Genomic DNA, 113,765 nt, shown 5'->3' with positions numbered 1-113,765 from the left:
GTACAGCACCGTGGCCAGCAGCAGGCCAAGCATCAGGATCGGCTTGCGCCCAACCCGGTCCGACAGCCAGCCGAAGAACACGAAGAACGGCGCGCCGATCACCACGCTGATGATCAGCAGGGTGTTGGCCTGGGCCGGGTCCATCTTGAGCATCTGGGTAAGGAAGAACAGCACATAGAACTGTGCGGTGTAGAAGGTCACCGCCTGGCCGGCGTTGATACTGAACAGTGCCGTGAGCACCACCTTGAGGTTGGGCCAGGAGCCGAACGACTCGCGGATTGGCGCTTTACTGGCCTTGCCCTGGGCCTTCATTTTTACGAAGGCTGGCGACTCATGCATGCTCATGCGGATCCAGGTGGAAATCCCCAGCAGCACGATCGACAGCAGGAACGGCAGGCGCCAGCCCCAGACTTCGAACTGGTCACCACTGATGTAGCGGCTACCGAGTACCACCAGCAACGACAACAGCAAGCCGAGGGTTGCGGTGGACTGGATAAAACCGGTGTGGAAACCGCGTTTGCCGGGCGGTGCATGCTCGGCAACATAAGTGGCCGCGCCACCGTACTCACCGCCCAGAGCCAGGCCCTGCAGCATGCGCAACCCCACCAGGATGATCGGTGCGGCAATGCCGATGCTGGCGTAGGTCGGCAACAGGCCAACGGCAAAGGTCGACAGGCCCATCAGCACGATGGTCACCAGGAAGGTGTACTTGCGCCCGATCATGTCGCCCAGGCGGCCGAACACCAGCGCGCCGAAGGGCCGCACCAGAAAACCGGCGGCGAAGGCCATCAAGGCGAAGATAAAGGCAGTGGTGTCGTTCACCCCGGCAAAAAACTGCTTGCTGATGACCGCCGCCAGCGCCCCATAAAGAAAAAAGTCATACCACTCGAAAACCGTCCCGAGGGATGACGCGAAAATGATCTTGCGTTCTTCCCGGCGGCTGTTGCTCACCGTTGCAGCGCCCTGCTCTTGAATGTAATCCGACATCGTTGCTGTCCTCGGCCTGCAGGCCCCAGTGATTATTCTTGTTGTTCCACTGTCGACGCCGGCAGACTGCGTCCGGCGTCGTTGTTGCTACGCACCCTGGTCAGGGCGTCGGTACTGCGGTGTTTTCGATGCTGGTTGTGGATAACGTCCCCTGGCGAATCAGTTGCGCGGCCTTTTCGGCAATCATCAGGGTAGGGGAGCAGGTATTGCCGGAGACGATTTGCGGCATGATCGAGGCATCGGCGATGCGCAGCCCCGGCACACCGTGCACGCGCAGCTGATTGTCGACCACATCCAGTGGCCCGTTGCCCATGCGGCAGGTGCCCACAGGGTGGAAGATCGTAGTGCCGATCTGCCCGGCGGCTTCATGCAATTGCTCTTCGCTTTGCAGGTCCGGGCCCGGCAGGTATTCGCGCGGGCTGAAGGCAGCCAGGGCAGGGGCCTGAACGATCTTGCGGGTCAGGCGAATGGCCTGGGCGGCAACCCGCAGGTCTTCAGGATCGCTCAGGTAGTTGGGATCGATCAGCGGCGCATCGTCCGGGTTGGCCGAACGGATATCGATACGCCCGCGGCTGGCCGGGCGCAGGTTGCACACCGAAGCGGTAAAAGCCGGGAAGCGGTGCAGTGGCTCGCCGAAGCGTTCCAGCGACAAGGGCTGCACGTGGTATTGCAGGTTGGCTGAAGCCTGTTCCAGCCCGGAACGAACAAAAGCGCCCAATTGGCTCGGCGCCATCGCCAGCGGTCCACTGCGGTCGTACAGGTAACGCAGGCCCATGCCAAGCTTGCCCCAGGGGCTGTTGGCGACCTGGTTGAGGGTTCGCGCCTGGGTAACCTGATAGATCAAACGCAATTGCAGATGGTCCTGCAGGTTGCCACCAACGCCGGGCAGCTCGTGACGAACAGTTATCCCCAGGCTCTCGAGCAAGCCGCGCGGGCCGATGCCGGAGCGCTGCAGGATCCCGGGCGAACCCACGGAGCCTGCACACAGGATAATCTCCCGGCGTGCGCTGAAGTGCTGCCAATTGCCCTGCCAGCGGGCACGTACCGCGCACGCGCGGCCATCTTCCAGCAACACCTGATCAACCAGCACATCGGTCAGCACGGTCAGGTTGGGACGATTGCGGATCGGGCGCAGAAAGGCTTTGGCCGAGTTCCAGCGAATGCCGGCGCGCTGGTTGACCTGAAAGTATCCACAGCCCTGGTTATCCCCGGTGTTGAAGTCAGCAACGCTGGCAATGCCGCTCTGCGCCGCCGCTTCGCGGAACGCATCGAGGATCGGCCAGGCGTAGCGCTGTTGCTCGACCCGCCACTCGCCTTGATTGCCATGCGCTTCGCTGGCGCCGCCGAAGTGGTGCTCGCTGGCCTTGAACAGTGGCAGCACGTCCTTCCAGGCCCAACCGGCATTGCCCTGCTCGGCCCAGCGATCGTAATCGCCAGCCTGGCCGCGCATGTAGATCATGCCGTTGATGGAGGAACAGCCCCCGAGCACCTTGCCTCGCGGATAACCCAGGGTGCGGCCATTGAGGCCGGGTTGCACTTCGGTCTTGAAGCACCAGTCGGTACGCGGATTGCCGATGCAGTAGAGGTAGCCCACCGGAATGTGAATCCAGGGGTAGTTGTCGCGCCCACCGGCTTCGAGCAGCAGCACCCGGCAGCCTGGGTCGGCAGATAAGCGGTTGGCCAATAGGCATCCGGCAGGGCCGGCACCCACCACCACATAGTCGTAGACAGGATCGGCTGATGGCATGGGCAACCTCGCGCCTGATTATTATTCTTGTCCCAGCCCATGTTATTGATTAATTTCGGGATGAAAACGTTAGATTTCACTCAAGTGCTGTGCGTTTTAACACAACGTCCGTGAACACCTGATTCACAAGGAAAAGCATGTTCGACTGGAATGATCTGCGGTTTTTTCTCGAGTTGCAGCGTAGCGGCCGCCTGCTGACCGCGGCCAAACGCCTCAACACCACCCACAGCACCGTGGCCCGGCACATCGACAATATCGAGCAGAGCCTGGGCACCGCGCTGTTCGTTCAACATGCCCAGGGCTACGAATTGACGCCGTCCGGGCAGGCCCTGCTCAAGCACGCCGAAGCGATGGAAAACGTCGCCCTGCTGGCCCAGGAAGAGATCACCCAGGCCATCACCCCGCTGGGCAAGATTCGCCTGGGGGTGACCGAAGGCATCGGCATCATGTTCTTCACCCCGCGCATGGGCAGCCTGTTCGAACGCTATCCGGGCCTTGAGGTAGAGCTGGTGGCGGTGCCGCGCTTTGTCAGCATTCTCAACCGCGAAGCGGAGATCAGCATCCACCTGGAGCGGCCGAACGCCGACCTGTTGATAACTCGCAAACTCACCGACTACCGCCTGGCGCTGTACGCCAGCCCCGAATACCTGGCCCAGGCGCCGGCCCTCAATTACCGTGAAGACCTGGCCAAGCACAGCTGGATCGGCTACGTCGACGACCTGCTGTTCAGCCAGGAATTACTGTTTTTGAACAGCTTCTGCCGCGCACCCAATGTGGTGTTTCGCAGCACCAGCGTGATCGCCCAGCAACAGGCCGCTCGCGCCGGCCTGGGCATCGCCGTGCTACCCAACTACATGGCCCGCCACGATCCGGCGTTGGTGCGGGTATTGCCCAGCGAAACCATCCAGCGCAGCTACTGGATCTGTACCCGCCGCGAGCTGCACAAATCAGTACGCCTGCGCGTGGTCTGGGATTTTCTCCTGGCCCTGTGCGCGCAAGAGCAGGATGCCTTGCTGGCGGAGTAGGGCGTCAGCTGCCCAAGGTTTTGACCGCCAGCAGCAAGGCTGCGCAGATCCCCACACCTGCAAACATTTGCTGCAAGCGCGGCCCGGCCAGCTTGCTGGCGAGCTGACGCGCCAGCAGCAGCCCGAGCACCGCGCCGCCTGCAAACGGCGCGCCCACCGCCCAATGCATGACGCCGCCGACTGTCGCGCTGACCACACTGCCAGTCGACACCAGGGCGATCACCGCCAGCGAAGTGGCAACGATGCTCTTCATGTCAAGGTTGGTGTAGCGGCTCAGCGCCGGGATGATCACGAAGCCACCACCGACACCGAGCAATCCCGAAAGCAAACCCGACAGTACACCGGTAAAGGCCAGGGCGCGGGCACAGGGCAGGGTCCAGCGCAGTCGCCCCTGCAAGGGGTTGAGCACGCAGGGCATGACGTGGCGCGGGCCCAGTGGCGGCTCGCCGCGAAGCTCCCGGCGAGCCTTGAGCAGCATGCGCGCACAGGCATAGACCAGCACCAGGGCAAAGCTCAGGGCCAATGGCCCGTTCGGCAGACGATGGGCAAGCATCAGCCCGAAGGGTGCGATAGCGATGCCAATCAACGCCACGAACAGCGCCGCGCGATAACGCACCAGGCCCTGGCGCAATCCCAGCAGGGCACCTACCGCCGCCGCCATGCCGACGGCCAGCAAGCCGACTGGCGCCGCCTCGACCATCGACAACCCCAAGCCAAACACCAGCAAGGGCACGGCCAGAATGCCGCCGCCAGCGCCGGTCAGCGCCAGCACCGCACCAATAATCGCCCCTAAACCTGCCGCCAGAAATTGATGCTCGATCACCGCAGGCCCTCGGCGGCAACCCGGGGTTTGGCCAGCCATTCGCGGCCCTTGAGCATGCAGCGCCAGTACAACGGCGGCAGGATCTGCGCCTTCAGCAGCCAGGCCAGGCGCGTCGGCCGGCGGCCGTCGAGCAGCCAGCGCGGGAAGCTCGGCGCCAGCTTGCCGCCGTAGGTGAACTCGGCGAGGACGATCTTGCCGCGCTCGACGGTCAGCGGGCAGGAGCCGTAGCCATCATAGTGGGCGAGGTTGGGCAGGCGCCCCAGCGCCACCAGCACGTTGTTGGCCACCACCGGCGCCTGTTTGCGCGCCGCCGCCGCAGTCTTGGCGTTGCTGGTATTGATGCCATCACCCAGGGCGTGGATGTTGCTGTAGCGTTTGTGGCGCAAGGTAGCCGGGTCGACATCGAGCCAACCGGCCTGGTCAGCCAGCGGGCTGTTGCGGATGAAATCAGGCGCAACCTGCGGCGGCACCACATGCAGCATATCGAAGGGTTGAACCCGGGTCTCGCTGCTGCCGTCGGGCAGGGTGCGCACAAAGGTGGCCCGCTTGCCCGGGCCATCGACAGCCACCAGGCGATGGGCGTACTGCAGGTCTACCGCGTACTTATCGATGTACTCCATCAATGCCGGAACGTAGTCGGGCACCCCGAACAGCACGCCCCCGGCATTGAAGAACTGCGCCTGAATGCTGCCCAGACGACCATTGCGCAACCAGTGATCGCAAGACAGGTACAAGGCCTTTTGCGGCGCGCCGGCACACTTGATCGGCATCGGCGGCTGAGTGAACAGCGCCTGGCCCTCACGCAGGTTCTGCACCAGTTGCCAGGTATAGGGGGCCAGGTCGTAGCGGTAGTTGGAGGTCACGCCATTGCGCCCGAGGGTTTCCCTCAGGCCTTCGATGGCATCCCAGTCGAGCTTCAGCCCTGGGCAGACCACCAACTGCTCGTAACTGAGCAGCCGGCCGTCATCAAGAGTGACCGTTTGTGCCTGCGGGTCAAAGGTCTCGACCCGTGCCTTGATCCACTGCACGCCACCGGGAATGGTCGAGGCCATGGTGCGTGCCGTCGAAGGCGCCTGGAAGATCCCGGCGCCCACCATGGTCCAGCCGGGTTGGTAGTAGTGCACATCGGCAGGGTCGATGATCGCGACATCCAGCGAAGGGTCGCGACAGATCAGGCTGGAGGCGGCGGCGATACCAGCGGCACCGGCACCGACGATCAGCACTTTATGGTGGTCGCCTTTCGGCACCTCGGCAGGGGAGGGTTGAGCATGCATGGCAGGGTCCTTCTAATAATAATTCTGGGGTGAAGCTCAGAGCACGTTGAGCGGGATCTTCAGGTAGCGCACTCCGTTCTCTTCAGGCTCGGGCAACTGGCCACTGCGCATGTTGATTTGCACCGAGGGCAGGATCAGTACCGGCATCTCCAGGGTGGCGTCGCGGGCTTCGCGCATGGCGACGAAGCTGTCTTCGCTGATGCCTTCATGGATGTGGATATTGCTGGCGCGCTGTTCGGCGACCGTGGTCATGTAACGTAGTTCGCGGCCACCCGGCAGGTAGTCGTGGCACATGAACAGGCGCGTCTCGGCGGGCAGGGCAAGGATGCGCTGGATCGAGCGGTACAGGGTACGTGCGCTGGCACCGGGAAAGTCGCAACGGGCGGTGCCGTAATCGGGCATGAACAAGGTATCACCAACAAAGGCGATGCTCTGCCCGCCGACCTCCACCACATAAGTCATGCACGCCGGAGTATGCCCGGGCGTGTGCAAGGCACGCGCCTGAAGGTTACCGATGCCAAAGGGCTGCTCATCGTCGAACAGCACATCGAACTGACTGCCATCGCGAGCGAAGCGGCCATCGGCGTTGAACAACGCACCGAAGACCTTTTGCACCTGGGTGATCTGGCTACCGATGGCAATCTGGCCGCCCAGGATCTGCTTGAGGTAGGTCGCCGCAGACAGGTGATCAGCATGCACGTGGGTTTCCAGAATCCACTGAACCTTGCCGCCCAGTTCAGTCACCCGGCCAATCAGCTTGTCGGCCGAAGCACTGCTGGTGCGCCCTGATTTCGGATCGTAATCGAGCACACTGTCGATCAAGGCACAGTCGCCGCTGCTACGGTCCATCACCAGATAGCTGATGGTCGAAGTCACACTGTCGAACAGTGCCTCCACATACAAATTGCCGCCGATGATCATTTACCACGCTCCGAATTCTTCGCAAGTGCCAACCACGCTTCAAGGCTGGCTGGCAGTGGAGAAGCTGTCATCAAGATATGTGCCACCGTATGGGTAGGCTGTTTCCCAATGGTTACGGCGATTTTCCGGGCGGCCTAAAACTCTGCGCTGCCAGACTGTCAGCATAGTTGGCAGTGACATGGCAGCACCTGACAGTTTTTGGCAGTCCTCGGCACCTTCAGTTAAGCTCTGCCCGAGCTTGCCCAGGTGTCGTCATGTCCTTCTCTCCCGCTGTTGCTGCCGATCCTGCCGTGCAGGCATTGGTGTCCTACCTCGAACACGATGCCCAGCCGACCATCGTGCTGGACACCGACTACAACATCCTCGCCGCCAACGGCGCCTACCGACGCCAGTTCGGCATTGACGGTCAGCCACCCATTGGCGCCAAGTGCCATCGGGTCTCCCATCACTACGCTGTCCCTTGCGACCAGGCCGGTGAACACTGCCCGATGCGCAAGGCCTGGGACAGCCGGGTGCCTGAGCGTGTGTTGCATGTGCACCACACCCCTCGCGGGCCGGAACATGTGGATGTCGAGTTGCGTCCGATCCTCGACGAACAGGGTGAGGTGGTGGCTTTTGTCGAGCGGCTGACCAGCATCACCGTCGCCTCGGCTCAGCCCCAACAACACGGCTTGGTCGGGCGCTCGCCGGCGTTCCAGAACGCACTGGCCAGCCTGCAGCGTGCGGCACCTGCGCAAATCCCGGTATTGCTCCAGGGCGAATCCGGCACCGGCAAGGAGCTGTTTGCCCGCGCCCTGCACCTGGGCAGTCCGAGAGCCAGCGGCCCGCTAGTGGTGGTTGATTGCACCGGCCTGACCGAGTCGTTGTTCGAGAGCGAGCTGTTCGGCTACGAGAAGGGCGCCTTTACCGGCGCCTACCAACGCAAGATCGGCCTGGCGGAAGCCGCCCATGGCGGCACCTTGTTCCTTGATGAAATCGGCGAAGTGCCGTTGGCGATGCAGGTCAAACTGCTGCGCCTGATCGAGTCCGGCAGCTTTCGTCCGGTTGGCAGCCTGCGCACGGTTCACTCAGATTTCCGGCTGGTCTCGGCTACCCACAAACCCCTCAAGGAAATGGCAGCGGCGGGCACCTTCCGTGAAGACCTGTACTACCGTATCAGCGGCTTTCCGATTCGCTTGCCGGCATTACGCGAGCGGGTCGATGATCTGCCGTTGTTGATCGAGAGTTTGTTGCAACGGATGGCGGGTGCGTCGGCCCCGCAGCTCGACCCACAGGCGATGAAACGGCTGAGCTTGTACGCCTATCCCGGCAACATTCGCGAGCTGCGTAATTTCCTCGAGCGGGCACGGCTGTTCGCCGACGACGGACTGATTCGTGCCGAACATCTGCCTGCGGAGCTCGGTTCGGGACTTGAGCCGATGCCAAGCATGAGCCGTCGATCCAAAGACAACCTCGGGCAGTTGGCCCAGGCCCTGGACAGCTTCAATGGATCGCGCAGTGAGCTGGCGCGTCATCTGGGGATGAGTGAACGCACCTTGTACCGACGCCTGCGCGCATTGGGCCTTTGAGCCCGGCGCAGAAACAACAAACCCCGGCTTTTTCTTCTACGCTGAAACTGCTCACCCGCTGCGGAGAGCGTTCCATGCATCGATTGCCGAGTCGGTAACGAGGTGCCAGGGCGCCTGACGTTCCGCTCTGTCTTTTCTGCCACAGGAGCATCGTCATGTCTGCCTGCCTTCACAGGGCGATTCTGCTCACCATCGCCATGCTCGCGCTTTTTGGCTGTTCCGAAGAGGATGCGCAACCTAAGGCAAGCGCCACGGCGCCGGCAACGGCTGTACCGGCTGTATCGGCCGCTCCGACGGCGCCAAGCGAGGCGGTATTCAGCACCGAACAGCTTGATCAAATGCTTGCACCGTTGGCGTTGTATCCGGACGCTTTACTGGCTCAGGTGCTGATGGCCACCACCTATCCAGGCAATGTCGCCGACGCGGTTGTCTGGTCCAAGGCGCATCCGAACGTCAGCGGTGATGCCGCCGTCAAGCAGGTCGCCGACCAACCTTGGGACCCCAGCGTGCAATCGTTGGTGGCGTTTCCGCAGGTGCTGGCCACACTTGCCCAGGACCCGGTCTGGGTGCAACGCGTCGGTGATGCCTTTCTCGCCCAGCCCGACGCGGTGATGAACTCGGTGCAGCGCCTGCGCGCCAAGGCCAAGGCTGCTGGCCACCTGGAGTCCAACGATCAGCAGACCGTTATCGTGCAACCGGCAAGCGCCCCTGCTGGCGGCACGACCACGGTGGTGCAAGGTGCCGCGCCGGCACAGACTATCGTTATCCAGCCGACCAACCCGCAGGTTGTATACGTCCCAAGCTACAACCCCTCTGTGGTGTACGGCAGTTGGTCCTCACCATCCTATCCACCAGCGTATTATCCGCCACCACCGGGGTATGCCATCGGCACGGCGTTAGCGACCGGCCTGGCTTTCGGTGCTGGCGTAGCGATCGTCAATTCGTTGTGGGGGGATTGCGATTGGGACGATCATGACGTCGATATCAACGTCAATCGCTACAACAATATCAACAACGTCAACCGCAGGCTCGATGCCAACCAGAACAACTGGCGCCATAATCCTGCGTATCGCGACGGCGTCCCGTACCGCGACCAAGCCAGTCGAGCCCAGTTCGACCGACGCTTACCCGGCAGTGCAGAGCGCACAGCCTACCGCGGTGACACGCCGGCCCGGGTCGAAGATCGCGCGCGGGCACGTGAAACCCTGGCACAGCGCGGCATCGAAGCACCGGCAACCAGTAACCTTGAAGCCCGCCAACGGGTGCAGAGTGCCGACCGCGAGCGCGCCCAACAGAGCCTGGAAAAGCAGGGCATCAAGCCGTCCGGCAATGCACGCGAGCGCGCCCAGGTTGCCGATCGCCAACTGAAGAGTGACGGTCAGGCCCGTCAGCGTGCGCAGGCGCCCCAGGAGAACCGCCAGCCTCAGCAGACGGGGCGCAACCAACAAGCACGTCAGCAAGTCCGCCAGCAACATGTTAGCGCCCAGGCGCCCCGCAACAATGCGTTGGCCGGTGTGCGCAACCCTTCGCAGTCACGCATCGCGAGCAATCGTGGCCAGGTCAGCCAACGGAGCGCCAGCCGACCGTCCGCAGCGTCTGCGGGCCACCAGGTACAACGACCCGCGCGGATGCAACCCAGCGGTGGCGGCCGTCGCCGTTGAGAGGAGAGTCAGTCATGAATGCTGCTAGTCGAATTGCGCTGGTTCTGCTGCTGTTCTGGACGTCCAGCAGTTTCGCTCAGAAACACTTCCCAAACCCGCAGGCCGCCGGCGAAGCACTGGTGCAGGCGCTTGGTAGCGAGAAGGCCGATAGCCAACAGTTGGCGAACTTGCTTGGCAACGACTGGAAGAGCTATATCCCGACCAAGAACATCGATCGTAAAGATGTTGATGCCTTTCTCGCCCTCTACAAGGAAAAACATCAGGTTCAGTCCGACAGCCCGAAGCGCGTACATCTGGTTGTCGGCGACACGCCCTGGATATTCCCAATTCCCATCAGACACAGTACTGGCGGCTGGGCATTCGACACCAAAGCCGGCGCCGAGGAAATCCGTCAGCGCCGCATCGGACGCAACGAATTGGCGACAATGCAAGCGGCGCGTGCCTATCACGACGCGCAGATGGATTACGCCGAGATTGATCGCAATGGTGATGGGGTCCTCGAATACGCACAGAAGCTCATCAGTAGCGACGGGCAGTTCGACGGCCTGTACTGGCCGGAAGAGGAAGGCGTCGAAGAAAGTCCGCTCGGACCGCTTTTCGGTGATACCGCGACTGGTGATGACTGGCACGGCTATCACTATCGTATCCTCACTGCCCAAGGCCCTTCGGCGCCGGGCGGCGCCTATGACTACAAGATCGGCGATCGCATGACGCGCGGTTTTTCCGTTATTGCCTGGCCGGCGGACTACGGGGACACTGGGGTGATGAGCTTCATGATCAGCCACGACGGCGAACTGTTCGAGAAAGACCTCGGCCGTGACAGCGCCAAGCAAGCTGCTGCGATTACGCGTTTCGACCCCGACAGCAGTTGGAGCGAAGTAAAGGAAGAGGAAGAAGTGCGCTGAACCAGCAGCTCAACACATGGAAATCGACACAAAAAAAAGCCCGCGTGAGCGGGCTTGATGATGCTGCTTTTCTTTGAACCTACACCTGATCAGAAGTCCAGGTTAGACACTGCCAGCGCGTTGCTCTCGATGAACTCACGACGTGGCTCAACGGCGTCGCCCATCAGGGTGTTGAAGATCTGATCGGCAGCGATCGCGTCTTCGATGGTCACCTTGAGCATGCGGCGCACCGTTGGGTCCATGGTGGTTTCCCACAGCTGATCCGGGTTCATCTCACCCAGACCTTTGTATCGCTGGATGGTGTGGCGCTTGGTGCTTTCGGTCATCAGCCAGTCCAGTGCTTCCTTGAACTCGGTGATGGCTTTTTTGCGCTCGCCGCGTTGCACGTAGGCGCCTTCACCCAGCAGGGTGCTCAGCTGTGCACCGAGGGCGGTGACGGTGCGGTAGTCGTTGCTGCCGAAGAAGTCACGGTTGAAGGTGACATAGCTGGCCAGGCCGTGGGAGGTGATTTCCACTTCCGGCAACCAGACGTTGCGCTCTTTGTCTTCGCGCAGGCTGGCCTTGTACAGCAGACCGGACTTCTCGCTGGTACGCAGGCGCTCTTCGAACTTGCCCAGCCATTCCTGCATGGCAGCGTGGTCGCCCAACTGCTCCAGCGATACCGCCGGCAGGTAGACGAAGTGCTCGGTCAGCTCCTGCGGGTACAGGCGCGACAGACGCTTGAGGGTCTTCATCACGGTACGGAATTCGTTGACCAGACGCTCCAGCTCGACGCCGGAAACAGGTGGTGCGGATTCGTCCAGGTGCAGGCTGGCATCTTCCAGAGCCGACTGAGTCATGTACTCTTCCATGGCGTCGTCGTCTTTGATGTACTGCTCTTGCTTGCCTTTCTTGACCTTGTACAGCGGCGGCTGAGCGATGTAGATGTAACCACGCTCGACCAGCTCCGGCAGTTGACGGAAGAAGAAGGTCAGCAACAGGGTGCGGATGTGCGAACCGTCGACGTCAGCATCGGTCATGATGATGATGTTGTGATAGCGCAGCTTGTCGATGTTGTACTCTTCGCGGCCGATACCACAGCCCAGCGCAGTGATCAGCGTGCCCACTTCCTGGGACGAGATCATCTTGTCGAAGCGTGCTTTCTCGACGTTGAGGATCTTGCCCTTGAGCGGCAGGATCGCCTGGGTCTTGCGGTTACGGCCTTGCTTGGCCGAGCCACCCGCGGAGTCACCCTCCACCAGGTACAGTTCGGAAAGAGCAGGGTCCTTCTCCTGGCAGTCCGCCAGCTTGCCAGGCAGGCCGGCGATATCCAGCGCACCTTTGCGGCGAGTCATTTCCCGCGCTTTACGTGCAGCTTCACGGGCACGAGCGGCGTCGATCATCTTGCCGACAACCGCCTTGGCTTCGTTCGGGTTCTCCAGCAGGAAGTCGGAGAAGTATTTGCCCATCTCCTGTTCCACGGCAGTTTTCACTTCCGAGGACACCAGCTTGTCTTTGGTCTGCGAGCTGAACTTCGGATCCGGCACCTTCACCGAGATGATCGCGGTCAGACCTTCACGGGCGTCGTCGCCAGTGGTCGAAACCTTGTTCTTCTTGGCCAGGCCTTCTTGCTCGATGTAGTTGTTCAGGTTACGGGTCAACGCCGAGCGGAAACCGACCAGGTGGGTACCACCGTCGCGCTGCGGAATGTTGTTGGTGAAGCACAACAGGTTCTCGTTGAAGCTGTCGTTCCACTGCAGGGCAATTTCCACGCCCACGCCGTCTTCACGCTGAACATTGAAATGGAACACCTGGTTGACCGGCGTCTTGTTGGTGTTCAGGTACTCAACGAAGGCACGCAGACCGCCTTCGTACTTGAAGTACTCTTCCTTGCCCGAACGCTCGTCTTTCAGCAGGATGCCAACGCCGGAGTTGAGGAAGGACAGTTCACGAATCCGCTTGGCCAGGATGTCCCAGCTGAAGTGGATGTTCTTGAAGGTTTCAGCCGACGGCTTGAAGTGGATGTGGGTACCGGTGGTTTCACTTTCGCCAACGATCTTCATCGGCGCTTGTGGAACACCGTGGACGTAGGTCTGTTCCCAGATCTTGCCACTGCGGCGAACGGTGAGGATCAACTGCTCGGAAAGGGCGTTAACCACCGACACACCTACACCGTGCAGACCGCCGGATACCTTGTAGGAGTTGTCATCGAATTTACCTCCGGCGTGGAGGACGGTCATGATGACCTCAGCGGCGGAAACGCCTTCCTCTTTATGCACGTCAACCGGAATGCCGCGACCGTTGTCGCGAACACTGATGGATTCGTCCGGGTGAATAATTACGGTGATGTCATCGCAGTGGCCGGCGAGTGCCTCGTCGATCGAGTTATCGACCACCTCGAACACCATGTGGTGCAGGCCGCTACCATCATCGGTGTCGCCAATGTACATACCGGGACGCTTGCGCACGGCATCTAGCCCTTTCAGCACCTTGATGCTGGAGGAGTCGTACGTTTGATTTTCGCTCATGCCTTCACTCCCGATGGTCGTGGGTCTGGGTGATACGGCCCTGTTCCACGTGGAACAAAGCAACTGGCGTTTCCGTCTGCCAGCCTTCCCTCAATAATTCTTGATCTACACAGGTGATAAACACCTGGCAGCGTAAGTCTTCCAACAAGCGACAAAGTGCGCGGCGGTGCTGGTCGTCGAGCTCCGACGGCAAGTCATCCACCAGATAAATACATTGGCCGCGACGCGCCTGGCTAACCAAATGGCCTTGGGCGATACGCAATGCACAGACCACCAGCTTCTGCTGGCCGCGAGACAAAATGTCAGCCGCGTTATGGGCGCCGAGTCTCAGGCGCAGGTCCGCGCGTTGTGGGCCGGCCTGGGTATGGCCCATGTGCTGATCACGTTGCAGGGAGGAGGCGAGCACTTCACTGAGTTCGCGATCCTTGTCCCAGCCACGGTAATAGCTCAGGGTCAGCCCTTCGAGCTCGACCAAATCGCTCAGGGTTTGCTCAAAGACGGGCTTCAAGGCCTTGATGTAATTGCGACGGTATTCATCTATTTCCGCGCTGGCCAGGCACAGCTCCCGGTCCCAGGCCGCTTGCGAAACAGCGTCAAGTGTACCATGCCGCAACCATGAGTTCCGCTGCCGCAAAGCCTTCTGCAGGCGTTGCCATGTGGCCATGAAGCGGGGTTCCACGTGGAACACCCCCCAATCGAGGAACTGCCGGCGTATTTTCGGCGCACCTTCAAGCAGGCGAAAACTGTCCGGGTTGATCAGCTGCAGGGGCAGAATCTCTGCCAATTGCGCAGCGCTACGGGCGTTCTGCCCGTCAATGCGGATAGTGAATTCGCCTTGCCGATCCCGCGAAATCCCCAGGTTGCTCGACCCGCCTTCGCTTAACTCGACCTGGCCGAACACGGTACAAGCCAGCTGCTCGTACTGAATGACCGGGGTAAGCCGAGTGCTGCGGAAGGAACGGGCGAGGCCCAACAGATGAACGGCTTCCAGCACGCTGGTTTTACCGCTGCCGTTGGCGCCGTACAGAATGTTTATGCGGGGGGAGGGGGAGAAGGTCACCGGGTGCAGGTTACGCACCGCGGTGACAGAAACGCGACTGAGGGACATCTAGAGTCTGCTGGACAAATTACAGACGCATCGGCATGACAACGTAAGCGGAGTCGTCGTTGTCAGCTTCCTGCAGCAGGGCACTGCTGTTGGAGTCCGACAGGATCAGACGAACCTGCTCAGTGGTCATGACACCCAGTACGTCCAGCAAGTAGCTGACGTTAAAGCCGATTTCCAGCGAGCTACCGTTGTACTCGACGCTGATTTCTTCTTCCGCTTCTTCCTGCTCAGGGTTGTTGGCCTGGATCTTCAGCTGGGCATTGGCCAGTTGTAGACGGATGCCGCGGTACTTCTCGTTGGACAGGATCGCGGTGCGGCTGAAGGCTTCGCGCAGCGCCTGACGATCGCCGACCACCAGCTTGTCACCCCCCTTGGGCAGTACACGCTCGTAGTCCGGGAACTTGCCATCGACCAGCTTGGAGGTGAAGGTGAATTCACCGGTGGTGGCACGAATGTGGTGCTGACCCAGGACGATGCTGACCATGCCGTCCGGCTCGGTGAGCAGACGCGCCAGCTCAAGGATGCCTTTGCGCGGTACGATGACCTGGTGGCGATCAGCCTGGCCGATATCGGCACGCATCGAGCACATGGCCAGACGGTGGCCATCGGTGGCGACGGCGCGCAGGGTGTCAGTGGACACTTCCAGCAGCATGCCGTTGAGGTAGTAGCGCACGTCTTGCTGGGCCATGGCGAAGCTGGTGCGCTCGATCAGGCGACGCAGACGGCTTTGCTCCAGGTTGCAGGTCAGCGAGCCCGGGCCTTCTTCCACTGTCGGGAAGTCGTTGGCCGGCAGGGTCGACAGGGTGAAGCGGCTGCGGCCTGCCTTTACCACCAACTTTTGCTCATCGAGCTTGATGTCGATCAGCGCATCGTTCGGCAGGCTTTTGCAGATATCCATCAGCTTGCGTGCAGGAACAGTGATCTCGCCAGGCTCGGCCGGCTCTTCCAGTTGCACGCGGCCAACCAGTTCCACTTCCAGGTCAGTACCGGTCAGCGACAATTGCTGACCCTGTACCACCAGCAGTACGTTGGACAGTACCGGCAAGGTCTGGCGGCGCTCGACGACGCCTGCGACCAGTTGCAGGGGTTTCAACAGGGCTTCGCGTTGAATGGTGAAATGCATGGTCTAGTCCCTTGCCTTTAATAAGCTGCGCTGACGTTCATCAAGTCGTCAGAGTCCGCAGCAGGTTCTTGTAGTCCTCGCGGATATCCGCGTCGGATTCCTTGAGTTCGTTGATCTTGCGGCACGCATGCAACACGGTGGTGTGATCGCGGCCGCCGAATACGTCGCCGATTTCCGGCAGGCTGTGGTTGGTCAGCTCTTTGGACAAGGCCATGGCGACCTGCCGCGGACGGGCTACCGAACGGGAACGACGTTTGGACAACAGATCGGAGATCTTGATCTTGTAGTACTCGGCAACGGTGCGCTGGATGTTATCCACACTCACCAGTTTGTCCTGCAGTGCCAGAAGATCCTTGAGCGACTCGCGAATCAGCTCGATGGTGATGTCGCGGCCCATGAAGTGCGAGTGAGCGATCACCCGTTTCAGGGCGCCTTCGAGTTCGCGCACGTTGGAGCGAATCCGTTGGGCAATGAAGAAAGCAGCATCATGCGGCAGGTCGACCTTGGCCTGATCGGCCTTCTTCATCAGGATCGCCACCCGGGTTTCGAGCTCCGGTGGCTCTACCGCAACGGTCAGGCCCCAGCCGAAACGCGACTTCAGGCGCTCCTCCAACCCTTCGATTTCCTTCGGATAACGGTCGCTGGTCAGAATGACCTGCTGACCGCCTTCGAGCAGGGCGTTGAAGGTGTGGAAAAACTCTTCCTGGGAACGCTCTTTGCGGGCGAAGAACTGAATGTCATCGATCAGCAGCGCATCGACCGAACGGTAGAAGCGCTTGAACTCATTGATTGCATTAAGTTGCAGCGCCTTGACCATGTCGGCGACAAAACGCTCGGAGTGCAGGTACACCACCTTGGCATTCGGATTCTTCTTGAGCAGGTGGTTACCCACAGCGTGCATCAAGTGAGTTTTACCCAGGCCCACGCCGCCGTACAGGAACAACGGGTTGTAGCCATGCTTGGGGTTGTCGGCAACCTGCCAGGCCGCAGCGCGGGCCAGCTGGTTGGACTTACCTTCGACGAAGTTCTCGAAGGTAAAGGTGCGGTTCAGGTAGCTGGTGTGCTTGAGCGCACCCTCAACCTGCACAGTGCGTTGTTCGGTGCGACCGCTTGGCGCCGGGGCGGCATTGGCCTCGCCCATGGAATCGAAGCTGTCTCGCGAAGGCGCGTCCTCGACTTCAACCGTCGCGGCAGGGGCAGCAACAGGAGCGGCGACTGGTTCGTTGACCACCGCCGTTTGCGCCGCCTGGGCCTGGGATGCAGCCACGGCAGCGGCGAGCGGTGCATTGGGCGCGGCGCGCGGTGCCGAACTGCGTCTGCTGCCTATTAATAAGGAAAGCGCAGGTGCAATACCGTTGCCGTGTTCACCCAGCAGCTCGAGCAGACGGCTCAGGTACTTTTCATTGACCCAGTCGAGAACGAAACGGTTGGGCGCATAGACGCGCAACTCGTCGCCTTCGGCTTCGACCTGTAGCGGACGGATCCAGGTGTTGAATTGCTGGGCAGGCAGTTCATCGCGCAGAAGCTCCACGCACTGCTGCCAAAGTTCCACTGACACGGATATCCCCTGAGTTGAAAGCCGGTGAGGCAAAAACAAGCGCCCATTGTACCCAGCGCCAGCGCAGTTATCCACATGCAGGTGCGTCGAGGATGGCGATAAATCAGCACTTTAGTGACCAAAATGCCGTTTCGGACATGTGAATAAGCCCTGTGGATAACAGCGCCTGAGGTCTTTGCACAACTGGGGGTCGAAATCGGTGGATAACCTGCCTGTGGATAACTACCCATTTGATCCACAGCTTTTCCGAGGCTACAACACAGTCAGAACACCTCTTCTCGACAAGGTTTCTTTCCTCTGTACATAAGGTATTTAAAGGCCTGTAGCTTGTTATCCACAGAAATCTTCCACATAAGCTTTATAAGATTCACTAAAAAGCTTTAAATAAGTCCTCTCTTTTTTTCTATGTTTAAGTGATCCGTTGCTCGGGGTCTGTCAGGGCAAACCAGGTGAGCCACCGAATGAGGCCGATTTTCCGTCTATAAGGAAAAGCTGGTTGGAAATTGACCTACGGCCCTGCTTTCTCTAGAATCGCCGGTCTCTTAAAACGGGGGCCATTCCGGCCCGTTGTCGACGAACCAGGTAACACGCCATGAAACGTACTTTCCAACCAAGCACCATCAAGCGCGCTCGCACTCACGGTTTCCGTGCCCGTATGGCCACCAAGAACGGTCGTGCCGTTCTGTCGCGTCGCCGTGCCAAAGGCCGTAAGCGCCTGGCAGTTTGATTTTTCGGCACTGGTGGTGAGTCAGGACTTCAGTCGGGAAAAGCGTCTGCTTATTCCCCGACACTTCAAAGCGGTCTTCGACTCCCCAACCGGCAAGGTTCCAGGGAAATGCCTGCTGATCCTTGCTCGCGAGAACGGTCTTGATCATCCCCGCCTGGGGCTAGTGATCGGGAAAAAGAGCGTCAAGCTCTCCGTTCAACGCAATCGCCTGAAACGCCTGATGCGCGATTCGTTTCGCCTGAACCAGCATTCACTTGCCGGTTGGGATATCGTGATCGTCGCGCGCAAAGGGTTGGGCGAGATTGAAAACCCAGAATTGCACCAACATTTTGGCAAGCTCTGGAAGCGCCTTGCACGCAGTCGGCCCGCTCCAGTGGTTAACACCGACTCTGTGGGGGTAGACAGTCAAGATGCGTAAACTGGCGCTCGTTCCGATCCAGTTTTACCGTTATGCCATTAGTCCTCTGATGGCCAGTCACTGTCGTTTCTACCCCAGTTGCTCCTGCTACGCGATCGAAGCCATCGAAACACATGGCCTATTGCGCGGTGGGTGGCTTACCGTTCGTCGCCTGGGGCGTTGTCATCCGTGGAATGCCGGTGGTTTTGACCCGGTTCCACCTGCCTCCTCTTCCCGTACTTCTTCGATAGCCGAGTAATCATGGATATTAAACGCACGATCCTGATCGTCGCCCTGGCAATCGTGTCCTACGTCATGGTCCTTAACTGGAACCAGGACTATGGCCAGGCTGCCCTGCCGACTCAGAATACTGCTGCCAGCAACGTTGCCCCGGCCCTGCCGGACACCGCGCAGGCCGGTAACACTGGCGCCAGCGCCGATGTACCGAGCGCCAACGCTGAATCCAGCCCCGCAGAACTTGCCCCGGTAGTGGTTAGCAAGGATCTGATTCGGGTCAAGACTGATGTCCTCGATCTGGCTATCGATCCAAACGGTGGTGACGTCGCCCAGCTGATGCTGCCGAAGTACCCACGCCGTCAGGACCATCCGGACATTCCGTTCCAGTTGTTCGACAACGGTGGTGAGCGTACTTACCTGGCACAGAGCGGTCTGACTGGCGTCAACGGTCCGGATGCCCGTTCGTCTGGTCGTCCGCTGTATGCCGCTGATCAGAAAAGTTATCAACTGGCCGATGGTCAGGACCAACTGGTCGTCGACCTGAAGTTCAGCGATGCCGGCGTCAACTACATCAAGCGCTTCAGCTTCAAGCGCGGTGAGTACGACCTGACCGTCACTTACCTGATCGACAACCAGAGCGCACAGCCCTGGACCGGTAACCTGTTCGCGCAGCTCAAGCGCGATGCCAGCTCGGATCCTTCCTCGAGCACCGCAACCGGTACCGCGACCTACCTCGGTGCAGCCCTGTGGACAAGTTCGGAACCCTACAAAAAGGTGTCGATGAAAGACATCGACAAGGGAAATCTGAAAGAAAATGTTTCCGGCGGCTGGGTAGCCTGGCTGCAGCACTACTTTGTAACTGCCTGGATTCCAAACAAGTCTGAAAACAACATCGTTCAGACCCGTAAGGACAGCCAAGGCAACTACATCATCGGTTTCACCGGTCCGGCGCTGAACGTTGCCGCTGGCGGTAAAGGCGAAACCAGCACCACGCTGTACGCAGGTCCGAAGATCCAGGAGAAGCTCAAAGAGTTGTCCCCAGGTCTGGAACTGACCGTCGACTACGGCATCCTGTGGTTCATTGCCCAGCCAATCTTCTGGCTGCTGCAACATATCCACAGCCTGCTCGGCAACTGGGGCTGGTCGATCATCGTCCTGACCATGCTGATCAAGGCGCTGTTCTTCCCGCTGTCGGCTGCCAGCTACCGTTCCATGGCGCGCATGCGTGCCGTTGCACCGAAACTGGCTGCACTGAAAGAACAACATGGCGACGACCGGCAGAAAATGTCGCAAGCCATGATGGAGCTGTACAAGAAAGAGAAGATCAACCCACTGGGCGGCTGCCTGCCGATCCTGGTGCAGATGCCGGTCTTCCTCTCGCTGTACTGGGTTCTGCTGGAAAGCGTCGAGATGCGTCAGGCGCCATGGATGTTCTGGATCACTGACTTGTCGATCAAGGATCCGTTCTTCATCCTGCCGATCATCATGGGCGCGACCATGTTCATCCAGCAGCAGCTGAACCCGACTCCGCCGGATCCGATGCAGGCCAAGGTGATGAAGCTGATGCCAATCATCTTCACCTTCTTCTTCCTGTGGTTCCCGGCAGGTCTGGTGCTGTACTGGGTTGTGAACAACTGCCTGTCGATCGCACAGCAGTGGTACATCACTCGCAGCATCGAAAAGGCTACCAAGAAAGCCGCTGCTTGACGGGTTAGCCAGCTAACCTGTGGATAAACGCCCCCTCGTGGGGCGTTTTGCTATCTGTCGTTTTTGTCGTGAGGCCCTCGAGCATGAACACTGTGCGTGAAACCATTGCCGCCATCGCTACCGCCCAGGGACGTGGGGGCGTGGGGATCGTGCGGCTATCCGGCCCCCTGGCCCAACAAGCCGGGCTGGCCATCTGTGGAAAAGCACTGACACCGCGGCACGCCCATTACGGAGCGTTCCGCGCTGAAGATGGCCTGGTGCTGGATGAAGGCATTGCGCTGTTTTTCCCTGGGCCCAACTCCTTTACCGGCGAAGACGTGCTTGAGCTGCAGGGCCACGGCGGCCCGGTAGTCCTCGATATGTTGCTGCAGCGCTGTGTACAACTGGGTTGCCGCCTGGCGCGCCCGGGTGAATTCAGTGAGCGGGCATTCCTCAACGACAAGCTCGACCTGGCCCAGGCCGAGGCGATCGCCGACCTGATCGAAGCCAGTTCTGCACAAGCTGCGCGCAATGCCTTGCGCTCGCTGCAGGGCGAATTTTCCCGCCGTGTGGATAACCTCACCGAGAAGTTGATCAGCCTGCGCATCTACGTGGAAGCTGCAATCGATTTCCCCGAAGAAGAAATCGACTTTCTTGCTGACGGTCACGTGCTGAGCATGCTCGATGAGGTGCGCAACAATTTATCCACAGTGCAGCGCGAAGCTGGGCAGGGCGCCTTGCTGCGCGACGGCATGACGGTGGTGATCGCTGGTCGGCCGAATGCCGGCAAGTCGAGCCTGCTTAACGTTCTGGCCGGCCGCGAGGCGGCGATTGTCACCGATATCGCCGGCACCACCCGGGACATCCTGCGCGAACATATCCACATCGACGGCATGCCGCTGCACGTTGTCGACACGGCTGGATTGCGCGATACCGATGACCATGTGGAAAAGATCGGCGTGGAACGCGCACTCAAGGCCATCAACGAAGCCGATCGGGTGCTGTTGGTGGTCGACTCGACTGCACCGGAAGCCAGTGATCCGTTTGCCCTGTGGCCGGAATTTCTCGACCTGCGTCCGGATCCGGCCAAGGTTACGCTGATTCGCAACAAGGCAGATTTGAGTGGCGAAGCCATTGCCATGGAACAGAGTGAAGATGGCCACGTCACCATTACCCTCAGTGCCAAGGACACCGACATGGGGCTTGAGCTGCTGCGCGAGCACCTGAAGGCCTGCATGGGTTATGAACAGACTGCTGAAAGCAGCTTCAGCGCCCGCAGGCGCCACCTGGAGGCATTGCGTCAGGCCGGTGCGCACCTGGAGCATGGACATGCGCAACTGACCCTCGCCGGTGCCGGTGAGCTGCTGGCAGAAGATTTGCGCCAGGCGCAACACGCCCTGGGCGAGATTACCGGTGCATTCAGTTCCGACGATCTGCTCGGACGCATCTTCTCCAGCTTCTGCATCGGCAAGTAAGCGTCCTTATCCACAGTCGGGTCTGCAACGGACCCGACTGCAGCAGCCTTTTTCTCCAATCCCTTCTCCCGGTCAGGACAGCCACAGTGCTCGTGCTGCGCTGACTCCTGCGCGTCTATCCACATTCTGGTGAAATAAGCCCTGTGGAAAACCCACCTTCAGCTCCGTTGATAACTGGCCCTCAAGGCTGAAGATAACTCCCCTTGTGGGTAACTGGCCATTTCATCCACAGGCTTAAAGCGCTTATCCAGAACGCTCATCCCCGGTAGGCCACAGGGTTTTGAATCTCTGTACATAAGGTAAATAAAGGCCTGTAGAACCTTATCCACAGAAAGGTGCCTGACTAAGAATAAACATAAAAACAAAGCTTTAATAAATTTCTCTCTTTTAATTTCTATTACCTGCCATTCATCCACAGCCTGGTTAAATTTTGTGCAAAAGGTTCCTTTAGAGGGGGGTAAGTCCCTATACTTGTGCGTTATCCCTATCTATTCCCGAAACAGGCACGAGGTGCGTGGTGGATTTCCCTTCCCGTTTTGAAGTGATCGTCATCGGCGGCGGCCATGCCGGTACCGAGGCTGCGCTTGCGTCTGCACGCATGGGGGTGAAAACCCTGCTGCTGACCCACAACGTGGAAACCCTCGGTCATATGAGTTGCAACCCGGCCATCGGTGGTATCGGCAAGAGCCACCTGGTCAAGGAAATCGATGCGCTCGGCGGTGCAATGGCACTGGCCACTGACAAGAGCGGTATCCAGTTCCGTGTATTGAACAACCGCAAAGGCCCGGCGGTGCGTGCTACTCGCGCTCAGGCCGACCGCGCCATCTACAAATCGGTGGTGCGCGAGATTCTCGAGAACCAGCCCAACCTGTGGATATTCCAGCAGTCGTGCGACGACCTGATCGTCGAGCAGGACCAGGTACGCGGCGTGGTAACGCAAATGGGTCTGCGTTTTCTCGCCGACTCCGTGGTACTGACCACCGGGACCTTCCTCGGCGGACTTATCCACATCGGTTTGCAGAATTACTCCGGTGGCCGTGCCGGCGATCCGCCGTCGATTGCCCTGGCGCGCCGCCTGCGTGAACTGCCGCTGCGCGTTGGCCGCTTGAAAACCGGTACACCGCCACGCATCGACGGGCGCTCGGTGGATTTCTCGGTGATGACCGAGCAACCGGGCGACACGCCGATCCCGGTGATGTCGTTCATGGGGTCCAAGGAACAACACCCGCGTCAGGTCAGTTGCTGGATTACCCACACCAACGCCCGTACCCACGAGATCATTGCCTCGAACCTCGATCGTTCGCCGATGTACTCCGGGGTGATCGAAGGCATCGGCCCGCGCTACTGCCCGTCGATCGAAGACAAGATCCACCGCTTTGCCGACAAGGAAAGCCACCAGGTATTCATCGAGCCAGAAGGCCTGAACACCCACGAGCTGTACCCGAACGGCATTTCCACGTCGTTACCGTTCGATGTGCAGTTGCAGATCGTGCGATCGATCCGCGGCATGGAAAACGCCCACATCGTGCGCCCGGGCTACGCCATCGAGTACGACTACTTCGATCCGCGCGACCTCAAGTACAGCCTGGAAACCAAGGTGATTGGCGGCCTGTTCTTTGCCGGCCAGATCAACGGCACCACGGGCTACGAAGAAGCCGGTGCTCAGGGCCTGCTCGCCGGTACCAACGCCGCACTGCGCGCGCAGGGCCGTGAAAGCTGGTGCCCGCGTCGCGACGAAGCGTACATCGGCGTGCTGGTCGACGACCTGATTACCCTGGGGACCCAGGAGCCGTACCGCATGTTCACCTCGCGGGCCGAGTACCGCCTGATCCTGCGCGAAGACAACGCCGACCTGCGCCTGACCGAAAAAGGTCGCGAACTGGGCCTGGTCGATGACCAGCGTTGGGCCGCGTTCAGCGCCAAGCGCGAAGGCATCGCCCTGGAAGAACAGCGTCTGAAATCCACCTGGGTACGCCCGGATACCGCGCAAGGTCAGGCCATTGCTGAAAAATTCGGTACGCCGTTGAGCCATGAATACAACCTGCTCAACCTGCTGACCCGCCCGGAAATCGATTACGCCGGGCTGATGGCAGTGACCGGCGGCGCCGAGATCGACCCGCAAGTGGCTGAGCAGGTCGAGATCAAAACCAAATACGCCGGTTACATCGACCGGCAACAGGAAGAAATCGCCCGGCTGCGCGCCAGCGAAGACACCCGCCTGCCCGACGATATTGATTACAGCGGTATTTCCGGGCTGTCCAAGGAAATCCAGAGCAAACTCGGCCAGACCCGGCCCGAGACCCTGGGCCAGGCTTCGCGTATCCCCGGTGTGACCCCGGCGGCGATTTCCCTGTTGCTGATTCATCTGAAAAAACGCGGCGCAGGCCGCGAGTTGGAGCAAAGCGCTTGAGTTCTCAGGTCACCCCTCAACATGCCGAAGAGTTGTCCACAGGCGCCCGCCAGCTCGGTGTCGAGCTGAGCGAGGCCCAGCATGCACAACTGCTGGCCTACCTGGCCTTGCTGATCAAGTGGAACAAGGCCTACAACCTGACCGCCGTGCGCAATCCGGACGAGATGGTGTCCCGCCACTTGCTCGACAGCCTCAGCGTCATGCCGTTTATCCACAGCGAGCGCTGGCTGGATGTCGGCAGCGGCGGTGGCATGCCGGGTATTCCTTTGGCTATCCTGCATCCGGACAAGCACGTCACGGTGCTCGACAGCAACGGCAAGAAAACTCGCTTCCTGACCCAGGTAAAGCTTGAGCTCAAACTGGATAACCTCACAGTTATCCACAAGCGGGTCGAGGAGTTCCAGCCGGAGCTGCCTTTCACCGGAATTGTTTCCCGTGCTTTCAGCAGCATGGAGAACTTCACCAACTGGACGCGCCACCTCGGTGACGCCCAGACGCAGTGGCTGGCAATGAAAGGGCTGCATCCTGCCGATGAGCTGGTAGCATTGCCGGCAGATTTCAGAGTGGATAGCGAGCAGGCCTTGACCGTTCCGGGTTGCCAAGGCCAACGCCATCTGCTGATACTGCGCCGCACGGCATGACTGGGAACACAAGCAAGAATGGCTAAGGTATTCGCAATCGCGAACCAGAAAGGTGGTGTGGGCAAAACCACCACCTGTATCAATCTCGCAGCATCGCTGGTGGCAACCAAGCGCCGCGTGCTGCTGATCGATCTCGATCCACAGGGCAACGCCACCATGGGTAGCGGTGTGGATAAACACGTCCTGGAACATTCGGTCTATGACCTGTTGATCGGCGAATGCGACCTGGCCCAGGCCATGCACTTCTCCGAGCATGGCGGCTATCAGCTGCTGCCGGCCAACCGCGACCTGACCGCCGCCGAAGTGGTCCTGCTGGAAATGCAGATGAAGGAGAGCCGCCTGCGCACCGCGCTGGCGCCGATCCGCGAGAATTACGACTACATCCTGATCGACTGCCCGCCGTCGCTGTCGATGCTGACCCTCAACGCCCTGGTCGCCGCCGATGGCGTGATCATTCCGATGCAATGTGAATACTTTGCCCTGGAAGGGTTGAGCGACCTTGTGGATAACATCAAGCGGATCGGCGAGCGGTTGAACCCGCAGCTCAAGGTCGAAGGCCTGCTGCGGACCATGTACGACCCGCGCCTGAGCCTGATCAACGATGTTTCCGCACAGCTCAAGGAACACTTCGGCGACCAGCTGTACGACACCGTGATTCCACGCAACATCCGCCTGGCCGAGGCCCCGAGCTTCGGCATGCCGGCCCTGGCCTACGACAAGCAATCGCGTGGCGCCCTGGCGTACCTGGCCCTGGCCGGGGAACTGGTTCGTCGCCAACGTCGTCAAACCCGCACTGCACAGACAACTTAAGGAATCCGCATGGCCGTTAAGAAACGGGGTCTCGGACGTGGGTTGGATGCACTGCTCAGTGGTCCGACCGTCAGCGCACTCGAAGAGCAGGCTGTCCAGGTCGACCAAAAGGAACTGCAACACCTGCCGCTCGACCTGATCCAGCGCGGCAAGTACCAGCCGCGCCGGGACATGGACCCGCAGGCACTGGAAGAACTCGCCCACTCGATCAAGAGCCAGGGCGTGATGCAGCCGATCGTGGTGCGCCCGATCGCGGACAACAAATTCGAGATCATCGCCGGTGAGCGCCGCTGGCGCGCCAGCCAGCAGGCCGGCATGGACACCATCCCGGCCATGGTCCGCGATGTGCCCGATGAAGCGGCCATCGCCATGGCCCTGATCGAGAACATCCAGCGCGAAGACCTCAACCCGGTGGAAGAGGCCATTGCCCTGCAGCGTCTGCAGCAGGAGTTCCAGCTGACCCAGCAACAGGTCGCCGACGCTGTGGGCAAGTCGCGGGTTACCGTGGCCAACCTGCTGCGCCTGATCTCGTTGCCGGAAGTGATCAAGACCATGTTGTCCCACGGCGACCTGGAAATGGGTCACGCCCGGGCATTGCTCGGATTGCCGGATGAACAGCAGGTCGACGGGGCGCGTCACGTTGTCGCACGTGGCCTGACCGTGCGCCAGACCGAGGCACTGGTACGCCAGTGGCTCAACGGCAAACCCGAGCCTGCGGAACCTGCCAAGCCGGACCCGGACATCACCCGCCTTGAACAGCGTTTGGCAGAGCGTCTGGGCTCTGCCGTACAGATCCGCCACGGCAACAAGGGCAAAGGCCAGTTAGTTATCCGTTACAACTCACTAGATGAGTTGCAAGGTGTCCTTGCTCACATCCGCTGAAACAATTCCTTTTGTAGCGCGTAGTCGGAAATCACTACCCGGCAGTTGAATAGGGGTTAAACCGCCCCTATACTCTGCGCGCATTTTGTCGGCACAAATTATGCCAAGTCATAGCTGACTGGTTGGTCGACTTTCGAGGAGCAGTTGTGATGGAAACCCGCACGCCAAACCGCTTGCCTTTCCATCGCTGGGCGGTTTTTCCGGTACTGTTGGCTCAATGTGTCGTGTTTCTGCTGGCAACTTTGGCGTTGTGGCAGTGGCATGGGGCGGTCAGTGGATATTCGGCACTCTGCGGGGGGCTGATTGCCTGGCTGCCGAATGTGTATTTCGCCTGGAAGGCTTTTCGTTACACGGGAGCCAGGGCAGCGCAGGCCATCGTCAAGTCGTTTTACGCGGGCGAGGCAGGCAAATTGATTTTGACGGCAGTGCTTTTTGCACTGACGTTCGCAGGAGTGAAGCCATTGGCGCCGTTAGCAGTCTTCGGTGTCTTTCTGCTGACCCAGTTGGTCAGCTGGTTCGCGCCCCTGCTGATGAATATAAGACTTTCGAGACCTTAGGGCGTTTGAGGCAACCATGGCAGCAGAAACCGCTTCGGGCTATATCCAGCACCACTTGCAGAACCTGACCTTCGGTCAACTACCAGACGGCGGTTGGGGTTTTGCCCATTCCGCAGCAGAAGCCAAGGCAATGGGCTTCTGGGCTTTCCACCTGGACACCCTGGGTTGGTCGGTCGCACTGGGTCTGCTTTTCGTATTCCTGTTCCGCATGGCAGCCAAGAAGGCGACTTCCGGTCAGCCTGGCGGCCTGCAGAACTTCGTAGAAGTGCTGGTTGAGTTCGTCGACGGCAGCGTCAAGGACAGCTTCCACGGCCGCAGCCCGGTGATCGCCCCACTGGCGCTGACCATTTTCGTCTGGGTCTTCCTGATGAACGCCATCGACCTGATCCCGGTCGACTGGATTCCTCAGCTGGCCATCCTGATCTCCGGTGATCCGCACATTCCGTTCCGTGCCGTTTCGACCACCGACCCGAACGCGACCCTGGCCATGGCCTTCAGCGTGTTCGCCCTGATCATTTTCTACAGCATCAAGGTCAAGGGTATCGGCGGTTTCCTCGGCGAACTGACCCTGCACCCGTTCGGCAGCAAGAACATCTTCGTTCAGATCCTGCTGATTCCGGTCAACTTCCTGCTCGAATTCGTCACCCTGATTGCCAAGCCAATCTCGCTGGCCCTGCGTCTGTTCGGCAACATGTACGCCGGCGAGCTGGTGTTCATCCTGATTGCCGTGATGTTCGGCAGCGGCCTGCTCTGGCTCAGCGGCCTGGGCGTGGTGCTGCAATGGGCGTGGGCTGTGTTCCACATCCTGATCATCACCCTGCAAGCGTTCATCTTCATGATGCTTACCATCGTCTACCTGTCGATGGCTCACGAAGATAACCATTAAGACCGCCTGGCGTGTCTGATGACCCTTTTGCCGGTACGGGGAAGGGTCGAAAAAGTCCGCAAGGGCAGCTGTACCAAACGATTTTGTTTTACCGCTTCAAACTAAAAAACCTAACCAATACGACGTAAAAGTCGGGAGGAAAGATGGAAACTGTAGTTGGTCTTACCGCTATCGCTGTTGCTCTGCTGATCGGCCTGGGTGCTCTGGGTACCGCCATTGGTTTCGGCCTGCTGGGCGGCAAGTTCCTGGAAGGCGCTGCTCGTCAGCCAGAGATGGTTCCAATGCTGCAAGTTAAAATGTTCATCGTTGCCGGTCTGCTCGACGCCGTAACCATGATCGGTGTTGGTATCGCTCTGTTCTTCACCTTCGCTAATCCCTTCGTTGGTCAAATCGCCGGCTAATCACTCGAATTCTCGAGTGGTTTGGTGTGATGGACAAAGAACGAGCGAGGTGTTGGCGTGAACATTAATGCAACCCTGATTGGTCAGTCCGTTGCGTTCTTCATTTTTGTGCTGTTCTGCATGAAGTTCGTGTGGCCTCCGGTCATCGCGGCATTGCAAGAACGTCAGAAGAAGATCGCGGATGGACTGGACGCTGCCAACCGAGCAGCTCGCGACCTGGAGTTGGCCCAAGACAAAGCGGGTCAGCAACTGCGCGAAGCAAAAGCTCAGGCAGCCGAAATCATTGAGCAAGCCAAGAAGCGCGGTGCTCAGATCGTCGAGGAAGCCCGTGATCAGGCCCGCGTCGAAGCTGACCGTGTGAAGGCTCAGGCTCAGGCCGAGATCGAACAGGAAATTAACGGTGTCAAAGACGCCCTGCGTGCCCAAGTGGGTCTGCTGGCTGTCGGCGGTGCTGAAAAGATCCTTGGCGCCACAATCGATCAAAACGCGCATGCGGAGCTGGTTAATAAACTGGCCGCTGAAATTTAAGCGAGGGCGATCATGGCAGAACTGACCACGTTGGCCCGACCTTACGCTAAGGCGGCCTTTGAGCACGCCCAGGCCCATCAGCAACTGGCCAATTGGTCAGCCATGCTCGGCCTGGCTGCTGCAGTGTCGGAAGACGACACGATGCAGCGCCTGCTCAAGGCCCCGCGACTGACGAGCGCAGAAAAGGCCGCCGCGTTTATTGACGTGTGCGGTGACAAGTTCGATGCACAGGCACAGAATTTCATTCATGTTGCCGCGGAAAACGACCGTCTCCAGCTGTTGCCGGAGATTTCGGTTTTGTTCGACCAGTACAAGGCTGAACAAGAGAAATCCGTGGACGTGGAAGTCACCAGTGCTTTTGCGTTGAACCAAGAACAGCAAGACAAACTCGCCAAGGTTCTCAGTGCACGGCTCAGCCGGGAAGTGCGCCTGCATGCGACGGAGGACGCCTCCCTTATCGGTGGTGTCGTGATCCGCGCCGGCGACCTGGTAATCGATGGCTCGGTTCGCGGCAAAATCGCGAAACTGGCCGAAGCATTGAAATCTTGAGTTTGAAGGGGCAGCAGAGCAATGCAGCAACTCAATCCTTCCGAAATTAGTGAAATCATCAAGGGTCGCATCGAGAAACTCGACGTGACCTCCCAAGCCCGCAACGAGGGTACCGTCGTCAGCGTTTCTGACGGTATCGTGCGGATTCACGGTCTGGCCGACGTCATGTACGGCGAAATGATCGAGTTTCCAGGTGGCGTGTTCGGTATGGCCCTCAACCTGGAGCAAGACTCCGTTGGTGCGGTAATCCTGGGCGCCTACGACACCCTCGCTGAAGGCATGAGCGCCAAGTGCACCGGCCGCATCCTCGAAGTTCCAGTTGGTAAGGAACTGCTGGGTCGCGTAGTCGACGCACTGGGTAACCCAATCGACGGCAAAGGCCCACTGGGCAACACCGAGACCGACGCGGTCGAGAAAGTTGCTCCGGGCGTGATCTGGCGTAAGTCGGTAGACCAGCCTGTACAGACTGGCTACAAATCTGTCGACGCCATGATCCCGGTCGGCCGTGGCCAGCGTGAGCTGATCATCGGTGACCGTCAGATCGGTAAGACCGCCATGGCGATCGACGCCATCATCAACCAGAAAGACTCCGGTATTTTCTGTGTTTATGTTGCTGTCGGCCAGAAGCGTTCCACCGTAGCCAACATCGTTCGCAAGCTGGAAGAAAACGGCGCCCTGGCCAACACCATCGTGGTTGTTGCCAGCGCTTCGGAATCCGCCGCACTGCAATTCCTGGCGCCATACGCCGGTTGCACCATGGGCGAGTTCTTCCGTGACCGCGGTGAAGACGCGCTGATCGTATACGATGACCTGTCCAAGCAGGCCGTTGCCTACCGTCAGATCTCCCTGCTGCTGCGCCGTCCACCAGGACGTGAAGCGTACCCAGGTGACGTGTTCTATCTCCACTCCCGTCTGCTGGAGCGTGCATCGCGCGTTTCCGAAGAGTACGTCGAGAAGTTCACCAACGGTGCTGTAACTGGCAAGACCGGTTCCCTGACCGCACTGCCGATCATCGAAACCCAGGCTGGCGACGTTTCCGCGTTCGTTCCGACCAACGTGATTTCCATCACCGACGGTCAGATCTTCCTGGAATCGGCCATGTTCAACTCGGGCATCCGCCCTGCAGTGAACGCCGGTGTTTCGGTATCCCGTGTGGGTGGTGCCGCTCAGACCAAGATCATCAAGAAGCTCTCCGGTGGTATCCGTACCGCTCTGGCTCAGTACCGTGAACTGGCGGCATTCGCCCAGTTCGCTTCTGACCTGGACGAAGCCACCCGTAAGCAACTCGAGCACGGTCAACGTGTTACCGAGCTGATGAAGCAGAAGCAATACGCTCCAATGTCCATCGCGGACATGGCGCTGTCGCTGTATGCCGCTGAGCGTGGGTTCCTGACCGACGTTGAAATCGCCAAGATCGGTAGCTTCGAACAAGCGCTGATCGCTTACTTCAACCGTGATCACGCCGAACTGATGGCGAAGATCAACGTGAAGGGTGACTTCAACGACGAAATCGACGCTGGCATCAAAGCCGGTATCGAGAAGTTCAAGGCCACCCAAACCTGGTAAGCCGCAGCGGGGGCTTTGCGGCCCCCGCTTGCTAACCTGATAGGTGTTACATGGCAGGCGCAAAAGAGATTCGCAGTAAGATTGCGAGCATCAAAAGCACGCAAAAAATTACCAGCGCCATGGAAAAAGTGGCGGTCAGTAAAATGCGCAAGGCACAAATGCGCATGGCTGCTAGCCGTCCTTACGCGGAGCGTATCCGCCAGGTTATCGGTCATCTGGCCAACGCCAACCCGGAATACCGCCACCCCTTCATGATCGAACGCGAAGTAAAGCGCGTCGGTTATGTCGTCGTGAGCAGTGACCGTGGTCTGTGCGGTGGCTTGAACACCAACCTGTTCAAGGCCCTGGTCAAGGACATGGCGGTCAACCGCGAGCAAGGTATCGAGATCGATCTTTGCGTGGTTGGCAGCAAGGGTGCGGCGTTTTTCCGCAGCTTCGGCGGTAACGTCGTCGCCGCGATCAGCCACCTGGGCGAAGAGCCGTCGATCAACGATCTGATCGGCAGCGTCAAGGTCATGCTGGACGCTTACCTGGATGGTCGTATCGATCGTCTGTCCGTGGTATCGAACAAGTTCATCAATACCATGACGCAAACGCCAACGGTCGAGCAGTTGATTCCGTTGGTTGCAACCCCGGATCAAGAACTCAAGCACCACTGGGACTACCTCTACGAACCTGACGCCAAAGAGCTGCTGGACGGCCTGATGGTGCGTTACGTGGAGTCGCAGGTCTACCAGGCGGTGGTCGAGAACAACGCAGCTGAACAAGCTGCCCGGATGATCGCGATGAAGAACGCCACCGACAACGCCGGTGACCTGATCAGCGAATTGCAGCTGATCTACAACAAGGCGCGTCAGGCTGCGATCACCCAAGAGATCTCGGAAATCGTCGGCGGCGCTGCCGCGGTTTAACGGTTCAAATATTCAGAGGATCCAGCTATGAGTAGCGGACGTATCGTTCAAATCATCGGCGCCGTCATCGACGTGGAATTCCCACGTGACGCCGTGCCGAGTGTTTACAACGCGCTGAAAGTACAAGGCGCGGAAACCACCCTGGAAGTTCAGCAGCAGCTGGGCGACGGCGTGGTTCGTACCATTGCGATGGGCTCGACCGAAGGCTTGAAGCGCGGTCTGGACGTTGCAGACACCGGCGCAGCCATCTCCGTACCAGTCGGTAAAGCGACCCTGGGCCGGATCATGGACGTACTGGGTAACCCGATCGACGAAGCTGGCCCGATCGGTGAAGAAGAGCGCTGGGGTATCCACCGTGACGCTCCTTCGTTCGCTGACCAGGCAGGCGGCAACGACCTGCTGGAAACCGGCATCAAGGTTATCGACCTGGTTTGCCCGTTTGCCAAGGGTGGTAAAGTTGGTCTATTCGGTGGTGCCGGTGTAGGCAAAACCGTAAACATGATGGAACTGATCCGTAACATCGCCATCGAGCACAGCGGTTATTCCGTGTTCGCCGGTGTGGGTGAGCGTACTCGTGAGGGTAACGACTTCTACCACGAGATGAAGGATTCCAACGTACTGGACAAGGTTGCTCTGGTATACGGCCAAATGAACGAGCCACCAGGAAACCGTCTGCGCGTAGCGCTGACCGGCCTGACCATGGCTGAGAAGTTCCGTGACGAAGGTAACGACGTTCTGCTGTTCGTCGACAACATCTATCGTTACACCCTGGCCGGTACCGAAGTATCCGCACTGCTGGGCCGTATGCCTTCGGCAGTAGGTTACCAGCCGACCCTGGCTGAAGAGATGGGCGTTCTGCAAGAGCGTATCACTTCGACCAAGGAAGGTTCGATCACCTCGATCCAGGCCGTATACGTACCTGCGGACGACCTGACCGACCCGTCGCCAGCAACCACCTTCGCCCACTTGGACGCCACCGTCGTACTGTCCCGTGACATCGCCTCCCTGGGTATCTACCCAGCGGTCGATCCACTGGACTCGACTTCGCGCCAGCTGGACCCGAACGTGATCGGCACCGAGCACTACGAGACCGCTCGTGGCGTTCAGTACGTACTGCAGCGTTACAAAGAGCTGAAGGACATCATTGCGATCCTGGGTATGGACGAACTGTCCGAAACCGACAAGCAACTGGTTGCCCGTGCTCGTAAGATCCAGCGCTTCCTGTCCCAGCCGTTCTTCGTGGCAGAAGTCTTCACTGGTTCTCCAGGCAAATACGTTTCCCTGAAAGACACCATTGCTGGCTTCAGCGGTATCCTCAAAGGTGACTACGACCACCTGCCAGAACAAGCGTTCTACATGGTCGGCAGCATCGACGAAGCGATCGAGAAAGCCAAGAAACTGTAATCCCGGCGCCCCGCAAGGGGCGCTAATCAGGTTGAGGCAAGCAGATGGCTATGACAGTCCATTGCGATATCGTCAGCGCGGAAGGGGAAATTTTCTCCGGTCTGGTCGAGATGGTGGTTGCGCACGGTAACCTGGGTGATCTTGGTATCGCTCCAGGCCACGCGCCGCTGATCACTAATCTGAAGCCAGGTCCGATCACGCTGACCAAGCAGGGTGGCGCCCAAGAGGTGTTCTACATCTCTGGTGGTTTCCTCGAGGTCCAGCCGAACATGGTCAAGGTGCTTGCCGATACCGTGCAACGTGCCAGCGACCTGGACGAAGCTCAGGCTCAGGAAGCCCTCAAGGCTGCCGAAAACGCCCTGAACGAAAAAGGCGCGGAGTTCGATTACGGCGCCGCTGCCGCACGTCTGGCCGAGGCCGCAGCCCAGCTGCGTACCGTCCAGCAAATCCGCAGAATGAAGTAATACGGCACTCGCCGGTCACTTCTGTTGCGATTGAGTTAAAGGGTAGCCTCGGCTACCCTTTTTCTTTTTCCGAATTTCTTCTACTGGTCACAGCGCTGACCTTCCAGGATTGGTAGCCAGTCAATGTCTCTCGATATCGTTATTCTTGCCGCCGGCCAAGGCACCCGCATGCGCTCGGCGCTGCCCAAGGTGCTGCATCCGGTCGCCGGCGACTCCATGCTCGGCCATGTTATCCACAGCGCCCGCCAGCTTCAGCCGCAGGGCATTCATGTGGTGATCGGGCACGGTGCGGAGCTTGTACGTGAACGACTGGCCGCCGATGACCTGAACTTCGTCCTGCAGGACAAGCAGCTGGGTACCGGTCATGCCGTGGCCCAAGCTCTGCCGGCGCTGAGTGCCGATACCGCATTGATCCTCTACGGCGATGTCCCGCTGATCGAAGTCGACACCCTCAAGCGTCTGCTGGCCAAGGTCACCCCGCAACAGCTCGGCCTGCTGACCGTGACCCTCGACGATCCAACCGGTTACGGCCGCATCGTTCGCGACGCCCAGGGCCAGGTGGCGGCGATCGTCGAGCACAAGGATGCCAGCGACGCGCAGAAAGCCATCCAGGAAGGCAACACTGGCATCCTCGCGGTCCCGGGTGCGCGCCTGGCTGACTGGCTGGGCCGTTTGTCCAACAACAATGCCCAGGGCGAGTACTACCTCACTGACGTGATCGCCATGGCCGTGGCCGATGGCCTGGTGGTCGCCACCGAGCAGCCACAGGACCCGATGGAAGTGCAGGGCGCCAATGACCGTCGCCAGCTGGCCGAGCTTGAGCGTCACTACCAGCTGCGCGAAGGCCGCCGCCTGATGGCCCAGGGTGTGACCCTGCGTGATCCGGCGCGCTTCGATGTGCGTGGCGAGGTGACCGTTGGTCGCGACGTACTCATCGATATCAACGTGATCCTCGAAGGCCGCGTGGTCATTGAAGACGAGGTGGTCATCGGCCCGAACTGCGTGATCAAGAACAGCACCTTGCGCAAAGGTGTGGTGGTCAAGGCTAACAGCCATCTGGAAGGCGCCATTATGGGCGAAGGCAGCGATGCCGGCCCGTTTGCCCGCCTGCGCCCTGGCAGTGTGCTCGAGGCTCGCGCCCATGTGGGTAACTTTGTCGAGCTGAAGAACGCCCACCTCGGTGAAGGTGCCAAAGCTGGCCACCTGACCTACCTGGGCGATGCCGAAGTCGGTGCGCGTACCAACATCGGTGCCGGCACCATCACCTGCAACTACGATGGCGCCAATAAGTTCAAGACGGTACTCGGCGAGGACGTGTTCATCGGCTCGAACAACTCCCTGGTCGCGCCTGTGGATATCCTCGACGGCGCCACCACCGCAGCCGGTTCGACCATCACCCAGAACGTCGAAGCGGCGCAGTTGGCCGTTGGTCGGGCGCGCCAACGCAACATCGATGGTTGGAAGCGGCCGGAGAAGATCAACAAGAGCTGAGTTACCCACAGCTGAGCAAAAGGCCGACTGGATTGTGCATAAGTCGGCCTTTTTGCATTCTGTGGATAAATACCCTATGTGGTTCGAGTTATTCACAGCACGTTTTTTACGCCACTGTCCTTGACGTACAAGCCACTATAGGTTTTGATTGGCACCACTAACTTTCGAAACGAAACTTAAAGACGCCATGTCGAAACGTAACACCCCCCAACGACGCCATAACATCCTGGCTTTGCTCAATGAGCAGGGCGAGGTGAGCGTCGACGCCCTGGCCAAGCGTTTCGAAACCTCGGAAGTGACCATTCGCAAGGACCTGGCGGCGCTCGAAGCCAACGGCCTGTTGTTGCGCCGCTATGGTGGTGCCGTCACCCTGCCGCAGGAACTGTTCACCGATCAGGGCCAGCCAGTCTCCCTCTATAAGCAGGCCATCGCCAAGGCTGCTGTGGGACGTATCCGCGAACACGCACGAATCATCATCGACAGCGGCAGCACCACCGCCGCGATGATCCCGGAGCTGGGTCATCAACCCGGCCTGGTGGTCATGACCAACTCGTTGAATGTGGCACGTGCCCTCAGCGAGCTGGAACACGAGCCGGTACTGTTGATGACCGGAGGCACCTGGGACCCGCATTCGGAATCGTTCCAGGGCCAGGTAGCCGAGCAGGTACTACGCTCGTACGACTTCGACCAACTGTTCATTGGCGCCGACGGCATCGACCTGGCGCGCGGCACCACCACGTTCAACGAACTGCTGGGCCTGAGCCGGGTGATGGCTGACGTCGCCCGGGAAGTGATCGTCATGGTCGAGTCCGACAAGGTCGGGCGCAAGATCCCCAACCTTGAGCTGCCTTGGGGCAGCGTCAACACCCTTATTACTGATGATCGCCTGCCCACCGAGGCACGCGAACAGATTGAAGCCCGCGGCATCAACGTGATTTGCGCCGCTATCACCCAGGAGCATGACTAATGTGTGGAATCGTTGGTGCCGTCGCCGAACGTAACATCACAACCATTCTGATCGAAGGCCTCAAGCGCCTCGAGTACCGCGGCTATGACAGCGCCGGTCTGGCGGTCTTCACCCAGCAGGGCAACCTCGAGCGCCGCCGCCGTATCGGCAAGGTCAGCGAGCTGGAAGCTGCCGTCGCCGCTGAACCACTGGCCGGCAACCTGGGCATCGCCCACACCCGTTGGGCCACCCACGGTGCGCCAACCGAGCACAATGCCCACCCGCATTTTTCCGGTCATGAACTGGCAGTGGTGCACAACGGCATCATCGAGAACCACGAAGAACTGCGAGAGAAGCTCAAGGGCCTGGGTTATAGCTTCAGTTCCGAGACCGACACCGAAGTGATCGTCCATTTGCTGGATCACACCCTGAAAACCTTGCCGGACCTGGCCGATGCTCTCAAGGCTGCGGTCAAGCAACTGCACGGCGCCTATGGCCTGGCCGTGATCAGCGCCAAACAGCCTGATCGTCTGCTGGCCGCTCGCAGCGGTAGCCCGCTGGTTATCGGCCTGGGCCATGGCGAGAACTTCCTGGCCTCGGACCAATTGGCCCTGCGTCAGGTCACTGACCGCTTCATGTACCTGGAAGAGGGCGACATCGCCGAAATCCGCCGCGACCAGGTCACTATCTGGGACGTAGCCGGTACTCAGGTCCAGCGCGAAACCGTGCAGTACCATGAAGGTGCCGAAGCCGCTGACAAGGGCGCCTATCGCCACTTCATGCTCAAGGAAATCCACGAGCAGCCTACCGTGGTGCAACGCACCCTGGAAGGCCGCCTGGGCAAGGACCACGTCATGGTTCAGGCCTTCGGCCCGCAAGCTGCCGAGTTGTTCGCCAAGGTGCGCAATGTGCAGATCGTTGCCTGCGGCACCAGCTATCACGCCGGTATGGTTGCCCGTTACTGGCTGGAGAGCCTGGCCGGTATTCCTTGCCACGTCGAAGTCGCCAGCGAGTTCCGCTACCGCAAGGTGGTGGTGCAGTCCGATACCCTGTTCGTCTCGATCTCGCAGTCGGGTGAAACCGCCGACACCCTGGCAGCCCTGCGTAATGCCAAGGAACTGGGCTTCCTCGGCAGCCTGGCGATCTGTAACGTCGGCATCAGCTCGCTGGTACGCGAGTCGGACCTGACCCTGCTGACCCAGGCCGGCCCGGAAATCGGCGTGGCCTCGACCAAGGCCTTCACCACCCAGCTGGTATCGCTGATGCTGCTGACCTTGTCCCTGGGCCAGGTGCGCGGCACCTTGGCCGCCGGTGTCGAGGCTGAGCTGGTCGAAGAGCTGCGTCGCCTGCCGACTCGCCTGGGCGAAGCCCTGGCCATGGACGCGATCGTCGAGAAGACCGCTGAGCTGTTCGCCGACAAGCACCACACCCTGTTCCTCGGTCGTGGCGCGCAGTTCCCGGTAGCGATGGAAGGGGCGCTGAAACTCAAGGAGATCTCCTACATCCACGCCGAAGCCTACCCGGCGGGCGAGCTCAAGCATGGCCCGCTGGCGTTGGTTGACAGCGACATGCCAGTGGTCACCGTGGCGCCGAACAACGAGCTGCTGGAAAAGCTCAAGTCCAACCTGCAGGAAGTTCGCGCCCGTGGCGGCGAACTGATCGTCTTCGCCGACGAAGCTGCCGGCATGAGCAACGGCGAAGGCACTCACGTGATCGCCGTGCCGCACATCATCGATGCCCTGGCGCCGATCCTCTACACCATCCCGCTGCAACTGCTGTCGTACTACGTCGCGGTGCTCAAGGGCACCGACGTCGACCAGCCGCGCAACCTGGCGAAATCGGTGACTGTCGAGTAACGATCGCGGTTGTTAAGCCCAGAACCCCCGATTTTCGGGGGTTTTGTGTTTTTGTCGGTTTGTCCGGCAAGCAGGCCCATTAGCTGGCCTGGATCAATAGTCCAGGCGCGCGCTTGGCATAGTGTGATCAGTCCATGTTTCTTTTTCACGGACGAAAAGCTATGCAGACTCTGGAGCGAAAGCTAGATATCCAGCCCCTGTCGCGGGCGGACATGACCATCGAACTCAACGGCCAGGCAGTCGCTGTCGCCGCCGGTGAAACCGTGCTCAGCGTGCTCAACGCCGTAGGCCTGCGCCAGGTGGCGCGCAACGACCATGACCAGCTGACCGGGGCCTTCTGCGGCATGGGCGTCTGCCATTGCTGCCTGGTGTCGATCAACGGCCGGCCCAAGCGCCGCGCCTGCCAGACTCTGGTGCAGCCGGGTATGCAGGTCGAAACCGGGACCAACCGCTTTGCCGGGCAGGAGGCACCATGAGCCTGCGTCCAGTGATTGTCGGGGGTGGTTCGGCGGGTATGGCGGCGGCGATCGAGCTGGCCAAGCACGGTGTTTCCAGCCTGTTGTTCGATGAAGCCTCGCGCCCGGGTGGCGTGGTGTTTCGCGGACCGCTGCGCAGTGGCGTCGACCTGGGTTACCTGGGCGCCCGCTACAGCAAGGCGCTGAAGAAACTGCACAAGGATTTTGCCGCGTGCACCGATCGCATCGACCTGCGCCTGAACAGCCGTGTGGTCGGTGGTGACGAGCAGCGTCTGATGGTGCTCGACGCCGAAGAAACCCTGCACGAAATCGATTATTCCCACCTGTTGCTGTCGGCCGGTTGCCACGAGCGCAACGTACCCTTCGCTGGCTGGACCTTGCCTGGCGTCATGCTGCTCGGCGGGCTGCAGCTGCAGATCAAGAGCGGCGTGGTCAAACCCCTGGGCAGTACGCTGATCGCCGGTACCGGGCCGTTGTTGCCGCTGGTGGCCTGCCAGCTGCACGCGGCCGGGGCGAAAGTCGCCGGCGTCTATGAAGCCTGCCCGTTCAGCAAGATCGCCCGCGAAAGCCTGGCACTGATGAACAAGCCGCAGCTGTTCCTCGATGGCCTGAGCATGCTCGGCTACATGAAGCTCAATGGCATCCCCATGTACTACGGCTGGGGCGTGGTTGAAGCCAAGGGCGAGGGCGAGCTGGCTGAAGTGACCGTGGCACCCTACGGCGACGACTGGCAACCGGACCTCTCCCGCGCCCAGCGCGAACCGGCGCAAACCCTGGCGGTGGGCTACGGGTTTATCCCGCGCACGCAGCTTAGCCAGCAACTGGGCCTGGACCACGGCTTCAACGAAGACGGCTACCTGCGCCCGGAAAGCAACGTCTGGCAGCAAAGCAGCCAGCCGCACATCCACCTGGCCGGCGACATGGGCGGTATCCGTGGCGGCGAAGCGGCGATGCTCACCGGGCGTATTGCCGCCGTTTCGATTCTGCTCCAGCAGGAAGTACTCAATGCTGAAGAGGCCATCGAGCTGCGCGAGAAATACCTTGGCCAGTTGGCGGCGATCAAGCGCTTTCGCGCTGGCGTAGAGCGCTACACCCACCGCGGTACCAAGCAGATCGACCTGCCGCAGCCGGACACGGTGATCTGCCGTTGCGAGCATGTGACCCGCAGCGACATCGACCGGGCCCTGGAGCAGGGCGTCGAAGACATGGCCGGGCTGAAGATGCGCACCCGGGTGAGCATGGGCGACTGCCAGGGGCGCATGTGCGTCGGCTACTGCAGCGATCGCCTGCGCGAAGCCACCGGACGCGCCGACGTCGGCTGGCTGCGGCCGCGTTTCCCGATCGATCCGATTCCCTTCTCTGCATTCCAGCAACTCGGCACGGAAGCCTGAAGCATGAACAGAACCTATGATGTGGTCATCGCCGGTGGCGGTGTGATCGGTGCGTCCTGCGCCTACCAGCTGTCCAAACGCAAGAACCTGAAAATCGCCCTGATCGATGCCAAGCGCCCGGGCAACGCCACCCGTGCCTCGGCGGGCGGCCTGTGGGCCATCGGTGAGTCGGTGGGCCTGGGCTGCGGGGTGATCTTCTTTCGCATGATGTCGGCCAAGCACAAGCGCGAGGCCCATGGTGCGGCGGTGGCAGTGGATTCGAGCACGCCGCATATCCTGCCGCAGTCGTTCTTCGACTTTGCCTTGCAGTCCAACGCACTTTATCCACAGCTGCACCGCGAGCTGATCGACCGTCACGGCATGGACTTCAAGTTCGAGCGCACCGGCCTCAAGTATGTGATCTACGACGATGAAGACCGTCTGTACGCGGAACACATCGTCGCGCAGATTCCGCATCTGGCCGACCAGGTGCGCTGGCTCGACCGCGAGGCCCTGCGCCAGGCGGAACCTGCGGTCAGCCATCAGGCCCATGGCGCCCTGGAGTTTCTCTGCGATCATCAGGTCAGCCCGTTCCGCCTGGCCGATGCCTATATGGAAGCGGCGCGCCAGAACGGTGTCGACCTGTTCCACAACACCAACATCACCGGTGTGCTGCATCAGGGCTCGCGGGTCAGCGGTGTGCAAACCGCAGAAGAGGGCACCTTTCACTGCGACACCCTGATCAACGCCGCTGGTGCCTGGGCCGCAGACTTGAGCGAATGGGCCACCGGCCTGCGGATTCCGGTCAAGCCGGTCAAAGGTCAGATCATCCTCACCGAGCGCATGCCCAAGCTGCTGCAAGGCTGCCTGACCACCAGCGACTGCTACATGGCGCAGAAGGACAACGGCGAGATTCTGATCGGCAGCACCACCGAGGACAAAGGCTTCGACGTCAGCAACACTTTCCCGGAGATCAACGGCCTGGTTCAGGGCGCGGTTCGCTGTGTGCCGGAGCTGGCGCAGATCAACCTCAAGCGCACCTGGGCCGGCTTACGCCCAGGCTCGCCGGACGAGTTGCCGATTCTGGGGCCGGTCACGGAAGTCAGCGGTTACCTGAATGCCTGTGGACACTTTCGCACCGGCATCCTCACCTCGGCCATCACCGGGGTGCTGATCGACAAGGTCCTGCATCAGGAAACCCTGCCACTGGACATCACCCCGTTCCTGGCCGAGCGTTTTGACTTGCTGGCTGTGGAAAACCAGCAGGCTGCCCTTGCCTGATTGTGGATAAACCGGCCTTCAGCCCTGGGGGCCGGTTTTCATCAGTTCCAGCAAACTCAGGCACTGCCTGACCTGCGGCGAGTTATCCCCAGCCCGGTAGCTGAGAATGATCGGCGACACTGCGGTCTTTTCAGGCAGCGGTGCATAAACAATGTCGGCGCGATGCTGGCTTTGCACGGACGCCGGTACCAATGTTATCCCCAGGCCAGCAGCAACCAGGCCCAGCGCAGTCTGCAGTTCGTTGGTCCATTGGATAACCTTGATATTCACTCCCTGGGCAGTGAACAGCGCCATGATGTGGTCGGCGTAGCTTGGTCGCGGGTTGGCCGGGTAAAGCACGAAGGGCTCATCCGCCAGGCGTTTGAGGTCCAGGGCCTGATCGAGCAAAGGGTGCCCGCAGGGCAGGGCAACCACCAACGCTTCCTCGCGTAGCAGCACCTGTTCGATGGTCGGATCCTTGATGTGGATGCGCCCGAAGCCGACATCGATGCGCCCGGCCTTGAGCGCCTCGACTTGCTGCAGGGTGATCATTTCCTGCAGGCCCAACTCCAGTTTCTCATTGCGCCGCAGTTGGCGGATCAACTCGGGCAGCAAGTCATAGAGCGTCGACGGCGCAAAGCCGATGCGCAGCCACTGGCGTTCACTGTTGGCGATGCGCCGGGTGCCTTCGGCAATCTGTTCGAGCTGGTCGAGCAGGGCGGCGCTTTGTTCGTGGAAAAACCGCCCGGCCTCGGTCAGGCGCAGCGGCCTGCCGCGCTCCAGCAGCTCTACTCCGAGGGTGTCTTCCAGCTGGCGGATCTGCCGGCTCAGGGGCGGCTGGGCGATGTGCAGCTGCTCGGCGGCACGGGTGAAGTTGAGGGTTTGCGCGAGTACCCGGAAGTAGCGCAGATGACGCAGTTCCATGATACCTCCAGGGTATGGTTGCCTACCCAACGGATATTGGACTGCCTGCTGGCGCTGGCGCAAGCTGCTGCCTTGTGGATAACCAGACCCTGTGGATATCGTCGAACCAGAATAACAATGAGGCCAGCCCATGAGCAGCCAACTGTTGAGCGAGCGCAGCCGTGTGTTCCAGCATGCCGACCCTTATGCGGTGTCCGACTACGTCAACCAGCACGTTGGCGGTCACAGCCTGCGCTTGCCGCGCACGGGTGACCTGCAGGCGAGCATCAACCATCGCAAGTTTGCCAGCATCGACCTGTGCCGCCTGAGCTATGGGGGCAGGGCGCGGATTACTTCACCGGCGCTGGGCAGCCTGTATCACCTGCAGATCTTGCTCAAAGGGCATTGCCGTTCAAGTTGTCGCGGCGACGAGCATCACTACGTGCCGGGCGAGTTGCTGTTGATCAATCCGGATGATCCGGTTGACCTCACCTACTCGGCCGACTGCGAGAAGTTCATCCTCAAGCTGCCGGCCAGCCTGCTCGAACAGGCTTGCCTGGAACAGCGCTGGCAATTGCCCGAAGGCGGTATCCGCTTCACCAGCGCGCGGCATGCCACGGGCGCGCTGGAGGGGTTTATCGGCCTGCTCGGGCTGGTGTGTGACGAAGCCGAGTCCACCCAGTCGCTGGCGCAAGTGCAGGAGCATTACGGGCGCATTGTCGCCAGCAAGCTGCTGAGCCTGTTGGGCAACAACATCGATCGTTGCGAACCCGGGTTGCAGACTCACTCGTTCGAACAGTTGGCGGCCTATATCGATGCCAACCTGCACCAGGACATCGGTGTCAGTCAGCTGATGACGGTGGCGCGGGTCAGTGAGCGCTCGTTGTACACGCTGTTTGAGCGTCATGCCGGTCTGTCACCCAAGGGTTATGTGCGCCAGCGCAAGCTCGAGCGTATTCACGCGGCCCTGCAGGACCCTTCCAGCCCGGTGCGCAATGTCACCGAAATCGCCTTGGACTATGGCTTCCTGCACCTGGGGCGCTTCGCCGAAAGCTATCGCCAGCGCTTCGGCGAGCTGCCTTCGGTCACCTTCAAACGCCACCGCTGAACGCTCGTCAGCCCCTGCGCAATCTGGATAGCGATTCGCAGGAAACGGCTATTGGCGCCTCGCTGCTGCTCCTAACCTGACCCTGCGAACACTGCCCGGCCCTGTGCCTTGCAGCTATCGCCATTCGGGTTTCGATAACAACAACAAAAGAGACACGCCTCATGCGAGCGATCGATATCAATAGCCTGATCGATCAGGCGAAGTTCAATTCCTTTCACTGGCGTGTGCTGTTCTGGTGTGCGCTGATCATCATCTTCGACGGTTACGACCTGGTCATCTACGGCGTGGTGCTGCCGGCCTTGATGCAGGAGTGGGGCATGACCCCGTTGCAGGCCGGTGCCCTGGGCAGCTACGCGCTGTTCGGCATGATGTTCGGCGCCCTGGTGTTCGGCCCGCTGTCGGACCGAATCGGGCGCAAGAAAGCCATTACCCTCTGTGTGATCCTGTTCAGCGGCTTTACCGTGCTCAACGGCTTTGCCCGCAACCCCGCCGAGTTCGGTCTCTGTCGCTTTCTGGCTGGCCTTGGGATCGGCGGGGTGATGCCCAACGTGGTGGCGCTGATGAATGAATACGCGCCCAAGCGCATGCGCAGCACCCTGGTGGCGATCATGTTCAGTGGCTACTCGGTGGGCGGCATGCTCTCGGCCGGGTTGGGCATCGTCCTGTTGCCAGCCTTCGGTTGGCAGTCGGTGTTCTATGTGGCGATCATCCCCTTGCTGGTGCTGCCGCTGATCCTGCGCTACCTGCCCGAGTCCCTGGGTTTCCTGGTGCGCCAGGGCCGCACCGAGCAGGCCAGCCAGTTGCTGCAGCGGGTTGAGCCGAGCTATCAGGCGCAAGCGGGCGATCGCCTGGAAGTGTTGACCGGCACTAACGCCGGTGGCTCGGTACCGCAGCTGTTTCGCGAAGGTCGGGCGCTGAGTACGTTGATGCTCTGGGTCGCGTTTTTCTGCTGCCTGTTGATGGTCTACGCACTCAATTCCTGGTTGCCCAAGCTGATGAACAACGCCGGCTACGGCCTGGGCTCGAGCCTGGCGTTTTTGCTGGTGCTGAACTTCGGCGCGATCTTTGGTGCGGTGGGCGGCGGCTGGATTGGTGACCGTTTCAAGCTCGACCGGGTGCTGGTGGTGTTCTTCGCCGTGGCGGCGTTGTCGATCAGCCTGCTCGGCTTCAAGAGCCCTGCACCCGTCTTGTACCTGCTGATTGCCATAGCGGGTGCGACCACCATCGGCACGCAGATTCTCGCCTATGCCTGTGTGGCTCAGTACTACCCCATGGGGATTCGTTCGACGGGTCTGGGTTGGGCCTCGGGTATTGGTCGCAGCGGGGCGATTGTCGGGCCGATCCTGGGTGGGATGCTGCTGGGGATCCAACTGCCGCTGGCGTTGAATTTCATGGCCTTTGCCCTGCCGGGTGCGGTCGCGGCGGTGGCGATGATGGTGTTTGCTGGGCGTGGTGCTGGCAGGGGCAGGGCACCGTTGCCGTCAGCGGCATAGCCAAATAACCGCGTTGGCCCTATCGCTGGCAAAGCCAGCTCCCACAGTGGTCGGAGTGCATAGCGTTCTTGTGGGAGCTGGCCTTGCCAGCGATGCAGGCGCCGCAAATTTACAAGCCAAAACAACAATAACAAGAGCACCGCTACCATGAACAACTTCCCACACTGCGGGTTGCTGTCCTGCTGCGCCCTGAGTTTCTGTGCCAATGCCGCCGAGCCGGGTTTTATCAAGGACGCCAGCGCTACCCTGCAAGCGCGCAACTACTACTTCAGCCGCGACTTTTCCGGCATTGTCGGTGCCAACCAGCAATCAAAGGCTGAGGAATGGGGCCAGGGGTTCATCTTCACCTTCAAGTCCGGTTATACCCCGGGCCCCCTGGGCTTGGGCGTCGATGCCATTGGCCTGCTCGGCCTCAAGCTCGACAGCAGCCCGGATCGCACCGGCACCGGTTTGCTGCCGGTGCAGGACGATGGCCGCGCTGCCGATGAGTACAGCCGGGTCGGCGCCACGCTGAAAATGCGCTATTCGAAGACCGAGCTGAAAGTCGGCGAGCTGCAGACCAACCTGCCGATCCTGCAATACAACGACTCGCGCCTCCTGCCGCCAACCTACCAGGGCGTCAGCCTGAGCTCTGCCGAGATAGCCGGCTTGACCCTGCAGGCCGGTCACCTGAGTTCAACCAGCCTGCGCAACGAAGCCGGTGATGAAAAGATGATCGCCATGCTCGGCCACCTGCCCCAGCGCCAGGCCGACAGCGATGCCTTCAACTATGCCGGTGGCGACTACAGCTTCAACGCCAATCGCACCACTGCCAGCCTCTGGTATGGGCGCCTGGAAGATATCTACCAGCAAGGTTTTATCGGTTTGAAGCACAGCCAACCGATGGGCGAGTGGACCCTCGGCGCCAACCTCGGTTACTTCGCTGCCAGGGAGCAGGGGGATGCGCGCATTGGTGAGGTCGACAACCAGGCGTTTTATTCGCTGCTGTCGGCCAAGCGTGGCGGGCACACGTTCAGCGTCGGCTATCAGGCAATCTATGGTGACGATGCTTTCCCGCGGGTGTTCCCGAATATCTCGCCGCTGGGCAACGAAGTGCCAACCTATGAGTTCGCCTACACCGACGAGCGTTCCTGGCAGGTGCGTTATGACTATGACTTCGTCGCCATGGGCGTACCGGGTTTGACTGCCACCGTGCGTTACCTGAAGGGCAATAACGTCGATACTGGGCTGGGCTTCGAGGGCAAGGAACATGAGCGCGATCTTGACCTTGGCTATGCGGTGCAGAGCGGGTTGCTCAAAGGGCTGGGGATACGACTGCGCAATGCCATGGCGCGGTCCAATTACCGTTCGGACATTGATGAGAACCGGGTGATCCTGAGTTACACCTGGACGTTGTTGTAAGCCATCAGGGCCTCATCGCTGGCAAGCCAGCTCCCACAGGGGCTGCGGTGATCTCTGTGGGAGCTGGCTTGCCAGCGATGCTTTTGGAAACACACCGTCCATCCCCAGGTTGCTCGCCGGCCAGTGCTATCGCTTAGACTGGCCGCATAACTACAACGAGTGACCTGGTATGGCTGGTATGGCCGATATGGGTATGGAGAGTCCCCTGCTCAGCGAACGCAGCCGGGTGTTCGAGCGTGCAGACCCTCATGCGGTGTCGACCTACGTCAACCAGCATGTCGGCCCCCATTGCATTCGCCTGCCGCGCTACGGGCATCCCGAGGCGTACCTCAACCATCGCAAGTTCGCCAGCCTCGACCTGTGCCGAATCAGCTATGGCGGCGATGTGCGGGTGATGTCGCCAGCGCTGGAGAACGTTTTCCACCTGCAAATCCTGCTGCGCGGCCACTGCCTCTGGCGCCGTGGCCGTGAAGAGCGCCTGCTGACCCCCGGCGGGTTGCTGCTGATCAACCCTGACGAGCCGGTCGACCTGGCCTATTCCGCCGACTGCGAGAAATTCATCCTCAAACTGCCCACCCGCCTGCTCGAGTCGGTGTGTGACGAACAGCGCTGGCAGCGCCCCAGCGAAGGCGTGCGCTTTCTCGATCATCACTACCAGTTGCTGGCGCTGGAAGGCTTTGCCGGGCTGCTGGCGATGGTCTGCCAGGAGGCCGAAAGCAGCGAGCCGATGCTGCGGGTGCAGGAGCACTACAGCCAGATCGTCGCCAGCAAGCTGCTGACCCTGATGCACACCAACGTCAGCCGTGAAGCGCTGAGCAGCCAGGCGGCATCTTTCGAGCGGATCGCCGAGTACATCAACGCCAACCTCAAGCAGGACATCTGCAGCGAACAGCTGGCGCAGCAGGCGAGCATGAGCCTGCGCTCGCTGTATGCCTTGTTCGAGCGCAACGCTCGCACCACGCCCAAACTGTACATCCGCCAGCAGAAACTCGAGCGCATCCGCGCCAGCCTCGGCGACCCCGACTGCAAGGTGCGCAATATCACCGAACTGGCCATGGACTATGGCTTCGTCCACCTCGGGCGTTTCTCTGAGCACTACAAGTCGCTGTTCGGCGAACTGCCCTCAGACACCCTCAAGCGTCGCCTCTGACACTTTGCAGAAAACGGATAAAGGTCTGCACAAAGCGGATATTTGCCGTGCCCCTCGCTCCCTAACCTGACATGGCCTGAACACAATAACAACGGAGGCCCCGGCCATGTCCCTGGGATTCGATTACCTTAATTCCCTGCTTGAAGAAGATCAGGAGAAGGGCGTCTTTCGCTGCAAGCGCGAGATGTTCACCGACCCCCGTCTGTTCGATCTGGAAATGAAACACATCTTCGAGGGCAACTGGCTGTACCTTGCCCACGAAAGCCAGATTCCCGAAAAGAACGACTTCCTCACCACCACCATGGGGCGCCAGCCGATCTTCATCGCGCGCAACAAGGATGGGGTACTCAATGCCTTCCTCAATGCCTGCAGCCACCGCGGTGCGATGCTGTGTCGGCACAAGAGCGGTAACCGCTCGTCCTACACCTGCCCCTTCCACGGCTGGACCTTCAACAACTCCGGCAAGCTGCTCAAGGTCAAGGATCCGGTCGACGCCGGCTACCCGGCGAGCTTCAACTGCGAAGGCTCCCACGACCTGACCAAGGTCGCCCGTTTCGAGTCCTACCGTGGCTTCCTGTTCGGCAGCCTCAACCCGGACGTGGTGCCGTTGGTGGAGCACCTGGGTGAGTCGGCGAAGATCATCGACATGATCGTCGATCAGTCGCCCGACGGCCTGGAAGTGCTGCGCGGCTCCTCGTCCTACATCTATGAAGGTAACTGGAAGCTGACCGCCGAGAACGGCGCCGATGGTTATCACGTCAGCGCCGTGCACTGGAACTACGCCGCCACCCAGAACCAGCGCAAGCAGCGCGAGGCCGGTGCTGAGGTGAAAACCATGAGCGCTGGCGGCTGGGCCAAGAGCGGCGGCGGCTTCTACTCCTTCGACAAGGGCCATCTGCTGCTCTGGACCCGCTGGACCAACCCCGAGGACCGGCCGCTGTTCGAGCGCCGTGACGAACTGGCTGCCGACTTCGGCCAGGCCCGCGCCAACTGGATGATCGAGAACTCGCGCAACCTGTGCCTGTACCCGAACGTGTACCTGATGGACCAGTTCAGCTCGCAGATCCGCATCGCCCGGCCGATCGCCGTCGACAAGACCGAGATCACCATCTATTGCATCGCCCCCAAGGGAGAGAGCGACGAGGCGCGGGCCCAGCGCATTCGCCAGTACGAAGACTTCTTCAACGTCAGCGGCATGGCAACCCCGGATGACCTGGAAGAATTCCGTTCCTGCCAGATGGGCTATCAGGGCGGGCGCGGCTGGAACGACATGTCCCGTGGCGCCACCCACTGGGTCGAAGGCGCCGATGCCGCCGCCCAGGAAATCGACCTGCATCCGCAACTGAGCGGCGTGCGTACCGAAGACGAAGGCCTGTTCGTGCTGCAACACAAGTACTGGCAGGAAACCATGCTCAAGGCGCTTGCCGCCGACCAGCAACTGATCCCCGTGGAGGCCGTGCAATGAGCATTTCCTTCGAGCAAGTGCGCGACTTTCTCTTTGCCGAAGCACGCTACCTGGACGACAGCCAGTGGGACAACTGGCTGGAGTGCTACGCCGCCGACGCTACCTTCTGGATGCCGGCCTGGGACGATAACGACCAGCTCACCGAAGACCCGCAACGGGAAATCTCGCTGATCTGGTACGGCAACCGTGGCGGCCTGGAAGACCGGGTATTCCGGATCAAGACCGAACGCTCCAGCGCGACCATGCCCGACACCCGGACCTCGCACAACATCAGCAACATCGAGCTGCTGGAGCAGGGCGAAGGCCTGTGCAAGGTGCGCTTCAACTGGCACACCCTGAGTTTTCGCTACAAGACCGTCGACAGCCACTTCGGCACCAGCTTCTACACCCTCGATGTTCGCGGTGAACGGCCGCTGATCAAGGCCAAGAAGGTAGTGCTCAAGAACGACTACGTGCGTCAGGTCATCGACGTTTATCACATCTGAATCCTGCTTTGCTGCGAGGTGCGCCATGCACAAGATCGCCTTGAATTTCGAGGACGGGGTCACCCGTTTCATCGACGCTACCGCTGAAGAAACCGTGGCCGATGCCGCCTACCGCCAGGGCATCAACATTCCGCTGGACTGCCGCGATGGCGCCTGCGGTACCTGTAAGTGTTTTGCCGAAGCTGGCCGTTACGACCTTGGCCAGGAATACATCGAAGACGCCTTGAGCGAGGAAGAGGCCGCCCAGGGTTATGTGCTGACCTGCCAGATGCGCGCCGAGAGCGACTGCGTGGTGCGTGTGCCGGCTTCCTCGCAACTGTGCAAGACCGAGCAGGCCAGCTATCAGGCCAGCATCAGCGCCGTGCGCCAGCTGTCGGACAGCACCATTGCCCTGTCGATCAAGGGCGAGGCCCTGAGCCGCCTGGCCTTTTTGCCGGGGCAGTACGTCAACCTCGGCGTGCCCGGCAGCGAGCAGACCCGCGCCTATTCCTTCAGTTCGTTGCAGAAGGACGGCGAGGTCAGTTTCCTGATCCGCAACGTGCCGGGCGGCTTGATGAGCAGCTTCCTGACCGGCCTGGCCAAGGCCGGCGACAGTATGACCCTGGCTGGCCCCCTGGGCAGCTTCTACCTGCGCGAGATTCGTCGACCATTGCTGCTGCTGGCCGGTGGCACCGGGCTGGCGCCGTTCACCGCGATGCTCGAGAAGATCGCCGAAGAGGGCAGCGAGCATCCGCTGCACCTGATCTACGGCGTCACCAACGACTTCGACCTGGTCGAGTTGGACCGCCTGCAGGCCTTTGCCGCGCGCATTGCCAACTTCAGCTTCAGCGCCTGCGTGGCCAACCCCGAGAGCCAGCATCCGCTCAAGGGCTACGTCACCCAGCACATCGAGCCGCGCCACCTCAACGAAGGCGATGTCGACGTGTACCTGTGCGGCCCGCCGCCGATGGTCGAGGCGGTCAGCCAGTACATCCGCGAACAGGGCATTACTCCGGCGAACTTCTACTACGAGAAATTCGCTGCCGCCGCTGCCTGAAGCCGTTTTATGGGGCCGGGCGCATCGTGCGGGTACGGTCGGTCCCTTTTTTATTCGAGGTTGTCATGAACAGATTCACCAACAAGGTTGCGCTGGTTACCGGCGCGGCGCAGGGGATCGGCCGCCGTCTGTGCGAGCGTCTGCTCGAAGAAGGCGCGACGCTGGTGGCCGTGGATCGCTCGGAACTGGTGCATGAACTGCAAGGCGAGGGCGTGCTGAGCCTGACCGCCGATCTTGAACAGCACAGCGAATGCAGCCGGGTAATGGCTGCGGCGGTGGAGCATTTCGGCCGCCTTGATGTGCTGGTCAACAACGTGGGCGGCACTCTCTGGGCCAAGCCGTTCGAGCACTACGAAGCGGCGCAGATCGAAGCGGAAGTGCGCCGCTCGCTGTTCCCCACCCTGTGGTGTTGCCATGCCGCGCTGCCATACATGCTCGAACAGGGCAGCGGGTCGATCGTCAACGTCTCCTCGATCGCGACTCGCAGCATCAATCGCGTGCCCTATGGCGCGGCCAAGGGGGGCGTCAATGCCCTGACCGCCTGCCTGGCCTTCGAAACCGCCGGGCGCGGTGTGCGGGTCAATGCCACGGCGCCGGGTGGCACCGAAGCGCCGCCACGGCGGGTGCCGCGCAACAGCGCGGAGCAGAGTGGCGAAGAGAAAATCTGGTACCAGCAGATCGTCGACCAGACCCTCGACAGCAGCCTGATGAAACGCTACGGCAACCTCGATGAACAGGTTGGCGCGATCCTCTTTCTCGCTAGCGACGAAGCCTCTTACATCACCGGCACGGTGCTGCCGGTCGGCGGCGGCGACCTCGGTTGAGCGCCCCTGGAGAACCTTGATGAGTCATCCCCTGATTGAACGCATCTCGACCCTGATCGTCGACCTGCCAACCATTCGCCCGCACAAGCTGGCGATGCACACCATGCAGCAGCAAACCCTGGTGATCATCCGCCTGCAGTGCAGCGACGGCATCGAAGGCCTCGGCGAAGCCACCACCATCGGCGGCCTGGCCTATGGCAACGAAAGCCCGGAAAGCATCAAGCAGAACATCGACAGCTACTTTGCGCCGCTGTTGGTCGGGCTGGATGCCAGCAACATCAACGCCGCCATGCAGCGCCTGGACAAGGTGATCAAGGGCAACACCTTCGCCCGCTCGGGGATCGAAAGCGCCTTGCTCGATGCCCAGGGCAAACGCCAAGGCCTGGCGGTCAGCGAGTTGCTCGGCGGGCGCGTGCGCGACAGCCTGGAAGTGGCCTGGACCCTGGCCAGCGGCGACACCGGGCGCGACATTGCCGAGGCCCAGCAGATGCTCGACCTGCGCCGCCACCGGATCTTCAAGCTGAAGATCGGTGCCAGTGAAGTGGCCCATGACCTGCGCCATGTCATCGCGATCAAGCGGGCCCTGGGTGAGCGCGCCAGTGTGCGCGTCGACGTCAACCAGTATTGGGACGAGTCCCAGGCGATCCGCGCCTGCCAGGTGCTGGGCGACAACGGCGTCGACCTGATCGAGCAACCGATCTCGCGCATCAACCGTGCCGGCCAGGTGCGCCTGAACCAACGCAGCCCGGCGCCGATCATGGCCGATGAGTCGATTGAAAGCGTCGAGGATGCCTTCAGTCTCGCGGCCGACGGCGCGGCCAGCATCTTCGCCCTGAAGATCGCCAAGAACGGTGGCCCGCGGGCCGTGCTGCGAACCGCGCAAATCGCCGAAGCCGCCGGTATCGCCCTGTACGGCGGGACCATGCTCGAAGGCTCGATCGGCACCCTGGCTGCCGCGCACGCCTTCGTCACCCTCAACCAGCTGACCTGGCACACCGAGCTGTTCGGCCCGCTGCTGCTGACGGAAGAGATCGTGGTCGAAGCGCCGCTGTACCGCGACTTCGCCCTGCACGTGCCACGCACCCCCGGCCTTGGCCTGACCCTGGACGAAGAGCGCCTGGCGTTCTTCAGCCGCAAGTAAGCAAGGAGAGACGCCATGTTGTTCCACGTGAAAATGACCGTGAAATTGCCCCTGGACATGGACCCGGCCAACGCCGCGCAGCTCAAGGCCGACGAGAAGGAACTGGCCCAGCGCCTGCAGCGCGAAGGCAGCTGGCGCCACCTGTGGCGCATCGCCGGGCACTACGCCAACTACAGCGTGTTCGACCTGCCCAGCGTCGAAGCGCTGCACGACACCCTGATGCAACTGCCGTTGTTCCCCTACATGGACATTGAGGTCGACGGCCTGTGCCGCCACCCGTCATCGATCCACAGCGACGACCGCTGAACACCGAGCGCCGATAACAACAATTCGAGGTAACCCGTCATGACCGTGAAGATTGCTCACACTGCCGATATCCAGACATTCTTCGAAGAAGTCAGTGGCCTGCACAACGACCAGGGCAACCCACGCCTGAAGCTGCTGACCCAGCGCATCGTCAACGATGTAGCGCGCCTCATCGAAGACCTGCAAGTGACCCCTGACGAGTTCTGGAAGGCGGTCGACTACCTCAACCGCCTCGGTTCGCGCCAGGAAGCGGGCCTGCTGGTGGCCGGGCTGGGCGTCGAGCACTATCTGGACCTGCAACTGGATGCTCAGGATGCCGAAGCCGGCATCAGTGGCGGCACCCCGCGGACCATCGAAGGCCCGTTGTATGTGGCGGGCGCACCACTGGCCGAAGGCGAAGTGCGTATGGACGATGGCCGTGACCCGGGCACGGTGATGTTCCTCCAGGGCCGCGTGCTGGATGAACAAGGTCAGCCGGTGGCGGGCGCCGTGGTCGACCTGTGGCATGCCAACACTCAGGGCACCTACTCGTATTTCGACAGCACGCAGTCCGAGTTCAACCTGCGCCGGCGCATCGTTACCGACGCCGAAGGCCGCTACCGCGCCCGCAGTATCGTGCCGTCGGGCTACGGTTGCCCTGCGGACGGGCCGACCCAGGAGTTGCTCACTCAGCTCGGTCGTCACGGCAATCGCCCAGCGCATATCCACTTCTTCATCTCGGCGCCTGGCTACCGGCACCTGACCACCCAGATCAACCTGGCGGGCGATGAGTACCTGTGGGATGACTTCGCTTATGCCACCCGTGACGGGTTGATTGGCGAGTTGCGCTTTGTCGAGGATGCGGCGGCGGCCGATGCCCGTGGGGTAGAAGGGCGCTTTGCCGAGATGGACTTTGACTTCCGGCTGTTGAGTGCGCCCAAGCCTGCCAGTGAACAGCGCAGCAAGCGGCCGCGGGCGTTGCAGGACGTTTGAGGCCGGGTTGAATCCATCGCTGGCCCCTTGGTGATCATCTTCCAGGCCGCCCACAGCGCCCAGCTGTCGGCGGCCGAACTGTCTTCGTGGGTCTGGGCGATTTCCATCGGCAGTGGTCTGCTTGGGGTGATTCCTCAGCCTGTGGCGACGGGCGCCACAGGTTGGCAGGGCAGGGGCGGCCGACTGATCAGATCTGCATGGCTTTGCCATCGACGTTCATCGCCGCCTGGCGCAGGGCCTCGGAGCGGGTCGGGTGCGGGTGGCAGGTGAGGGCGATGTCTTCGGCCGAGGCGCTGAACTCCATGGCCACGCAGTATTCGCCGATCATCTCGCTGACGCTCGGGCCGACCAGGTGCACACCCAGCACTTCATCGGTACGGGCGTCGGCCAGGACCTTGGCAAAGCCTTCGGTCTCGTGGTTGATCTTGGCCCGGCTGTTGGCGCTGAAAGGGAACTTGCCGACCTTGTATTCACGGCCCTCGGCCTTGAGCTGCTCTTCGGTCTTGCCGACGCTGGCCAGCTCCGGGCGGGTGTAGATGACCGCCGGGATCAGGTTGTAATTGACCTCGTGAGCCTTGCCGGCAATTTGCTCAATGCAGGAGATCGCTTCGTCCTCGGCCTTGTGCGCGAGCATCGCCCCGGAAGTGGCATCGCCGATCACCCAGACCCCTGGCACGCCGGTGCGATGGTGCTGGTTGGCGAGCATGCCGCGCTTGTCGGTCTCAAGGCCGACGCTTTCCAGGCCCAAGCCCTGGGTGTAGGGGCGACGGCCAATGGCGACCAGCACGTAATCGGCTTCGAGGGTTTCGGCGCTGCCGCCAGCGGCAGGCTCCAGGCTCAGGTTCACCCCTTGCGCCGAAACCGTGGCCTGGGTGACTTTGCTGCCGAGCTTGAACTTCATGCCTTGCTTGGCCAGGGAGCGTTGCAGGGTTTTTGCCGCTTCTTCATCGGTGCCGGGGCAGATGCGATCAAGGTACTCGACCACGGTTACCTGGCTGCCCAACCGGCGCCACACCGAACCCAGCTCCAGGCCGATGACCCCGGCGCCGATGACCACCAGGTGCTTGGGCACTTCACCCAGGGCCAGGGCGCCAGTGGAGTCGATAATGCGCTGGTTGTCGATGGTCACGCCTGGCAGCGGCGTCGGCTCCGAGCCGGTAGCGATGACAATGTCCTTGGCCTGCAGCTCAGTGATGACACCCTGCTCATCGCTGACCGTGACCCGGCCGACGCCATCGAGCTTGCCCCAGCCCTTGATCCAGTCGACCTTGTTCTTGCGAAACAGGAACTCGATGCCTTTGGTCAGGCCGCTGACGCTTTCGTCCTTCTGTTTCATCATCTGCGCGAGGTTGAGGGTTGGTTTGACCTCGATGCCAAGGCTGGCGAACTCGCCGCCTACTGCCGCTTCATACAACTCAGAGGCATGCAGTAGCGCTTTGGACGGCATGCAGCCGACGTTCAGGCACGTGCCCCCCAGGGTTGAACGACCTTCGACGCACGCCACGCTCAAGCCAAGCTGGCCAGCACGAATAGCCGCGTTGTAGCCGCCAGGCCCGCCGCCAATGATCACTACATCATAGGTTTTCATTGTTGTACTCCAGGATGAAGAATCGACAATGGCGCCAAGACTAATCTGCACAACGGCTGATTGTATACAATTGATCGTGGGTACCCGCCGCGCCCGCAAGGTCTGGAACGGGCCCGGCAGGCTCAGACTATGGTCTGTATTAGCTGAAACTTGCTGTGAATGAACTACCCTTTTGGACAGACGTCCGATGAAAAAAGGAGGCTAATTTCATGCTTGCGCAACTTCCACCTGTTCTGCAAAGCCTGCGACTACCACTGCGACTGAAGCTCTGGGATGGTCATGCGTTCGATCTGGGGCCCAAGCCGCAAGTCACCATCCTGGTCAAGGATCCGCAGCTGATTACCCAACTGGCCCATCCGAGCCTGGATGAACTGGGCGCTGCATTTGTCGAAGGCAAGCTGGACCTGGAGGGCTCCATCGGTGAGGTGATTCGTGTCTGCGATGAACTGAGCGTAGCCTTGCTCAAGGATGAAGAAGACCCACAGCCGGTGCGCGCCGAGCATGACAAGGCTACCGATGCGGCGGCGATTTCCTACCACTATGACCTGTCCAACGCCTTCTACCAGTTGTGGCTGGATAGCGACATGGCGTACTCCTGCGCCTATTTCAAATCACCCACCAACACCCTGGAGCAAGCCCAGCAGAACAAGTTCGAGCACCTGTGCCGCAAGCTGCGCCTGCACAAGGGCGATTACCTGCTCGATGTCGGCTGTGGTTGGGGCGGGTTGGCACGTTATGCGGCCAGGGAGTTCGGTGCCAAGGTGTTCGGCATCACCCTGAGCAAGGAACAGCTCAAGCTGGGCCGTGAACGGGTCAAGGCCGATGGCCTGGAGGGGCAGGTGGAGCTGCAGATTCTCGATTACCGCGACCTGCCCCAGGACGGGCGCTTTGACAAGGTGGTCAGCGTTGGCATGTTCGAACACGTCGGCCATGCCAACCTGGCGTTGTACTGCCAGCGCCTGTTTGGCGCGGTGCGCGAAGGGGGCCTGGTGATGAACCACGGCATTACCGCCAAGCACACTGACGGGCGACCGGTCGGGCGGGGCGCGGGCAACTTCATTGAGCGCTACGTGTTCCCCCATGGCGAGCTACCGCACTTGTCGATGATCAGCGCACGGATCAGCGAGGCAGGCCTGGAAATCGTCGACGTCGAAAGCCTGCGCCTGCATTACGCGCGGACTTTGGAGCACTGGAGCAACCGCCTCGAAGCACAACTGGACAAGGCTAGCGCGCTGGTACCGGAGCGGGCCTTGCGCATCTGGCGCCTGTACCTGGCCGGCTGCTCCTATGCCTTTGCCAAGGGCTGGATCAACCTGCACCAGATACTGGCAGTGAAGCCTTTCGCCGATGGCAGCCACGATTTGCCGCTGACCCGCGAAGATTTCTACCGCTAAGACAGCTTACAGAATCGGCGAAATCAGCCGTGCGATACGCATCCCCAGTTGTTGCAGGCGGTGCGTGTCGCGAGTGTCTTCGGCGGTGATCTCCCGGGCGCGATCAAAGTCATCGGTGAGCATGGTTTCGACCTGATCGGCAAATTCGCGGTCGACGGTCAGCAGCATGATCTCAAAGTTGAGCCGAAACGAACGGTTGTCGAGATTGGCGCTGCCGATGGCACTGATCTCGTTATCGATCAGCACCACCTTCTGATGCAGGAACCCTGGTTCAAAACGAAACATCCGCACCCCGGCGCGCACCGCCTCGAAGGCGAACAGGCTGGAGGCGGCGTAGACGATGCGGTGGTCCGGGCGTGAAGGAATCAGGATGCGCACGTCGACGCCGCGCAGCACCGCCAGGCGCAGGGCGGCGAACACCGCTTCGTCGGGGATGAAGTAGGGGCTGGTGATCCACAGCCGCTCACGCGCCGAATGGATCGCCTCGACGAAGAACAGCGAACAGGTTTCCTGTGGGTCGGCCGGGCCGCTGGCGAGCACTTGGCAGAGCACGCCGTCTTCCGGGTAGGTCTCCGGCAGGATCAGCGGCGGTAATGTCCGTGACGCCCAGAACCAGTCTTCAGCGAACGACTCCTGCAGGCAGGCCAACACCGGCCCACTGACCTGCACGTGGGTATCGCGCCAGGGCGACAGCTTGGGGTTAGCGCCCAGGTACTCATCGCCAACGTTATGTCCGCCAACAAACCCCAGCAGGCCATCGACCACGACGATCTTGCGGTGGTTACGGAAGTTGACCTGGAAGCGGTTGAACCAGCCGCGACGGGTCGCGAAGGCGCGGATGTTCACGCCACCCTCGCGCAGTGTGTGGTTGTAGGCCGAGGGTAGGGCGTGGCTGCCGACGCTGTCGTAGAGCACGTAGACCTTCACGCCTTCGGCGGCTTTTTTCAGTAGCAGGGCTTGCAACTGCCGCCCCAGATCATCGTCGTGAATGATGAAAAACTGCACCAGCACTGTGTCGCGAGCACCGGCGATGGCGCGAAAGATCGCATCGAAAGTGGCCTTGCCGTCGACCAGCAAGCGCACCTGATTATTGGCCAGGCAGGGCATGCGCCCGAGCCTGGGCATCGCCCGCAGCGCGCCATAGGACTCCGAGTTGCGTGCGGCCAGCGCTTCCTCGACCCACGGTCGCCAGTTCAGGTCCGCCATGGCCACGTGCATTTCCCGGTTGGCCTGGCGCCGGGCCTCGATGTAGGCATCGAAGGTACGGCTGCCGAACACCAGGTAGGGGATGAGGGTGAAGTAGGGAATGAACAGCAGCGACATTGCCCAGGCAATCGCCCCCTGAGCGGTGCGCACTGTGAACACCGCATGCAACGCGGCGATACCGCCGAGCAGGTGAATCACACCAATGAGATAACCGAAGAAGTAGGGGCTGTGGTAATCCATACGCATCCTGCTGTCCGAAGGCTCTGCCCCTAACAGAGCATGTTCCAGGCCGCCGTTGCAACCGAAAGCACAAAATGACGTCTAAGCTGTGTTCCAGCTTGGGGCTGGAGTTTTGAGGAGTCATTACATGAAGAGTCGTCTGCCAATGCTGGCACTGGTGCTGGGCCTGGCGAGCCCGTTGGTGCATGCGCAGATGTTGCAACCTGGCCTGTGGGAGCTGACCACCAGCAACATGCAGGTCGATGGCAAGCCACTGCCGGACATGGGCTTCATGCTCGGCCAGCTGAAGAATCTGCCGCCAGAGCAACGGGCGATGATCGAGGGCGGCCTGGCCAAGCAAGGGATCAGTGTGGCGGGTCAGGGGGTGCGCTCCTGCCTGACCCCCGAGCAAGTGAAAAGCAACGACATCCCGCTGCAAGATCCCAAGTCTGGTTGCACTCAAAAAATCACCGAGCGCAACGGCAATGTCTGGAAATTCACCTTCAGTTGCCCGAAAGCTCAGGGCAATGGCGAAGCCACATTTCTCAACAATCGCGAGTTCCTGACCAAGGTCAACGGTACCTTCAACGCTTCCGGTGTGCAGCAGCAAGGCAGCATGAATACTCGTGCGGTGTGGCTGGGCAATGATTGCGGTACGGTCAAGCCGCGAACCTGAAGCGCCTCACCAGTGCCATTGGCTGTGGGCAACTGCGTCGTGGGCATGCAGGCTTTCGGCATGTTCCACGCGCAGGTTGAAGCCGCCGAGCCAGGGTAGCGTCTTCAAAGCCACATGAAGCCGTCGGGCGGCATCTTCGCAGAACATCAGATTCTGACCGTTGGCCAACGCAAAAGCCTGTTCATCAGCACGCTTTACCGCAGTTTGTACCGCGGTACCCAAGGCTTTTTCAGCGTGGTCGATCAGCGCTTCTATCGGCAGCTCATTAATGCCTTGGCGCAATCGAGCCTGCAGCTTCGCTACGCTGCGTTGGCTGTGAGGTGTGGCGACGATGCCCTGGGCACTTCCGAGCCAACTCAAGACAGCCTCATGGCTCAAGGTGCGATTGCCAAAGTCGGTGAGAAATTGCTGCTGAATCAACTGCCGGGCCAAGGCAGCGGAACAGGGGCAGGTGGAGGAATACTCCACATCGACAAATAGTTCCACGTGGAACACTCCGTCTTTTAGCTGCGCATTCAGGGTAACCGGATAGGCTTTCCAGCCCGCCAACGGGCTGATCAAGGCAGGGCGTTTGAGCATCAGTTCGAAACGAAGGGTCAAGAAGGCGCTGGCGGAAAGGCCGATGTGGCTGTCGAGAAAGCACTCCAGCACCGCGTTCAGCAACACAGGACTCAAGGCCTGGTGTTCCAGTGCCTCCAGCGCCAGGTACAAGCGCGACATGTGAATGCCCCGGGACGCGCCATCATCAAGGCTGACACCTGCGTCGGCACTTGCTCGCAGAATCTGCCCGTTGATCTGCAGCGGCAGGGCAATGCCACACATGCCTACCCAATCCAAGGGCAACTGGCTGTTGGTGGCTTGGGCAGCGATGTCAGGAAGGGTGAAAGCGCTCATCAGTGGTTCACTTTTCAAGGAAGACTATTGGCAGCCGTTCAGGCGATTGCAGCGCAGATTGAAACGCTGCCCGGTGGAACTCGACACGCTGTTCAAGGTGGTCCAGCCCACACGCCGGCTGTAACCGACCCAGGTTTCACCGTTGCTCGCCACGCCTGTGTAAAAGGTCAATTGGCCATAGCGGCTGTTGGTTTGCGCCCATAGCCTGCGACCTTGCATTTCAAAGCCCCGCAGGTAGGTCGTGTTGCCTTGGGTTTGCACGCTGTAGTAATTGCCTTGGGCATCGCTGCAGGCAAGCAGGGTTGCGCTGCGGGTACAGAGCGCCAGGCCGTTGCTCAAGGGCGTGGTGTTGGCGCTGGCGAACTCGCACTGCAGCAACACGGCGAAGGCAAACAAGCAACGCGATTTCATCTTTCAGGTCGGCCTTTGGTCATGTTCTGGGCGAAGTAGGTTGGCGAGATTGTATTGTTATAATATAACATTGCGCAATGCATCGTTCGAATGCTCTCTCCTGATGAGGATCGCCCCCATGCCCGACCGTCTTCCCGTAACCGTGCTCTCCGGCTTTTTGGGTGCCGGCAAAAGCACGCTGCTCAATCACGTGTTGAAAAACCGCGACAACCTACGGGTCGCGGTGATCGTCAACGACATGAGTGAAATCAACATCGATGCCAGTGAGGTCCAGCGCAACGTCAGCCTTAACCGTGCCGAAGAGAAGCTGGTGGAGATGAGCAACGGTTGCATCTGCTGCACCCTGCGTGAAGACCTGCTCGAAGAGGTCGCCCGCCTGGCCCGGGAGGGGCGTTTCGATTACCTGTTGATCGAGTCCACCGGCATCTCCGAGCCGCTGCCAGTCGCCGAGACCTTTACCTTTCGCGACGAGCAAGGCCGCAGCCTGGCCGACCAGGCGCGCCTTGATACCATGGTCACCGTGGTCGATGGCTTGAACTTTCTGCGTGACTATCAGGCCGCCGAAAGCCTGGCCAGCCGCGGCGAAACCCTCGGTGATGAAGACGAGCGCTCGATCAGTGACCTGCTGATCGAGCAGGTGGAGTTCGCCGATGTAATCCTGCTGAGCAAGATCGACCTGATCAGCAGTGCCGAGCGCGAAGAGCTCAGCGCCATCCTGCGCAGCCTCAACGCCCAGGCGCAGATTGTGCCGATGGTCATGGGCCAGGTGGCGTTGCCACAGATCCTCAATACTGGCCTGTTCGACTTCGAGCGCGCAGCCCAGGCGCCCGGCTGGCTGCAGGAACTGCGCGGGGAGCATGTGCCGGAAACCGAGGAATACGGAATTGCCGCCACCACCTGGCAAGCCCGCCGGCCGCTGCATCCGCAGCGCTTTTTCGACTTTATCCACACGCCGTGGAACAACGGTCGGCTGCTGCGCTCCAAAGGCTTTTTTTGGCTGGCCAGCAAGCACCAGGACGCCGGTAGCTGGTCGCAGGCCGGCGGCATGATGCGCCATGGCTTTGCCGGACGCTGGTGGCGCTTCGTTCCACGCGAGCACTGGCCGCAAGATGAGCAGAGCACTGCGGCGATCCTCAAGAACTGGAGCGCCGAATGCGGTGATTGCCGTCAGGAGCTGGTGTTTATTGGCCAGAACATCGACTTCGCGCGGCTGGATGCCGAGCTCTCGGCCTGCCTGCTCGACGATGCAGAAATGGCGGCGGGTGTGCACAGCTGGCAGCAATTGCCCGACCCGTTTGGCCCCTGGTTCGACGAGGAAGCGGCGTAATGCGCCAGGCGTTCGGCGAAACGCCCCAGGTGCTCACCGAGGCGTTGCAGGACGGGGTAAACCTTGCGGTTTGGCAGCGGCGCCTGCCGGTGCAGATCGAGGACTTTGCCCGGTTGCTGTTGTCGTTGAACCAGCCACTGGGTGAAAGCCGGGTAATCGAGCTGGATGACCAGCATCAGTTGCCGGACCTCAACGGCTTGCTGGGTGGCTATGCCGACCTGGAGGGCCAGAGGGCGTTTCTCACTGACGTTGCCTGGCTGGTGAGTGCCTACGCTTGCCTGCTCGACGCCCGGCGTGTCGGTCTGCGGTTACAGGCGCTGAGCAGCGCCATGTGCCCGCGGTTTCATGTCGACCATGTACCCCTGCGTTTGCTGAGCACCTATGCCGGCCCAGGCAGTGAATGGCTGGAAGAAGGTGCAATCGACCGATCGCAGCTTGCCCGGGAGCAGCCCGCTGCCAGTGCGGTCCGCCAGTTGGGCAGCGGTGAGGTGGCCTTGCTCAAGGGCGAGAAGTGGCTCGGCAACCAGGGTGGCGGGCTGGTCCATCGCTCGCCGGCGCTGTTGAATGGCGAACGTCGCCTGATTCTCAGCCTTGACTGGATGGCCTGAAATAGCGGCATAGTGGCGAAAATTTCAGGCACTCTCCGTCCCATGTTGCAGAACATTCCTACCCACGTGATTGCCGGCCCGCTCGGTGCCGGCAAGACCAGCCTGATTCGTCAACTGCTGGCGCAGCGGCCCGCCGATGAGCGCTGGGCGGTACTGATCAACGAGTTTGGCCAGATCGGCCTGGATATGGCGCTGCTGGCCAGCGACGATGACGGTATTGCCTTGGGTGAAGTGGCCGGTGGTTGCCTGTGCTGCGTCAACGGCATGCCGTTTCAGGTTGGCCTGGGTCGCTTGCTGCGCAAGGCCAGGCCACAGCGGGTATTCATCGAACCGTCCGGGTTGGGTCATCCGCTGCAGTTGCTTGAGCAACTGCGTTTGCCGCCTTGGCAAGGCGTGTTGGCGGTACAACCGGCGGTGCTGGTGCTGGATGCCGAGCAATTGGCTGCAGGTATTGCCCTGCCTGAAGCCCAGCAATCGACCCTGGCCAGCGCTGGATTGCTGGTGCTGAACAAGTCTGCCGGGTTGGATGCACAACAGCGCTTGTGGATAACTTCTCAGCTACCTGCTGCTCGCCTGTACTGGACCGATCATGGGCAATTGCCCTGGTCCGAAGTGCCTGTGGAAAGCTCTGCAGCGCCACTTCCCGCCGCTGTGGATAAGCTCGCGGCAGTCAATATTCCCGGGGTCGTCAGCAGCCTGTGGACAAATCCACAGGAGCCTATTTGCAGTATTCGGCAGGCCGCAGAAGGTTGGAGCATAGGTTGGCGCTGGCACCCGGGTCAGGTGTTCGATCGCCCCCGTCTGGAGCGCTTTCTGCAGGGGCTGGACTGGCGTCGGGCCAAGGCAGTTATCCACAGTCTGGATGGCTGGCAGTCGATCAACGCCTTGGCAGGGCAGCCTACATTGCAGTGGAGCAACAGTGAATGGCGCCGCGACTCGCGGCTGGAGCTGATCTTCGCCGAGCCGCAGGCCCCTGAACCATTGCAGCAAGCCATGCTGGCCTGCCGCGTCTAGTTGCGCCAGCGGTTGTGGTCCTGGCGCCACTGGTTCATCTCGACGACGTTGTCGTGATGTTGTGGTGTCTTGATCTCGAACGGGTAGGGGGCCAGTTCGATTTGCATGGTGTGCGCGCCAAACTGGGTGACGGTACCGGGATGGCGCTGTTCGCCGGTCACGGTGAATTCGAAGTTGTACACCCGGGCCAGGCGCTTGCGGCCGTTGGCGTCGCGCACAAAACCGATGCGCTTGAGCGCGACATTGCCATCGAGCAGCTCCAGATCGAGTTTGGCGCAGTGCTGCTTGACTCGCTCCAGAGCCTTTTCACGCAAGCCGTGGTTATGCCACAACCAGGCGCCCGCCGTGGCCAGCAGCATCAGCACGAAGAGATTTCCCAGGGTCAACATTTACATATGCTCCAACGAGGTATGCCCAGCTTAACTGCCTCCCCGGTCTGTCGTACAGGTGGCATTTAGCGCCATACTGCGTGCCTTGTTTTTCATTCCTACGCTTTCGGAAGACCTGCATGAAACGTACACCGCATCTGCTCGCCATCCAGTCCCACGTGGTTTTCGGCCATGCCGGCAACAGCGCTGCGGTGTTTCCCATGCAGCGGGTCGGGGTGAAGGTCTGGCCGCTCAATACCGTGCAGTTCTCCAACCATACTCAGTATGGTCAGTGGACCGGAGAAGTGCTTGCTCCAGCGCAAATTCCTGCGCTGGTTGAGGGGATTGCGACGATCGGTGAGTTGGGCAACTGCGACGCGGTGCTGTCCGGCTACCTGGGCAGTGCCGAGCAGGGGCGGGCGATCCTCAGCGGTGTGGCCCGGATCAAGGCCGCCAACCCGCGCGCCTTGTACCTGTGCGACCCGGTGATGGGCCATCCGGAGAAGGGCTGTATCGTCCCGGCCGAGGTCAGCGAGTTCCTGGTGGAAGAAGCACTGACCACCGCCGACGTGCTGTGCCCGAATCAGCTGGAGCTGGATAGCTTCTGCGGGCGCCGGGCCGAGTCGCTGCAAGACTGTGTCAGCATGGCCCGCAGCCTGTTGGTGCGAGGCCCGAAAGCTATCCTGGTAAAGCACCTGGCCTATCCCGGGCGCAGTGTCGAAGACTTTGAAATGCTGCTGGTTACCGCCGACGGTAGCTGGCTTATCCGCCGCCCGTTGCTGGCATTTGCGCGCCAGCCAGTGGGCGTGGGTGACCTGACGTCGGGCTTGTTCCTGGCGCGTTTGCTGCTGGGCGATGACTGGGTCACGGCGTTTGAATTCACCGCCGCCGCAGTGCACGAAGTGCTGCTGGAAACCCAGGCCTGCGCCAGCTACGAGCTGGAACTGGTGCGTGCCCAGGACCGCATCGTGCACCCACGGCTGCGCTTTGCAGCGCAGCCCCTGGCCATTTAAAGGGCGTCGCCCTTGAGTTCCTGGTAGCGCTTTTCCAGCTCCTGACGGATCAGCCGGCGCTGTTTGCCCTGCAGGAAACGGCGCTTTTCTTCGCTGGTTTCAGGCTGGCGGGGCGGCACCGCCACCGGCTTGCGGTCATCGTCGACGGCGACCATGGTGAAGAAACAGCTGTTGCTGTGGCGCACCGAGCGTTCGCGAATGTTTTCGGTGACGACTTTGATGCCGACTTCCATCGAGGTGTTGCCGGTGTAGTTGACCGAGGCGAGGAAAGTCACCAGCTCGCCGACATGCACCGGTTCGCGAAAGACCACCTGGTCGACCGACAGGGTCACCACATAACGGCCGGCGTAACGGCTGGCGCAGGCATAGGCTACTTCATCGAGGTATTTGAGCAGGGTGCCGCCGTGGACGTTGCCAGAAAAGTTGGCCATGTCCGGGGTCATCAGGACGGTCATCGACAGCTGGGCGTTTCCAGGTTCCATAGTGTGCTCACGGTAAGGTTGCGCTGAGGCGGGGTGGCGATTGCTATTCACGCTTCTTTCCCCCAATACGATTCCCATCTAGTAAGACGGGACGCTGACAGCGGCCTTGCCGTCACGCTGTTTGTGCCATTTACGGCGATGCTTTGGTCGATCTGTTTCTTCATATTGCACCGGCTTCTAGCGACAAGCGGCGGTGTTAACCTGAGGAAGCCCATGCAAGGTGGGCTTCCTACATTTAAAACGCTATGTATCCGTAACTCAATCAGACAATGCTTCGGGTGGGTTGCGGCTTGTCTCTGGATACCAGGTAAGGAGTCCCACGCCGTGCATGCCATCAGCTTTATTCAGGATTTGGCAGTGATCATGCTGGTTGCCGGGGTGGTCACTATCCTGTTTCACCGTTTCAAGCAGCCCGTGGTGCTTGGCTACATCGTTGCCGGCTTTATCATCGGCCCGCACACCCCGCCGTTCGGCCTGATTCATGACGAAGACACGATCAAGACCCTGGCAGAGCTCGGGGTGATCTTCCTGATGTTTTGCCTGGGGCTGGAGTTCAGCCTGCGCAAACTGTTCAAGGTCGGGGCCACAGCGTTCATCGCAGCGTTCCTGGAAATCGTGCTGATGATCTGGATCGGCTTCGAGATCGGCCGCTGGTTCGGCTGGAGCACCATGGACTCCCTGTTCCTCGGTGCGATCCTGGCGATCTCCTCGACCACCATCATCGTCAAGGCGCTCAACGACCTGAAGATGAAGAACGAGCGCTTTGCCCAGCTGATCTTCGGTGTACTGATCGTCGAAGACATCCTTGGCATCGGCATCATCGCGTTGCTCTCGGGCATCGCCGTCAGTGGCACTGTGAGCTCCGGCGAGGTGTTTTCCACCGTTGGCAAGCTGTCGCTGTTCATGATCGTTGCGCTGGTCATCGGCATCCTCCTGGTGCCGCGCCTGTTGGCGTACGTGGCCCGTTTCGAAAGCAATGAGATGTTGCTGATCACCGTCCTGGGCCTGTGTTTCGGGTTCTGCCTGCTGGTGGTCAAGCTTGAGTACAGCATGGTCCTGGGTGCCTTCCTGATCGGTGCGATCATGGCGGAATCACGGCAATTGCTGAAGATCGAGCGCCTGATCGAGCCGGTTCGCGACCTGTTCAGTGCCATCTTCTTCGTTGCCATCGGCATGATGATCGACCCGTCGATCCTGCTCGAGTACGCCTGGCCGATCGTGGTCATCACCATTGCCGTGGTGCTGGGCAAGATGCTTTCCTGCGGCATGGGCGCCTTTATCGCCGGTAACGACGGACGCACCTCGCTGCGGGTAGGGATGGGGCTGTCACAGATTGGCGAGTTCTCTTTCATCATCGCCGCGCTGGGCATCACCCTGCAGGTCACCAGCGACTTCCTCTACCCGGTGGCGGTAGCGGTATCGGCCATCACCACGCTGCTCACGCCCTACCTGATTCGCGCTGCCGACCCGTTGTCGCTGAAGCTGGCCAAGGTCGTGCCGGGGCGTCTGGCGCGGGTGTTGTCGCTGTATGGCGAGTGGCTGCGCAGCATTCAACCCCATGGCGAAGGGGCGATGCTGGCCTCGATGATCCGGCGTATTCTGCTGCAAGTGGGGGTGAACCTGGCGCTGGTGGTGGCGATCTTCTTCAGCGGTGGTTATTTCGCCGCCCGCATTGGTGACTACCTGAGCGAGTGGGTCAGCGATATTGGCCAGCAGAAGGCCTTGATCTGGGGCGCGGCGCTGATGCTGTCGCTGCCGTTCCTGATCGCGGCGTACCGCAAGCTCAAGGCACTGTCGATGTTGCTGGCGGAGATGGGGGTCAAGCCGGAGATGGCCGGGCGGCATACCCAGCGGGTGCGACGGGTGATCGCCGAGGTGATTCCGCTGCTGTCGCTGCTGGTGATTTTCCTGCTGCTAGCGGCGTTGTCGGCCAGTATCCTGCCGACCAGCGAGCTGCTGTTGCTGATCGTGGTGGTCGCGGCGGTGGTGGTGGCAGTGCTGTGGCGCTGGTTCATCCGTGTGCACACACGCATGCAGATCGCTTTGCTGGAAACCCTGGAAAACAACCAGGAGAACCACCACTAAGAGGCGCTTCCTGCGCGGGGCGGTTCGAATGTCCGAGGGGATGGAGCGGTAGCGAAGCGCCACGCGCAGGAAGGCGTGGCGATTCTACGAACATTAATAGCCAAGAGCCATTACTTTGTGTGGTTATTTCTCATTCAGCTTTCCAGCCAGACGTCTCGGGCCCAGTGCCAGACCGACTCCCAGCTGTCTTCGGTAACGATCTCTTCTTCACCGGACCACAGCACCACGGTGCCATCTTCTTCGACGCAGTAGTAGTCGTCGCCGTCCTGGCAGATCGGGATCAGGTCGCGCGGCACGCCGGCATCCCAGGCATTGGCCGCCACGTCCGGCAAGTAGGTATGCGACTGCGGGTCGGTGACAGTGACCGGCTCGAGGCTACCGTAGACCACGTCGCTGACTGTCAGCAGGAACTCCTTGAACACGAACGGAATGTTGATAAACAACTCTTCTTCGATTTCGACCAGCTGGTCTTCGTCCGGCAACTCCAGCGGCACCGGTACCGGTTCATTGGCTTCTCGGAGCTGTTCGATGACTTCTTCCACGGTTCTATCCTCTAACCTTTACGACACGCTGCGCGTTATACCCTAGTAGCCCGCTGCGCTAAAAGCAAAACCCCGGGACAAGCCCGGGGTTTTTTGTGCAATGCCTCAATATCAGCCGTTCTGGCGGATCCCGGCAACCAGCCAAGGCTGGTTTTCGCCTTGGGCGCGTTCCATGTTCCAGCTTTCGCTGAACGGTTCGCCCTGGTCAAAGCGCGAGGTTTTCGACACGCCGCTGAAGGTCAGGGTGGCGATGGTCTTGTCGGCGCGGTCGTCGACACCTTCGAGCTGCACGTTCAGGTCGTCAATGTAGGTGGACTGGAAGCCATCACCCAGATCAGCGCGCTCCTGCTTGAGGAACTGCAGCATCTGAGGGGTGACGAATTCGGCGATCTTGTCCATTTCATTGGCATCCCAGTGCTGCTGCAGCGACTGGAAGTGGTTGCGGGCAGCGGCCAGGAAGCTCTGTTCGTTGAACCAGGCCGGTGCATTGATCACCGGGCGGGCAGCGGCGGCAGGCGCAGCGGAACCACCGAAGATCGACGGCTGGGCTGGCTGCTGGTGCACTTCGCGCTGGAATGGCGCGTGGCCGGCGGCGGCCATTTGCGGCTGCTGCTTGCGGCGACGGGCGGCGATGAAGCGGAACACCAGGAAGGCGATCAGCGCCATGATCAGGATGTCGAAGATCTGCATGCCCTGGAAGCCGTCGCCCATGAACATGGAGGCCAGCAGGCCACCGGCGGCGAGGCCGGCCAGAGGGCCAAGCCAGCGCGAAGCACCACTGGCGGCGGCAGGTGCGCGACCTGGCGCGGTTGGCGAGGCAGCCGGAGTCGTCGGGGCCGCCTGACGGGTCTGGTGGGTCGGCGCGGCGCCCGAGCTCTTGCCGCCGCCGAAGCGTTTGGCGTTGGCGTCGAGACTCATCGTCAGGCCGATGCACAGCGCCAAAGCGATGCTAAGAAAACGTTGCATAGAAGGGTATTCCCGTTTTGTGGATTGCACGCGCGTCATGGTGCACAGGTTGTAGGACACATGACCAGCGCCATAATGTTTCCAGCTTTTGCCTGAATTGTCTGTATACGCTGTAGGAGCGGGCTTGCCCCGCGATTTGCGGCTTGCAAGTCACATTGCATCGCGGGGCAAGCCCGCTCCTGCAGGATTTTCTGCGTTACAGGGCCTCGAGCTTGGCGTAGCCAAGCATCAGCCACTTGCTGCCTTCGGCGAAGTTGACCTGGACCCGGGCCTGAGCGCCGGAACCCTCGAAGTTGAGGATCACCCCTTCGCCGAACACCGCATGTTGCACACGCTGACCCAGGTTGAAGGCGGTCTGCGGAATGTTGGCGTTGGCAAACAGGCTGCTCGAGTTCTGCTGCTGGCCGGAGCTGAACGGGCGGCTGACGCTGTTGGACAGGCGCACTTCCTGAACCAGGCCTGCCGGAATTTCGCGTACGAAGCGCGAGACCTTGTTGTAGGTCTCGCTGCCATACAGCCGGCGAGTCTCGGCATAGGTCATCACCAGTTGCTGCATGGCGCGGGTGATGCCGACGTAGGCCAGGCGGCGCTCCTCTTCAAGGCGGCCGGGTTCTTCCAGGCTCATCTTGTGCGGGAACAGGCCTTCTTCCATGCCGACCAGGAATACGTGAGGGAATTCCAGGCCCTTGGCACTGTGCAGGGTCATCAGCTGGATGCTGTCTTCGTGCTCGTCGGCCTGGGCGTCGCCGGCTTCCAGCGAGGCGTGGCCGAGGAAGGCCGCCAATGGCGACAGTTCGGCGTCTTCTTCGCTGTTTTCGAAGTTGCGCGCGGCGCTGACCAGTTCCTCAAGGTTCTCTACCCGGGCCTGGCCTTTTTCGCCTTTTTCTTCCTGGTGATAGACGATCAGCCCGGACTGCTCGATGACCGTCTGGGTCATCAGGTGCAGGGGCATTTCCATGACCTTGGCGGCGAGGTTCTCGATCATTTCCATGAACGCGCCCAGGGCGCTGGCAGCGCGGCCCTTGAGCGCCTTGTTGGCGATCAGCAGGCTCATCGACTCCCACATCGAGACCTGGGCGTGGCGGGCGTGTTCGCGAATCGCTTCGACGGTCTTCTCACCGATGCCGCGCGGCGGCACGTTGATCACCCGCTCAAGGGCGGCGTCGTTGCCGCGGCCTTCGAGCAGGCGCAGGTAGGCCATGGCGTTCTTGATCTCGGCACGCTCGAAGAAGCGCTGGCCGCCATAGATGCGGTAAGGAATACGTTCGCGCAGCAGTGCTTCTTCAAGCACCCGCGACTGGGCGTTGGAGCGATACAGGATGGCAATATCGCTGCGGGCCAGGCCGGTCTTGAGCGCGCTTTCGATGCTCTCGACCACGTAGCGGGCTTCGTCGTGCTCGTTGAAGGCGGCGTACAGGCTCAGCGGTTCGCCATCGCCACCGTCGGTCCACAGCTCTTTGCCCAGGCGCCCGCTGTTGTTGGCGATCAGGGCGTTGGCCGCCTTGAGGATACCGGCGGTGGAGCGGTAGTTCTGCTCCAGGCGGATCAGCTCGGCGTCAGGGAAGTCGGCAGTGTACTGATGGATGTTCTCGATCTTGGCGCCACGCCAGCCATAAATCGACTGGTCGTCGTCGCCGACCACCATCAGGCTGTCACCGCCCTTGGCCAGCAGCCGCAGCCAGGCGTACTGCACGGCGTTGGTATCCTGGAATTCGTCGACCAGCACATGGCGGAAGCGCCGCTGGTAGTGCTCGAGCAGGCCAGGGTGGTCACGCCACAGGTCCAGGGCGCGCAGCAGCAGCTCGGAGAAGTCGATGACGCCGGCGCGCTGGCAGGCGGTCTCGTAGGCTTCATAGATGCTGCGCATGGTGCCCAGGAACAGGTCGCCGCTGGCCTGGATGTGTTGCGGGCGCAGGCCTTCGTCTTTCTGCCCGTTGATGAACCATTGTGCCTGGCGCGCCGGCCAGCGTTGTTCATCCAGGCCCAGCTCGCGGATCACCCGCTTGACCAGGCGCTGCTGGTCGTCGCTGTCGAGGATCTGGAAGTTCTGGTTCAGCCCCGCCTCTTGCCAGTGCGCGCGCAACAGGCGGTGCGCCAGGCCGTGGAAGGTGCCTACCCACATGCCGGCCGGGTTGATGCCCATCAGCTGTTCGATACGCTGGCGCATCTCGGCAGCGGCCTTGTTGGTGAAGGTCACCGACAGGATCGAGTGCGGCGAGGCCTGCACGACCTGGATCAACCAGGCGATGCGGTGCACCAGCACACGGGTCTTGCCGGAGCCGGCACCGGCCAGGACCAACTGACGACCGACCGGCGCAGCTACAGCCTGGCGTTGGGCGTCGTTGAGAGAGTTCAACAGGAGAGAGAGATCATCGCGCATCCGGCCATTTTAGGGGCGCAGACGACCCTTGGGCAAATATACAGTAGAAAAACTTGCCGCTGACGACTGGCTGGTCATCGGCTGCAGCCCAAGGCCTGCGTGCTTGAGCGCCTGCCGTCGGGAAACGCAATGAAATAATTATGATCCAGAGCAGTTTGGCCCGAGAGCTTGCTTGTGTATGCTCCGTGCACGTTTAAGGCTAACCATTACAAGAACACTGCCTATGACTCTTGGTTCCGACTCCATGAGCGCCCCTTCCGAAGCGCGCCGGAGTATTCGCAAGCACTTCGCAACCCAACTGGCCGTCGAGCGCACCCGCCTGCTGTACCAGGGCTCATTGCTGCCGACCCTGTTCATGCTGCTCAATGGTCTGGTCTGTGCCTGGTTGCTGTGGAGCCCGGCGCGCTACCTATTGGTCAGTATATGGATTGTCTGGCTGACGGCGTTGGTGGCCTTGCGGGTGATCCAGGTCGCCGCCTTCGATGCCGCCATGCCCGCTCGACAGGCCCAGCCAAGCTGGTGGCGAATGTTCCTGTTCGGTTCGGCCTTCAGTGGCCTGACCCTGGCCAGCGCGGCGATCGCCCTGGTGCCGGTGGATAACTTCGTCCAGCAGGCCTGGGTATTCGGCCTGCTGGGGGCGGCAACGCTATCGGCCAGCGTCGCCTATGCCGTCAGCCTGCCGGCCTTCCTTAGTTTTACCTTGCCGTGCCTGCTGCCGCCGATTGCCTTCCTGTTCTGCAATGGCGATGAGCAGCAGCGTGGCTGGGGCTGGCTTGGCCTGATTTTATTGCTCGCCTTGTCAGTGGTGGCCTGGCAGGTCAACCGGCTGATCGAGCGTGGGCTGTTGCGGCGCTTTCAGAATCAGGAGCTGATCGAGCACCTGCAAACGGCACAAAGCCGCAGCGAACGACTTAACCAGGCATTGGCCGAGGAGGTCGAGCAGCGTCGGCTGATCGAGGAGCAACTGCGCGAGGCGCAAGTAGGCCTGGAGTCGCGCGTCGCCCAGCGCAGCCAGGAGCTGGATGCTGCCAACCAGGCCCTGAGCAAGAGCGAACAGCGTCTGGCCCTGGCCCTGGAGGCCAGCGAACTGGGGCTGTGGGACTGGAACCTGGAAACCGACGAGATCCACCATACCCAGTTGCGCGAGTTGTTTGGCCTGGAGCCTGACCAGGTTCAGGAAATGCTCGCGCACCTCAAGCCACGCCTGCATCCCGATGACGTGCCGCTGCTCAAGCGCACCCTGGTCGAACACCTCAAGGGCCGCAGCGAGGATTACCGCATCGACTACCGGGTGCGTCACCGCCAGGGCCACTGGTGCTGGATCGAGGACCGAGGCCGGGCAGTGGAGCGCAGTGCTAGCGGGCGGGTGCTGCGCATGCTTGGCACCCGCCGGGATATCAGTGCGCAAAAAGCCCAGGAAGAACAGCAGCGCATGGCCGCCACCGTATTTGAGGCGGCCAGCGAAGGCATCGTGATTCTCGACCCTGATTATGTGTTGCTGGCGGTCAATCAGGCCTTCTGCCGGGTTACCGGCTACAACCGCGAAGAATTGCTTCAGGGCCGGTTACTGGAACTGCCCTGCAGTCGCGACGCCCGTCGCCACTCTCAGGCCATTGAGCTGGCACTGGAGCAGCAGGGCAACTGGCAGGGGGAACTGGTCGAGGCGCGCAAGAACGGCGAGCTTTATCCACAGTGGCTGCAGCTCAATGGCGTGCGCGATGCACGGGGCAATCTGACCAGCATCGTCGGCTTCTTTACCGACCTGTCGGCGCGCCGCGAGTCCGAGGAGCGCCTGCGGTACCTGGCTCACTACGACGAGCTGACGGGCCTGGCCAACCGCGCCCTGTTCCGCCTGCGCCTGCATGAGGCCGGCGAGCGCCTGCGCCAGAGCGGGCGCGGCCTGGCCTTGCTGCACATCGACCTGGACCGCTTCAAGCTGCTCAATGACAGCCTTGGCCACGAAGTTGCCGACCAGTTGCTCAAGCAAATGGCCCAGCGCATCAGCAATGCCATGCCCGAGGCCGATACGGTGGCGCGCCTGTCCGGCGACGAGTTTGCCGTGCTGTTCGATGCCTACAGCAACCTGTCGAGCCTGGTGCGTGTGGCCAGCCGTTTGCTGGACAAGCTGCGCGTACCGCTGCGGGTCGATGGCCACGAGCTGGTGATCAGCGCCTCGGTAGGCATCAGCCTGCTGGCCGATACCTCGCGGGATGTCACGGTACTGGTCAGCCAGGCCAACACCGCCATGCAGCACGCCAAGCACCTGGGCGGCGACAATTTCCAGTTCTACACCGAGAGCCTGCAGGCCAGTACCCTGCAGCGCCTGCAACTGGAAAACCACCTGCGCAAGGCCATCGAGGAGCGTCAGCTACAGGTCTACTACCAGCCCAAGCTGTGCCTGGCCACTGGCCGTCTGCATGCTGCCGAGGCGCTGGTGCGCTGGCAGCATCCGCAGTGGGGCATGGTACCGCCGTCGGACTTTATCGGCCTGGCCGAAGAAACCGGCCTGATTGCGCCGATGGGCGAATTCGTTCTGCGCCAGGCCTGTTGGCAGGCCTGCGAGTGGCAGCGCATGGGGCTTGCGCCGATCCGTGTATCGGTGAACCTGTCGGTCTATCAGTTGCGCCACGGCAAGCTGGTCAGCCTGGTGCGCCAGGTGCTCGATGAAAGTGGCCTGGCGCCGCATCTGCTGGAGCTGGAACTGACCGAGAGCCAGTTGCTCGATAGCGTTGAACACATCATCGCCACCTTCCGCCAGTTGCACGAACTGGGAGTGAAGCTGGCCATCGATGACTTTGGCACGGGCTACTCATCGCTCAGCTACCTCAAGCGCTTCCCGGTGGATTACGTGAAGATCGATCAGGCCTTTATCCGCGGCCTGAGCGAAGGCAGTGAAGATGCCGCGATCACCCGGGCAATCATCGCCATGGCCCAGAGCCTCGACCTTCAGGTGGTCGCGGAGGGCGTCGAGACCCATGAACAGCTGGAGTTTTTGCGCAAGCAAGGCTGCAATGAAGTGCAGGGTTACCTGATCAGCCGGCCGGTACCGGCGCAGGAGCTGGCCGAGCTACTGGCCAGTCACTACAGCTTCTAGAGGTGCCAGGCGCGGCCCTGGTGCGCCAGCAGGCTGTGGGCCTGATCCGGGCCGTTGGAGCCGGCGTGGTAGGGGCGCGGCGCCTGGAAGTGCTCCTGCCAGCCGGTGAGGATCGGGTCGACCCAGGCCCAGGCAGCCTCGACTTCGTCACGGCGCATGAACAGCGTCGAATCGCCTTCGAGCACATCCAGCAACAGGCGCTCATAGGCGTCCCAGCGACGGGTCTGGCCGAAGACCTGGGCCAGGTTGAGGTTCAGTTCCACCGGCTCCAGGCGCATGCCCTTGCCGGGGGTCTTGGTCATCATCTGCAGGCTGATACGCTCATCGGGTTGTAGCTGGATCAGCAACTGGTTGGCCTGGTCGCCCTCAAACAGGCGGTGCGGCACGGGTTTGAACTGGATGACGATCTGCGACGAGCGCTTGGCCAGGCGCTTGCCGGTGCGCAAATAGAACGGTACGCCGGCCCAGCGCCAGTTATTGATATGCGCTTCTACGGCGACGAACGTCTCGGTATCGCTGTCGTTGTCGACGTCTTTCTCGAAGTAGTAGGCCGGTACTTCCTGGCCGCCGATCTTGCCGGCGCTGTATTGGCCGCGCACGGTCTTGTCTTGTACATCCTGGCCGGTGATCGGTTGCAGGGCCTTGAGAATCTTTACTTTTTCGTCACGCACCGCCTCGGCCTCGAACTGCGCTGGCGGCTCCATGGCCACCAGGCAGAGCAGTTGCAACAGGTGGTTTTGCAGCATGTCGCGGGTGGCGCCGGCACGGTCGTAGTAGGCGCCGCGATTTTCTACGCCGAGGGTTTCGCAGACGCTGATCTGTACATGATCGACCTGGTTGTTGCGCCATACCGGTTCGAGCAGGGCATTGGCAAAGCGCAGGGCCATGAGGTTCTGCACCGTCTCCTTGCCCAGGTAGTGGTCGATGCGAAACACCTGCGATTCAGCGAAAACGGCGCCAAAGGCCTGGTTGATTGCCGTGGCCGATTCCAGCGAGTGGCCAATGGGTTTTTCCAGCACGATACGCGCGTCGTGATCGGCCAGGCCTGCGACTTTCAGGTGGTTGGCTATCGGCACGAACAGATTGGGTGCGGTGGCCAGGTAGTAGATCCGGGTCAGGCCGCCCGCTTCACCGAGAAAGCGCGCCAGGCGGACGAAATCGGCGCTTTGCGAGGCGTCCATGGGGAAGTAGTCCAGCCGTGCAGAGAAGCGCGCCCAGACATCCTCATCGAAGTCGGCGCGGGCAATCTGCGCCCGGCAGCGGCGTTCGGCGAGCTTGAGGAATTCATTGCGCGGCAGATTGCTGCGGGCCAGGGCAATGATGCGTACGGCCGGGTGCAGGCGAGCCTCGCGATACAGGTGGTAGAGCGCCGGAAGCAGTTTGTGCAGGGCCAGGTCACCGGTGCCGCCGAACACCATGATGTCGCAAGGGATAGTCAATACCACCACTCTCCTAGTTCGTTTAGCTGGGCGGGTCGCCGGTCATGTAGTATAACTACAAGAAAGCTACAACCCGGTCAGTCGATCATAACCGAGTCCTGCCCTTGAATCTGTTGCAACACATCGCCCAGTCGCGCCATCTGCTACGCAAATCGGAACTCAAGGTTGCCGATCACGTGCTGCTTGATCCAGCGGCCGTCATGCATAGCTCCATGGCCGACCTTGCCCACAGCGTTGGTATCAGCGAGCCGACTATCGTGCGCTTTTGCCGTGCGATCGGTTGTTCCGGCTTTCAGGACCTCAAGCTCAAGCTGGCCCAGAGCCTGGCGGCGGGGGCGAGTTTCGGCCAGTTCGCGATTCATGAGGACGACTCGGTTGCCGACTACAGCCTGAAGATCTTCGACACCACCTTGCATACGCTGATGGAGGTGCGCGAGCACCTTGACCCGCAGGCCTTGCAACGCGCGGTCACGGCCATGGCCCAGGCCCAGCGCGTCGAGTTCTATGGTTTTGGTGCCTCGGGTGCGGTGGCGGCCGATGCCCAGCACAAGTTCTTCCGCCTGTTGCTGACGGCGGCGGCTTACTCCGACCCGCACATGCAGGCGATGTCGGCGGTTACCCTCAAGCCTGGCGATGTGGCGATCTGCATCTCCCAGTCGGGGCGCTCCAAGGACCTGCTGATCACCGCCAACCTGGTGCGCGAAAGCGGCGCCACGCTGATCACCCTGTGCCCGAGCCAGACGCCGCTTGCCGAGCTGTCGACCGTCAACCTGGCCATCGACGTGCACGAAGACACCGAGATCTACACCCCCCTGACCTCGCGTATCGCCCACCTGGTGGTGATCGACGTGCTGGCCATGGGCGTTGCCATGGCCCGCGGGCCGAGCCTGGTCAACCACCTCAAGAGCGTCAAGCGCAGCTTGCGCAGCCTGCGTTTGTCGCCCAAGTCGATCAAGGCGATGGACGACTGAGGCCTGTAGGAGCGGGCAGGCCCGCTCCTACAGGTTCATTGATTTGTCATTGGCTCGCCGCCAAATCGTAATGCCACGTCGTCAGGCTGAAGCTCCCGCACTCGAAAAGGGAGATATGCAATGGCTCGTGAATTCGATGGCTCGTACCAACCCAACGCCAAATCCCGCAAGCAGCAGGAAAAAGATCAGCGTCGCATGGAGTTTCGCCGCGCGATCGAAAGCTACTCCGAGCAGCGCCGCCTGCTGCAGGAAATCACCGACTACGCCGACCTGCAGACCCTCAGCGTGTGGCAGGTATCGGCGGCAGAATCCCCGAGAAACGCTCAACAAGCCCGCTGATCTGCGCACGTTCGCTACGAATGAACGCTAAAAAGGCCAGGGCCACCGGCGACTGCCGCTTGGCCTTGGACTGCACTACGCACCAACTGCGGTACAGTGGCAGCTCTTCGACCGGCAGCTCGCGCAGCACGCCAGTGGCCAGTTCCAGGTTCAGCGCGTGGCGGGTCAGCAGGGCAATGCCCAGGCCTGCGATCACGCATTCGCGCTGGGCATCGGCCGAGGCCACCTCCAGCGTCTGGGTGAAGTGCACACGCTTTTCCTTGAAGTACTCTTCGCAAGCCTTGCGCGTCCCCGAGCCCTGTTCGCGCACCAGCAGGGTGTGCGGCTCAAGGTCCTGCAGGCGCAGGCTGTCGAGCTTGCACAGTGGGTGATCGGGCGGCGCCACGGCTACAATTGGATTGTTCAGGAATGGCAGGAACTCCAGGCCCATGTCCTGAGGCACCATGGACATGATGATCAGGTCATCGCGGTTGTCCGAGAGGCGACGGATGGCCTGGGCCCGGTTCACTACCGTGAGGGTAAGATTGACCTCAGGGTGCAAGCGCTTGAAGGCGGCGAACAGGTGCGGGACGAAGTATTTGGCACTGGACTCGACCGCCAGCTTCAGTTGCCCTTGCAGCGAGCCCTGCATGTCCGAGAGCTGCATGTCGAGGCTCTCCAGGCGCCCGAAGATGTCGCGGCTGGCGCGCTGCAATGCCTCGGCGGCGTCGGTCAGGTAGAGCTTTTTGCCGACGTACTCGAACAGCGGCTGGCCGACCAGTTCTTCGAGTTGGCGGATCTGTAGACTAACGGCGGGTTGCGTCAGGTTCATCTCCTCGGCGGCCCGGCTATAGGAACGCAAATCACAGACCTCATTGAAGATCTGAAGTTGACGCAATGTCATACGCATCAATGACTTACGCATTTCTCTCAAGCCCCAGCAAAACCTTGTAACAGCACTATAAGCTTTTGCTTATGCACACCCTAATAAATATTGATTTTTGTTTATCCAGAGACAGCGCTAGGGTAAAGATGCGACTGGCCAGCGACGATTGGTCACGCGCCGACCGGCGACGCCGGCTCGATTGTTCTAGCGGCCTTGGGAATACTCCAGTGATAAAAAAGATCCTGATCGCCAACCGCGGTGAAATTGCTGTTCGAATCGTGCGTGCCTGCGCCGAGATGGGCATCCGTTCCGTGGCGATCTACTCAGACGCCGACCGCCATGCCTTGCACGTCAAACGTGCCGATGAGGCCCACAGCATTGGTGCCGAGCCCCTGGCCGGCTACCTGAACCCGCGCAAGCTGGTGAACCTGGCCGTGGAAACCGGTTGTGATGCGTTGCATCCCGGTTATGGTTTTCTGTCTGAGAACGCTGAACTTGCGGACATCTGCGCCGAACGTGGGATCAAATTCATCGGCCCTTCGGCTGAAGTCATTCGCCGCATGGGTGACAAGACCGAAGCCCGCCGCAGCATGATCAAGGCCGGTGTACCGGTCACCCCGGGCACCGAGGGCAACGTCGCCGACATCCATGAAGCGCTGCTCGAAGGCGACCGCATCGGTTATCCGGTGATGCTCAAGGCCACTTCCGGTGGTGGCGGCCGCGGTATTCGTCGCTGCAACAGCCGTGAAGAGCTGGAGCAAGCGTTCCCGCGGGTGATCTCCGAGGCAACCAAGGCTTTCGGTTCGGCGGAAGTGTTCCTGGAAAAATGCATCGTCAATCCCAAGCACATCGAGGCGCAGATCCTTGGTGACAGCTTCGGCAACGTCGTGCACCTGTTCGAGCGCGACTGCTCGATCCAGCGGCGCAACCAGAAGCTCATCGAAATCGCCCCAAGCCCGCAACTGACCCCCGAGCAGCGCGCCTACATCGGTGACCTGTCGGTGCGCGCGGCCAAGGCCGTGGGTTACGAGAACGCCGGTACCGTGGAGTTCCTGCTCGCCGATGGCGAGGTGTACTTCATGGAGATGAATACCCGGGTGCAGGTGGAGCACACTATCACCGAAGAAATCACCGGCATCGACATCGTCCGCGAGCAGATCCGCATCGCTTCCGGCCTGCCGCTGTCGGTCAAGCAGGAAGACATCCAGCACCGCGGCTTTGCTTTGCAGTTCCGGATCAATGCCGAAGACCCGAAAAACAACTTCCTGCCCAGCTTCGGCAAGATCACCCGTTACTACGCACCCGGCGGCCCGGGCGTGCGTACCGACACGGCGATCTACACCGGCTACACCATTCCACCGTTCTATGACTCCATGTGCCTGAAACTGGTGGTCTGGGCGCTGACCTGGGAAGAAGCCATGGACCGCGGCCTGCGGGCCCTGGACGACATGCGCGTGCAAGGGGTGAAGACCACCGCCGCCTATTACCAGGAAATCCTGCGCAACCCGGAATTTCGCAGCGGTCAGTTCAATACCAGCTTCGTTGAAAGCCATCCGGAACTGACCAACTACTCGATCAAGCGCAAACCCGAAGAGCTGGCCCTGGCCATCGCTGCCGCCATCGCCGCCCACGCAGGCCTGTGAGGAACCCATAATGTCCAAGAAAATCTTTGTAACCGACACAATCCTGCGCGACGCCCACCAGTCCCTGCTGGCCACCCGCATGCGTACCGAAGACATGCTGCCGATCTGCGACAAGCTCGACAAAGTCGGCTACTGGTCGCTGGAAGTCTGGGGTGGGGCGACTTTCGATGCCTGCGTGCGCTTCCTCAAGGAAGACCCGTGGGAGCGCCTGCGCAAACTGCGCGCAGCATTGCCCAACACCCGCCTGCAGATGCTTCTGCGTGGGCAGAACCTGCTGGGCTACCGCCACTACAGCGACGACGTGGTCAAAGCCTTCGTCGCCAAGGCGGCGGTTAACGGCATCGACGTGTTCCGCATCTTCGACGCCATGAACGACGTGCGTAACCTGCGTGTCGCCATCGAAGCGGTCAAGGCCGCCGGCAAACATGCCCAGGGCACCATCGCCTACACCACCAGCCCCGTGCACACCATCGAAGCCTTCGTCGCCCAGGCCAAGCAGATGGAAGCCATGGGTTGCGACTCGGTGGCAATCAAGGACATGGCCGGCCTGCTGACCCCGTACGCCACCGGCGAGCTGGTCAAGGCACTGAAGGCCGAGCAGTCGCTGCCGGTGTTCGTCCACTCCCACGACACCGCCGGCCTGGCTGCCATGTGCCAGCTCAAAGCTATCGAGAACGGCGCCGATCATATCGACACCGCCATCTCCAGCTTTGCCTGGGGCACCAGCCACCCGGGCACCGAGTCGATGGTCGCGGCCCTCAAGGGCAGCGAATTCGACACTGGCCTGAGCCTGGAGCTGTTGCAGGAAATCGGCCTGTACTTCTATGCCGTGCGCAAGAAATACCACCAGTTCGAAAGCGAGTTCACCGCTGTCGATACCCGCGTGCAAGTCAATCAGGTACCGGGCGGGATGATTTCCAACCTGGCCAACCAGCTCAAGGAGCAGGGCGCGCTCAACCGCATGAACGAAGTGCTGGCGGAGATCCCGCGGGTGCGTGAAGACCTCGGCTTCCCGCCGCTGGTGACCCCGACCTCGCAGATCGTCGGCACCCAGGCGTTCTTCAACGTACTTGCTGGCGAGCGCTACAAGACCATCACCAACGAGGTGAAGCTGTACCTGCAAGGCGGCTACGGCAAGGCCCCGGGTGTGGTCGACGAACAACTGCGGCGCCAGGCCATCGGTAGCGAAGAAGTCATCGATGTGCGTCCGGCTGACCTGCTCAAGCCAGAAATGACCAAGCTGCGCAATGACATTGGCGCCCTGGCCAAGTCGGAAGAAGACGTGCTGACCTACGCCATGTTCCCGGACATCGGGCGTAAGTTCCTCGAAGAGCGTGAGGCCGGCACCCTGACTCCTGAAGTGTTGCTGCCGATTCCGGAAGCCGGTGCCGTGGCTTCGGCCGGCGGCGAAGGCGTACCGACCGAGTTCGTCATTGACGTGCACGGTGAAACCTACCGGGTGGATATCACCGGTGTTGGCGTCAAGGCCGAAGGCAAGCGCCACTTCTACCTGTCCATCGACGGCATGCCGGAAGAAGTGGTGTTCGAGCCGCTCAACGAGTTCGTCGGCGGTGGCAGCAGCAAGCGCAAACAGGCCAGTGCGCCGGGCCATGTCAGTACCACCATGCCGGGCAACATCGTTGATGTGCTGGTCAAGGAAGGCGACATGGTCAAGGCCGGCCAGCCAGTACTGATTACCGAGGCAATGAAGATGGAGACCGAAGTGCAGGCGGCAATTGCCGGCAAGGTCACCGCCATTCATGTGGCCAAGGGCGACCGGGTCAACCCGGGCGAGATCCTGATCGAGATCGAGGGCTGATGTTCAGGCCCTCATCTACAAGCGGTTAACCTCTGGGGGGCGTATGCTCCCCTTTTTTTTTGCACGCACCTACCGACACGCTTGCAGTGTTCGCACCTGCCCTTCAGGGCGTTGGTTATCTTCCGCCAACCAGCGCTCAAACCCCGCCGCAATCGCCGGCCATTCATCATCGGTAATCGAGAACCACGCTGTGTCGCGGTTACGGTCCTTGATCACCATATGCTTGCGAAACACCCCTTCGAAGGTGAAGCCAAAGCGCAGTGCAGCGCGCTTGGAGCGGGCGTTGTCGTTGTTGCACTTCCATTCCAGGCGGCGGTTGCCCAGCGCGAACGCCAGCTTGCCGAGCAGGTAGATGGCTTCGGTACCCTTGGGCGTGCGTTGCATGGCAGCGCCGAAGGCGATGTGGCCAATTTCGATGCGGCCCTGTTCGGGCACGATCGACATCAAGCTGAGGATGCCCTGGGTCTGGCCGCTGGCCAGGTCAATGACGCTGTAGAACAGCGGGTCGCTGCTGGCGGCGTTGATGTCGAGCCAGTGATCGAAATCCTCGCGTTCGCTGAACGGACCGTAAGCCAGGTAATCCCACAGTTTGTTATCGGCCTGGGGGCCCTGGAACACTTCCCAGAGGTCTTCGGTGTCGCGCTTGGGGTCGAGTTTTTCCAGGCGTACGAAGCGCCCGGTCAATGTCGAAGGTTGCGGGCGCTTGGCCGGATGCCAGTGCAATGGGCTGTTCATGGGTGGCTCCTCTGGCTTACAGCGGTTTGCGGAACTGAATGAAGCCGGGCCGCTCGGCGACTTGCTCGTACAGGCTGATAGCTGTGGCATTGGTTTCGTGGGTCAGCCAGTGCACCTTGGCGCAACCTGCTGCCTTTGCCGTAGCGTAGACATATTCGATCAATTGGCGGCCGATACCCAGGCCACGCTGCTCACTTTGCACGTACAGGTCTTGCAGGTAGCAGGAATTCTCGATGCTCCAGTTGGAGCGGTGATAGATCCAGTGGACCATGCCCAGCGCCTTGCCGTCGACCCAGGCCAGCGCGGTATTGGTTGGCTCGCTGGGGTCGAGCATGCGCTCCCAGGCCACGGCGCTGACTTCGTCGGCGATGCGTGTTTGGTAAAAGCGCTGATAAGCCTGCCACAGTGGCAGCCAGGCACTGTGATCGGCGGCAGTGACGGGGCGGATGGTTACGCTAGCCATAGGCATGCTCCTTCAAGGTTGGCCCATCAGGGCGGCCAGTTGGTTGTCCAGGGGATCGGTACTGTTGGCCAGGCCTTTGCGCACGCCTTCGATATCGATGGCCGAACGGTTCTGGCTAAGTTTGCGTGTGCCTTGCAGGCGCTCGATGGGCAGGGCGAAGCCGACGATCGCCTTGAGCATGCCGGCCATGTAGTCGGCCGGTGCTTCTTCCACCGACCAGGGCTTGGCCTGGCTTTGTTCATGCTGATCACTCAGGCGCCTGACGATAGCCAGCAGGCGCTCGGCGTCGTGATACACCTCGGCCTTGCCCCAGGCGTGCACCGTCACGTAGTTCCAGGTCGGTACCGTGCGCGGGTCGTCGATCTTGCTGGGGTAGTAACCCGCGCTGACATACGCATTCGGCCCGGCAAACACCACCAGCACCTCGGCGCCGTTGGCCAGCTCCTGCCATTGCTTGTTGGCCCGGGCGAAGTGGCCGTACAGGGTGCCGTTGCTGCCCTGGCTGCGATCCAGTAACAGGGGGAGGTGGCTGGCCTGCAGACCCTGCTCGCCGTGGGTGACCAGCACGGCGAGGCGCGTTTGTTCGATCTGCTGATGCAGGCGGTCGAGATCGGTTTCCTTGTGGCTCGAAGGTGTGAACATATGAATTGTCCTTGGCGAATGGCTCAATCCTAGGCAGGCTATTGGACTAAGGTAAGAGCCATTTCAAGCTAATTTCATAGGTCCAATGTCATGAGCGAGCGTCCTTTCACTTTGCCGTTCGACCCGACGGGCATCGTCCTGGATCGCCGTCAGGGCCTTAGCCGCCAGCTCTACCATGCCCTGCGCCTGCGGGTGCTGGACGGTCGCTTGAGCAGCGGCACGCGCTTGCCGGCGACCCGCGACATGGCGCAGGTGCTAGCGCTGTCGCGCAACAGCGTAGTGCGCGCCTATGACCAGCTGTATGCCGAGGGCTATATCGAAAGCCGGGTGGGCGATGGCACCTATGTCAGCCACCTGCCAAAACTATCCACAAAAGTATCCACAGGGTTATCCCTGGGTTTTTCCACAGGGTTATCCACAAAAACAGCGGAAAATACTGAGGATTCATCCAGTAAAGTTATCCACAGTGGTCCAATGCACCGTCTGGAAAACAACCATCTACCGGCGCCTAAAAGCGGTCCGCCGCGGGCTTTTCGTGTCGGTTTGCCGGCGTTCGACCTGTTCCCGTTCGACGTCTGGGCCAAGCTTCAGGCGGGTTTCTGGCGTAATCCCGATCCTGCTGCGCTGGGTTATGGCGACCCGGCTGGCGAGCAGCAACTTCGCGAGCTGATCGCGACCTATTTACGTCGATCTCGTGGGCTTTCGTGTGCGGCTGAACAAATTGTGATCACCAGTGGCGCGCAGCAGGCCATTAGTCTTTGTGCACAGCTGTTGCTGGAGCCTGGCGAAGTAGTGGCTGTGGAAAACCCCGGCTACCGCGCCGCTGGCAACGCCTTCGCATTGACCGGGGCAACGGTACAAGGAGTGGCGGTGGACCACGAAGGGCTCGACTGCGCGGCGCTCAATGCCGTGGAACATTGCCGCCTCAGCTACGTGACGCCGTCTCACCAGTACCCGACCGGCGTCACCATGAGCTTGGCCCGGCGCCTGGAATTGCTGGCCTGGGCCGAGCGCAAGGACGGCTGGATCATTGAAGACGACTACGATGGCGAGTACCGCTACAGCGGCGACCCGCTGGCGCCTTTGGCGGCACTGGATCGTAGCGGGCGGGTGTTGTATGTCGGCACCTTCGGCAAAATCGCCTTTCCGGCGCTACGCCTGGGCTACCTGGTGCTGCCAAAGCAGCTGGTACAAGCCTTTTCCCGCTGTCGGGCGCTGGCCGTGCGGCACTCGGAGGTGGGTACTCAGGCGGTGATGGCGCAGTTCATGGCCCAGGGGCATTTTCAGCGGCATATCCGGCGCATGCGCAGGGCCGCACTGAGTCGACGCAATGCGTTAAAGGCTGGGTGGCCCATGGACGTTCCCGGCGTTGGCGCCATGCCGGACGTCGCGGCAGGATTGCACGTGAAAGTCGATATCGACAGCTATGCCCGCGAGCAGGAGTTGATCGCCCGTGCTGAAGCGGTAGGCGTTGAGCTCAATGCCCTGAGCGATTACTGGCTGCCAGATTCGACGGTCCCTATGGATGAGCGCGCGGGGCTGGTACTGGGCTTCGCCGCCGTGGGCGAAGCCGCTATTGCCGATGCCCTGGCCCGCTTGCGGCGGGCCTGGCGTCAGTGACGATCAGGTCCCGGCCTTGATCTTGGTCCAGGCGCGGGTGCGCGCCCGCTCGGCATCGCGTGGCAGTGGCTGCAGGGTGTAGAGCTTGGCCATGGCTTGCTCGGTGGGGTAAAGGTTGGGGTTGTTGCGGATGGCCGGTGCAACCAGTTCGGTGGCGTCCTTGTTGGGGTTGGGGTAACCGACAAAGTCGCTGATGGGCGCGATAACCTTGGGCTGCAGCAGGTAGTTGATGAAGGTGTAGGCATCTTCCGGGTTGGCCGCGCCTTTGGGGATTGCCAGCATGTCGAACCAGATCGGAGCACCTTCCTTGGGCAGGCGCATGTCGACGACCACGCCGTTCTTCGCCTCGGTGGCGCGGTTGGCCGCCTGGGAGAAGCTGCCCGAGTAGCCGACCGCCACACAGATGTCGCCATTGGCGATATCCGCCATGTACTTGGAGGAGTGGAAGTAGGTGACGTGCGGGCGGATCTTCAGTAGCAGCTCTTCGGCCTTTTTGTAGTCCGCCGGTTTCGTGCTGTTCGGTGGCAGGCCCAGGTACTGCAGGGCCAGCGGCAGGATTTCCGACGGCGAGTCAAGCAAGGCCACGCCGCATTGCTTGAGCTTGGCGATGTTCTCTTCCTTGAAGATCAGGTCCCAGCTGTCGACCGGGGCATTGTCGCCCAGCGCCGCCTTGACCTTGGCCGGGTTGAAGCCGATCAGTACGGTGCCGTACATGTACGGCACGGCGAACTGGTTGCCGGGGTCGTTGGCCTCGATCAGCTTCATCAGTTTCGGGTCCAGGTGCTGCCAGTTCGGCAGCTTGCTGCGGTCCAGCGGCTGGAACACCCCGGCCTCGATCTGCTTGGCCAGGAACACGTTGGACGGCACCACCACGTCGTAGCCGGAGTTGCCGGTCAGCAGCTTGGCCTCCAGGGCTTCGTTGGTGTCGAAGATGTCGTAGATGAGTTTGACCTGGCTGTCTTTCTGGAAGTCCACCAGGGTTTGCGGGGTGATGTAGTCGAACCAGTTGTAGACCCGCAGGGTGCGTTGCTCGGCAGCTTCCAGGCTACCGGCGAGCAGGGTGCTGCAGAGCAGAGGGGCGAGCAGGCGCTTGAGTCGGGTCATGCTTGAGCTTCCTGTTGGGCGCGTTCGAAACCTTCGAGTACGTTCACTGCGTTGATGCCGATTTCCTCGACCGCATAACCACCTTCCATGACGAACAGCGTCGGCGTGCCGAGGCGGGCGATGCGTTCGCCCATCTTCAGGTAGTCGGGGCTGTCGAGCTTGAACTGGGAGATCGGGTCGTCCTTGAACGTGTCCACGCCCAGCGAAATCACCAGCACGTCCGGGCCATAGGCGGCGATGCGCTCACAGGCGTCATCCAGGGCCTTGCTCCAGGTCAGCCAGTCGCTACCGGCGGGCAGCGGGTAATTGACGTTGTAGCCCAGGCCTTCACCTTCGCCTTGCTCATCGGCATAGCCAAGGAAGAACGGAAACTCGGCCTGCGGATCTCCATGGATCGAGGCGAAGAACACATCACTGCGCTGGTAGAAGATTTCCTGGGTGCCGTTGCCGTGATGGTAGTCGACATCGAGGATTGCCACCTTGCCCCGGCCTTGGTCGAGGAACGCCTGGGCGGCGATGGCGGCGTTGTTGAGGTAGCAGTAGCCGCCCATGACATCGCTGGCGGCGTGGTGTCCCGGTGGCCGGCAGAGGGCGAAAGCGCTGTGGGCGCCGGTCTGGATCGCAGCCTGGGCGGTGAGGGCAACCTGCGCGGCGCTGTAGGCCGCTTGCCAGGTGCCAGCGGTGATTGGCGCGCCGGCGTCGAAGCTGTAGTAACCGAGTTCGCCGTGCAGGCCGCTAGGTTTGACGCTGCGCAGGGTGCGCGCCGGCCAGGTGAAGGGCAGCAGGTCGCCTTCGTGGCCCAGTTGGGTCCAGCGCTGCCAGGCGCCTTCGAAGAAGTTCAGGTAATCGGCACTGTGCACGCGCAGCAAGGGCGCGCGGCCAAAGTCGGCAGGCCCCTTGATTGCACCCAGCTCGCGGGTTTTTACCCGCTCCAGAACATGGTCGGCGCGCGAAGGCATCTCGAAGCAGGGCATCAGTTGCCCGTCGATCAGCTCGCAGCGGCCATGGTGCAGGCGGTGGTCATCGGAATAGATCGTCAGCATCTTGTTGTTCTCCGGGTCACTGGCGTCGCTCCATTGTTGGTGGCCCGGGCCCGGTGCAGAACGACGGAAACGGCCAAAAGGGGACCGATATGGCCAGCCTGACTGTCCGGATTTCGCCCCCTGGCAGTGCAACCGTCGTATTCAGGCGCGGAAGTGGCTTGGCGCAACGCCGCTCCAGCGCATGAAGGCGTGGCGAAAGCTGGCGGTTTCGCTGAAGCCCAGCAGTTCGGCGATGCGGTAGATGGGCAGCTGATCTTCGGCCAATAGCTGCTTGGCACGCTCGAAACGCAGTTCATCGAGCAGTTGTTGATAACTGCTGCCCAGCTCTTGCAGGTGCCGACGCAAGGTGCGCGACGAGCAGTTCATCTGCCGCGCCAGGCCTTCCAGCCCGGGAGCCGCATCGAGTTGTTCAAGTAGCAGTTGGCGAATCCGCCCGAGCCAGGCCTGGCGACCGGTGAACTCCAGGTTTAGCCGTCGGCAGCGCTCGCTCATGGCCCGGTGGGTGATCTGGTCGGCCAGCGGCAGGGGTTGCTCCAGCCATGCGCGCGCGAAGGCGAAGGCATTGTCGGCTGCCTCGAAGCGCAACGGGCAGGCGAAGCTGTCGCCATACAGCGCATGGTAATCGGGCGTGGGGTGGGCGAAGCGTGCCGCCAGCAGCGGTAGCGGTTGGCCAAGCAGGTCGTCGCAGATGACTTTCAGCGAGGTCAGGCAGAACTCGGCATTGAACGCCGCCAGCTGCGGTTCTTCGCGATAATCGCTGGCGCTGAACCAGACCCGCTCGCCGTCGTCGATCAGGCGCAGCTGAAAAAGTGTTCCCAGTAGCGCCGGGTACTGCATCGCCAGGCGCAAAGCGTCACCTAAGGTGGCACTGGAGAGCAGGGCGTAACCGAGCATGCCGTAGCAGGAAACATGCATGCGCCGGCCCAGTTCCAGGCCCACTTCGCGGCGCTGGGCCACGGCATTGGCACACACCAGCATCTCCTGGCGGGTGGTGATGCGCGAGTCGGCGCGGCCCAGGTCTGCCGGGCTGATGCCGCTGCCGGCAAGCAGCGCTTCATCGCCGGGGCCCTGGCCTTGAAAGGCCTGCAGAACCAGGGACACGGCGTTGAGGGTGGTGAGGTGTGAATGGAGCATGCTCGGCTTCTTTCGGCAGGTTGGCCAAACAAGTCGAGCAATTTGTATGCCTTCAGTCGCTTATAGCAATTCCCCGCAAAGATCCTGCTCCACCAGGCGCCGAACCTCGGCAACCGGCAAACCGCTGCCCAGCAACAGCTGCAACTTGCCGAACAGTGCTTCACGGGTCATGCCGCCTCCCGACAGCACACCGACCTGGCGCAAGCGGCTGCCGGCCTGGTAGACATCCAGTTCAACCCCGCCTTCATGGCACTGGGTGATGGCGACCACGACGATGCCACGTGCCTGAGCCTCGGCCAGGGCGGCGAGAAAGTCGGGGTTGTCGGACGGGCCGGTGCCACTGCCAAAGCACTCCAGGATCAAGCCTTGTGCGCCGCTGGCCAGCGCGGCCTGCAACAGGGGGGCGCCAAACCCTGGCACCAGGGGCAGCACCGCGACATTGGCGACCTGTTTCGGTTGGCGATAGTCGAGCGCGGCGGGCAGGGGTTGCGGCGCGCCAGCGCCGGCAAAACGCTTGAGGGTAACGAACGGATGACGGCCAAAGCTGCGCACCTTGGCGGTATGGTGCGGGGCCAGCAGTTCACCGTGAAAGTACAGTTGCACACCGGGCGGGACGCCTGCAGCCAGGGCCTGTAGCGCCCCGGTGAGATTTTCCCAGGCATCGCTGTCGGCGACACCGGCTGGCAGCATGGAGCCGGTGAACAGCACTGGGACCTGCAGGCCCAGCAACTGGAAGCCCATGGCCGCAGCGCTGTAAGCCAGGGTATCGGTACCGTGCAGCACCAGCACGGCATCGCAGCTTTGCCCGTCGACCGCATCGATGATCGCCGCACGCAGGCGCTGCCAGTAGTGCGGGGTCATGTTGGCGCTGTCGATCAGCGGTAGCAGCTCACGGAACTGCCAGACGGGAATAGCGGCCTGCCCAGCCAGTTGCTCGCGCATCCGTTGCTCGAAGCCCGAGGCGGGGGCCAGGCCGTTGGCGCTGGCTTGCATGCCGATGGTGCCGCCGGTGTACAGCACCAAGATGTTGCGGGCTGGTTGCGCAGTTGCCATTCGCCTGTCTCCATGGTCGGCTTGAGATAAGCCGACCACAGTACGCCATCACTGTGCAGGCTGTCAGCGCTTGGCGTCTTCGACCTTGGCTGGCCAGGCTTTGGTGTCGAGGTCCAGGTCGGCGAACTTGGCCGAATCGAACACCGGCGTTTTTACCCCGGCAGCGCGCTGGTCGTCGTAGTCGCGCAGCACGCGCATGGCCACCTTGAACAGCAGGGCCAGGGCGATCAGGTTGACGAAGGCCAGGCAGGTCATGGTGATGTCGGCGAACGCGAACACCGTGCCCAGGTTCTGCACCGCGCCCCAGAAGATCAGCAGCAACACCAGTGCGCGGTAGCCGATCAGGGCCTTGCGGTTGTCACCGACCAGAAAGCGCAGGTTGCTCTCGCCCAGGTAGTAGTTGTAGAGGATCGAGGTGAACACGAACAGCGCCAGGGCGACGCTGATGAACATCCGTCCCCAGTCACCGACCACGGCAGCCAGCGAGTTCTGGGTCAACGCGATGCCGTCCCCTTCGAAGCCCGGGGTGTAGAAGCCCGAGAGCAGGATCAGCAAGGCCGTGCAGGTGCAGATGATGAAGGTGTCGAGGAATACTGAGAAGGCCTGGACCACGCCCTGGGCAATCGGGTGTTCGACCTGGGCCACGGCGGCGACGTTGGGTGCGCTGCCAAGGCCGGCTTCGTTGGCGAAAACGCCGCGCTTGACGCCCATGATGATGGCGCTGCCGACCAGGCCACCGAAGGCCTGATCCAGGCCGAAGGCGCTTTTGACGATGGTCATCAGCATGCCCGGCACCTGATCGAACTGCAGCACGATCACGTAAATGGTTACGGCGATGTAAACCAGGGTCTTGACCGGTACCAGCAGGTCGGCGACGGCGGCGATACGCTTGATGCCGCCGATGAACACCAGGCCCAGCAGCAGCGCCAGGGCGATACCGGTGTAGGTGGTGTCGAACTGGAAGGCGTTGTTCAGCGAGTGGGTCACGGCGTGGGCCTGCAGGCCGTTGAAGGCGAAGCCGAAGGTGACCAGCAGCAGGAAGGCCATGACCATGCCCAGCCAGCGCTTGCCCAGGCCATGTTCGATGTAATACGACGGGCCGCCGCGGTACTGGCCTTCACTGTCGCAGCGTTTGTACAGCTGGCCGAGGGTGCATTCGATGAAGCTGCTGGACATGCCGACCAGCGCGGTTACCCACATCCAGAACACCGCACCGGGGCCGCCGAGGGTCACGGCGATGCCGACACCTGCGATATTGCCCGCACCGACGCGGCCGGCGAGGCTGAGCATCAGCGCCTGGAACGAGCTCAGTTGTTCGCTGCTGCTGCGCAGGCTGTCGCGAAATACCGAGAACATATGGGTGAAATAACGCAGCTGAACGAAACGCGAGCGGATCGTGAAGTAACTGCCCAGACCGACAATGAGCACGATCAGTACCTTGCCCGATAGGAAGTCGTTGATGACTTCAAGCATGGAGTGTTCCTCGCTTTTAATGACTTTTACTGCATGTCGCGCCAAGGAGCTGGCACGCAAGAGGGCGGGCACTATACCGATGCGAGCGCCGCGCGTCTGCCTTGGCGTGGCGGATATGCCCTGTGGTCGCCACTGTGGGAGCTGGCGTTGCCAGCGATGCGGCCGACGCGTAGCAGCTGAAACCGTGCTGATTTCATCGCCGGCAAGGCCGGCTCCCACAGGGATTGAAGGTGCGGCAGGAGGGCATAAAAAAAGGGCCCGGGGAATGATCCCTGGGCCCTCAAAAGGTGAGAGGTGTCTAGTCCCTCGACCTGGTGAGCGTGTTACAGCATCGGTTACGCCTTGAGCGGCACCAGACGCGGAGCAATCATGTTTTCCGGACGCAGGATGTCGTTGAGCATCTCTTCGTCCAGCAGGCCTTCTTCACGTACCAGTTCCAGCACGCCACGGCCGCTTTCCAGGGCGATGGCAGCGATACGGGTAGCGTTTTCGTAGCCGATGTACGGGTTCAGGGCGGTGACCAGGCCGATCGAGTGCTCGACCAGTTCACGGCAGCGCTGTTCGTTGGCGGTGATGCCGACGATGCAGTGCTCGCGCAGCATGTCCATGGCGCGTTGCAGCAGGCGGATCGAGTCGAAGATCTTGTAGGCGATCAGCGGCTCCATGACGTTCAGCTGCAGTTGGCCACCTTCGGCCGCGACGGTCAGGGCCAGGTCGTTGCCCATGATGGCGAAGGCCACCTGGTTGACCGCTTCCGGGATAACCGGGTTGACCTTGCCTGGCATGATCGAGCTGCCTGGCTGACGCGCTGGCAGGTTGATTTCGTTGATGCCGGTGCGTGGGCCGCTGGACAGCAGGCGCAGGTCGTTGCAGATCTTCGACAGCTTGACCGCAGTACGCTTGAGCATGCCCGAGAACAGGACGAAGGCGCCCATGTCCGAGGTAGCTTCGATCAGGTCGGCAGCCGGTACCAGCGGCTGGCCGCTGATGGTGGCCAGGCGCTGAACGGCCAGGGCCTGGTAGCCAGGGTCGGCGTTGATGCCGGTACCGATGGCGGTACCCCCCAGGTTGATTTCGGTCAGCAGCTCTGGCGCCAGGGAACGCAGACGGTTGAGGTCTTCGGTCATGGTGGTGGCGAAGGCGCGGAATTCCTGGCCCAGGGTCATCGGCACAGCGTCCTGCAGCTGGGTACGGCCCATCTTCAGTACGTGATCGAATTCCTGACCTTTGGCAGCGAAGGCCTGGATCAGGCTGTCGAGGCTGGCCAGCAGGGCGTCGTGACCCAGCAGCAGACCCAGACGGATCGCGGTCGGGTAGGCGTCGTTGGTCGACTGCGCCATGTTCACGTCGTTGTTCGGGTGCAGGTACTTGTACTCGCCCTTCTGGTGGCCCATGGCCTCCAGCGCGATGTTGGCGATCACTTCGTTGGCGTTCATGTTGGTAGAAGTACCAGCACCGCCTTGAATCATGTCGACCACGAACTGTTCGTGGTAGTCGCCGCGGATCAGACGGGCGCAAGCCTCGCTGATGGCAGCGTGCTTGGCATCGCTCAGGTGACCCAGCTCGCGGTTGGCGTCGGCAGCAGCCTGTTTGACCATGGCCAGGGCCACAACCAGTTTAGGGTAGTGCGACAGCGGAACGCCGGAGAGGTGGAAGTTGTTGGCAGCACGCAGAGTCTGGATACCGTAGTAGGCATCAGCAGGGACTTCGAGGGTGCCAAGCAGATCTTTTTCGACACGGAACGATGCAGCAGCGGACATGATAGATATCATCTCGAGTTTGACCCGGCACATGCCGGAATGGCGCCAATCCTAGGCTTGCGCCGATTTTGCGGCCAATGCTGTTACACGCTAACCTATGCATAAACGGCATACGGGTTGATGTGACGTCAACTGCCGATCGAGCGTGTTCAATTTTGGTGCATGCCTGGAGAGCTCATGAACCTTGAGAGCAAATGGCTGGAAGATTTCAGTGCCCTGGCCGCGACCCGCAGCTTTTCCCAGGCCGCCGAGCGCCGCTTCGTCACCCAGCCGGCCTTCAGCCGGCGTATTCGCAGCCTTGAGGCGGCGCTGGGGCTGACCCTGGTCAACCGCTCGCGTACGCCTATTGAGTTGACGGCGGCGGGGCAATTGTTCCTGGTGACGGCGCGTACGGTGGTGGATCAGTTGGGCGAAGTGTTGCGCCACCTGCATCACCTGGAAGGCGGGCAGGGCGAGGTGATCCAGGTGTCGGCGGCGCACTCGCTGGCGCTGGGGTTCTTTCCGCGCTGGATTGCGCAACTGCGCAACGACGGCCTGAACATCGCCACGCGCCTGGTGGCAACCAACGTCGGCGATGCGGTGCATGCCCTGCGTGAAGGCGGCTGCGACCTGATGCTGGCCTTCTACGACCCCGATGCAGCCTTGCAAATGGATGCGGAGATCTTCCCGTCGCTGCATCTGGGCCATACCGAGATGCTGCCTGTGTGCGCCGCCGATGCCGAGGGCAAGCCGCTGTTCGATCTGGAAGGCGAGGGCAGTGTGCCGTTGCTGGCCTACAGCGCCGGGGCGTTTCTTGGTCGTTCGGTCAATCTGTTGTTGCGTCAGCGCAACCTGCGTTTTACCACCGTCTATGAAACGGCGATGGCCGACAGCCTCAAGAGCATGGCCCTTGAAGGCCTGGGTATCGCCTGGGTGCCACGGCTGTCGGCGCGGGCCGAGCTTGAGCGCGGTGAGCTGGTGATTTGCGGCGGCAGCCAGTGGCATGTGCCGCTGGAAATCCGCCTGTATCGCTGCGCCCTGGTGCGCAAGGCCAACGTGCGCCTGCTGTGGCGCAAGCTTGAGGGCGGTTCGCCAGCAGCCGGGGCTTGACCCAAAAGTCAGCCAAAGCCCCGAAAAATAAGGCCGACAGTTGGTCGTCAGGGTGCATCCAAGGCGTTGCTTTGCGGTATACTGCGCGGCCTTCGGTCGGCATGCCCGGCCCTAATTCGTATAACAAGCCACGCCGGTCGTCCCGCGTGGCTTGTTGTTTTTTGACGCGCCTGCGGGCGCCCAAGAGAAGAGGCTCGACGATGAGTGCACTGGTTGGCGTGATCATGGGCTCCAAGTCCGATTGGTCCACCCTTAGCCACACCGCCGATATGCTGGAAAAACTCGGCATTCCCTACGAGGTCAAGGTGGTGTCTGCCCACCGGACCCCGGACCTGCTGTTCCAGTATGCCGAAGAGGCCGAAGGCCGTGGCATCGAGGTGATCATCGCCGGCGCCGGTGGCGCTGCCCACCTGCCAGGCATGTGTGCGGCCAAGACCCACCTGCCGGTGCTGGGCGTGCCGGTACAGTCGTCGATGCTCTCCGGGGTCGACTCGCTGCTGTCGATCGTGCAGATGCCAGCCGGTATTCCGGTTGCCACCCTGGCCATTGGCAAGGCCGGCGCGATCAACGCCGCGCTGCTCTCGGCAAGCATCCTTGGCGCCAAGCACCCGCAGTTCCACACGGTGCTCAAACAGTTCCGCGCTGAGCAGACAGACAACGTTCTGGACCATCCAGATCCGCGCCAGGCTTGAGGTCAAAAGCATGAAAATCGGTGTAATCGGTGGCGGCCAGCTGGGCCGCATGTTGGCTCTGGCGGGTACTCCGCTGGGCATGAACTTCGCTTTCCTCGACCCGGCTCCAGATGCCTGCGCGGCGCCTCTGGGCGAGCACCTGCGTGCCGATTACGGTGACCAGGACCACCTGCGACAGTTGGCCGACGAAGTTGACCTGGTGACCTTCGAATTCGAAAGCGTCCCGGCTGAAACCGTGGCCTTCCTGTCGCAGTTCGTGCCGGTCTACCCGAGTGCCGAATCCCTGCGTATCGCCCGCGATCGCTGGTTCGAAAAGAGCATGTTCAAGGACCTGGGCATTCCCACCCCGGCCTTCGCCGATATCCAGTCGCAAGCCGACCTGGATACCGCCGTTGCCAGCATCGGCCTGCCTGCCGTACTCAAGACCCGCACCCTGGGTTATGACGGCAAGGGGCAGAAAGTGCTGCGAACTGCCGAGGATGTTGTGGGTACCTTCGCCGAACTGGGCAGCGTCCCGTGCCTGCTCGAAGGCTTCGTACCGTTCACCGGCGAAGTGTCGCTGATCGCCGTGCGCGCCCGTGATGGCGAAACCCGTTTCTACCCGTTGGTGCACAACACCCACGAGAGCGGCATCCTGCGCCTGTCGGTGGCCAGCGAAGACCACTTGCTCCAGAACCTGGCCGAAGACTACGCCGGTCGCGTGCTCAAGCAGCTCGACTATGTCGGTGTGCTGGCTTTCGAGTTCTTTGAAGTCGATGGTGGCCTCAAGGCCAACGAGATTGCTCCACGGGTGCATAACTCCGGGCACTGGACCATCGAAGGCGCCGAGTGCAGCCAGTTCGAAAACCATCTGCGTGCCGTTGCCGGTTTGCCGCTGGGTTCGACCGCCAAGGTCGGCGAAAGCGCGATGCTCAACTTCATCGGTGAAGTGCCGGCGGTCGACAAGGTGATTGCCATCGACGAATGCCACCTGCACCACTACGGCAAGGCCTTCAAGGTCGGGCGCAAGGTTGGCCACGCCACCCTGCGTTGCGACGACCTGGCGACCCTGGAACAAAAAATCCAGCAAGTCGAAGCCCTGATCAAGGGCTGAAGGGAACCTTCCCGCTCCGCTATCCCTCTGATGGCAGGATGCCAAAGCGCTGGCTAGGCTTTGGCATGCGCCATTTAACTCAGAGGGATTGCCATGGGTATCATCGGAACCATCTTCATCGGCCTGATCGTCGGTCTGCTGGCACGCTTTCTAAAGCCTGGCGACGACAGCATGGGCTGGATCATGACCATTCTGCTGGGTATTGCCGGTTCGCTTGCCGCGACCTACGGCGGCCAAGCGCTGGGCATCTATCAGGCCGGAGAGGGGGCGGGTTTCCTCGGCGCGCTGGTGGGCGCGATTGTCCTGTTGGTGATCTACGGCCTGGTCGTCAAAAAGAGCTGACGGCAGGCTAGAATGCTCGGCACCGAACTCCTTCGTTGCCGAGCTTTTTCATGCGCCGTGTATTACTCCTCTCCCTATTGCTGCTGAGCGGCCTGGCCCGGGCTGAAATGCCGGAAACCGACTGGCTGGAACTGATGCCCAAGTCGGACCAGAAAGCCCTCGAGCAGATGCCCGAAATCGACCATAACTCTCCGGAAGCCATGGGCACCTTCACCGAAAAGGGTGGCCTGAAGCAGAGCCAGGGCCTGCCGGCGGTCATGTATTCGACCAAGACCGTGGCAGCCATGAACGGCAAGCAAATTCGCTTGGGCGGCTATCCGGTGCCGCTGGAAACCGACGCCAAGGGCAACAGCACGCTGTTCTTCCTGGTGCCTTACCCGGGCGCCTGTATCCATGTGCCGCCACCGCCACCGAACCAACTGGTGCTGGTGCGCTATCCCAAGGGCTTGAAGCTCGACGATATCTACACGCCGCTGTGGGTCAACGGTACCTTGAAGGTGGAGAAGGTCAGCAATGACCTGGCCGATGCGGCCTATGCAATGGATGCGGCCAAGGTGCGGGTGGTGGAGGACGCTGATCTGTGAATGATCGCGGGGCAAGCCCGCTCCTGCAGGAGCGGGCTTGCCCCGCGATAGCGATCTAGAGCGCTTCGCTAGCGATTGTCAGGCTCAGCGAATGGGTCGCGCCCGGCGCCAGTGTGACCAGGTCATCCACCACGTTGGCGGTTTCGATGCAGAGCATGCGCTGCCAGCCATCGTCGGCCATGTCTGGCAGTTCGGCGGCGCGCGCGGTCCAGGGGTTCCAGACCACGGCCGTACGCGAACCCTGCGCGGTTAGCACAATGCGCCGCTGCCAGGCCGGGTCGACAATACTCAGTTGGTCCGGCGCCTGCAGGTAGATGCGGTCAGTCTCGCCGGCAAAACCAAGATGGCCTTGCTGCTTGCGTTGCTCCCAGTTGGCCAGGGTCTCGATGTAGTCAAGGCCATCGACACCTTCAACCTGCACCTGACGCACATCGCTGACGGCGAAGTAGCTGTGCAACGCCTGGCTGAGGGTGACCGCAACGTTGTCGAGGTTGTAGCTGGAGAGGGTAATGCTCAGTTGCTCGCCCATGACAATGCTCAGCGTGAGCTCGACATTATGGGGCCAGCCGGGGAGGTCGCCCTGGGTCTCGGGCAGGGTGAATTCGACGCGGATATCGTCGTCGCCGCTGGTGATCCCCAGCAATTGCCAGTCACGACTGCGGACCAGGCCATGGGCAGGGCCGTCTTCCGCGTGATACATGGCCTGCACCGCTTCGGGGTTGCGCTTGAACATGCCAAACCAGGGCCAGCACACCGGAACACCGGCGCGCACGGATTTGCCCTGCTTGAAGATGGCCTGGTCACTGAGCCACAACAAAGGCGGCTCGCCGAGGCGCTGATAGCTCAGCACCTGCGCGCCCTGCTGGGCTACCAGCAGTTCGGCAGTGTCGCTGGTGATGCGCCAGCAATTGAGCTCGCCGTGCTGTTCGGATTCGACCTTGGGTGTGGACATGCGCTTTATCTCGTTGGTTTGCCGTACGGCTTTGGACCGCTTGCATGCCTTCGAGTTTACCGCGCAGCGGTCTCAGCGACGAGGAGGAACCGAGCGGGTGCGACCGCTGCCGTCGATGGCGACGAACACGAATACCGCTTCGGTAACCTTGCGCCATTCACTGGACAGCGGATCGTCGCTCCATACTTCGACCATCATCTGGATCGAGCTACGGCCGATTTCCAGGGTCTGGGTATAGAAGGACAATTGCGCGCCGACCGCCACTGGCACCAGGAATGCCATGCGATCGATGGCCACGGTGGCGACACGGCCGCCAGCGACACGGCTGGCCATTGCGGTGCCGGCCAGGTCCATTTGGGCGACCAGCCAACCGCCGAAAATATCGCCGAAACCGTTGGTTTCACGGGGCAATGCAGTGATCTGCAAGGCCAGGTCGCCTTGCGGGATAGGATCTTCTTGTTCGAGTTCAATCATGCCGGGGGTGCCTCTGACCCATGACGCTTCGTTGGTTGGCGCTATGAAAGACGCCTCGAAAAACGATTCAGCACAACTATTCTACGCTGCTTTCGCTTTGCCAGGCGGCGAAGGGAAACTCTGCGAAACCGACTAAGCATACCTAGCGGCGTTTTCGCACAACATCCTTCAGAAGACGCAACCCTTTCCTACAAGCGGCCAGTATATAGAGCCGAAAGCGCAGCGACGACCATGCAGTCATGAATACTTGTATTGAATTTGTACTGCTATGTGCTTTTTCCAGCAATTTGCTATCGTTCCAGGCTTCCCAGGCCCAAACCCGCGCGCCAGGCGGCCTGCACCCCAATAAGAAATGCCAACAAGAGAGACCTATGACCTCCGTGCCCGGCAGTATCGCGCAGCCTTCGAGGCCGCTGACCCGCAGTGACTACAAGACCCTGTCGCTTTCCGCCCTGGGCGGTGCGCTGGAATTCTACGATTTCATCATCTTCGTGTTCTTCGCCACGGTCGTCGGCAAGCTGTTCTTTCCCGCCGAAATGCCCGAATGGCTGCGTTTGATGCAAACGTTTGGCATCTTCGCCGCCGGCTACCTGGCGCGGCCACTGGGTGGCATCGTCATGGCCCACTTCGGCGATCTGTTGGGGCGCAAGAAGATGTTCACCCTGAGCATCTTCATGATGGCCGTACCGACGCTGATCATGGGCCTGCTGCCGACCTACGCGCAGATCGGCCTGTGGGCGCCGATCCTGCTGCTGGTGATGCGGGTGATCCAGGGCGCGGCGATTGGTGGTGAAGTGCCGGGCGCCTGGGTGTTCGTCTCCGAGCACGTGCCGGCACGCAACACCGGTTATGCCTGCGGCACGCTGACGGCAGGCCTGACCGCCGGGATCCTGCTCGGCTCGCTGGTGGCGACCCTGATCAACACGGTTTATAGCCAGCAGGAGGTCGCCGACTACGCCTGGCGTATCCCGTTCCTGCTCGGTGGGGTATTTGGCCTGTTCGCCGTGTACCTGCGCCGTTGGCTGCATGAAACACCGGTATTCGCCGAGATGCAGGCGCGCAAGGCGCTGGCTGAGGAGGTACCGCTGCGCGCCGTGCTGCGTGATCACCGTGGCGCCATTGTCCTGTCGATGTTGCTGACCTGGCTGCTGTCGGCCGGCATCGTCGTGGTGATCCTGATGACTCCGGCGCTGTTGCAGAGCCTCTATCAGGTCAGCCCCACCGATTCGCTGAAGGCCAATAGCCTGGCCATCGTCCTGCTCAGCCTGGGGTGCATCGGCACCGGGACACTGGCCGACCGTTTTGGCGCTGGCCGGGTGTTTATCGTCGGTAGCCTGGCGTTGCTGGTGACCTCCTGGACCTTCTATCACACCTTGCCCACCCATCCCGAATGGCTGTTCCCCCTGTATGCCCTGACCGGCCTGTGTGTCGGCATTGTCGGCGCCGTGCCTTACGTCATGGTCAAAGCCTTTCCGCCTGTAGTCCGTTTCAGCGGCCTGTCGTTTTCCTACAACCTGGCCTACGCGATCTTTGGCGGTCTGACGCCAATGGTGGTCACCGCGCTGCTCAAGCTCAGCCCGATGGCGCCTGCCTATTATGTCGCTGGCATCTGCGCCATTGGTCTGTTGGTGGGAATTTATCTGACGGCGAAAAAGCGCTGAAAGCGCTCTAAAACAAGCCTCGCAACATTTTGCAAAGGCCATCACCGCTCGCCGGTGATGGCCTTTCATCTAATTGTCACATTCGATTCATAGAGTAGTCATACGGCCTGCAGATACTTGGGCCCGATCCATCTCACCCCAATTCCTGCTAGGAGCAAGGCATGAAACTGAAGCGTTTGATGGCGGCCCTGACTTTCGTCGCCGCTGGCGTTGCCACCGCCAATGCGGTTGCCGCTGTTGACCCTGCTATTCCGACCTACACCAAGACCACCGGTGTGTCGGGCAACCTCTCCAGCGTCGGTTCCGATACCCTGGCCAACCTGATGACCCTGTGGGCTGAGGCCTACAAAAAGGAATATCCGAACGTAAACATCCAGATTCAGGCTGCCGGCTCCTCTACTGCGCCACCCGCGCTGACTGAAGGTACCGCCAACCTCGGCCCGATGAGCCGTAAGATGAAGGACGTCGAGCTGCAGGCCTTCGAACAGAAGTATGGCTACAAGCCAACCGCCATCCCGGTTGCCGTCGACGCCCTGGCCGTGTTCGTGCACAAGGACAACCCGATCAAAGGCCTGACCATGGCCCAGGTCGATGCGATCTTCTCCTCGACCCGCCTGTGCGGTGCCAAGGCCGACGTGAAAACCTGGGGCGACCTGGGCGTGACCGGCGACCTGGCCAACAAGCCAGTGCAGCTGTTCGGCCGTAACTCGGTGTCCGGCACCTATGGCTACTTCAAGGAAGAAGCCCTGTGCAAAGGCGACTTCAAGCCGAACGTCAACGAACAACCGGGCTCGGCTTCGGTCGTGCAGTCGATCAGCAGCTCGCTGAACGGCATCGGTTACTCGGGCATCGGTTACAAGACCGCCAGCGTCAAGACCGTGCCTCTGGCCAAGAAAGAAGGCGGTGCTTTCGTTGAAGACAACGAAGCCAACGCCCTGAACGGTACTTACCCGCTGTCGCGTTTCCTCTACGTCTACGTCAACAAGGCGCCGAACAAGCCTCTGGCCCCGCTGGAAGCCGAGTTCGTCAAGCTGGTCCTGTCGCAAGCCGGCCAGCAAGTCGTGGTCAAGGACGGTTACATCCCGCTGCCTGCCAAAGTGGTTGATAAAGCCCTGGCGGACCTAGGTCTGAACCACAACGGCAACGTTGCGAAGAAGTAAGTGAAAGACCGGCGGGGTCGGGTTTTGTCCCGGTCTCGCCACTCATTGCGAGTCCGCTGCCAGGGGTATCTGCGCGGCGGGCTTTTTTGCGTCACTGCATTGTCATGTTTTTGTCATACGGGACCGCTAGGGTGTGCGCATGAATGATCTGGCCAACTCCACAATGACCCAAAATTCTCCCCCCGTGCGGATTGACTTCAATACGCCCGAACTGCAACGCAAGCGGCGCATGCGTGCGCTCAAGGACCGCCTGACCCGCTGGTATGTACTGGTGGGCGGGCTTGCCGTGCTGGCGGCAATCACCCTGATCTTCTTCTACCTGGCCTACGTGGTCGTGCCGCTGTTCCAGGGCGCGACCCTGACCAGCAAGAAGGCCCTGGAGCCGACCTGGCTGCAGCAGGACGCCGGCAAGCCACTGATGATTGCCCTTGAAGAGCAGAACCTGGTCGGCATGCGGGTTTCCGACAAGGGCCAGGCGCTGTTCTTCGACACCAAGACCGGTGCCGAGCTCAAGCGTGTGGATCTGCCGGTGCCTGCCGGTACCCAGGTGACTTCGATCGGTGCCGATCAGCCGGGCAACCCGTTGGTGGTGCTGGGCCTGTCCAACGGCCAGGCGCTGGCGTTCAGCCACAGCTACAAGATCACCTACCCGGACAACAAGAAAACCATCAGTCCGGCCATCGACTTCCCGTATGGCCAGGAGCCGTTCACCCTGGACGACCAGGGCCGCGCGCTGGAACATGTCAGCCTCAACGTCAATGGCGAGACCCTGGTAGTGGCCGGCTCTACCGGTGCGCACCTGCAGGTGGTGTCGCTGAGCCGTGAAGAAAACATGATGACCGGCGAAGTCACCAGCGAGCAGAGCCGCATCGACCTGCCGCAGATGACCGAACCGGTCAAAGCCATCTTCATCGACCCACGTCAGCAATGGCTGTATGTAATCAACGGTCGCGCCCAGGCCGACGTTTTCAGCCTGCGCGACAAGAGCCTCAACGGTCGCTACAAGCTGCTCGACGACGGCAATGCCGAAGTCACTGCCAGCACCCAGCTGGTGGGCGGTATCTCGCTGATCATCGGTGACTCCAAAGGCGGCCTGGCCCAGTGGTTCATGGCTCGCGACCCGGATGGCGAGCAGCGCTTCAAGCGCATTCGCGAATTCCAGATGGGCAAGGCGCCGATCGTGCAGATCGATGCCGAAGAACGCCGCAAGGGTTTCGTCGCCCTCGATGCCGACGGCAAGCTCGGGGTGTTCCACAGCACCGCGCACCGTACCCTGCTGGTCGAACCGGCCGCGGAAGGCGCGGGCATCCTGGCGCTGTCGCCGCGGGCCAACCGCATCATCATCGAAGAAGGCGGCAAGCTGCTGCCGCTGAGCCTGAAGAACCCGCACCCGGAAGTGTCCTGGAGCGCGCTGTGGAGCAAGGTTTGGTACGAGAACTACGACGAGCCCAAGTACGTTTGGCAGTCGACCGCCTCGAACACGGACTTCGAACCCAAGCTGAGCCTGTCGCCGCTGACCTTCGGTACTCTCAAGGCTGCGTTCTACGCGATGATCCTGGCCGCGCCGCTGGCCATTGCTGCCGCCATCTACACCGCCTATTTCATGGCTCCGGGCATGCGCCGCAAGGTCAAGCCGGTGATCGAGCTGATGGAAGCGATGCCGACGGTGATTCTCGGCTTCTTCGCCGGCCTGTTCCTGGCGCCATTCCTTGAAGGTCACCTGCCAGGTGTGTTCAGCCTGTTCCTGTTGATGCCGCTGGGCATCCTGGTCGCCGGCTTCACCTGGAGCCGTCTGCCCGAGTCGCTGCGCCTGCGGGTGCCGGATGGCTGGGAAGCGGCGATCCTGATCCCGGTGATCCTGTTCACCGGCTGGTTTGCCCTGTACATGAGCCCGTTCATCGAGACCTGGTTCTTCGACGGTGACATGCGCCTGTGGATCACCAACGATCTGAAGATTACCTATGACCAGCGCAACGCCCTGGTCGTGGGCATTGCCATGGGCTTCGCGGTGATCCCGAACATCTACTCGATCGCCGAAGACGCCGTGTTCAGCGTGCCGCGCAGCCTGACCCTGGGGTCGCTGGCGCTCGGTGCCACGCCGTGGCAGACCCTGACCCGCGTGGTCATCCTGACCGCAAGCCCAGGGATCTTCTCCGCGCTGATGATCGGCATGGGCCGCGCCGTGGGTGAAACCATGATCGTGCTGATGGCCACCGGCAACACCCCGGTCATGGAAATGAACCTGTTCGAAGGTATGCGCACCCTGGCGGCCAACGTTGCGGTGGAGATGCCCGAATCGGAAGTCGGTGGCAGTCATTACCGCGTGCTGTTCCTCGCCGCGCTGGTGCTGCTGATGTTCACCTTCGTGATGAACACCTTGGCCGAGCTGATTCGCCAGCGTCTGCGCAAGAAATACTCGTCGCTTTGATAGAAAGGTAGCGATCCGTGAAAAAGGATTCCCTCAAAAGCTGGTTCAAGAGCGGCGCCCCTGGCGTCTGGATGAGCGGTGGCGCGGTCGCCATCGCGGTGATCATGACCATTGGTCTGCTCGCCGTGATCGCCGTGCGCGGCCTTGGCCACTTCTGGCCGGCCGACCTGCTGCAAGCCAGCTACAACGTGCCTGGCCAGGCCAACCACATCGTCGTCGGCGAAGTGGTGCAGAAGGAAGAAGTACCTCGCGCGCGTCTGAAGGGTGCCGGCTTGCCGGTGCCTGACGAAGGCCCTGAGTTCATGACCCGCGAGCTGATCAAGATCGGTAACCGCGACCTCAACGGCAGCGACTTCACCTGGGTGGTTGGCGAATGGCTGACCGACCAGCAGAAGCCGGTCGACCTGATCGCCCTGGAGCGCCGCGAGTGGGGCAACTTCTACGGCTACCTGGTCAGCGTCAAGGAGAACGGCAAGGTGGTCGCCGAAGGCCAGGCCGCCTGGAGCGAACTGCAGAACCGCCTCAAGCGTGCCGACAAGCTGGCCGGCGAGCTGCAGAGGCTTGAGAAGAAAGACATCGGTGCGATCAACTACGGCCTTGAGCGCCTGCGCCTGCAGACCCGCAAGCTGGAACTGGATGGCAAGCTGGATGCCGCTGCTCAGGCTGATATCGAAGCCGAGCGCGCGGAGCTGAACAACCGCTACAAGGCCATCGAAGAGCGCCTGGGCGGCCTGCACCAGGACTTCGGCCGCGACAGCCTGGTAGCCAAGGACGGTAATGGTCGTGAGGTGGAAATCAACCTGAGCAAGGTGGTGCACGCCTACCAGCCAAACGGCATGGGCGTATTCACCAAGCTGGGTGTGTACTTTGCCAAGGTCTGGGAATTCCTCAGCGACGACCCGCGTGAAGCCAACACCGAAGGCGGGATCTTCCCGGCGATCTTCGGTACCGTGATGATGACCCTGATCATGGCCGTGATCGTCACTCCGTTCGGCGTACTGGCGGCGGTGTACCTGCGTGAATATGCGCGTCAGGGCCCGGTGACCCGCTTGATCCGTATCGCGGTGAACAACCTGGCGGGTGTTCCGGCAATCGTTTACGGCGTGTTCGGCCTGGGCTTCTTCGTCTATGTGCTGGGTGGCTCGCTCGACCGGTTGTTCTTCCCCGAAGCCTTGCCCGCGCCGACCCTGGGTACCCCGGGCCTGCTCTGGGCTTCGCTGACCCTGGCGCTGCTGGCGGTGCCGGTGGTGATCGTGGCCACCGAAGAAGGCCTGGCGCGGATTCCGCGCACGGTCCGCGAAGGCTCGTTGGCGCTCGGTGCGACCAAGGCCGAGACCTTGTGGAAGATCGTCCTGCCGATGGCCAGCCCGGCGATGATGACCGGCATGATCCTCGCCGTGGCCCGCGCCGCCGGTGAAGTGGCGCCGCTGATGCTGGTGGGGGTGGTGAAGCTTGCGCCTTCGCTGCCGGTGGACGGCAACTACCCGTACCTGCACCTGGACCAGAAGATCATGCACCTGGGCTTCCACATCTATGACGTCGGCTTCCAGAGCCCCAACGTCGAGGCCGCGCGGCCGCTGGTGTACGCCACCGCGTTGCTGCTGGTGCTGGTAATCGCCACGTTGAACCTCTCGGCGGTCTGGATTCGTAACCACCTGCGCGAGAAGTACAAGGCGCTGGATAGTTGACTGAAAGCTATTAGCCATAAGCGGCAAGCTACACGCCGCTTTTGCTCAAACTTGCAGCGTGCAGCTAGAAGCTTGCAGCTACAAACGGAGTGAAATCATGCAACATGAAACCCATTCTCACGGTATCGACATGTCGGCCCTGGGTCGCGACAAACAGAGCCTGCGCCTGGCTGAAGAAACCGTAGCCATCGAAGTGCCTGGCCTGAGCCTGTACTACGGCGACAAGCAAGCCCTGTTCGATGTCAGCATGAACATCCCCAAGCAGCGCGTGACCGCCTTCATCGGCCCGTCCGGCTGCGGTAAATCGACCTTGCTGCGTACGTTCAACCGTATGAACGACCTGGTTGACGGCTGCCGCGTCGAAGGTGCGATCAACCTCTACGGCAACGACATCTACCGCAAGGGCGAAGACGTGGCCGAGCTGCGCCGCCGGGTTGGCATGGTGTTCCAGAAGCCCAACCCGTTCCCCAAGACCATCTACGAGAACGTGGTCTACGGCCTGCGCATCCAGGGCATCAACAAGAAGCGCGTGCTCGACGAAGCGGTTGAGTGGGCGTTGAAGGGCGCGGCACTGTGGGATGAGGTCAAGGACCGCCTGCATGAGTCGGCGCTGGGTCTGTCCGGTGGCCAGCAGCAACGTCTGGTGATTGCCCGCACCATCGCCGTGGAGCCAGAAGTGCTGCTGCTCGACGAGCCCTGCTCGGCACTCGACCCGATCTCGACGCTGAAGGTTGAAGAGCTGATCTACGAGCTCAAGTCCAAGTACACCATCGTCATCGTTACCCATAACATGCAACAGGCGGCGCGGGTCTCCGACTACACCGCGTTCATGTACATGGGCAAGCTCGTCGAGTTCGGTGATACCGACACATTGTTCACCAATCCGGCGAAGAAGCAGACCGAAGACTACATCACTGGCCGTTACGGTTAACGGCAGTTGCAAGCTTCAAGCCGCAAGCTGCAAGAAAGTGGCGAGCGTGAAGCCCGGGAACGACACGAACAAACTTGAAGCTTGAAGCTTGCTACTTGAAGCTTTTTCGCGGAGCGAAAGCATGATCGATAAAGACAGCCTTACCCACCATATCTCCCAGCAGTTCAACGCCGAACTCGAAGAGGTTCGCAGCCACCTCCTGGCGATGGGCGGCCTGGTCGAGAAGCAGGTCAACGACGCGGTTACCGCGCTGATCGAGGCCGATTCTGGCCTGGCCCAGCAGGTGCGCGAAGTCGACGAACAGATCAACCAGATGGAGCGCAATATCGACGAAGAGTGCGTGCGCATTCTTGCCCGGCGCCAGCCGGCGGCGTCCGACTTGCGTCTGATCATCAGCATTTCCAAGTCGGTGATCGACCTGGAGCGCATCGGCGACGAGTCGACCAAGATTGCCCGCCGCGCCATCCAGCTGTGCGAGGAAGGCGAGTCGCCGCGTGGTTATGTCGAAGTGCGTCACATCGGTGACCAGGTGCGCAACATGGTCCGTGATGCCCTCGATGCCTTTGCCCGTTTCGATGCCGACCTGGCACTCTCGGTCGCTCAGTACGACAAGACCATCGACCGCGAGTACAAGACCGCCCTGCGCGAGCTGGTCACTTACATGATGGAAGATCCACGCTCGATCTCGCGTGTTCTCAGCGTGATCTGGGCCTTGCGTTCGCTGGAGCGTATCGGCGACCACGCCCGTAATATCTCCGAACTGGTGATCTACCTGGTACGCGGCACCGATGTGCGTCACCTGGGCCTCAAGCGTATGCAAGAAGAGGTTCAGCGCAGTGGTGAAAGCGCTAATGTTCCGGGCAAATCTGACGATAACTAAGACTGCCCGAGAATGAACGCCCGGCCTTGGCCGGGCGTTTTCGTTTGCGGGTGAGGCAGCCGCGAACGAAACAACGAGTCCCGGCGTGACCCAATGTTTGGCAAATGGCCATCAGTCAGCGTTATGCTAGTCGGGATTCAATAGGAGTGGCGATGAGTAAAGTCAGTGTGTTGGTTGTGGATGATGCGCCGTTCATTCGCGACCTGGTCAAGAAGTGCCTGCGTAACTACTTCCCCGGTATCGTCATCGAAGACGCGGTCAACGGTCGCAAGGCCCAGACCTTGCTGAGCCGTGAGACTTTCGACCTGGTTCTGTGCGACTGGGAAATGCCGGAAATGTCCGGTCTTGAACTGCTGACCTGGTGCCGCCAGCAGGAGTCGATGAAGACCTTGCCGTTCATCATGGTCACCAGCCGCGGCGACAAGGAGAACGTCGTCCAGGCGATTCAGGCCGGGGTTTCGGACTTTGTCGGCAAGCCATTCACCAACGAGCAACTGCTGACCAAGGTGAAGAAAGCCCTGACCAAGGTTGGCAAACTCGACACCTTGCTGGCCAGTGCGCCGACCCGCGCCAGTTCGGCCTTTGCCAACGACTCGCTGAGCGCCCTGACCGGCGGCCGTGCCGAAACGGTCAAGCCGACAGCGCCAGCGGCCCCCGTGGCAGCGGCCAAACCGTTGGTGAGCGCTCCCAAGCCTGGCGCTGCGGCACCGGCAGGTCGTGGCCAGGGCCAACTGCGTTTGCCAAGCGGCGTTCAGCCGTGCGTGATCAAGGCGCTGAGCCTCAAGGAGGCGCTGCTGGTGGTGCGTCGTGGCGAAACCCTGCCACAGGTACTGGAAGGTGCGGTACTCGACCTGGAGCAGGGCGAGAACGCCGAGATCGCGCGTCTTAACGGCTACCTGCATGCGATTGCCGCGCTGGAGCCCAAGCCGGACAGCGACTGGCTGCAACTGACCTTCAAGTTTGTTGACCAGGATGCGCAGAAGCTCGACTACCTGTCGCGCTTGATCGCCCGCGGATCGGCGCAGAAGCACTTCGTACCGGGGGCCTGACGGCCCTGTGGGAGCGGGCCTTGCCCCGCGATCGAGCGCGCAGCGGTCGCAATCCAGACAACACCTGATGTATTGACTGGGCTGGCCTCCTCGCGGGGCAAGCCCGCTCCTACAGGAGCCGGCCTTGCCGGCGATCAATGCACCGCTCGTCTCCTGGCACACCCCTGAAACACTCTCGCCGCATCCCCGCCAAAATCTGCTGCTAGGCTTCGACAGACCATCAACTGTCAAAAAGCCACTACTCATGCCTGCACGCACGCTGCTGTTCTGCGCCTTGCTCACGGCTTGCAGCCCTGTGCTGGGCATCACCCTGTACAAAAGTACCGACGCTTATGGCGTGGTGTCTTATTCCGATCGCCCGATTCCCGGCAGCCGGGCATTTGTCTTTGGCGACAGGATGGTCGAACAGCTGGACACCCAGGTGCAGTTGCAGGTCAGCCGGTTTGCCGGTGGTGTGCGCTTCAGTGCGCGCAACGACACTTACGCGCCAGTCGAGGTGGAGCTGCGTTTGCAGCGCATGGGCAATGTGCAGGGTGGGGCGTCACGGCTGGTACGGGGGGTAATACCGGCGCGCACGACGATGCCGTTGACCCTGCTAAGTGCGCGGCAGCCCGGCAGGCCGGTGAGCTACAAGGAGAAATTCTCTTACGCCCTGGGCAACCCGGGCCAGCGCCAACTGGCCTTCCGCTACCCCTTGCCCTGGCGTGGCGGGCCCTTTCGCCTGTCCCAGGGGCCCAATGGCCGCTACAGCCACTTCGGGCCCAAGGGTCGCTATGCCATGGACATCGCCATGCCCGAGGGCACGCCGATCATCGCCGCCAGGGCAGGGGTGGTAATCAAGACTGAAAACAGCCAGAGCGGCCGTGGCAGCCATCCTTCGGGCAATTTCGTACGGATCCTCCACGAAGACGGCACCATGGGCGTGTATCTGCACCTGATGCGCGGCTCGGTGGTGGTCAGGGAAGGGCAGCGGGTGGTGTATGGCACGCCGCTGGCCAAGTCCGGCAATACCGGCAACAGCAGCGGGCCGCATCTGCATTTTGTGGTGCAGCGCAACGTCGGGCTGGCGCTGGAGTCGATTCCCTACCAGTTCAACCAGCCCGTCGGTGGGTTGCCGAATTTTACCGCCGGCAACCCCTGAGGCGGCTCAATCGAGCTTGAGCACCTTGGCCAGGACGATCTTCGGGCCTTTCATCTTCTTGATGATGATGCGCAGGCCTTCGACTTCCAGCAGCTCTTCCTCTTCCGGCACCCTCTTGAGGGTCTCGTAGACCAGGCCGGCGAGGGTTTCCGCTTCGATATGGTCAAGGTCCACGCCGAGCAGGCGCTCGACCTTGAACAACGGGGTGTCGCCGCGCACCAGCAGCTTGCCCGGCTGGTAGGCAAGGATGCCGCGTTCGGCCTTGCGGTGTTCGTCCTGGATATCGCCGACCAGCACTTCCAACACGTCTTCCATGGTCAGGTAGCCGATGACTTTGCCGTCGGCTTCCTCGACCAGGGCGAAATGCGCGCCGCCCTTGCGGAACTGTTCGAGCAGATGGGCCAGCGGCATGTGCCGCGACACGCGCTCCAGCGGGCGGGTCAGCTCGGCCAGGTTGAACGACTCGGGGATATGGTCGAGGTCGGCCAGCTCCAGCAGCAGGTCCTTGATGTGCAGCAGGCCGATGAACTCCCCGCGCTCGGCATCGAGCACCGGGTAGCGGCTGAATTTGTGCCGGCGGAACATCGCGAGGATTTCCTTGAGCGGCGCATTGGCATCGAGGCAGACCATGTCTTCACGGGAGTTAGCCCAGTCGACGACTTCCAGCTCGCCCATTTCCACCGCGGACGCCAGCACCCGCATACCTTGGTCGCTGGGGTCCTGGCCACGGCTGGAGTGCAGGATCAGCTTGAGCTCTTCACGGCTGTAATGGTGTTCGTGGTGCGGCCCGGGCTCACCTTGGCCAGCGATACGCAGGATGGCGTTGGCGCTGGCGTTGAGCAGGTAGATCGCCGGGTACATCAGCCAGTAGAACAGGTACAGCGGCACCGCCGTCCACAACGACAGCAGTTCGGGCTTGCGGATCGCCCAGGACTTGGGCGCCAGCTCGCCGACGACGATGTGCAGGTAGGAGATGACGAAGAAGGCACTGAAGAACGAGATGGCCTTGATGACTTCCGGCGATTCGACGCCGACCGCACCCAGCAGCGGCTCGAGCAGGTGGGCGAAGGCTGGTTCACCAACCCAGCCCAGGCCCAGCGAGGCGAGGGTGATACCCAGTTGGCAAGCGGACAGGTAGGCGTCCAGCTGGCTGTGCACGGTGCGCAGGATTTGCCCGCGCCAGCCATGCTGCTCGGCAATCGACTCGACCCGGGTCGAGCGCAATTTGACCATGGCGAACTCGGCGGCAACGAAAAAGCCGTTGAGCAGAACCAGCAGCAGAGCAAAAAGAATCATGCCGAAATCGGCGAAAAGTGCAGCGAGGTTGAAACCAGGGGAAGGGTCCATGATGGAGTTTTACGGGGTCCGTCTTCTAAGAAAGGGAGTACAGCAATGCCAGCACGTGCTGGCGCGAGTCAGCCAATGTAGCGGCTGACTGCGCAAATTTAAAGGGCGGCGGCTCAGGAGGCCTGGCGCACCGCCATCTGGGCAGGGGCGAAATGGCAGGTAAAGGTGCTGCCATGGCCCGGCACGCTGCTGATTTCCAGGCGCGCCCGATGGCGCAACAGCACATGCTTGACGATTGCCAGGCCCAGGCCGGTGCCGCCGGTATTGGAGGCGCGGCTGGAGTCGACCCGGTAGAAGCGTTCGGTCAGGCGTGGCAAATGCTTGGGGTCTATGCCGATGCCCGAGTCCTGCACGCTCAGGTGCGCGCCTTGCTCGTCGGCCCACCAGCGGATGCGGATCTGGCCTTCATCCTGGGTGTACTTGACCGCATTGAACACCAGGTTGGAGAAGGCGCTGCGCAGCTCCGCCTCGCTGCCCTTGAGGCGGATACCCGGCTCGGCTTCCAGGCTGATGCGCTGGTTGCGTTGCCCGGACAGCGCCTGGGCGTCGCCCTTGATCGATTGCAACAGGGTATCGACGGCCACCGGCTGGTTGTCCGAGGGGTAATCGGTGGCTTCCAGCTTGGCCAGCAACAGCAGGTCATTGAGCAGGGTCTGCATGCGTCCGCCTTGCTGCTGCATCTGCTGCAGCGCGCGAACCCAGCGTGGGTTCACCTCTTCGACGTTGTCGAGCAGGGTTTCCAGGTAGCCGGCAATCACCGTCAGCGGCGTGCGCAGTTCGTGGGAGACGTTGGCGACGAAGTCTTTGCGCATTTGTTCCAGCTGATGGATGCGGGTGACATCGCGCACCAGCATCAGGTGCTCGTTGTTGCCATAGCGGGTGATATGCAGCTGCACACGCATGCGGTCATTGATCGGCGAGGGGATTTCCAGTGGTTCGAGGTAGTTCTCCTGTTCGAAGTACTCCTTGAAACGCGGGTGGCGCACCAGGTTGGTCACTGGCTGGCCGCTGTCCTGTGGGGTCTTGAGGCCCAGCAGGGTTTCCGCCGCGCGGTTCCACCACTCCAGGTTGCCATCGCTGTCGAGCATGATCACCGCATCCTTGAGTGCGGCGGTGGACTCCTGCACCCGGTCGATTACCGCCTGCAGGCGCCCGCGCACGCGCTGGTCGCGGCGTTGCAGGTGATAGATGCTGTCGAACACCTCGCCCCACAGGCCATAGCCATCGGGTGGTGCTTCATCGGGTTTGTGCAGGCGCAGCCATTCGTGCAGGCGCAGCAGTTGCTTGAGGGTCCAGCCCAGGTAGATCGCCAGGCCCAGGGCCAGGCTCCAGCCATAGTAGCCGCTGATCAGGCCGGCCAGCAGGCAGACAGTGATCAGCAACAGCATGTGGCGAATCAGGGTGCCATGCCAGTTCTGGTTCAATTGGGATCCTTAGCGGATCAGCCGCACGTTGCAAGCTACAAGCTGCAAGGTTGAAGCGGATCTGCGTTTGCTTTTGCTCTTTCTTGCAGCTTGCAGCGTTCTCAACTCTTGGTAGAGAAGCGGTATCCAGTGCCGCGGACGGTTTGTACCAGATTTTCGTAGGCATCACCCAGCGCCTTGCGCAGGCGGCGGATATGCACATCGACGGTGCGCTCTTCGACATAGACGTTACCGCCCCAGACCTGATCCAGCAGCTGCCCACGAGTGTAGGCGCGTTCCTGGTGGGTCATGAAGAACTGCAGCAGGCGGTATTCGGTCGGGCCCATTTCGGCCGGCTTGCCGTCGATGGTCACCCGGTGGCTGATCGGGTCGAGCAGCAGGCCGCCGACTTCGATCGGCGCCTCGCCATCGCTTGGGCCTGCGCGGCGCAGCACGGCCTTGAGCCGGGCCACCAGCTCGCGCGGCGAGAATGGCTTGGTGATGTAGTCGTCGGCACCGACTTCCAGGCCCTGGATCTTGTTGTCTTCCTCACCCTTGGCGGTGAGCATGATGATCGGGATGTCGCCAGTCAGCTCATCGCGCTTGAGACGCCGGGCCAGTTCTATGCCGGAAGTGCCCGGGAGCATCCAGTCGAGCAGGATCAGATCGGGTTTGCGGTCGACGATGATGGCATGGGCCTGCTGGGAATTCTCGGCTTCCAGGCAGTCATAGCCGGCCATTTCCAATGCAACGGCGATCATCTCGCGAATTGGCGCTTCGTCGTCAACGATCAGAATGTTTCTGCCAACCATGCTTAAACCTCTTCCATTAAAGGTGTCTTGGCCCGCATTAGATAACGGAATTATTGCAGTCGTGTGACAGCTCGGGGGCCGTTGCAGCAACATTCTGTTACTGGGCTAGGCTTAAATTCCCTTTCCCGAGCTTTACGGTGAATCCAATGACACGACATACGCTGAACTGGATGGCTCTATTCACTGCAGTTGTCTTGGCGCTGCCGGGAGTGGCTCTGGCTGATCATGCCATGGAGAAGAACGGCATGCTGGTCGATCATTCCGACATGACGCTTTACACCTTTGACAAGGATACCGGAGGCAAATCCATGTGCAGTGGCGAGTGTGCCAAAAACTGGCCGCCATTGATGGTCAAGGCAGGAGAAAAAGCCGAGGGCAAGTGGACGCAGATCAAGCGTGATGACGGCTCGATGCAATGGGCCTACGACGGCAAGCCGTTGTATACCTTCGTTAAAGACAAGAAGGCGGGGGACACCATGGGCGATGGCATGAAAGATGTCTGGCACGTTGCCAAACCCTAGTGGCTTCATCGCGGGGTAAACCAGCTCCTGTAGGAGCAGGCTTGCCCCGCGAAACAATCAGAAGCTGTAATCCAGTACGATGCCAATAAAGATCAGCAGCCCCGCCCAGTGGTTGTGCAGGAAGGCTTTGAAGCACGACTCGCGGTCCAGCTTGCGCGTTGACCAGAACTCCCAGGCAAAGCACAGCAACGCCGCCACCAGCCCCAGGTGGAACCAGCCACCCAGCCCGAAGCGGTTGCCGGCCAGCAGCAGGCAGCCCAGCGACAGCACCTGCAAGGTCAGAATGATCACCCGATCGGCTTCGCCGAACAGGATGGCAGTGGATTTGACCCCGATCTTGAGGTCGTCATCGCGGTCGACCATGGCGTAGTAGGTGTCGTAACCCACGGTCCACAGCAGGTTGGCGATGTACAGCAGCCAGGCAATGGCCGGCAGCTCGCCGGTGGCGGCGGTGAAGGCCATGGGGATGCCCCAGGAATAGGCCGCCCCCAGTACTACCTGTGGGTAGTAGGTGTAGCGCTTCATGAACGGGTAACAGGCCGCCAGCGCCACGGCACCGAACGACAGCCACACCGTGGTGGCGTTGGTGCACAGCACCAGCAAGAAGCTCACCCCGACCAGCGTGGCAAACAGAATCAGCGCCTCGCGGGCATTGATCCGCCCAGCAGCCAGCGGACGGTCGGCGGTGCGTTTGACGTGGCCATCGACCTTGCGGTCGGCAAAGTCGTTGATTGCGCAACCTGCGGCACGCATCAGTACCACGCCGAGGGTGAAAATCAGCACGTTGGCGACGGTCGGCGTGCCCTTGGCGGCAATCCAGACTGCCGAGAGGGTCGGCCACAGCAGCAGGTAGATGCCGATCGGGCGGTCCATCCGGCTCAGCTGGATGAAGTCCCAGGCCCGGGGATGCAGACGATTGAACGACTTGAGCAGCTGCAGGTACATCAGCGGTTCTCCGAGGGTTTATCGGCAGCAATCCACAGCGTAGGCAAGAACACTTCAGCCACCAGCACGCTCAAGGTGCCACGGTCGAAGCGTGAGCGACGTCCCCACAAGCCTTCATGGCGTTGCTCCGCCGGCAGCCAGGCGTGTGGGTAGTGACAGACCTCGATGGGCCGCCGGGCAAATCCCTTTTCGCAGAACAGCAGTTCACCCAGTGAGCGGCTGCCCAGTGCTGCCAGGTCCAGGCCGCCGCTTTCCAGCGAGCTGCGCGCGGCCACGCTGCGGGCAAACACCCAGGGCTGGCCATGGCCGCGCAGGTACACCTCGCGCACCCAGCCTTCGCTGCCCAGGGGCAGATCAAGGGCCAGGCATTCATCGTCGCGCAAGCGCTGCCAACCCTCGCAAAGAGGTGTAACAGAAAAGTGATCGGCGGATAATTGAATCAGGCGGCGGGTCAGGGAGCCCTGGTCGAACAACCAGTCGAGGGTCGCGGGCGGGGTGTTGTCTGCCACGTCAGGGTGCTGCAGCCAGAATGCAGCGGGCGCTTGCAATGTTTCGTACGGCACGGCGGTATCGAATAACAGGCCAGAGAGACGCCGAGCTTAGCATGATTGCCCGATCCGGCTTGCATGCTGGCACCTCGCTCCAGTACAAAGCCCCTCTTTGATGGTCGCCATTGTAATGTTCACCAGAGCGGCCACTCCAAAGCCTGAGTCCTTTGAGGAAGTGCGTAATGAAAAAGTGGCAATGTATCGTCTGTGGCCTGATCTACGATGAGGCCGAGG

General features: G+C 61.3%; 104 protein-coding genes and 1 pseudogene (2 of these 105 running past the window's edge). 68 read left to right on the top strand and 37 right to left on the bottom strand.

Translation table 11 applies throughout. The features are described 5' to 3' along the window. Window positions 1-987 carry the 5' portion of an MFS transporter gene (locus BV82_RS00815; RefSeq protein WP_036995289.1) on the bottom strand. 636 nt of this gene lie to the left of the window's left edge, so only the first 987 of its 1,623 coding nucleotides appear in the window; the start codon lies at window positions 985-987; the stop codon falls past the left edge of the window. 100 nt (window positions 988-1,087) lie between these two features. Further along, window positions 1,088-2,734 (bottom strand): GMC family oxidoreductase, encoded by a 1,647-nt coding sequence (locus BV82_RS00810; RefSeq protein ID WP_036995288.1) that lies wholly within the window; start codon window positions 2,732-2,734, stop codon window positions 1,088-1,090. Window positions 2,735-2,871: 137 nt separating this feature from the next. Here BV82_RS00810 and BV82_RS00805 point away from each other — a divergent pair, with 137 nt between their 5' ends. Next, window positions 2,872-3,759, top strand: coding sequence for a LysR family transcriptional regulator (locus BV82_RS00805; protein ID WP_010222697.1), 888 nt, complete (start codon window positions 2,872-2,874; stop codon window positions 3,757-3,759). A gap of 4 nt (window positions 3,760-3,763) precedes the next feature. On the opposite strand, the gene BV82_RS00800 is transcribed toward BV82_RS00805, so the two are convergent. Genes BV82_RS00800 through BV82_RS00790 form a run of 3 tightly spaced genes read right to left on the bottom strand, consistent with a single transcriptional unit; the run spans window position 3,764 to window position 6,777 of the window. Then, window positions 3,764-4,582 (bottom strand): sulfite exporter TauE/SafE family protein, encoded by an 819-nt coding sequence (locus BV82_RS00800; RefSeq protein ID WP_010222698.1) that lies wholly within the window; start codon window positions 4,580-4,582, stop codon window positions 3,764-3,766. Continuing rightward, window positions 4,579-5,856, bottom strand: coding sequence for an NAD(P)/FAD-dependent oxidoreductase (locus BV82_RS00795; protein ID WP_036995287.1), 1,278 nt, complete (start codon window positions 5,854-5,856; stop codon window positions 4,579-4,581). The genes BV82_RS00800 and BV82_RS00795 overlap by 4 nt, the downstream gene beginning before the upstream one ends. 36 nt (window positions 5,857-5,892) lie before the next feature. Further along, entirely contained in the window at window positions 5,893-6,777 is an 885-nt protein-coding gene (locus BV82_RS00790; protein ID WP_036995286.1) for an MBL fold metallo-hydrolase, read from the bottom strand. Window positions 6,778-7,031: 254 nt separating this feature from the next. Between BV82_RS00790 and BV82_RS00785 the strand changes: the two genes are divergently transcribed. From BV82_RS00785 to BV82_RS00775, 3 genes are all read left to right on the top strand, one after another. Further along, complete coding sequence (locus BV82_RS00785; protein WP_036995285.1) at window positions 7,032-8,345, top strand: sigma-54 interaction domain-containing protein; 1,314 nt, start codon at window positions 7,032-7,034, stop codon at window positions 8,343-8,345. A gap of 155 nt (window positions 8,346-8,500) precedes the next feature. Then, window positions 8,501-10,006 carry a DUF3300 domain-containing protein gene (locus BV82_RS00780; protein ID WP_036995284.1) on the top strand — a complete coding sequence of 502 codons (1,506 nt, stop codon included), beginning with the start codon at window positions 8,501-8,503 and terminating at the stop codon, window positions 10,004-10,006. A gap of 14 nt (window positions 10,007-10,020) precedes the next feature. Further along, window positions 10,021-10,911 carry a DUF2950 domain-containing protein gene (locus BV82_RS00775; RefSeq protein ID WP_036995283.1) on the top strand — a complete coding sequence of 297 codons (891 nt, stop codon included), beginning with the start codon at window positions 10,021-10,023 and terminating at the stop codon, window positions 10,909-10,911. 89 nt (window positions 10,912-11,000) lie between these two features. On the opposite strand, the gene gyrB is transcribed toward BV82_RS00775, so the two are convergent. From gyrB to dnaA, 4 genes are read right to left on the bottom strand one after another with little or no spacing between them, the layout of a single operon-like run. Beyond that, on the bottom strand, window positions 11,001-13,418 hold the full coding sequence (gene gyrB / locus BV82_RS00770) for a DNA topoisomerase (ATP-hydrolyzing) subunit B (protein WP_010222706.1): 2,418 nt from the start codon (window positions 13,416-13,418) through the stop codon (window positions 11,001-11,003). Between the two features lie 4 nt (window positions 13,419-13,422). Beyond that, complete coding sequence (recF, locus tag BV82_RS00765) at window positions 13,423-14,526, bottom strand: DNA replication/repair protein RecF (RefSeq protein WP_010222707.1); 1,104 nt, start codon at window positions 14,524-14,526, stop codon at window positions 13,423-13,425. Window positions 14,527-14,545: 19 nt separating this feature from the next. Beyond that, entirely contained in the window at window positions 14,546-15,649 is a 1,104-nt protein-coding gene (gene dnaN / locus BV82_RS00760) for a DNA polymerase III subunit beta (RefSeq protein WP_010222708.1), read from the bottom strand. Window positions 15,650-15,689: 40 nt separating this feature from the next. Further along, window positions 15,690-17,207 (bottom strand): chromosomal replication initiator protein DnaA, encoded by a 1,518-nt coding sequence (gene dnaA / locus BV82_RS00755; protein WP_010222709.1) that lies wholly within the window; start codon window positions 17,205-17,207, stop codon window positions 15,690-15,692. Between the two features lie 592 nt (window positions 17,208-17,799). Here dnaA and rpmH point away from each other — a divergent pair. The 24 genes from rpmH (at window position 17,800) to hcnC (ending at window position 41,158) form a co-directional block, all read left to right on the top strand. Continuing rightward, window positions 17,800-17,934 (top strand): 50S ribosomal protein L34, encoded by a 135-nt coding sequence (gene rpmH / locus BV82_RS00750; RefSeq protein ID WP_002551315.1) that lies wholly within the window; start codon window positions 17,800-17,802, stop codon window positions 17,932-17,934. A gap of 13 nt (window positions 17,935-17,947) precedes the next feature. After that, entirely contained in the window at window positions 17,948-18,352 is a 405-nt protein-coding gene (gene rnpA, locus BV82_RS00745) for a ribonuclease P protein component (protein WP_010222710.1), read from the top strand. Then, the gene (gene yidD, locus BV82_RS00740; RefSeq protein ID WP_010222711.1) at window positions 18,345-18,590 is read left to right on the top strand and encodes a membrane protein insertion efficiency factor YidD; all 246 of its coding nucleotides are present in this window, start codon (window positions 18,345-18,347) and stop codon (window positions 18,588-18,590) included. Before rnpA ends, yidD begins: the two co-directional genes overlap by 8 nt. A gap of 2 nt (window positions 18,591-18,592) precedes the next feature. Continuing rightward, on the top strand, window positions 18,593-20,275 hold the full coding sequence (gene yidC / locus BV82_RS00735) for a membrane protein insertase YidC (RefSeq protein ID WP_010222712.1): 1,683 nt from the start codon (window positions 18,593-18,595) through the stop codon (window positions 20,273-20,275). An 83-nt stretch (window positions 20,276-20,358) separates the two neighbouring features. After that, window positions 20,359-21,729 (top strand): tRNA uridine-5-carboxymethylaminomethyl(34) synthesis GTPase MnmE, encoded by a 1,371-nt coding sequence (gene mnmE / locus BV82_RS00730; protein ID WP_010222713.1) that lies wholly within the window; start codon window positions 20,359-20,361, stop codon window positions 21,727-21,729. Between the two features lie 517 nt (window positions 21,730-22,246). After that, window positions 22,247-24,139 (top strand): tRNA uridine-5-carboxymethylaminomethyl(34) synthesis enzyme MnmG, encoded by a 1,893-nt coding sequence (gene mnmG / locus BV82_RS00725; RefSeq protein ID WP_010222714.1) that lies wholly within the window; start codon window positions 22,247-22,249, stop codon window positions 24,137-24,139. Beyond that, entirely contained in the window at window positions 24,136-24,780 is a 645-nt protein-coding gene (gene rsmG / locus BV82_RS00720) for a 16S rRNA (guanine(527)-N(7))-methyltransferase RsmG (protein WP_036995282.1), read from the top strand. The genes mnmG and rsmG overlap by 4 nt, the downstream gene beginning before the upstream one ends. Window positions 24,781-24,798: 18 nt before the next feature. Beyond that, the gene (locus tag BV82_RS00715) at window positions 24,799-25,590 is read left to right on the top strand and encodes a ParA family protein (RefSeq protein ID WP_010222720.1); all 792 of its coding nucleotides are present in this window, start codon (window positions 24,799-24,801) and stop codon (window positions 25,588-25,590) included. 9 nt (window positions 25,591-25,599) lie between these two features. Further along, window positions 25,600-26,472 carry a ParB/RepB/Spo0J family partition protein gene (locus BV82_RS00710; RefSeq protein WP_010222721.1) on the top strand — a complete coding sequence of 291 codons (873 nt, stop codon included), beginning with the start codon at window positions 25,600-25,602 and terminating at the stop codon, window positions 26,470-26,472. Window positions 26,473-26,621: 149 nt separating this feature from the next. After that, window positions 26,622-27,029, top strand: coding sequence for a F0F1 ATP synthase subunit I (locus BV82_RS00705; RefSeq protein WP_010222722.1), 408 nt, complete (start codon window positions 26,622-26,624; stop codon window positions 27,027-27,029). A gap of 16 nt (window positions 27,030-27,045) precedes the next feature. Next, window positions 27,046-27,915 carry a F0F1 ATP synthase subunit A gene (gene atpB / locus BV82_RS00700; protein WP_010222723.1) on the top strand — a complete coding sequence of 290 codons (870 nt, stop codon included), beginning with the start codon at window positions 27,046-27,048 and terminating at the stop codon, window positions 27,913-27,915. 143 nt (window positions 27,916-28,058) lie between these two features. After that, window positions 28,059-28,316, top strand: a complete 258-nt coding sequence (gene atpE / locus BV82_RS00695) for a F0F1 ATP synthase subunit C (protein ID WP_003097235.1) — start codon at window positions 28,059-28,061, stop codon at window positions 28,314-28,316. Window positions 28,317-28,373: 57 nt separating this feature from the next. Then, on the top strand, window positions 28,374-28,844 hold the full coding sequence (locus tag BV82_RS00690; protein ID WP_010222733.1) for a F0F1 ATP synthase subunit B: 471 nt from the start codon (window positions 28,374-28,376) through the stop codon (window positions 28,842-28,844). Window positions 28,845-28,856: 12 nt separating this feature from the next. Further along, on the top strand, window positions 28,857-29,393 hold the full coding sequence (locus BV82_RS00685; protein WP_010222734.1) for a F0F1 ATP synthase subunit delta: 537 nt from the start codon (window positions 28,857-28,859) through the stop codon (window positions 29,391-29,393). A 21-nt stretch (window positions 29,394-29,414) separates the two neighbouring features. Then, complete coding sequence (atpA, locus tag BV82_RS00680; RefSeq protein WP_010222735.1) at window positions 29,415-30,959, top strand: F0F1 ATP synthase subunit alpha; 1,545 nt, start codon at window positions 29,415-29,417, stop codon at window positions 30,957-30,959. Between the two features lie 50 nt (window positions 30,960-31,009). Beyond that, window positions 31,010-31,870: a F0F1 ATP synthase subunit gamma gene (gene atpG / locus BV82_RS00675; RefSeq protein WP_010222736.1), complete on the top strand. Its 861-nt coding sequence runs from the start codon at window positions 31,010-31,012 to the stop codon at window positions 31,868-31,870. 27 nt (window positions 31,871-31,897) lie between these two features. Then, the gene (atpD, locus tag BV82_RS00670) at window positions 31,898-33,274 is read left to right on the top strand and encodes a F0F1 ATP synthase subunit beta (RefSeq protein WP_010222737.1); all 1,377 of its coding nucleotides are present in this window, start codon (window positions 31,898-31,900) and stop codon (window positions 33,272-33,274) included. Window positions 33,275-33,318: 44 nt separating this feature from the next. After that, entirely contained in the window at window positions 33,319-33,738 is a 420-nt protein-coding gene (locus BV82_RS00665) for a F0F1 ATP synthase subunit epsilon (RefSeq protein WP_036995281.1), read from the top strand. Window positions 33,739-33,861: 123 nt separating this feature from the next. Beyond that, window positions 33,862-35,229 (top strand): bifunctional UDP-N-acetylglucosamine diphosphorylase/glucosamine-1-phosphate N-acetyltransferase GlmU, encoded by a 1,368-nt coding sequence (gene glmU, locus BV82_RS00660; RefSeq protein WP_036995280.1) that lies wholly within the window; start codon window positions 33,862-33,864, stop codon window positions 35,227-35,229. 187 nt (window positions 35,230-35,416) lie between these two features. Further along, complete coding sequence (locus BV82_RS00655; protein ID WP_010222740.1) at window positions 35,417-36,196, top strand: DeoR/GlpR family DNA-binding transcription regulator; 780 nt, start codon at window positions 35,417-35,419, stop codon at window positions 36,194-36,196. Continuing rightward, the gene (gene glmS, locus BV82_RS00650) at window positions 36,196-38,031 is read left to right on the top strand and encodes a glutamine--fructose-6-phosphate transaminase (isomerizing) (RefSeq protein ID WP_036995279.1); all 1,836 of its coding nucleotides are present in this window, start codon (window positions 36,196-36,198) and stop codon (window positions 38,029-38,031) included. The genes BV82_RS00655 and glmS overlap by 1 nt, the downstream gene beginning before the upstream one ends. Before the next feature lie 161 nt (window positions 38,032-38,192). Beyond that, entirely contained in the window at window positions 38,193-38,507 is a 315-nt protein-coding gene (hcnA, locus tag BV82_RS00645) for a cyanide-forming glycine dehydrogenase subunit HcnA (protein WP_036995278.1), read from the top strand. Further along, window positions 38,504-39,898 carry a cyanide-forming glycine dehydrogenase subunit HcnB gene (gene hcnB, locus BV82_RS00640; protein WP_036995277.1) on the top strand — a complete coding sequence of 465 codons (1,395 nt, stop codon included), beginning with the start codon at window positions 38,504-38,506 and terminating at the stop codon, window positions 39,896-39,898. Before hcnA ends, hcnB begins: the two co-directional genes overlap by 4 nt. A gap of 3 nt (window positions 39,899-39,901) precedes the next feature. Then, a complete protein-coding gene (hcnC, locus tag BV82_RS00635) occupies window positions 39,902-41,158 on the top strand; it encodes a cyanide-forming glycine dehydrogenase subunit HcnC (protein WP_010222758.1) in 1,257 nt (418 codons plus the stop codon). Between the two features lie 18 nt (window positions 41,159-41,176). On the opposite strand, the gene BV82_RS00630 is transcribed toward hcnC, so the two are convergent. Continuing rightward, a complete protein-coding gene (locus tag BV82_RS00630; RefSeq protein WP_036995276.1) occupies window positions 41,177-42,061 on the bottom strand; it encodes a LysR family transcriptional regulator in 885 nt (294 codons plus the stop codon). Window positions 42,062-42,191: 130 nt separating this feature from the next. Here BV82_RS00630 and BV82_RS00625 point away from each other — a divergent pair, with 130 nt between their 5' ends. From BV82_RS00625 to BV82_RS26295, 12 genes and pseudogenes are all read left to right on the top strand, one after another. Further along, entirely contained in the window at window positions 42,192-43,148 is a 957-nt protein-coding gene (locus tag BV82_RS00625; protein WP_010222760.1) for an AraC family transcriptional regulator, read from the top strand. 161 nt (window positions 43,149-43,309) lie between these two features. Further along, window positions 43,310-44,641, top strand: coding sequence for an MFS transporter (locus BV82_RS00620; protein ID WP_010222761.1), 1,332 nt, complete (start codon window positions 43,310-43,312; stop codon window positions 44,639-44,641). Window positions 44,642-44,788: 147 nt separating this feature from the next. After that, complete coding sequence (locus BV82_RS00615; RefSeq protein ID WP_036995275.1) at window positions 44,789-46,042, top strand: OprD family porin; 1,254 nt, start codon at window positions 44,789-44,791, stop codon at window positions 46,040-46,042. A gap of 193 nt (window positions 46,043-46,235) precedes the next feature. Further along, window positions 46,236-47,192 (top strand): AraC family transcriptional regulator, encoded by a 957-nt coding sequence (locus BV82_RS00610; protein WP_010222763.1) that lies wholly within the window; start codon window positions 46,236-46,238, stop codon window positions 47,190-47,192. 106 nt (window positions 47,193-47,298) lie between these two features. Beyond that, window positions 47,299-48,657 (top strand): benzoate 1,2-dioxygenase large subunit, encoded by a 1,359-nt coding sequence (gene benA / locus BV82_RS00605; RefSeq protein ID WP_036995274.1) that lies wholly within the window; start codon window positions 47,299-47,301, stop codon window positions 48,655-48,657. Beyond that, complete coding sequence (gene benB / locus BV82_RS00600; protein ID WP_036995272.1) at window positions 48,654-49,142, top strand: benzoate 1,2-dioxygenase small subunit; 489 nt, start codon at window positions 48,654-48,656, stop codon at window positions 49,140-49,142. Before benA ends, benB begins: the two co-directional genes overlap by 4 nt. Before the next feature lie 25 nt (window positions 49,143-49,167). Beyond that, on the top strand, window positions 49,168-50,178 hold the full coding sequence (gene benC / locus BV82_RS00595) for a benzoate 1,2-dioxygenase electron transfer component BenC (protein WP_010222766.1): 1,011 nt from the start codon (window positions 49,168-49,170) through the stop codon (window positions 50,176-50,178). 65 nt (window positions 50,179-50,243) lie between these two features. After that, a complete protein-coding gene (locus tag BV82_RS00590; RefSeq protein WP_010222767.1) occupies window positions 50,244-51,002 on the top strand; it encodes a 1,6-dihydroxycyclohexa-2,4-diene-1-carboxylate dehydrogenase in 759 nt (252 codons plus the stop codon). Between the two features lie 19 nt (window positions 51,003-51,021). Continuing rightward, window positions 51,022-52,143: a muconate cycloisomerase family protein gene (locus tag BV82_RS00585; protein ID WP_036995270.1), complete on the top strand. Its 1,122-nt coding sequence runs from the start codon at window positions 51,022-51,024 to the stop codon at window positions 52,141-52,143. 15 nt (window positions 52,144-52,158) lie between these two features. Beyond that, entirely contained in the window at window positions 52,159-52,449 is a 291-nt protein-coding gene (gene catC / locus BV82_RS00580; RefSeq protein WP_010222769.1) for a muconolactone Delta-isomerase, read from the top strand. A 39-nt stretch (window positions 52,450-52,488) separates the two neighbouring features. After that, a complete protein-coding gene (catA, locus tag BV82_RS00575) occupies window positions 52,489-53,421 on the top strand; it encodes a catechol 1,2-dioxygenase (protein WP_036995268.1) in 933 nt (310 codons plus the stop codon). Window positions 53,422-53,427: 6 nt separating this feature from the next. After that, window positions 53,428-53,583: pseudogene (locus BV82_RS26295) on the top strand (benzoate/H(+) symporter BenE family transporter); the annotation flags it as partial. 25 nt (window positions 53,584-53,608) lie between these two features. Here the strand turns inward: BV82_RS26295 and lpdA are convergent. Then, on the bottom strand, window positions 53,609-55,009 hold the full coding sequence (gene lpdA, locus BV82_RS00565) for a dihydrolipoyl dehydrogenase (RefSeq protein ID WP_036995266.1): 1,401 nt from the start codon (window positions 55,007-55,009) through the stop codon (window positions 53,609-53,611). Between the two features lie 209 nt (window positions 55,010-55,218). On the opposite strand from lpdA, the gene cfaB reads away from it, so the two are divergent. Beyond that, on the top strand, window positions 55,219-56,403 hold the full coding sequence (gene cfaB, locus BV82_RS00560; RefSeq protein ID WP_010222772.1) for a C17 cyclopropane fatty acid synthase CfaB: 1,185 nt from the start codon (window positions 55,219-55,221) through the stop codon (window positions 56,401-56,403). Window positions 56,404-56,409: 6 nt separating this feature from the next. Here the strand turns inward: cfaB and cls are convergent, their stop codons facing one another. Further along, complete coding sequence (gene cls, locus BV82_RS00555; protein WP_010222773.1) at window positions 56,410-57,849, bottom strand: cardiolipin synthase; 1,440 nt, start codon at window positions 57,847-57,849, stop codon at window positions 56,410-56,412. A 127-nt stretch (window positions 57,850-57,976) separates the two neighbouring features. On the opposite strand from cls, the gene BV82_RS00550 reads away from it, so the two are divergent. After that, on the top strand, window positions 57,977-58,504 hold the full coding sequence (locus tag BV82_RS00550) for a DUF3617 domain-containing protein (protein WP_010222774.1): 528 nt from the start codon (window positions 57,977-57,979) through the stop codon (window positions 58,502-58,504). A 6-nt stretch (window positions 58,505-58,510) separates the two neighbouring features. Here the strand turns inward: BV82_RS00550 and folE2 are convergent, their stop codons facing one another. Together folE2 and BV82_RS00540 are read right to left on the bottom strand one after the other, a co-directional pair. Further along, window positions 58,511-59,398, bottom strand: coding sequence for a GTP cyclohydrolase FolE2 (gene folE2 / locus BV82_RS00545; protein ID WP_010222775.1), 888 nt, complete (start codon window positions 59,396-59,398; stop codon window positions 58,511-58,513). Between the two features lie 24 nt (window positions 59,399-59,422). Next, a complete protein-coding gene (locus BV82_RS00540; protein WP_103143285.1) occupies window positions 59,423-59,809 on the bottom strand; it encodes a glutamine synthetase in 387 nt (128 codons plus the stop codon). Between the two features lie 118 nt (window positions 59,810-59,927). Here BV82_RS00540 and zigA point away from each other — a divergent pair, with 118 nt between their 5' ends. Genes zigA through BV82_RS00525 form a run of 3 tightly spaced genes read left to right on the top strand, consistent with a single transcriptional unit; the run spans window position 59,928 to window position 62,758 of the window. Beyond that, the gene (gene zigA, locus BV82_RS00535; protein ID WP_010222777.1) at window positions 59,928-61,136 is read left to right on the top strand and encodes a zinc metallochaperone GTPase ZigA; all 1,209 of its coding nucleotides are present in this window, start codon (window positions 59,928-59,930) and stop codon (window positions 61,134-61,136) included. Then, window positions 61,136-61,744: a DUF1826 domain-containing protein gene (locus BV82_RS00530; protein WP_036995264.1), complete on the top strand. Its 609-nt coding sequence runs from the start codon at window positions 61,136-61,138 to the stop codon at window positions 61,742-61,744. Before zigA ends, BV82_RS00530 begins: the two co-directional genes overlap by 1 nt. A gap of 42 nt (window positions 61,745-61,786) precedes the next feature. Further along, window positions 61,787-62,758, top strand: coding sequence for a CobW family GTP-binding protein (locus BV82_RS00525; RefSeq protein ID WP_010222779.1), 972 nt, complete (start codon window positions 61,787-61,789; stop codon window positions 62,756-62,758). Here the strand turns inward: BV82_RS00525 and BV82_RS00520 are convergent. Further along, a complete protein-coding gene (locus BV82_RS00520) occupies window positions 62,755-63,147 on the bottom strand; it encodes a DUF3301 domain-containing protein (protein WP_010222780.1) in 393 nt (130 codons plus the stop codon). The genes BV82_RS00525 and BV82_RS00520 overlap by 4 nt on opposite strands. Window positions 63,148-63,266: 119 nt before the next feature. On the opposite strand from BV82_RS00520, the gene pdxY reads away from it, so the two are divergent. Then, window positions 63,267-64,139, top strand: coding sequence for a pyridoxal kinase PdxY (pdxY, locus tag BV82_RS00515; protein ID WP_010222781.1), 873 nt, complete (start codon window positions 63,267-63,269; stop codon window positions 64,137-64,139). Here the strand turns inward: pdxY and BV82_RS00510 are convergent. Further along, entirely contained in the window at window positions 64,136-64,621 is a 486-nt protein-coding gene (locus BV82_RS00510) for an acyl-CoA thioesterase (RefSeq protein ID WP_010222782.1), read from the bottom strand. The genes pdxY and BV82_RS00510 overlap by 4 nt on opposite strands. A 324-nt stretch (window positions 64,622-64,945) precedes the next feature. Between BV82_RS00510 and BV82_RS00505 the strand changes: the two genes are divergently transcribed. Then, the gene (locus tag BV82_RS00505) at window positions 64,946-66,706 is read left to right on the top strand and encodes a cation:proton antiporter (protein ID WP_010222783.1); all 1,761 of its coding nucleotides are present in this window, start codon (window positions 64,946-64,948) and stop codon (window positions 66,704-66,706) included. 134 nt (window positions 66,707-66,840) lie between these two features. Here BV82_RS00505 and BV82_RS00500 read toward each other — a convergent pair whose 3' ends face one another. The 3 genes from BV82_RS00500 to uvrD form a co-directional block, all read right to left on the bottom strand. Then, on the bottom strand, window positions 66,841-67,248 hold the full coding sequence (locus BV82_RS00500; protein WP_010222784.1) for an SMI1/KNR4 family protein: 408 nt from the start codon (window positions 67,246-67,248) through the stop codon (window positions 66,841-66,843). Window positions 67,249-67,359: 111 nt separating this feature from the next. After that, window positions 67,360-68,214, bottom strand: a complete 855-nt coding sequence (locus BV82_RS00495) for a TIM44-like domain-containing protein (RefSeq protein ID WP_010222785.1) — start codon at window positions 68,212-68,214, stop codon at window positions 67,360-67,362. A 196-nt stretch (window positions 68,215-68,410) separates the two neighbouring features. Further along, a complete protein-coding gene (gene uvrD / locus BV82_RS00490; RefSeq protein WP_010222786.1) occupies window positions 68,411-70,594 on the bottom strand; it encodes a DNA helicase II in 2,184 nt (727 codons plus the stop codon). A 223-nt stretch (window positions 70,595-70,817) separates the two neighbouring features. Between uvrD and BV82_RS00485 the strand changes: the two genes are divergently transcribed. Next, window positions 70,818-73,688 (top strand): EAL domain-containing protein, encoded by a 2,871-nt coding sequence (locus BV82_RS00485; protein WP_010222787.1) that lies wholly within the window; start codon window positions 70,818-70,820, stop codon window positions 73,686-73,688. On the opposite strand, the gene zwf is transcribed toward BV82_RS00485, so the two are convergent. Next, window positions 73,685-75,127, bottom strand: coding sequence for a glucose-6-phosphate dehydrogenase (gene zwf, locus BV82_RS00480; protein ID WP_010222788.1), 1,443 nt, complete (start codon window positions 75,125-75,127; stop codon window positions 73,685-73,687). The genes BV82_RS00485 and zwf overlap by 4 nt on opposite strands. 104 nt (window positions 75,128-75,231) lie before the next feature. Between zwf and hexR the strand changes: the two genes are divergently transcribed. Then, complete coding sequence (gene hexR / locus BV82_RS00475; RefSeq protein WP_010222789.1) at window positions 75,232-76,098, top strand: transcriptional regulator HexR; 867 nt, start codon at window positions 75,232-75,234, stop codon at window positions 76,096-76,098. 120 nt (window positions 76,099-76,218) lie between these two features. Then, window positions 76,219-76,437 carry a PA3496 family putative envelope integrity protein gene (locus BV82_RS00470; RefSeq protein ID WP_026001293.1) on the top strand — a complete coding sequence of 73 codons (219 nt, stop codon included), beginning with the start codon at window positions 76,219-76,221 and terminating at the stop codon, window positions 76,435-76,437. On the opposite strand, the gene BV82_RS00465 is transcribed toward BV82_RS00470, so the two are convergent. Then, a complete protein-coding gene (locus tag BV82_RS00465; RefSeq protein WP_162471128.1) occupies window positions 76,379-77,326 on the bottom strand; it encodes a LysR family transcriptional regulator in 948 nt (315 codons plus the stop codon). The two genes, BV82_RS00470 and BV82_RS00465, sit on opposite strands and share 59 nt — an antisense overlap. 203 nt (window positions 77,327-77,529) lie before the next feature. Between BV82_RS00465 and BV82_RS00460 the strand changes: the two genes are divergently transcribed. Beyond that, complete coding sequence (locus tag BV82_RS00460) at window positions 77,530-78,945, top strand: acetyl-CoA carboxylase biotin carboxylase subunit (RefSeq protein ID WP_010222792.1); 1,416 nt, start codon at window positions 77,530-77,532, stop codon at window positions 78,943-78,945. A 10-nt stretch (window positions 78,946-78,955) separates the two neighbouring features. After that, window positions 78,956-80,764, top strand: coding sequence for a sodium-extruding oxaloacetate decarboxylase subunit alpha (gene oadA, locus BV82_RS00455; RefSeq protein WP_010222793.1), 1,809 nt, complete (start codon window positions 78,956-78,958; stop codon window positions 80,762-80,764). A 69-nt stretch (window positions 80,765-80,833) separates the two neighbouring features. Here oadA and BV82_RS00450 read toward each other — a convergent pair whose 3' ends face one another. Genes BV82_RS00450 through BV82_RS00440 form a run of 3 tightly spaced genes read right to left on the bottom strand, consistent with a single transcriptional unit; the run spans window position 80,834 to window position 82,604 of the window. Then, window positions 80,834-81,499 carry a GNAT family N-acetyltransferase gene (locus BV82_RS00450; protein ID WP_010222794.1) on the bottom strand — a complete coding sequence of 222 codons (666 nt, stop codon included), beginning with the start codon at window positions 81,497-81,499 and terminating at the stop codon, window positions 80,834-80,836. A gap of 16 nt (window positions 81,500-81,515) precedes the next feature. Further along, window positions 81,516-81,962, bottom strand: a complete 447-nt coding sequence (locus BV82_RS00445; protein ID WP_036995263.1) for a GNAT family N-acetyltransferase — start codon at window positions 81,960-81,962, stop codon at window positions 81,516-81,518. A gap of 12 nt (window positions 81,963-81,974) precedes the next feature. Continuing rightward, window positions 81,975-82,604, bottom strand: a complete 630-nt coding sequence (locus tag BV82_RS00440) for an FMN-binding negative transcriptional regulator (RefSeq protein WP_036995262.1) — start codon at window positions 82,602-82,604, stop codon at window positions 81,975-81,977. A 90-nt stretch (window positions 82,605-82,694) separates the two neighbouring features. Between BV82_RS00440 and pdxR the strand changes: the two genes are divergently transcribed. Beyond that, window positions 82,695-84,224, top strand: a complete 1,530-nt coding sequence (pdxR, locus tag BV82_RS00435; RefSeq protein ID WP_036995261.1) for a MocR-like pyridoxine biosynthesis transcription factor PdxR — start codon at window positions 82,695-82,697, stop codon at window positions 84,222-84,224. 3 nt (window positions 84,225-84,227) lie between these two features. Here the strand turns inward: pdxR and BV82_RS00430 are convergent, their stop codons facing one another. The 6 genes from BV82_RS00430 to aspA all read right to left on the bottom strand — a co-directional run bounded on the left by BV82_RS00430 (window position 84,228) and on the right by aspA (window position 91,791). Next, window positions 84,228-85,328 carry a polyamine ABC transporter substrate-binding protein gene (locus BV82_RS00430; RefSeq protein WP_010222798.1) on the bottom strand — a complete coding sequence of 367 codons (1,101 nt, stop codon included), beginning with the start codon at window positions 85,326-85,328 and terminating at the stop codon, window positions 84,228-84,230. Further along, complete coding sequence (locus BV82_RS00425) at window positions 85,325-86,371, bottom strand: histone deacetylase family protein (RefSeq protein WP_010222799.1); 1,047 nt, start codon at window positions 86,369-86,371, stop codon at window positions 85,325-85,327. The genes BV82_RS00430 and BV82_RS00425 overlap by 4 nt, the downstream gene beginning before the upstream one ends. A 141-nt stretch (window positions 86,372-86,512) precedes the next feature. Beyond that, complete coding sequence (locus BV82_RS00420) at window positions 86,513-87,505, bottom strand: AraC family transcriptional regulator (protein WP_010222800.1); 993 nt, start codon at window positions 87,503-87,505, stop codon at window positions 86,513-86,515. Window positions 87,506-87,565: 60 nt separating this feature from the next. Continuing rightward, window positions 87,566-88,558, bottom strand: coding sequence for an asparaginase (locus tag BV82_RS00415; protein WP_036995260.1), 993 nt, complete (start codon window positions 88,556-88,558; stop codon window positions 87,566-87,568). 63 nt (window positions 88,559-88,621) lie between these two features. Continuing rightward, the gene (locus BV82_RS00410) at window positions 88,622-90,031 is read right to left on the bottom strand and encodes an alanine/glycine:cation symporter family protein (RefSeq protein WP_010222802.1); all 1,410 of its coding nucleotides are present in this window, start codon (window positions 90,029-90,031) and stop codon (window positions 88,622-88,624) included. A gap of 335 nt (window positions 90,032-90,366) precedes the next feature. Beyond that, window positions 90,367-91,791: an aspartate ammonia-lyase gene (aspA, locus tag BV82_RS00405; RefSeq protein WP_010222803.1), complete on the bottom strand. Its 1,425-nt coding sequence runs from the start codon at window positions 91,789-91,791 to the stop codon at window positions 90,367-90,369. Between the two features lie 177 nt (window positions 91,792-91,968). Here aspA and BV82_RS00400 point away from each other — a divergent pair, with 177 nt between their 5' ends. The 5 genes from BV82_RS00400 to BV82_RS00380 all read left to right on the top strand — a co-directional run bounded on the left by BV82_RS00400 (window position 91,969) and on the right by BV82_RS00380 (window position 95,591). After that, window positions 91,969-92,880 (top strand): LysR substrate-binding domain-containing protein, encoded by a 912-nt coding sequence (locus BV82_RS00400; protein WP_010222804.1) that lies wholly within the window; start codon window positions 91,969-91,971, stop codon window positions 92,878-92,880. A 200-nt stretch (window positions 92,881-93,080) separates the two neighbouring features. Continuing rightward, window positions 93,081-93,572, top strand: coding sequence for a 5-(carboxyamino)imidazole ribonucleotide mutase (gene purE / locus BV82_RS00395; RefSeq protein ID WP_010222805.1), 492 nt, complete (start codon window positions 93,081-93,083; stop codon window positions 93,570-93,572). 10 nt (window positions 93,573-93,582) lie between these two features. Continuing rightward, window positions 93,583-94,665: a 5-(carboxyamino)imidazole ribonucleotide synthase gene (locus BV82_RS00390; protein ID WP_036995259.1), complete on the top strand. Its 1,083-nt coding sequence runs from the start codon at window positions 93,583-93,585 to the stop codon at window positions 94,663-94,665. 93 nt (window positions 94,666-94,758) lie between these two features. Continuing rightward, on the top strand, window positions 94,759-95,007 hold the full coding sequence (locus BV82_RS00385) for a GlsB/YeaQ/YmgE family stress response membrane protein (protein ID WP_010222807.1): 249 nt from the start codon (window positions 94,759-94,761) through the stop codon (window positions 95,005-95,007). A 50-nt stretch (window positions 95,008-95,057) separates the two neighbouring features. Beyond that, a complete protein-coding gene (locus tag BV82_RS00380; protein ID WP_026001294.1) occupies window positions 95,058-95,591 on the top strand; it encodes a DUF3299 domain-containing protein in 534 nt (177 codons plus the stop codon). Window positions 95,592-95,646: 55 nt separating this feature from the next. Here BV82_RS00380 and BV82_RS00375 read toward each other — a convergent pair whose 3' ends face one another. Further along, window positions 95,647-96,543: a D-hexose-6-phosphate mutarotase gene (locus BV82_RS00375; protein WP_036995257.1), complete on the bottom strand. Its 897-nt coding sequence runs from the start codon at window positions 96,541-96,543 to the stop codon at window positions 95,647-95,649. Between the two features lie 72 nt (window positions 96,544-96,615). Beyond that, on the bottom strand, window positions 96,616-97,017 hold the full coding sequence (locus BV82_RS00370; protein WP_009402429.1) for an acyl-CoA thioesterase: 402 nt from the start codon (window positions 97,015-97,017) through the stop codon (window positions 96,616-96,618). Between the two features lie 371 nt (window positions 97,018-97,388). Here BV82_RS00370 and BV82_RS00365 point away from each other — a divergent pair, with 371 nt between their 5' ends. From BV82_RS00365 to BV82_RS00330, 8 genes are all read left to right on the top strand, one after another. Next, complete coding sequence (locus BV82_RS00365) at window positions 97,389-98,678, top strand: MFS transporter (protein WP_010225948.1); 1,290 nt, start codon at window positions 97,389-97,391, stop codon at window positions 98,676-98,678. Window positions 98,679-98,839: 161 nt separating this feature from the next. Next, a complete protein-coding gene (locus tag BV82_RS00360; RefSeq protein WP_010225946.1) occupies window positions 98,840-99,838 on the top strand; it encodes a phosphate ABC transporter substrate-binding protein PstS in 999 nt (332 codons plus the stop codon). Window positions 99,839-99,977: 139 nt separating this feature from the next. Then, window positions 99,978-102,266, top strand: coding sequence for an ABC transporter permease subunit (locus tag BV82_RS00355; protein ID WP_026001473.1), 2,289 nt, complete (start codon window positions 99,978-99,980; stop codon window positions 102,264-102,266). A 71-nt stretch (window positions 102,267-102,337) separates the two neighbouring features. Further along, window positions 102,338-103,954 (top strand): phosphate ABC transporter permease PstA, encoded by a 1,617-nt coding sequence (gene pstA, locus BV82_RS00350; protein WP_174242345.1) that lies wholly within the window; start codon window positions 102,338-102,340, stop codon window positions 103,952-103,954. Between the two features lie 97 nt (window positions 103,955-104,051). Then, window positions 104,052-104,885, top strand: coding sequence for a phosphate ABC transporter ATP-binding protein PstB (gene pstB / locus BV82_RS00345; RefSeq protein ID WP_010225943.1), 834 nt, complete (start codon window positions 104,052-104,054; stop codon window positions 104,883-104,885). Window positions 104,886-105,006: 121 nt separating this feature from the next. Then, a complete protein-coding gene (phoU, locus tag BV82_RS00340; RefSeq protein WP_010225942.1) occupies window positions 105,007-105,765 on the top strand; it encodes a phosphate signaling complex protein PhoU in 759 nt (252 codons plus the stop codon). A 152-nt stretch (window positions 105,766-105,917) separates the two neighbouring features. After that, complete coding sequence (locus BV82_RS00335; RefSeq protein ID WP_010225941.1) at window positions 105,918-106,814, top strand: response regulator; 897 nt, start codon at window positions 105,918-105,920, stop codon at window positions 106,812-106,814. Between the two features lie 244 nt (window positions 106,815-107,058). Next, window positions 107,059-107,955: a peptidoglycan DD-metalloendopeptidase family protein gene (locus tag BV82_RS00330; protein ID WP_010225940.1), complete on the top strand. Its 897-nt coding sequence runs from the start codon at window positions 107,059-107,061 to the stop codon at window positions 107,953-107,955. Between the two features lie 6 nt (window positions 107,956-107,961). Here BV82_RS00330 and BV82_RS00325 read toward each other — a convergent pair whose 3' ends face one another. From BV82_RS00325 to phoB, 3 genes are all read right to left on the bottom strand, one after another. Continuing rightward, complete coding sequence (locus BV82_RS00325) at window positions 107,962-109,302, bottom strand: hemolysin family protein (RefSeq protein ID WP_036995255.1); 1,341 nt, start codon at window positions 109,300-109,302, stop codon at window positions 107,962-107,964. A gap of 113 nt (window positions 109,303-109,415) precedes the next feature. Continuing rightward, complete coding sequence (gene phoR, locus BV82_RS00320) at window positions 109,416-110,690, bottom strand: phosphate regulon sensor histidine kinase PhoR (protein WP_232531903.1); 1,275 nt, start codon at window positions 110,688-110,690, stop codon at window positions 109,416-109,418. Window positions 110,691-110,827: 137 nt separating this feature from the next. After that, window positions 110,828-111,517 carry a phosphate regulon transcriptional regulator PhoB gene (gene phoB / locus BV82_RS00315; protein ID WP_010225936.1) on the bottom strand — a complete coding sequence of 230 codons (690 nt, stop codon included), beginning with the start codon at window positions 111,515-111,517 and terminating at the stop codon, window positions 110,828-110,830. Window positions 111,518-111,663: 146 nt separating this feature from the next. Between phoB and BV82_RS00310 the strand changes: the two genes are divergently transcribed. After that, window positions 111,664-112,038, top strand: coding sequence for a COG4315 family predicted lipoprotein (locus tag BV82_RS00310; protein WP_036995254.1), 375 nt, complete (start codon window positions 111,664-111,666; stop codon window positions 112,036-112,038). Between the two features lie 57 nt (window positions 112,039-112,095). Here the strand turns inward: BV82_RS00310 and ubiA are convergent, their stop codons facing one another. After that, window positions 112,096-112,983, bottom strand: a complete 888-nt coding sequence (ubiA, locus tag BV82_RS00305) for a 4-hydroxybenzoate octaprenyltransferase (RefSeq protein ID WP_036995250.1) — start codon at window positions 112,981-112,983, stop codon at window positions 112,096-112,098. Then, on the bottom strand, window positions 112,983-113,546 hold the full coding sequence (locus tag BV82_RS00300) for a chorismate lyase (protein ID WP_026001472.1): 564 nt from the start codon (window positions 113,544-113,546) through the stop codon (window positions 112,983-112,985). Before BV82_RS00300 ends, ubiA begins: the two co-directional genes overlap by 1 nt. Before the next feature lie 167 nt (window positions 113,547-113,713). Here BV82_RS00300 and rubA point away from each other — a divergent pair, with 167 nt between their 5' ends. Beyond that, window positions 113,714-113,765, top strand: partial view of a rubredoxin RubA gene (rubA, locus tag BV82_RS00295; RefSeq protein WP_036995249.1) — the beginning only. 116 nt of this gene lie beyond the right edge of the window; 52 of the gene's 168 nt are visible here — the first part of the coding sequence; its start codon is at window positions 113,714-113,716; its stop codon lies off the right edge, out of view.

Source organism: Pseudomonas donghuensis, from assembly GCF_000696345.2.
Taxonomy (GTDB): Bacteria; Pseudomonadota; Gammaproteobacteria; order Pseudomonadales; family Pseudomonadaceae; genus Aquipseudomonas; species Aquipseudomonas donghuensis.
The sequence above is the reverse complement of the archived record's forward strand: the minus strand, read 5'-3'. Positions and strand labels throughout refer to the sequence as shown.

What these genes read in the sequence shown, in the direction of transcription:
- BV82_RS00810 (WP_036995288.1), bottom strand. Translation starts at nt 2,734, where the DNA reads ATGCCATCAGCCGATCCTGTCTACGACTATGTGGTGGTGGGTGCCGGC.
- BV82_RS00805 (WP_010222697.1), top strand. Translation starts at nt 2,872, where the DNA reads ATGTTCGACTGGAATGATCTGCGGTTTTTTCTCGAGTTGCAGCGTAGC.
- BV82_RS00795 (WP_036995287.1), bottom strand. Translation starts at nt 5,856, where the DNA reads ATGCATGCTCAACCCTCCCCTGCCGAGGTGCCGAAAGGCGACCACCAT.
- BV82_RS00790 (WP_036995286.1), bottom strand. Translation starts at nt 6,777, where the DNA reads ATGATCATCGGCGGCAATTTGTATGTGGAGGCACTGTTCGACAGTGTG.
- BV82_RS00785 (WP_036995285.1), top strand. Translation starts at nt 7,032, where the DNA reads ATGTCCTTCTCTCCCGCTGTTGCTGCCGATCCTGCCGTGCAGGCATTG.
- BV82_RS00780 (WP_036995284.1), top strand. Translation starts at nt 8,501, where the DNA reads ATGTCTGCCTGCCTTCACAGGGCGATTCTGCTCACCATCGCCATGCTC.
- BV82_RS00775 (WP_036995283.1), top strand. Translation starts at nt 10,021, where the DNA reads ATGAATGCTGCTAGTCGAATTGCGCTGGTTCTGCTGCTGTTCTGGACG.
- gyrB (WP_010222706.1), bottom strand. Translation starts at nt 13,418, where the DNA reads ATGAGCGAAAATCAAACGTACGACTCCTCCAGCATCAAGGTGCTGAAA.
- recF (WP_010222707.1), bottom strand. Translation starts at nt 14,526, where the DNA reads ATGTCCCTCAGTCGCGTTTCTGTCACCGCGGTGCGTAACCTGCACCCG.
- dnaN (WP_010222708.1), bottom strand. Translation starts at nt 15,649, where the DNA reads ATGCATTTCACCATTCAACGCGAAGCCCTGTTGAAACCCCTGCAACTG.
- rpmH (WP_002551315.1), top strand. Translation starts at nt 17,800, where the DNA reads ATGAAACGTACTTTCCAACCAAGCACCATCAAGCGCGCTCGCACTCAC.
- yidD (WP_010222711.1), top strand. Translation starts at nt 18,345, where the DNA reads ATGCGTAAACTGGCGCTCGTTCCGATCCAGTTTTACCGTTATGCCATT.
- yidC (WP_010222712.1), top strand. Translation starts at nt 18,593, where the DNA reads ATGGATATTAAACGCACGATCCTGATCGTCGCCCTGGCAATCGTGTCC.
- mnmE (WP_010222713.1), top strand. Translation starts at nt 20,359, where the DNA reads ATGAACACTGTGCGTGAAACCATTGCCGCCATCGCTACCGCCCAGGGA.
- BV82_RS00715 (WP_010222720.1), top strand. Translation starts at nt 24,799, where the DNA reads ATGGCTAAGGTATTCGCAATCGCGAACCAGAAAGGTGGTGTGGGCAAA.
- BV82_RS00710 (WP_010222721.1), top strand. Translation starts at nt 25,600, where the DNA reads ATGGCCGTTAAGAAACGGGGTCTCGGACGTGGGTTGGATGCACTGCTC.
- BV82_RS00705 (WP_010222722.1), top strand. Translation starts at nt 26,622, where the DNA reads ATGGAAACCCGCACGCCAAACCGCTTGCCTTTCCATCGCTGGGCGGTT.
- atpB (WP_010222723.1), top strand. Translation starts at nt 27,046, where the DNA reads ATGGCAGCAGAAACCGCTTCGGGCTATATCCAGCACCACTTGCAGAAC.
- atpE (WP_003097235.1), top strand. Translation starts at nt 28,059, where the DNA reads ATGGAAACTGTAGTTGGTCTTACCGCTATCGCTGTTGCTCTGCTGATC.
- BV82_RS00685 (WP_010222734.1), top strand. Translation starts at nt 28,857, where the DNA reads ATGGCAGAACTGACCACGTTGGCCCGACCTTACGCTAAGGCGGCCTTT.
- atpA (WP_010222735.1), top strand. Translation starts at nt 29,415, where the DNA reads ATGCAGCAACTCAATCCTTCCGAAATTAGTGAAATCATCAAGGGTCGC.
- atpG (WP_010222736.1), top strand. Translation starts at nt 31,010, where the DNA reads ATGGCAGGCGCAAAAGAGATTCGCAGTAAGATTGCGAGCATCAAAAGC.
- atpD (WP_010222737.1), top strand. Translation starts at nt 31,898, where the DNA reads ATGAGTAGCGGACGTATCGTTCAAATCATCGGCGCCGTCATCGACGTG.
- BV82_RS00665 (WP_036995281.1), top strand. Translation starts at nt 33,319, where the DNA reads ATGGCTATGACAGTCCATTGCGATATCGTCAGCGCGGAAGGGGAAATT.
- glmU (WP_036995280.1), top strand. Translation starts at nt 33,862, where the DNA reads ATGTCTCTCGATATCGTTATTCTTGCCGCCGGCCAAGGCACCCGCATG.
- BV82_RS00655 (WP_010222740.1), top strand. Translation starts at nt 35,417, where the DNA reads ATGTCGAAACGTAACACCCCCCAACGACGCCATAACATCCTGGCTTTG.
- glmS (WP_036995279.1), top strand. Translation starts at nt 36,196, where the DNA reads ATGTGTGGAATCGTTGGTGCCGTCGCCGAACGTAACATCACAACCATT.
- hcnA (WP_036995278.1), top strand. Translation starts at nt 38,193, where the DNA reads ATGCAGACTCTGGAGCGAAAGCTAGATATCCAGCCCCTGTCGCGGGCG.
- hcnB (WP_036995277.1), top strand. Translation starts at nt 38,504, where the DNA reads ATGAGCCTGCGTCCAGTGATTGTCGGGGGTGGTTCGGCGGGTATGGCG.
- hcnC (WP_010222758.1), top strand. Translation starts at nt 39,902, where the DNA reads ATGAACAGAACCTATGATGTGGTCATCGCCGGTGGCGGTGTGATCGGT.
- BV82_RS00630 (WP_036995276.1), bottom strand. Translation starts at nt 42,061, where the DNA reads ATGGAACTGCGTCATCTGCGCTACTTCCGGGTACTCGCGCAAACCCTC.
- BV82_RS00625 (WP_010222760.1), top strand. Translation starts at nt 42,192, where the DNA reads ATGAGCAGCCAACTGTTGAGCGAGCGCAGCCGTGTGTTCCAGCATGCC.
- BV82_RS00620 (WP_010222761.1), top strand. Translation starts at nt 43,310, where the DNA reads ATGCGAGCGATCGATATCAATAGCCTGATCGATCAGGCGAAGTTCAAT.
- BV82_RS00615 (WP_036995275.1), top strand. Translation starts at nt 44,789, where the DNA reads ATGAACAACTTCCCACACTGCGGGTTGCTGTCCTGCTGCGCCCTGAGT.
- BV82_RS00610 (WP_010222763.1), top strand. Translation starts at nt 46,236, where the DNA reads ATGGAGAGTCCCCTGCTCAGCGAACGCAGCCGGGTGTTCGAGCGTGCA.
- benA (WP_036995274.1), top strand. Translation starts at nt 47,299, where the DNA reads ATGTCCCTGGGATTCGATTACCTTAATTCCCTGCTTGAAGAAGATCAG.
- benB (WP_036995272.1), top strand. Translation starts at nt 48,654, where the DNA reads ATGAGCATTTCCTTCGAGCAAGTGCGCGACTTTCTCTTTGCCGAAGCA.
- benC (WP_010222766.1), top strand. Translation starts at nt 49,168, where the DNA reads ATGCACAAGATCGCCTTGAATTTCGAGGACGGGGTCACCCGTTTCATC.
- BV82_RS00590 (WP_010222767.1), top strand. Translation starts at nt 50,244, where the DNA reads ATGAACAGATTCACCAACAAGGTTGCGCTGGTTACCGGCGCGGCGCAG.
- BV82_RS00585 (WP_036995270.1), top strand. Translation starts at nt 51,022, where the DNA reads ATGAGTCATCCCCTGATTGAACGCATCTCGACCCTGATCGTCGACCTG.
- catC (WP_010222769.1), top strand. Translation starts at nt 52,159, where the DNA reads ATGTTGTTCCACGTGAAAATGACCGTGAAATTGCCCCTGGACATGGAC.
- catA (WP_036995268.1), top strand. Translation starts at nt 52,489, where the DNA reads ATGACCGTGAAGATTGCTCACACTGCCGATATCCAGACATTCTTCGAA.
- lpdA (WP_036995266.1), bottom strand. Translation starts at nt 55,009, where the DNA reads ATGAAAACCTATGATGTAGTGATCATTGGCGGCGGGCCTGGCGGCTAC.
- cfaB (WP_010222772.1), top strand. Translation starts at nt 55,219, where the DNA reads ATGCTTGCGCAACTTCCACCTGTTCTGCAAAGCCTGCGACTACCACTG.
- cls (WP_010222773.1), bottom strand. Translation starts at nt 57,849, where the DNA reads ATGGATTACCACAGCCCCTACTTCTTCGGTTATCTCATTGGTGTGATT.
- BV82_RS00550 (WP_010222774.1), top strand. Translation starts at nt 57,977, where the DNA reads ATGAAGAGTCGTCTGCCAATGCTGGCACTGGTGCTGGGCCTGGCGAGC.
- folE2 (WP_010222775.1), bottom strand. Translation starts at nt 59,398, where the DNA reads ATGAGCGCTTTCACCCTTCCTGACATCGCTGCCCAAGCCACCAACAGC.
- BV82_RS00540 (WP_103143285.1), bottom strand. Translation starts at nt 59,809, where the DNA reads ATGAAATCGCGTTGCTTGTTTGCCTTCGCCGTGTTGCTGCAGTGCGAG.
- zigA (WP_010222777.1), top strand. Translation starts at nt 59,928, where the DNA reads ATGCCCGACCGTCTTCCCGTAACCGTGCTCTCCGGCTTTTTGGGTGCC.
- BV82_RS00530 (WP_036995264.1), top strand. Translation starts at nt 61,136, where the DNA reads ATGCGCCAGGCGTTCGGCGAAACGCCCCAGGTGCTCACCGAGGCGTTG.
- BV82_RS00525 (WP_010222779.1), top strand. Translation starts at nt 61,787, where the DNA reads ATGTTGCAGAACATTCCTACCCACGTGATTGCCGGCCCGCTCGGTGCC.
- BV82_RS00520 (WP_010222780.1), bottom strand. Translation starts at nt 63,147, where the DNA reads ATGTTGACCCTGGGAAATCTCTTCGTGCTGATGCTGCTGGCCACGGCG.
- pdxY (WP_010222781.1), top strand. Translation starts at nt 63,267, where the DNA reads ATGAAACGTACACCGCATCTGCTCGCCATCCAGTCCCACGTGGTTTTC.
- BV82_RS00510 (WP_010222782.1), bottom strand. Translation starts at nt 64,621, where the DNA reads ATGGAACCTGGAAACGCCCAGCTGTCGATGACCGTCCTGATGACCCCG.
- BV82_RS00495 (WP_010222785.1), bottom strand. Translation starts at nt 68,214, where the DNA reads ATGCAACGTTTTCTTAGCATCGCTTTGGCGCTGTGCATCGGCCTGACG.
- uvrD (WP_010222786.1), bottom strand. Translation starts at nt 70,594, where the DNA reads ATGCGCGATGATCTCTCTCTCCTGTTGAACTCTCTCAACGACGCCCAA.
- BV82_RS00485 (WP_010222787.1), top strand. Translation starts at nt 70,818, where the DNA reads ATGACTCTTGGTTCCGACTCCATGAGCGCCCCTTCCGAAGCGCGCCGG.
- BV82_RS00470 (WP_026001293.1), top strand. Translation starts at nt 76,219, where the DNA reads ATGGCTCGTGAATTCGATGGCTCGTACCAACCCAACGCCAAATCCCGC.
- BV82_RS00465 (WP_162471128.1), bottom strand. Translation starts at nt 77,326, where the DNA reads ATGCGTATGACATTGCGTCAACTTCAGATCTTCAATGAGGTCTGTGAT.
- oadA (WP_010222793.1), top strand. Translation starts at nt 78,956, where the DNA reads ATGTCCAAGAAAATCTTTGTAACCGACACAATCCTGCGCGACGCCCAC.
- BV82_RS00450 (WP_010222794.1), bottom strand. Translation starts at nt 81,499, where the DNA reads ATGAACAGCCCATTGCACTGGCATCCGGCCAAGCGCCCGCAACCTTCG.
- BV82_RS00445 (WP_036995263.1), bottom strand. Translation starts at nt 81,962, where the DNA reads ATGGCTAGCGTAACCATCCGCCCCGTCACTGCCGCCGATCACAGTGCC.
- BV82_RS00440 (WP_036995262.1), bottom strand. Translation starts at nt 82,604, where the DNA reads ATGTTCACACCTTCGAGCCACAAGGAAACCGATCTCGACCGCCTGCAT.
- pdxR (WP_036995261.1), top strand. Translation starts at nt 82,695, where the DNA reads ATGAGCGAGCGTCCTTTCACTTTGCCGTTCGACCCGACGGGCATCGTC.
- BV82_RS00430 (WP_010222798.1), bottom strand. Translation starts at nt 85,328, where the DNA reads ATGACCCGACTCAAGCGCCTGCTCGCCCCTCTGCTCTGCAGCACCCTG.
- BV82_RS00425 (WP_010222799.1), bottom strand. Translation starts at nt 86,371, where the DNA reads ATGCTGACGATCTATTCCGATGACCACCGCCTGCACCATGGCCGCTGC.
- BV82_RS00420 (WP_010222800.1), bottom strand. Translation starts at nt 87,505, where the DNA reads ATGCTCCATTCACACCTCACCACCCTCAACGCCGTGTCCCTGGTTCTG.
- BV82_RS00415 (WP_036995260.1), bottom strand. Translation starts at nt 88,558, where the DNA reads ATGGCAACTGCGCAACCAGCCCGCAACATCTTGGTGCTGTACACCGGC.
- BV82_RS00410 (WP_010222802.1), bottom strand. Translation starts at nt 90,031, where the DNA reads ATGCTTGAAGTCATCAACGACTTCCTATCGGGCAAGGTACTGATCGTG.
- aspA (WP_010222803.1), bottom strand. Translation starts at nt 91,791, where the DNA reads ATGTCCGCTGCTGCATCGTTCCGTGTCGAAAAAGATCTGCTTGGCACC.
- BV82_RS00400 (WP_010222804.1), top strand. Translation starts at nt 91,969, where the DNA reads ATGAACCTTGAGAGCAAATGGCTGGAAGATTTCAGTGCCCTGGCCGCG.
- purE (WP_010222805.1), top strand. Translation starts at nt 93,081, where the DNA reads ATGAGTGCACTGGTTGGCGTGATCATGGGCTCCAAGTCCGATTGGTCC.
- BV82_RS00390 (WP_036995259.1), top strand. Translation starts at nt 93,583, where the DNA reads ATGAAAATCGGTGTAATCGGTGGCGGCCAGCTGGGCCGCATGTTGGCT.
- BV82_RS00385 (WP_010222807.1), top strand. Translation starts at nt 94,759, where the DNA reads ATGGGTATCATCGGAACCATCTTCATCGGCCTGATCGTCGGTCTGCTG.
- BV82_RS00380 (WP_026001294.1), top strand. Translation starts at nt 95,058, where the DNA reads ATGCGCCGTGTATTACTCCTCTCCCTATTGCTGCTGAGCGGCCTGGCC.
- BV82_RS00375 (WP_036995257.1), bottom strand. Translation starts at nt 96,543, where the DNA reads ATGTCCACACCCAAGGTCGAATCCGAACAGCACGGCGAGCTCAATTGC.
- BV82_RS00370 (WP_009402429.1), bottom strand. Translation starts at nt 97,017, where the DNA reads ATGATTGAACTCGAACAAGAAGATCCTATCCCGCAAGGCGACCTGGCC.
- BV82_RS00365 (WP_010225948.1), top strand. Translation starts at nt 97,389, where the DNA reads ATGACCTCCGTGCCCGGCAGTATCGCGCAGCCTTCGAGGCCGCTGACC.
- BV82_RS00360 (WP_010225946.1), top strand. Translation starts at nt 98,840, where the DNA reads ATGAAACTGAAGCGTTTGATGGCGGCCCTGACTTTCGTCGCCGCTGGC.
- BV82_RS00355 (WP_026001473.1), top strand. Translation starts at nt 99,978, where the DNA reads ATGAATGATCTGGCCAACTCCACAATGACCCAAAATTCTCCCCCCGTG.
- pstA (WP_174242345.1), top strand. Translation starts at nt 102,338, where the DNA reads ATGAGCGGTGGCGCGGTCGCCATCGCGGTGATCATGACCATTGGTCTG.
- pstB (WP_010225943.1), top strand. Translation starts at nt 104,052, where the DNA reads ATGCAACATGAAACCCATTCTCACGGTATCGACATGTCGGCCCTGGGT.
- phoU (WP_010225942.1), top strand. Translation starts at nt 105,007, where the DNA reads ATGATCGATAAAGACAGCCTTACCCACCATATCTCCCAGCAGTTCAAC.
- BV82_RS00335 (WP_010225941.1), top strand. Translation starts at nt 105,918, where the DNA reads ATGAGTAAAGTCAGTGTGTTGGTTGTGGATGATGCGCCGTTCATTCGC.
- BV82_RS00330 (WP_010225940.1), top strand. Translation starts at nt 107,059, where the DNA reads ATGCCTGCACGCACGCTGCTGTTCTGCGCCTTGCTCACGGCTTGCAGC.
- BV82_RS00325 (WP_036995255.1), bottom strand. Translation starts at nt 109,302, where the DNA reads ATGGACCCTTCCCCTGGTTTCAACCTCGCTGCACTTTTCGCCGATTTC.
- phoR (WP_232531903.1), bottom strand. Translation starts at nt 110,690, where the DNA reads ATGCTGTTGCTGATCACTGTCTGCCTGCTGGCCGGCCTGATCAGCGGC.
- phoB (WP_010225936.1), bottom strand. Translation starts at nt 111,517, where the DNA reads ATGGTTGGCAGAAACATTCTGATCGTTGACGACGAAGCGCCAATTCGC.
- BV82_RS00310 (WP_036995254.1), top strand. Translation starts at nt 111,664, where the DNA reads ATGACACGACATACGCTGAACTGGATGGCTCTATTCACTGCAGTTGTC.
- ubiA (WP_036995250.1), bottom strand. Translation starts at nt 112,983, where the DNA reads ATGTACCTGCAGCTGCTCAAGTCGTTCAATCGTCTGCATCCCCGGGCC.